We start from the raw sequence: 115,343 nt of genomic DNA on the forward strand, positions 1-115,343 counted from the left end.
GGGAGAAAACTCGCGCGCCACGGTAATTCCTTTACGATTGGATTACCGTGGCGCGCGAGTTTTCTCCCTGCTTCGAAAGGACGTTTTGATGGGCGAAAGGACGTTCTATTCAGAAAGCCGCTTAATGATTGATGGGCGCCTCAATCACGATAAACTTGCTTTCCGCCTCGCAGCTGATCTGCACTTCACTGGTTTCCCACAGTCCAAGGCTTTCGCGCTGGGCTACGGCCTGACCGTTCACCGTCAGGGCGCCTTCCATTACGAAAAGGAACACGCACTTATTCATTGGGTTGAGGGAGTAGGTGAGCTGCTGGCCGGCATCGTAGAAGCCCAGCGAGAGGCGGGCGTTCTGGTTGATCCAGCAGTGCGCCGTGCCTTCCTCGTTGCTGACCACGGTGGTGAGCTGGTTGCGGCGCTTTTCGGCGGGGAAGTGGCGGCGCTGGTAGCGGGGCGTCACGTTTTGCAGCTTCGGCTCAATCCAGATTTGCAGGAAGTTCACGGTGTCGTCGCCCACGTTGTGCTCCTCGTGGCGCAGGCCCGAGCCGGCACTCATAATCTGCACCCAGTCGGTGCCTACCTCCTCGCGGTAGCCCAGCGAGTCGATGTGGTTCATGCGCCCGGCCAGCATGATGCTGATGATTTCCATGTTGGCGTGGGCGTGCAGGCCGAAGCCGTTGCCGGGCGCCACAAAATCATCGTTGAACACGCGCAGCAGCCCAAAACCCGCCCGCTCGGGGTTGGCGTAGGGGCCGAAGCTGAGCGAGAAATTGCTTTGCAACCAGCCGATGTCTTTCAGACCCCGGTCGTGGGCGTGGGTGAGGCGGTGGGGCATGGCGCTAGGCGGGTAGGGAGCCGTGGAAGGCAATTTCGGAAACGGGCTTGCGCTGGCGGGCGGCTTTCTCGCGGCTCAGGAAAGGTTCTTCCAGCAGCTCCGCGTCGCCGAGGTAGCCCAGCGCAATCATCACCACGGGTTGCAGCGTATCGGGTAGGTGGAAAACCTCTTGGGCTTTGGCCCGGTCGAAACCACCCATGAAGTGCGTGTAGAGGCCCTGGGCCGTAGCCTCCAGCGACAGGGTAGCGTTGGCCATGCCCAGGTCGTGGAGGGCGGCGCCGTTGGGCGTGCCGTTGCTGAACTGTGTGTTGGCGAGGGCCAGAATCAATACGGGCGCATTTTTGGCCCAGGGCTGGTTGCCGGGTAGCAGGCAATCCACCATCTGCTGGAAATTGTCGTGGTCGGCGTGGTGGGCGTAGATATAGCGCCAGGGCTGCTCGTTCATGGCGCTGGCCGACCACGTGGCGGCTTCAAACAACTGCTGCAACGTATCGTGCGCTACGGGTTGGCTGGCAAACGAGCGGGGGCTCCAGCGCTGCCGAATCAGCTCGTGCACGGGGTAGGTAGTGGGGGCGTGTTTCACGGGAATGAACAATATAAGTCGAAGGGGAATGCAAGATACTACTTTGTGTGTATAACCTATGTAGGTACATGAAAGTTGCGTGCAACCTTACTTTGCTTCTGCACGACCCTGCAACACCAACCGGCCCCGGTCCGACGGCGCAGCCGTCCGACCGGTATCGTTGCTGATGTTGAACGAGCTTCGTGCTGATGTATGCCACCATTTGCCCCAACCGGCGCAGGCGTCAGCAACGATATCGGTCGGACGGCTGCGCCGTCGGACCGGGGCCGCCTTCCCATCAAAAAAAACTAATTTCCACCCCTCAAAAATTCTCAACCCCCGAATGATTCAACACGCAGTACGCAGCGCCGGTGTGGCGGCGGTGCTTTTCTTTACTGGAGCTACAACCGCGCTGGCGCAGGTAGGCCCCGGCACCCAGTGGACCAAAGACGGCTACGGCTATATGCGCGCCCAGGACGGCGAAATTGTGCAGCTCGACCTGCGCGACCCGGCCAAGAAAGTGACGCTGGTAAGCAAGCAAATGCTGACGCCCGCCGGCCAGCAAGCGCCCATTGGCGTGCGACGCTTTGCCTTCTCCGACAACGGCCAGAAGGTGCTCATCAACACCAACACCAAAAAAGTGTGGCGCTACGACACCCGCGGCGACTACTGGGTGTACGACCAGACCACCAAGACGCTGAAGCAGGTAGGGAAAGACAAACCCGCGTCGTCGCTGATGTTTGCCAAGTTCTCGCCCGATGGCTCGAAGGTGGCCTACGTGAGCGGCCACAACGTGTACGTGGAGGACCTGGCCAGCGGCACCAGCAAAGCCCTGACCACCGACGGCACCGACAAGCTCATCAATGGCACTTTTGATTGGGTGTATGAAGAGGAGCTGGACTGCCGCGACGGCTTCCGCTGGGCACCCGACGGTCAGCACATTGCCTACTGGCAGTTGGACGCCCGCAAAACGCCCAACTATCTGATGCTGAATACCACCGATGCACTCTACCCCTTCAACGTACCCGTGGAGTACCCCGTGGTAGGGGAGGACCCCAGCCGCTGCCGCATTGGCGTAGTAGCCGTAAACGGCGGCGAAACCAAGTGGATGGACGTGCCCGGCGATGCAGTGCAACACTACATTCCGCGCATGGAATGGGCTGGCAACGGCGAACTGATTTTGCAGCAGCTGAACCGCCGCCAGAACGAAAGCAAGCTGATGCTGGTTAATGCCAACACCGGCGCGGCCAAGCCCATCTACTCCGAAACCGACAAAGCCTGGATTGACGCCAAGGACGGCGCCGTAGGCTGGAACTGGGTAGACGGCGGCAAAAGCTTTGTGTGGAGCAGCGAGAAGGATGGCTGGCGCCACCTCTACACTGTAGACCGCAAGGGTAAAGAAAAACTGCTGACCAAAGGCGACTACGATGTGATTAGCATTGAGCAGATCAGCGAGCCTACGGGCACTATCTACTTCATGGCTTCGCCTACCAATGCCACCCAGCAGTACCTCTACAAAGTGCCCCTGAAAGGCGGCAAGGCCGAGCGCGTGACGCCCCAAAACCTAGCAGGCACCCACGGCTACGACATCTCGCCCAATGGCAAAATTGCTCTGCACAACTACTCCAGCACCACGGTGTTTCCGGTGTCGGATGTGGTGAGCCTACCCGCTCACCAGCGCCTGAGCGGCGGTGAGGCCTCGGCGCAGGCCCGCAGCATTGAGCTGCCCAAAGCGGAGTTTTTCCAGGTGAAAACCGAGGACGGTGTAACCCTGGACGGCTGGATGGTGAAGCCCTCCAACTTCGACCCGAAGAAGAAATACCCCATCGTGTTCTACGTGTACGGCGAGCCGGCCAGCCAAACCGTGACCGACCGTTTCGGCACCGGGTTCAACCGCCTCTACCAGGGCAGCATGGCTGATGACGGCTACATCTACGCTTCGCTGGAAAACCGCGGTGCGCCCGCCCCGCGGGGTAGGGAGTTCCGCAAGGCCATCTACCACAACATCGGCGCCCTGAACATCCGCGACCAGGCCATGGGCGCGAAGGAAGTGCTGAAAAACTCGTTTGTGGATACCAGCCGCGTGGCGGTGTGGGGCTGGAGCGGCGGTGGCTCGTCTACCCTCAGCCTGCTGTTTCAATACCCGCAGATCTACAAAACCGGCATCAGCATTGCCGCTGTGGATAATCAGCTGAACTACGACAACATCTACCAGGAGCGCTACATGGGCTTGCTGCCCGAAGACAAGCACTACTTTGTAGACAACTCGCCGCTGGCCCACGCCAGCAAGCTGCGCGGCAACCTGCTGCTCATCCACGGCACCGGCGACGACAACGTGCACTACAACAACGCCGAGCAGATGATCAACGAACTGGTGCGCCACGGCAAGGTTTTCCAGCTGATGAGCTACCCCAACCGCACGCACAGCATCTCGGAAGGCGAAGGCACCAGCCGCCACCTGGCCGCTACCTACACCAAGTTTCTGAAAGACAACTGCCCGCCCGGTGGAAGATAGGTAGTAAAAAACGCCTGTCATCCTGAGCGCAGCGAAGGACCTTCTCACGTTAGAACAAGTCGTTGTTACGATAGTCGTTCACGCGTGAGAAGGTCCTTCACTGCGTTCAGAGTGACACAATTTATCATGGATTTCTTGTCTCTTCCCACAACTGCTCCCATCATCTCTCGCCTGGCGCCTACCCCCAGCGGCTACCTGCACCTGGGCAATGCCGTCAACTTTGTGCTGACGTGGCTACTCACGCGCCGCACCGGCGGCACACTGCACCTGCGCATCGATGACCTGGACCGCCAACGCCTGCGCCCCGCCTACCTCGACAATATCTTTCAGACCATCGAGTGGCTCGGTCTCGACTACGACCACGGACCCAGCGGCCCCGAGGACTTTGAGCGTCACTATTCGCAGCTGCACCACCTATCCGAGTATCAGCAAGTATTGAACGAGCTGCGCCAGGTGCCCGGCCTGCTGTACGCTTGCCACTGCTCCCGCACCGACATCCAACGCGCCGGCGGCCACCACCCCGACGCCACCTGCCAGGCGCAGCGCCTACCCCTGGATACGCCCGCAACCGCCTGGCGCGCCCACGTGCCCAACGGCCTCGCCATCAAGTTTCAGGACCAATGGCAGCAGCATACAGCGGTGCTATTGGCTGCCGACATGGGCGACTTTGTGGTACGCAAGAAAGACGGCGTGGCCGCGTATCAGATTGCTTCTGTGGTAGATGATGTGCGCCTGGGTACTACCTTCATCGTGCGCGGGCTGGACCTACTGCCCAGCACAGCCGCGCAATTGTGGCTGGCTGGGCACGTTGAAAGCACTGCCTCGTTTACCCACGTGCAGTTCGCACACCACGCCCTACTACCCGGCGCCGACGGTGAGAAGCTGTCGAAGTCAACGCAGGCGTCTACGCAGCGTGGTATTATGGCCGAAGCGGGTAGTCCACGGGTGGTATATGCGGCGGTAGCGCGGTTACTGGGGCTGCCAGAAGCGGCAGGCGAGTCGTTAGCAGCGTTGCAGGCGGCGTGACCCCACCCCCGGCCCCTCCCCTCCGGGAGAGGGGTGCGTTCTACGAATTGTTCTGATCGTCTGGCACCCCTCTCCCGGAGGGGAGGGGTCGGGGGTGGGGTCACCGGATTTCCTTCTTGAACTGCTCGGCCCAATAATCGGCCAGGCGGGTAGGCTCGGGGAGCTTGTAGCCGCGCAGGCAGGCCAGCGTGAGTTGCATGGCGGTAGCCTGGTCGCAGCGGTGGCCGGGGCTGACAAACAAGGGCTTGATCTTGTCTTTGGAGCGCAGTACTTGCCCGATTAGCTCGCCCGATTTGTCGGTGAGGGGCGTGATGCTGCCCTTCTCCAATCCGGGTTCCTCGTAGTTGCCCGTCAGCTTTTGCTTGGCTACGCCGAAGGTAGGCACGTCGAGCAACACGCCCAGTTGGGTGGCAATGCCCATGCGGCGCGGGTGCGCAATACCGTGGCCGTCTACCATAATCACATCGGGCTTGTGCTGAAGCTTTTCGTAGACGCGCAGCAGGTTGGGCGCCTCGCGGAAAGCTAGGAAACCCGGCACGTAGGGTAGCGTCACGGTGTCGTGGTGATATATTTTTTCGACGAGCTGCAACTCCGGAAACGTGAGCACCACGAACACCGACAAGATGGTATCGGGGGTAGGGAAGGACGAGTCGCAGCCGGCGATGAGGCGCGGCGCGGCGGGTAGGGGCATCAGCTGCACGCGCTGGCGCAGGTCGTTTTGCTGCTGGGTTAGGTCGCGTACAACAAGCGGGTCGGCTGGGGGGTGGTAGGGGCGGTACATAAGGTAGCGGAAGGGTAGAGTTAGATGTACTGCGAATTGGGAGTAGGGTTACTCTGCGGCCAACCCCTGCCCGCGCCCTGCGTTAGAAGAAGCCTTTCTGCTTTACTGCTATGGCTAAATCTGAACAACCTGCGGATACAGGCTCCGGTCCTTTTCTAGAGCGGCGCTACCGCCTCGATATCATCCGCCCACGCCACACGGCTGCTGAGCTGATGCAGCAAATTCAATGCGATGTAGCGCACTTCTCGCCCGATTTACTAGCCGATTTCGAGAAAACGGCTGGTGAGCAGCATAGCCTGGCCGTGGGCGATGAATTCAAGATCAAGATCCTGGGGCCGTGGAACGGCGAGGTACGCGTGACAGACATCAGCCCGACTGCCTTCGAATTTATTACGCTCGATGGACACCCCGAGGCCGGCCGCATCCGCTTCAGCTTGCTGCCACACCCCGACCGCGCCGACGCTATTCGATTCGAAATTCACTCCTGGGCTCGCAGCCGCGACGGTCTGGTAGCGTTGATGTACGATAAGCTTGGCGCCGGCAAACGGGTGCAGGAGCAAACCTGGCGCATCTTCTGCGAGCGGGTAGCTGAGGCTAGCGGTGGTGCTACTCTGTCTGAGGTACAGATAGATACAATTGAGAATGGTGCCGTTGTCTCTGCCCATGGCTAACACAACCACTCCGCCTTTATGGGAGCAACAGCAGGCGCGGCTAGCCGCCTACCAAGACGCGAAGTACAACTTCGACCCCGAGCGCAGCAGTGAATATACTGCCGAAAGCGGCTGGCGCATTGATGATTATCAGACCGAACTGCTGGCTGAGCAGCCGGGCCCGCCCGAGGAGCACGGTAGCTGGCAAGCTGCTCAGGTAGTGCTGCGTCGCTACTCGTTTCCGCCCCCCAACCTCATCACCGGCATCTTTCCGCCCGATTCGGAGCTTGACCATCGTATTATGGTGCTGCGGGCGCAGTTTCTATTCTTCACGTTTTGGTTTGGCGTACGCATTGGCGGCGTTACGGACGAGCAGCGCACCACCAACGACGGTCAGCAGGAGCAGGTGTGGGGCTACAACTACCGCACGCTGGAAGGCCATTTCGAGCGCGGCGAAATTGAATTTACCGTGCACAAAAACCTGACAACGGGCCAGGTCAACTTCCATGTGCACGCCTACTCGCAGCTGGGCAGCATCCGCAATCCAATTTACTGGGTAGGGTTTCGGTTGTTTGGGCGGATGTTGCAGCGCCGATTCGCCCGCGAATCGATGAAACGGATGCGGGCGCAGGTAGAAGGCTTGGTGAGTGGCAAAGAACCATGGCCTACTGCGAATCAGCTAGCTACCCAACGACAAAGCGAAAAAGACCGAACTGATTAAAAGATTAGTTTTGTAAAATTAAATAGACGTAAACCAAACTTTCTATATGGCAGGGAGTTAATAAGGACTTAAAGTATCCGTTCTCATTTTCCCTCTCATGAACCAAACCAAAGCATACGCCGCCGAAGCGGTTAACGTCCCGCTTGCGCCCTTTTCTTTCGAGCGCCGCGAGGTAGGCCCCCACGATGTCCTCATCGAAATCCAGTATTGTGGTGTGTGCCACTCCGACGTGCACCAGGTGCGCGACGAGTGGGGCGGCTCGATTTTCCCCATGGTGCCCGGCCATGAGATTGTGGGCCGCGTAGTGGAGGTAGGCAGCCACGTAAAACAATTTAAACAAGGCGACCTGGCCGGCGTAGGCTGCATGGTCGACTCCTGCCAGCACTGCGACAGCTGCAACGAAGGCGTGGAGCAGTACTGTGAGGAAGGTTTCACAGGCACTTACAACGGCCGCGAGCGGGAAACCGGCGCGCCTACCTACGGCGGCTACGCCAGCCACATTGTGGTGCGTGAGGAGTTTGTGCTGCATGTATCCGATAAGCTGGATCTGGCCCGCGTAGCGCCGCTGCTGTGCGCTGGCATCACCACCTACTCGCCCTTACGCCAGTGGAAAGTGAAAGCCGGCGACCGGGTAGGCGTGGTAGGCCTGGGCGGCTTGGGCCACATGGCCGTGAAACTAGCTGCCGCCTTGGGTGCCGAAGTAACGGTGTTCAGCACCTCGCCCGAAAAGGAAAAAGACGCCAAAGAACTGGGCGCCCACAAGTTCATCGTGTCGAAAGACGCGGAAGCCATGAAGGCTGCCGGCAATTACTTCGACCTGATCATCAACACGGTATCAGCCAAAATCGACCTGACGCCCTACCTGGCCGCTCTGCGCCTCGACGGCACCATGGTGCTGCTGGGCGTGCCGCCAGAGGCACCCGAGATTCATGCCTTCAACCTGATTGCCAAGCGCCGCCGCATTGCCGGTTCGCTTATTGGCGGCATCCAGGAAACCCAGGAAATGCTGGACTTCTGCGCCGAGCACAACATCATGTCCGACATCGAAATGATTCCGATGAAAGACATCAACGAGGCCTACGAGCGCATGATCAAAGGCGACGTACACTATCGTTTCGTAATTGACTTGCAGACGTTGTAGAGGCACACTGTTTTGTGTCGCTTCGTTGAAGGTCACACAACAAAAAACAGAAACGCCAGCTTCGTGAGAGGCTGGCGTTTTTATTGTGGGTAGGGGCTAGTGCTACGCTAGCTCCAGGCCTGCTTTAGGAATAGGAGAAAGCGTATACATATAGTCCTCCGCCGCCTGCAACAGACTGTCGGCCGTGTGCCCTTCCCGGTGCGCGAGCAGCAGCTGGCAGGCGCGCTGCAAGTGCATCAGCTGCACCAACGGGAATGGCTGGGCAGCACGCGCTTCTACCGCTTGGGAGAGCAGAACGGCGGCCAGGGCAAAACGCTCCTCATGAAGAGCAGCGCGGAAATGAATTTCGGGAGCGAGCATGGAGCATAAAAATTAAGACGCTCTGTCTTAGACAATAAGCGTACCAGTGCCCTGCGCGCTGCCTGAGCCGACTCGTAATGGTACTGTTCTCACTCGTTGAGAGAGGAAAAGACACGCCCCCACCCTATTATCAGGTGAGTACTACATCGATATACGGGGTGTCCGGCTGCTTGCGAAAAGCGGTGGGAAGGCGCTGCGCCAGCAGAAACAGCAGCGCCAGCGTCAGCAACTCCGACAGGTAAGTGCCGAGTTCGACGCCAGCATGAGTCCAGATGGCTCGCGCAACGCGCCCGGAGGTGTCGGGTTGGAAATGGGTGAGGTCGAGTACAGCCGTTAAGTGGTGTGGTAAAACGCGCTGGTACTGCCATTGCCCATCTAGCTTCTTGGCAATGAGCACGCCCTGGAAGCCCTCCCCTTCAAACGTGCGGGTTTTGTGGCGACCCAACATATACTCTTTCCAAAAGGCTTGCAACTGACCGTCTTCATTTTCAGCTAGGTAATAGAAAGTCTGAAATGAACTGCTCAGCCGATTTTCAATCTGTAAATCAGCTGGTGATGAAACCCCAAACGTCGGATCCGAGAATATCAGTTTAAGCAGCGAAGAAAAGAGCACCAGCAACACAGCCGAGCCATACAGCAACACCCGCTCCCAGCGCTGAGGCGACCGAACCAGGAAATACAGAAGCGCTAGCGCCGCAAGGTCAATTCCAAACAGAAACAGCAGGCCAAGGCCGGAAGGTTGATAAAGCATAGAGCATCAAGTGGTTGAATAGATGCTGTAAGCTACGCATTCTTCGCAGGTGCGGCAACTTGCGGGACTACAACCGCTCTTCGCCCACGGCCCGGCCGTGAATCATGCTGCCCAGCGGCCCATACCGCTCCACAATTTCGGAGCGCACTACACCCACAATATGCAGCACGGTATAGGCAATTATCAAATACATATTCACTTCGTGTATCTCCTTGATGGTGTGCTCGGCGCCGCGGGCCAGGCCCAAGTTGTCGCCGTAGACCAGTGCCAGGCCCGTAGCCACCTGTACTACCAAAAACAGGTAGAACGCAATGTAGGTGTACTTGGCAAAAAGCGCGGTGCCACCTTCCTGCCGGGCCTCGCGGAAGCGCGTGCGGAAACTCTGCGCAGCCGGCTGCACAAACGTGAGCACAATGCGAAACACTAAAAACGCCGCCAGCGCCAGCCCAAAATACACGTGCCAGTCCCAGATACGCTCCGATACAATGTGGGCCAGGGAGCGCGCCTGCTGCTCACTCAACGAACCGCCTGTTTTCTGAAAAGCCTGCTGAAACTCTGGTCGCAGGCTTTTGGTATTCACAATCACCGAGATAAACAGGATAGTGACCAGTTGGGCAGTTATCAGAAAAGCATTGCCCCAATGCCATAGGCGCATGCCTAGCGAATACTTTTTGACAGTAGGGGAGGTGAGCGTAGTAGCCATTGGTGGAGGGGGTAAGAGTGGAGGAGGGTATGCGTACGGCCACGCCCCCGACGTGTTGTCGGCGCGTGCCGTTGTTCCACAAACTACTCCGTAAGTCCGTCTCTTACAAATGGCTATAGCACAATATTCTGCGTGAGGCGCCGTCGCGGCAGGGTAAGGGCAAACATGGCTGCCGCCTACTGGCTCTGGGCAGGTAGCTACAGTGAAGATTGATATACCTGCCCGACTGGTTGCACCAACCGGCCGGGGTAGGCGGCCAGGCCTTGCTCCAGGCAGTCCAGCGCGGCGTCCAGCTTCTCCAGATTCAGCACGTAGGCCAGGCGTACTTCGTCGCGGCCCAGACCGGGCGTTACGTAGAAGCCAGCCGCCGGCGACACCATCACGGTGTGGCCCTGGTAGCTGAATTCCTCCAGCAGCCAGCGCCCAAACGTGCCGGCGTCGTCTACGGGTAGGCGGGCCATTACATAGAAGGCGCCGCCGGGTACGGGGCACGTTACGCCGGGCATGGCGCGCAGGCGGCGCACCATCAGGTCGCGGCGGGCGCGGTACTCGGCTTTGGTATGGTCGAAGTAGGAGTCGGGCAGCTCGGCGGCGGCCTCGCCCATCAGCTGGGCCAAGGCGGGCGCGCTCACGCGCATCTGGGCAAACTTGAGGGCCGCGGCTTGCACGTCGGGGTTCTTCGTAACCAAGGCGCCCAGTCGCGCCCCGCAGGCGCTGTAGCGTTTCGAAATAGTGTCTACCATCACCACGTGCTGGCCGGCGCCGGGCAGTTGCAGGGCGCTGGTGGCAAAGCCTTCGTAGCAATACTCGCGGTAGGCCTCGTCGGACAAGAAAAACAGATTGTGGCGCTGGCACAGGCCCAGCATCTGCAACAGCTCGGCCTCGGAGTACACGTAGCCGGTAGGGTTGCTGGGATTGCACACCATAATGGCCTTCGTACGGGGCGTAATCACCCGCTCAAACGCCTCAATAGGGGGTAGGGCAAAGCCTTCATCCAAAGTAGACACCACGGGCACAATGCGCACATCGGTGGCAATGGCGAAGGATATATACGCACCGTAAAACGGCTCCGGAATCACGACCTCATCCCCCGGATTCAGGCAACTCATAAAGGCGAAGAAGATAGCCTCGCTACCCCCCGCCGTTACCAGAATATCCTCGGGCTGCACTGGAATGAGGTTGCGCTGGTAGTAGGCCGCCAGCTTTTGGCGGTAGCTACCGCTGCCGGCGCTCGGGCTATATTCTAGTACTTTAATCTCCGTTTCGCGCACCGCCGCCAGCATCTCGGGGGGCGTTTCAATATCGGGCTGCCCGATATTGAGGTGATACACCTCCGTGCCACGCTGCCGGGCCGCGTCAGCATACGGCGTCAGCTTGCGGTAGGGTGACATAGGCATCTGCTGCCCGCGCTGCGAAATTTCCAACATAACAACTACAATTTTCGGCTTACCTACAAACTCTGTGCAAGGTAACACGTTGCGGGCGGAGTAGATGGGTAGGGTAGCAGGGAGAGAACATAAAATCGTCTGTCGTCCTGAGCAGAGCGCAGGCCTTTCCCACGTACGAACGAGTCGTTGTTCTCTCGTGAGAAAGGCCTGCGCTCTGCTCAAGACGACAGACGCCTTTTACCTTCTGCTTTTTTAATTCTTAACTGAACTACGGATTATCCGGCAGCAGAATCGCGTCGTCGAAGTTGCCGTACAGGGCTTGGTCGGAAGCGCCTTCGGTCACGGCTTCTACCAGCAGCTTGCCGCCCACAAAGGCCCCGCGCCAAGACTCGCCCAGGCCGCCGAACACCTCTTCCCGGTCGCCGCGGGAGCGGAGCTGGTTGATGCCTACTTTAAAGGCGCGGATTTCTTTGGCCGTGCGCTGGGCCAGCCGCTCATCATCGGAGGCTATAGCAGCTACCAGCGCACCGTTGGAGATGTTCATCTCGCCTACCAATTCCTCCTGGCGGTCTACCAGCACAATAGTATCAATGGGGCCGAAAGGCTCTTTGAAGTACAGCTCGCTCTGGCGGGGCAGGTTCACGAGGGCACGTGGGGCACGGTAGGCCGAGCGGTCCTGGCCGGGGAGAAACAACTCGTCGGGCAGGTGGCCTTCGAGCAGGGGGGTAGCACCGGTTTTCATGGCATCCTGGTAGAGGCGGTCTAGCTCCTGGGCTTGCGCGGCGTTGATAACCGGCCCAAACGCCAACTCGGGCAGCGGGTCGTTGGCGTTTTGCACCACCGTGGGATTGCCAATTTTCAGGGACTGCATCACGTTCCAGTAGGTTTCCAGGAAGCGCGGGAATAGGCGGCGCTCCACCACAAAGCGCACGTAGGCCGTGCAGCGCTGCTTGCCGTAGTCGTAGCCCTTGCGCAGCTGGCCGGCCAGCGTATCCCAGTCGGAGTAGTCCCAGATGCCGTAGGTGTTTACGCCTTCCATCTCCAGCATGTAGCGCTTCTGGTTCTCGTCGAGGGCATCGGCGATGTTGCGGCCGTTGTAGCGTCCGCCCACAAAGCTCAGGCAATCAATATGATGGTCTTTTACCAGCACGTCGCTCAGCTCGCCACCGGGGCCGCTCACCAGCGTCACGGGTAGGCCGCAGCGGCGGGCAATGGCAAAGGTGAAGCTCAGGGAAATAAAGCCGCCGTCGGTGGGCGTTTTGGCAATAACGGAGTTGCCGCACAGCACCTGCACCAGCACCGCGTGTAGCAGCACCGACATAGGGTAGTTCCAGCTGGCAATGTTGCTGACCAGGCCCAGCGGCTTGCGGCGCCCCAGCATCTGCTCTATGTTGTCGTTGTACCACTGCACTCCGTCTATGCACCGGTCGATGTCGGTGAAGCCCAGCTTGTACGTTTTGCCAATCTCCCACATCAACAGCTTGGCAATCAGCTCCAGGTGCGTGCGCAACTGGTCCAGGCAGTCCTGCACGCGGCGGCGACGCTCATCGAGGTCGGTAGCCGCCCAGGCTGGAAACTCGCCGCGGGCAAACTCTACCGCGCGTAAGGCAGTGACGCGCTCCAACATGGGTAGGCTGCCCAGCACCGTGCCATCAATGGGCGATACGAACGAGCGTGGTTTGCCCGGCTCCTGCCATTTGCCTTCCAGCAGGTTCAGAAACTGACCTTGCTGGTCAAAAATCTCGGGTGTGTACTGCTTTACCTGCGCGAGCAAGGCATTGAACTCAACCTGGGGCGAAACGATGGGGGGCATAGGGAATAGAAAAGAAACAGAGGCGCGGAATTGCGTGAAAGATCAGATCGAAAAGGCCAGACTATCGTAGAACCACCGGCGCCGCGAGCCAAGTGATTGATACTCATTGGCCGTTGTAGCGCGAACCGGTGGTGCCAAATGAACACAGAAAAAACCAGCTTCCCACAGCTTTTTTTCAAGTAATTCGCTGAAAACGTTACCGGTATCGATTGCAAAAAAGAAAGAAATTTTCGTCTAAAGGCAAGATACTAGACCCAACAACTGAAACTGGTTGCAGGTTATAGCACTTATTGTTTTGGCGTGCCTGTTGCTACTTGTTTACGTCGCACACCGCATCACTTAGCTACCACCCAAATGCCTGATATGCCGGAAGTATGGTTGCGCGGCCCATTGTCCGAGGTGCCGCCGCTGCTCCAACCCGTGGCGCACGCTCTGCTGCAAGCCCGCGAAGAAATACAGGAAGTACTGGCTGGTTTTCCGGCCTCACTGCTGTGGCAACGGCCGGCCGGTGTGGCTTCTGTGGGTTTCCATTTGCAGCACCTCACCGGCGTGCTCGACCGCATCTTCACCTACGCCCGCGCCGAGGCCCTCACGCCAGTCCAGCTAGCCGCCCTGGCCGCCGAGGGCCACGACGATACCAACGCGCCAATCACCCCCGACGCTCTGGTGGCAGCCTTTGCGCAGCAGGTAGACAGCGCCTTGGCTCAATTGCGTGCTACTGATGAAACCACGCTGCCCGAGTATCGGGGGGTAGGGCGGGCGGGGCTACCCTCCACTGTGGTTGGGCTGCTAACGCACGCCGCCGAGCACACCATGCGTCACGTGGGGCAATTGTCGGTGACGGCGCGGGTGCTACGGGCTGCCCATCCGCAGGAACGCTAAGCCTGTGCCAGGGCCGTGAGCATGTTGGCGTGGATGCGCTGCCGCTTGAATCGGTAGCGCGACCAGCCGCCTACCACAACAGCCACACCCAACGGGACGAAGACTGCCCCGATCCAGACGTAGACATGGTCCCGGAAGAAATTCATGAGGGATAAGCCCCCGATAATCAACGCCATGCCAGTGCGCAGGTAGGCCAGCAAGGTGCGCTCGTTGGCTAGGCGGGTGCGCTCTAGGGCCAGCCGGTCGCTGAGCGAAAGGGCCAGGTGCGGGTAAGAAGGCTCGTTGGATTTTGCCATGCGTTGCGGTTTATTGGTACAAACGAGGGTAGGGGACTGCGAGTTAACCTCGCTGTAGGATAGGCTGCGGCTGCTACCCTGCGGAACAGGATGCCGCGCCGCGCTGTTGCGTACAGAATAGGTGCACATCCGCTCAGGAAGGCAGCTACGTATGATGCATATTCCTTTTACATTCATTGCCCGCATGTTTATTCGCTCTTTCCTGCTCGTCCTGCTAAGCGCTGGCAGCCTGACCACCTTCGGCCAGACCACGCCATCGAAAGCCAAAGCGGCTACCCCTGTCACGCGTCCCGCCAACCCTTATTACTCCCGCACTGATACTACGCGCCTGCACGTAAGCGATGCGCAATGGAAGAAAGTGCTGTCGCCGGCACTCTACGAGGTAGCCCGCAACAAAGCCACCGAGCGGGCCTTCACGGGGCAGTATTGGAACACCACCGGCAAAGGCACGTACTACTGCGCGGCCTGTGGAAATGCCCTGTTTCGCTCCGATGCCAAGTTTGCCAGTGAATGCGGCTGGCCCAGCTTTTTCCAGACGCTGCGCCCCAAAAGCGTGCGCTACCAAGCCGACCACACCCACAACATGGAACGCGTAGAAGTGCTCTGCGGCCGCTGCGACGCCCACCTGGGCCACCTGTTCAACGACGGCCCGCCGCCCTCGCATAAGCGCTACTGCATGAACTCTATTTCCATGGAGTTTCAGCCCGATAAAAGCGGCCTGCCCGGCGCGTTTGGCAGTATTCAATCGAAATAATAACGAGTGTTCTTAAGGAGAAAGGCCCATTGCGCATCACGCGCAATGGGCCTTTTTTGTCTGTTGCCTTCGCCTCAAAAATAAATATCGTCAGACTATTGTACAGATCATCTGCTTACGCTTATGTTTGTAGTGTACTAGTTAAGTAATACACTAAGGCAATAGCTATGGTAGACATCCAGAACATGAGTTTCGGCTACCGCCGGCACTCCCCCTTGCTGCAAAACGTGCAGCTTTCCCTTTCCCGTGGCCATATTTATGGCTTGCTGGGGAAAAACGGCGCGGGCAAATCCACACTGCTCAAGAACATGGTGGGCTTGGCCTTTCCGCAAGCGGGGCAGTGCCTGATTGACGGCGTATCGGCGCAGCGACGCCTACCCTCGGTGCTGGAGGAGGTGTATTTTTTGGCCGAGGAGCTGTACGTGCCGGCCCTCACGGCGGCGCAGTTTGTGGCCAACACGGCTGGTTTCTACCCCCGCTTCCGCCAGGAGGAGCTGACGCGCTACCTGCACGAGTTTGAGGTGCCGGCCCACGCCGTGCTTAGTAAGTTTTCCTTCGGGCAGCAGAAGAAGTTCATGATTGCCTTCGCCCTGGCCACCAACACGAGCTTGTTGGTGATGGACGAGCCCACCAACGGCCTCGATATTCCGTCTAAAGCCCAGTTCCGGCGCATTATGGCCTCGGCCCTTACGGAGGAGCGGTGCATGATCATCTCCACCCACCAGGTGCGCGACCTGGACAGCCTCATCGATACGGTGGTGGTGCTGCACGACGGCCAAATTGCCCTCAACCACAGCCTGGATCAGCTCACCGAGCAGCTCACCTTCGCTACCCTCCCCGCCACCGATACCACGCCCGTACTCTACGCCGAGGACTCGGTGCGCGGTCGGCAGGCCATTGTGCCCAACGCTACCGGCGCCTACAGCCGGGTAGACCTGGAACTGCTATTCAACGCCGCCACCAGCGGCAGCTCTACTCTTTTGCCATTTCTAAAACAGCCTTCCTATGCACAACCTGTTTAGTTTCCGACGTTTTGGGCGGCTGTTTCGCAAACACACCGCCGAGCACCTGCGCGAGTATCTGATGGGCGCGGCCGTGCTATTTGGGGGAATATTGGTGGTGATGCTGGCGCTAAGCCTCCTGCAAGGCGGCTCGATGAACGCTGACGTACAAACTATCTTCTTCGTGTTGTTTCTGCTGGCAGCAGGCACGTTCTTCACCAGCACGGTATTTCAGCAGTTTGGCTCCAAAAATCGCGCTATTGCCGCTCTGTGCCTGCCCGCGTCTACCCTAGAGAAATATCTGGTGGGCTGGCTCTACTCCTTTATGCTGTTTCTGCTGGTGTATGTGCCGGTGTTTTACCTGGCAAATAGTATTGTGCTGTTGTTGTTCAATACTACCGATAACTACCATGAGGCCGTGGGGCTGTTTTCGGGTGAGCACCGGCCTTATTCCGCTTTTTATATCTACGCGGTGCTGCATGCGGTGATGTTGATAGGTGCCATTGCCTTCGAGAAGGCGCATTTTGTGAAAACTGCCTTCGTTTTTTTCGGAATACTGGGCGTCTTAACGTTGCTCAACTTCCAAGTGCTGAAAACAATTTTCGGGTCGGAGCTAGCGCTCAGCTTTCCGTTCAATGAGTTGCGTTTTAGCACAACGCACTCGTTTTATACGGTAGGGCTGCCCGACGAGCAAACGCAGTGGGTAGGGCTGGCCTTTGCGGTGCTGACGCTGCTTTTCTGGGCCGCTGCCTACGCCCGCCTGCGCGAAAAGCAGGTGTAATCAGGAGGAAAATCGACATGGAATTTAAAGACAACGAGGCCATCTACCTGCAAATAGCCGGGTACATGAGCGACCATATTCTGCTGGGCAAGTGGCAGGCCGACGAGAAGATTCCGTCGGTGCGCGAGCTGGCCGGCGACTTACAGGTAAACCCCAACACGGTGATGCGAACCTATGATTTGCTGCAACAGCAGGAGGTGATTTACAACAAGCGCGGCCTGGGCTTTTTTGTGGCCCCCGAGGCCGCGCAGCAGGTGAAAGCTCTGCGCAAGGAGCGGTTCCTGCAACAGGAGCTGCCCGAGTTTTTCAAAACCGTGTCGTTGCTCGACATCAGCCTGGACGAAGTGCAGGAGCGCTACGCCCGGTTTCAGCAGGAGCAAGCCGCCACTCTACCTTCTTCCTAGCCATGAAAACCAGCACCAAACTTTTGCTTGTCGGAATCCTGATCCTGGTGGCCTCGCTGGCTACCTACAACGTGGCTCTGCGCGCCGAGTACAACCGCGGCGAGTTCCGCAACCCCTACCGCGACTACAGCGCCTTAACGCTACGCGATTTTGATGAGGTAGAGCTAGCGCCCGGCAGCCGCTTAACCGTGAAAATCGAAGCCGGCCCGTTTGCCGTGCGGCAACACAACAAAGCCGATTCGATACAGGTGGTGCAAACCGGGCGCCGCCTGCGCATCATCGACCTCGCCAAGCAACGCAACTCGCGCAGCCATTGGACGCCAAATGTCGTCGTCGTGAACTGCCCCCGCTTGGCTATGCTACTCGTCAACTCCTCCGCGGCCGGTGTGGCCCAAGCGCCTCCGGCAATGCCCTTGAATCCGGATTTGCCTTCAGCCGTTGTACAGCTGAACGGCTTCCACCAAGACAGCCTGCTTCTCGCTGCCGATCAGAACGCTTCGGTGGAGCTGGGGCAGAACCAACTGGGGCAACTGCGGGTAGTGGCCGGCACCACGCCCGGCAGTACAGCCAACGTGCGCATCGCCAAAACCAATACCATTGGGGCGGCGCGGCTGAACTTTCAGCATAACAGTGCCTTCACGCTGGATGCGCCCACGATTTCCGACCTGCGCTACCAGTTCTCGGATAGTGTTCGGGCCACGCTGCCCGGTGCGGCGCTGCGTGCCTTGGCACGCGAATAGGGTAGGGCGATGGTCAGTATCTTCTATGCGTGTTGCATTCTCCTACCCCTCGCGGCTACGGCGGTAGCGCTGGGGGTAGGGGGCTGGCTGCGGCGGCTCTATGTGGTGGGCACCCGCCTCTTGCTGGGCGCGTTTATGCTGGGCGGCGGCCTCTATAAGCTCTCCGATAATCACATTCCGGGGCTGATGGGGCCGCCTATGGACCACGCCTTTCTGGCCCAGCACAGCCTGGAAATCTTCGCCCAGTTCATTGGGGTGGCGCAGCTGCTGATTGGCATATTGCTGCTCACGGGCCGCTTTGCCCTGCTGGGTGCACTGATGCTGGTGCCCATGTGGCTGAACATCATTTTCCTTACTTGGTCGCAGCACTGGGTGGGCACGCCCTACTTAGTTACGGGGTTTCTGGTGCTCACGCTGGGCCTACTGCTGCACGACTACCCCCGCCTGAAGTTCCTGCTCTACCCGCCCGCTCACCCGGCCGCGCTGCACCAACTGCCGCTCCGCACCGGCCCGGCTGGTGCGGAAGTGCTCTGGGGGCTAGGCGTGGCCGTCGTTGTGGGCGGCAGCCTACTGTATCCGGTTTCCATCGGGCTGATGCTGGGCGTGATGGGGGTAGGGCTGCTGCTGGTGCTAGGGGCCGGTGGCTGGCTGTGGCGCCATCGGAAACCCGGCGTATCTGCGGGCTAGCGCAGTTGTGGCTGATGTACAGAATGTTGGTGAATGCCGTGAATAGTCTAACCCGCAGCGGTGTGGGTCGTTCTATGCTAAACCTTCCACCAACCACTATTCTGTTATGTCAGCCGCCATCCGACCCCAGGAGCTAGATACGCTCAAGGATAAAATCAAAGACATCCGCTACGCCATCCTTACCACGCAGGAAGCCGACGGCGACTTCCACAGCCGCCCCATGTACACGCACGGCCTCGACGACGACGGCACGCTGTGGTTTTTCACCTACGAGGACTCGCGCAAAGTAGAAGAAATCAAAGCCAATAGCCGGGTAGGCATCAACTATTCCAACGAAAGTGCCGAGACCTACGTGAGCCTAGCTGGTACTGCCGAAGTCCGGAAAGACAAGGCCAAAATCGACGCGCTTTGGAACGACGGCCTGAAAGCGTGGTTCCCGAAAGGCAAAGATGACCCGAACATCACCCTGCTCAAAATCGATTTCCACCAGGCCGAGTACTGGGACAAGCCCGGCGGCAAGGTCAACAGCCTGTTTCAGATGGCTAAAGGTGCCCTCACCGGCCAGCCCGACACCAGCGGCCGCAACGAGAAATTTGGCGATGAGCCGCGCTAAGCGGCTCTGCACAAACACGTAATCAGGACTTGCGTACTGAGCGTGTGCCGGTCCGACGCCGTAGGCGTCCGACCGGTATCGTAGCGGATGCTCGCGCCGCGTGGGTAGGCGGGCTGCAAGCGTCAGCACGCGGCTCATTCAACGATGACCGGTTGGACGCCTACGGCGTCGGACCGGCAGACGTCTGCACACGCTTAGCGCGTAAGTCCTGGTAACCACAATATGCCCAACGGTATTCGCAAAGAATAGCGTTGGGCATATATATTTATGCCGTACAGCTGGCGCTTCGGTTGAGGCAGCTACCAGGCTGCCTTTTTGCATGAAACACACGCTACTCCTTATCGGGTTGCTGGGGCTGCCTACCCTACTCACGGCTCGACCAACCATCGGCCAAGCTTCCCACCGCCCTGGCAAGCCAGCGCCGGTCGCGCCTTCTGACGGCGAAAAGCGAGCAGTAGTATTTGGCGTGCGAGCCGGCGCCAACCTCATCAATATGAACTTCAATCGGGGGGTGCCCCGCCCCGCCGTGCCGGTAGCGGCCAGCTACCGGGTAGGCGCCGTGGCGGGCCTGACAATGCGCGTGCCGCTGGGCCACAAATGGGCGCTGGAGCAAGACTACCTGCTCGCCCAAATGCGCGGCGCCAACAAAACCACCAATAGCCAGTACAGCTTCGCCTACCTTTCCCTACCCCTCACGGTGCGCTACCAAGTGGTGCCACGCCTGTGGGTGGTGGCCGGCCCTCAGTTCGACCTGTTGATTCGGGCGGAGCAAACCGCGGCCGGCACCACCACCAACACCACCCACGACACGGAGGAGCGCAGCATCCTGAGCACCGTCGGCGTGGCCGTGCAGCTGACCAACCGCCTGAGTCTGACGGCCCGCTACCTGCGCGGCTTCAACCACGTGGGCCTGGGCCAGCGCTCCAGCGTGGAGGAGTTCAAGTACGAAGGCGCGCAGCTAACGGCGGGTTTCGAGTTTTGAACTGTTGTGAGTGGGTCGCCTGCCGGTCCGATGCCGTAGGCGTCCGACCGGTTGTCGCAAGCTGACATCCGCGCCGCGTGCTACAAGCATCGGAAACAGCAGCGCGAGGCCTGCCCAACGTCAGCAGGCGGCAACCGGTCGGACGCCTACGGCGTCGGACCGGCAGACGACGCCAGGTAAATCGGCCGCGTGAGCTGGTACTGCATCAGGTCAAGATACTGCTCGTTTTTGCGCACATGCTGGTGCAGCTCGGCTTCCCAGTGCATGCCGGCGCGTTGCATTACTTTGCCGGAAGCCGGGTTTTCAGTCAAATGCGTGGCAAATATTTTATGCAGCTCCAGCGTTTCGAAGCCAAAAGCCAGCACGGCCCGCAGCGCTTCCGTGGCAAAGCCCTTGTTCCAGAACGGCTTGCCTACCCAGTAGCCTGCCTCAGCCCGGTTGAAACGCGGCTCCACGGTGATGCCAATGCCGCCGATAAATTGATTAGTCTCCCGCAGCTCGATGGCAAATACCTGGTGCAAGCCGCTGGCAAAACCCTGGTTGGCAGCGTTCAGCCAATAGATGGCGTCCGATTCTGCGTATGGATGCGGAATGTTCAGCGTCATGTGGGCTACTGTTGGCTCGTTGGCCAGTTGTACGATGGTTGGAATATCGTGAGCCTGCGGCTGGCGCAGCAATAGGCGTTCCGTATTCAGGGTAGGATATGCGTTCATGCACGCAAGGTAGCTGCGGCAGTGGGTTGGCCGTTGTAGCACAGCCGATATGGTATTGGGAAATTTCAATACGCGTGCGTAAGCTGCCAGCCCAAATCAATCTTGCTGATGTCTGAACCTTTGCTCGCCCTCGAAAACGTCACTGTTCGTCACCTCAACCGCGTTCTGTTTTCAAATCTGACTTTTCGGTTGGAACCCGGCCAGCACTGGGCGCTGGTGGGCGAAAGTGGTTCTGGCAAAAGCGCCCTGCTCACCACCCTGGCCGGCCAGCTGACCATCACCGGCGGCCGGGCCACCTACTCCCAACTCGATGCCCTGGCCCAGGAACGCGCCGCCGCCACCCACGACCCGCTCTTCACGTGGCGCCGCCTGGTGAGCTTGGTGCCCGCCCGGCCCAGCTTCCGCACGCTGGCCAACACCACCGACATCTACTACCAGCAGCGCTTCAACGCCACCGATACCGACAGCGTGCCCACCGTAGAAGACTACCTGCGGGCCGTGCCCCTGGCCGCCGCCGCACCCCACTGGACCTACGAGCGGGTAGCAACGCTGCTGCGCCTGACGCACTTGCAGGCCCAGCGCCTCATCAAGCTCTCCAACGGCGAAACCCGCCGCCTGCTGCTGGCTGCGGCCCTGCTCCGCAACCCCGCGCTGCTCCTGCTCGACATGCCCCTCACCGGCCTCGACGCGCAAAGCCGCGCCGCCTTCGATGAGTTGCTGGCGGCCATCATGGCCTCGGGTATTACGGTGATAATGGCGACCAGCCCGCACGAGGTGCCGGCCGGCATCACGCACGTGGCGGTGTTGCAAGCGGGTAGGGTAGCGGCAACCGTGGAGAAGGCCGGTTTTCACCCCGACCAGCTCACCGCAGCCGGCTTGCCTACCCTGGATGAAACCGAGCTGCGCGCCCTGCTGGCCCTCACGCCGCCCCCGCAGTTCCAAACCATCGTGCGCCTCGACGACGTGACCATCAGCTATGGCAACAAAACGGTGCTCGACCACATCAACTGGGAAGTGAAGCCCGGCGAGCGGTGGGCGCTGACCGGCCCCAACGGCGCCGGCAAAAGCACCCTGCTCAGCCTGCTCAACGGCGACAACCCCCAGGCCTACCGCCAGCGCATCACGCTCTTCGACCGGCGGCGCGGCAGCGGCGAGAGTATCTGGGACATCAAACGCCAGATCGGGTTTGTGTCGCCGGAGCTGTTCCAGTACTTCCCGGCCCGGCAAAGCTGCCTGCACATCATCGAGTCGGGCTTCTACGAAACGCTGGGCCTGCTCCGCCCCAGCCAACCCGACAAGGCCGCCATTGCCCGCCGCTGGCTACGCCTACTGGGCCTGGAGGAGCACGCCGCTACCCCCTTCCGCCAGGTAGCTACCAGCGTGCAGCGCCTATGCCTGCTGGCCCGCGCCCTGGTGCGCAACCCGCCCCTCTACCTCTTCGACGAGCCCTGCCAGGGCCTCGACGCCCAGCAGCAACAACACTTCCGCCACGTCCTCGACCGCATCTGCCAAGTCAGCAACGTCACGCTCATCTACGTGAGCCACTACCCCCACGAAATCCCGCAAAGCGTGACGCAGGTGCTGCGGCTGGAGCAGGGTAGGCGGGTGGAAGGGTAGGAAACTGTCATGCTGAGCGCACGCCGCAGTCGCTCGGCTATGCCGAGTGACGACTACGCCCAAGCAGCTCTGCTGCGCGCGTCTGCCTGACGTTAGCGCAGCCTTGCCCATATGGCACATACGGATTCGGGGCAAAGCCCCTCAAGCGTAGAACTCACTCGGCACAGCCGAGCGAGTGCGGCGGGAGTGCGGCGGTGCGGCGTGCGTAGAGGCATCGATACAAAACGAATTTATAGAGGTAGTGTTTGGAGAGGGCTGAAATAGCAGGCACTGCTCAGAGGGTAGTGTTCTGGTGCTGTAACTAAGCCAGCCGCTACCGGATTATTATGAATATAATCCATCTTCTGCTGTACTACGGCCGGTGTCCAGAGCGGAATAGGGAAAGTGGTTTTTTGCCAAAACATATACTGTTCGTTTTGGCGTTGTGGTCGGGCATAATACGCGAACAAGCGCATCATCCACTCTCGGCGGCTTTCCTGCTCATTCTCGGCAATAGCTTTGAGCAGCTGTCGGGCTGTATGCGCTTTCAAGTCACGCAATATGTCGCTGAGGTTACCCTCCGTTCGAGCAGCAATCAGATGAATATGACTGCTCATAATGACGTAAGCATACACCTCCAACCCTTTATGATGCTGGCAATATCGTAGGCTATCAAGAATAATATCTGTGTATTGCGGGCGAATAAATACATCTACCCATCCTACTACAGTCAACGTTAAAAAGAACAATCCTCCGGGGTACGCTTTACGAAGTTCTGACACAGGAAATAGAATTATGTATTGAAGCTAAACATAGTGCGCAACATGTCAATTCACAATTCCTGTACGCCGCACTCCCCACACTTCCCGCACCCCGCACTCGCTCGGCTGCGCCGAGTGAGCCCTACGCTCAAGCAGCTCTGCTGCGTGCGGTTGTGGTCGTTAGGTAGTATTGTTCAAGCGGCGCGGCCGAATTCGGGGCAGAGCCCCTCAAGCGTAAGTCTCACTCGGCGCAGCCGAGCGAGTGCGCGTAGTAGCCATCAGATATACCGGACTTGGGCCATGATACTTTCCCGCAACTGCCGTTTCAGCGCATCTGGTGTTACGAGGTCTATTTTCCGGTGCAAGGCATTTTTCAACAGCTTTTCCAACTCGAAAAAATCCCGCCCTAGTGGTTCTGTAAACTCCGCCAAGATATCCACGTCGCTTTCCGGACCCGGTTGCCCAGTAGCAAAGGAGCCAAAATACCACAACCGCCGCACATGAAATCGGGAAGCTAACAGCGGCTTTAGGTCGCGGAGGATTGCTTTAAGTTGTTGTTGGGTTTGCATGGTAGCAGGATTCGGTAGTTAGTAGAGTTTGGTCACGTTTAGGGTAGGTACCTTAAACGCAGTCCTCACTCGGCATATCTGAGCGAGTGCGAGTTATAGGCATACGGCAACGAACTCACAAAACTATAAAACCTGATTCTGGTAAACTTTTTACTGGTAGCTTTCTCCTCGCCATATGTATAATCACAGCTATAACATGACGCAGATTTTTGGCTCTGATATCGTTCAGGTCATAGCGGTGACAATCATCATTATAAAGTATCTTCTTAATTCTCCCATCTTCACTTATTGTCAACGTGGACTGGCTACCCCTAGGAATAACTCTTTCGGTGCATAAAGCTGTAACCTCTGTAGGTAGTACGTAATAGTTTATATCAGACAGCTCCTTGTAAATACTATCTAGCTGTGTTTGACTAAATTTAATGTTGACTGTGGTATCACCTGCAAAAATAATTTCTCTAGTAAAAGTTTGAGTAGCATTACTGATATACACTTTATCATACCCATAAATTAAATGAACTGAGAAGTTAGTGGGAGCATGCGATTTATAATTGCATGATGAAAGAAGTAGAAGAATGCTTGAAAGGAAAAGGTAGTGGATACGGAAGCGACTTTCCATGTTACAAAATCAAAACCCCCGCGCCAGCCTTTCAGCCAACGCGGGGGTTCTTATTATTTGGCCTAAGCCAACTTACTACATTTTGCTTACAATCTCGTCACCGAACTCGCTGCACTTCAGCAGGGTAGCGCCGTCCATGAGACGCTCGAAGTCGTAGGTAACGCGCTTGGAGGCGATGGCAGCTTCCAGACCTTTGTAGATCAGGTCGGCGGCTTCCTGCCAGCCCATGTACTCCAGCATCATGGCACCCGAGAGGATAACCGAGCCGGGGTTCACTTTGTCGAGGTTGGCGTACTTGGGCGCAGTGCCGTGGGTAGCCTCGAAGATGGCGTTGCCGGTGGTGTAGTTGATGTTGGCGCCCGGTGCGATGCCGATACCACCCACAATGGCGGCCAGTGCATCGGAGATGTAGTCGCCGTTCAGGTTCAGGGTAGCCACTACCGAGTACTCAGCGGGGCGGAGCAGAATCTGCTGCAAGAATGCATCAGCAATGCTGTCCTTGATCAGGATTTTGCCGCTTTCCAGAGCCGCTTTTTGCTGAGCATCGGCTACTTCCTGGCCTTGCTTGGCCAGCACTTTGTCGTACTGGGCCCAGGTGTATACTTTGTCGCCAAACTCGCGCTCGGCCAGCTCGTAGCCCCAGGTTTTGAAGGCACCCTCGGTGAACTTCATGATGTTGCCCTTGTGCACGATGGTCACCGACGGCTTCTTGTGCGTGATGGCGTACTCAATAGCCGCGCGCACCAAACGCTCCGTGCCCTCTTTCGACACCGGCTTGATGCCGAACGAAGACGACTCGGGGAAGCGGATTTTCTTCACGCCCATCTCGTCTTGCAGGAATTCCAGCATTTTCTGAGCCTGGGGCGTACCGTTCATGTACTCGATGCCGGCGTAGATGTCTTCCGTGTTTTCGCGAAAAATCACCATGTCGGTCAGGTTGGGCTGCTTCACAGGCGAGGGTACACCCTCAAACCAGCGCACGGGGCGCACGCAAGCGTACAGGTCTAGCTCCTGGCGCAGAGCCACGTTCAGCGAGCGAATGCCGCCGCCTACGGGGGTAGTCAGGGGGCCTTTAATGCCTACCAGGTACTCGCGGAAAGCGTCCAGCGTTTCGTTGGGCAGCCAGTTGTTTACTTGCTTGAATGCTTTCTCACCGGCCAGAACCTCTTTCCACACCAGTTTCTTGGAGCCGCCATAGGCTTTCTCCACTGCTGCGTCGAATACTTTTACGGATGCCGCCCAGATATCGGGACCCGTACCGTCGCCCTCAATGAATGGGATGATGGGCTGGTCCGGCACATTCAATTTGCCGTTCTGGATGGTAATTTTTTGTTCTGCCATTGTGAAAAGTGTCAGTTGTTAGGTGACGGTCTATAAAGTGTTACGATTGGTAAAATGACTGTCATCCTGAGCGGAGCGAAGGACCTTCTCACGGTAGCGCGGTTGCTGCACGATACACGTTCTATCGTGAGAAGGTCCTTCGCTCCGCTCAGGATGACAGGGTTAATACCCAAAAATCTCTTTCAGGGTAAGTTGTTGAACCTTGCCGTATTTAGCAAGCTCCTTGAAATTCAAACGGTCTTTGGAGCCGATAATGAGAATGGTTTGGTTCTGGCCTTTCACCTTAGCCTCCTGAAACTTCTTCAAGTCGTCAAAGCTCATGTTGTACGTTTTCTCATACACGTCGCGGCGCACATCATAATCGAGACCGAGGCGCTTGGCGCGCTCGTAGCTCATCAGAATGTTCGACTTGGTGATGCGCTCCGTGGCAATGCTGTTGCGAATGGCGTTCTTAGCAATTGTTAGGTTTGCTTCCGCCGCGGGCATATCGTTCAGCAAACCCGCCATGCCAGCCATAGCCTCGGGCAGCTTGTCGCTCTGCGTGCCGATGTAGGAGGTGATGTAGTTGGAGCGGCCCAGCTTATCGGCACTCGCGTAGCGCGACGAGGCTGAGTACGCCAGCGCCTTGCTCTCGCGCAGCTCTTGGAACACAATGCTCCCCATCGACCCACCGAAATACTCGTTGTACAGGCTCACCGTGGGCACCAGCGCTTTGTCGTAGGCGTCGCCCTTGGTCAGGAACAGGATTTCGGCCTGCACCATGTTGTAGTCCACCCAGTACACCTGGCGCTGGTTCATGGGTTGTTCGGCAAAGTCCTTGTCGGCCGGCACAGGCTTGAGGGTAGCGGGCGTTTTGTGGTCGGCGTTCAGCACAGCTACGACCTTGTCGGTAGGCTGCGGACCATAATACAACACGCGGTGCTGGTAGCCCGTGAGCTGCTGCAAGCGGCTAATCAAGTCCTGCGGCTTCAGAGACTTTAGCTCTTTCTCGCTCAGTTGGGTAGTAAACGGATTCTTGGGGCCGTACTTGGCGTAGTTCACCATGGCCTGTTGCAGAATCACGTTCTTATTTAGCTTGGCGTCCTGGCGGGCTTTGAGCGTGCCGGCTACCATGTTTTTCAGGGCCTCGGCATCAGCCTTGGGAGCGCGCAACAGGCTTTCAAACAGCTGCAACGCCGGCTCCATGTTGCTGTCGAGGCCAGAGAGGCTCACAAACGTGCGGTCCTGCCCGCTGCTCACCGAGAACGAACAGCCTAGTTTGTAGAACTCCTGCTGCAATTGCGCGGCCGTGTACTTATCAGTGCCCAAGTACTGGAGGTAGTCGGTGGCTAGGCCCAGGCGTGGGTCGGCGTTGGTGCCCATGTCGAGCACGTAGTAGAGATTGAACAGGTTATTCTCAGCGTTGCGGGTGTAGAACACCGGCACGCCCGAACTCAATTTAACTTCCTGAATATCCTTCTTATAATCCACAAACACCGGCTGCAATTCCGGCGACTGCATAGCTGTCACCTGCTTGTAGAAGTCGGAAGCAGCGTCGCGGTTCACGGGCACCGGCGTAATGGCCGGCTTCACTACCTTCTCGGTGGTTTTGTCCTGGCCGGTGCGCTTGTATACCACCACGTAATTGTTCTGGTAATACTGATTAGCCACACGCACCACGTCTTCCTTCTTGATCTTGGCGAAGTCGTCGAACTGCTTGAGGTAGTCTTGCCAGTCCTGGCGGGCAATAAACGCCGCCACGAAGGCGCCGGCGCGGGCCTCGTTGTCCTCGTAGCTCTTGGTGCGTTGCAGCTCCTCGTTGTTGATGATGGCTGGAATCAGCCAGTCCGGAAAGTCGCCCTTCTTCACTTTGTTCAGCTCACCCAGCAGCAGTGCCTTCACCTGATCCAGGGTCTGACCCTGGCGCGGGGTAGCGTACATGATGTGCGAGGAGTAATCATCATTCAAATCCGTGAACGAGGCCGCCTGCAACACTTTCTGCTGCTGGTTCAGGTCGAGGTCGATGAGGCCGGCCTGGCCATTGGTCAGGATCTTGTCGATCATGCGCAACACCAGCGCATCGTCGGTGGTAGTACCGGGAAAGCGAAAGCCCAGCATCACGTTTTCGGCCGACGGCCCTACCACTTCCTTCACCAGTGGGGTAGTAATAGGCGCTTCCTTGGCCGCTTCAAACTGCGGTACCGGCTTGCGTTCCAGCTGCCCGAAGTACTGGTCAATCAGGCGGATGGTCTGGTCGTAGTCCAAGTCGCCGCTCAGGGCCAGGGCCAGGTTGTTGGGCACGTAGTACTGCCCGAAATACTTCTTAATCTCCGTAATCGACGGATTTTGCAGGTGCTCAATCGTGCCGATGGTGGTCTGGGTGCCGTACTCGTGCTTCTGGTACAGACCCGCGTTCAGCGCCTGATATTCCTTGGAAAAGTCGTTGTCGAGGGTGCGGTTTTTCTCCTCGTATACCGCCTCCAGTTCTGTGTGGAACAGACGCGGCACCATCTCCTTCAGTCGCTCGCTCTGAATGGCGGCCCACTTTTCAATCTGGTTGCTCGGAATATCCTCCTGATACACCGTCTGCTCCACCGAAGTATAAGCGTTGGAGCCCTTTGAGCCAATAGCGCCCATCACCTTGTCATACTCGTTCGCTACGGCCAGCTTAGCTGCCACACTCGATACAGAGTCGATCTGGTGGTAGAGCTTTTTGCGCTGGGCGGCGTCGCGCGTGGCGCGGTATTGTTCGTATAAACCCTCAATCTTGTCTAGTTCAGGCTTCTCGGCCTGCCAGTTCTGCGTGCCTAGCTTGGAGGTACCCTTGAACACCATGTGCTCCAGGTAATGGGCCAGGCCGGTAGCGTCGTGCGGATCGTTTTTGGAGCCGGCGCGCACGGCTATGTACGTCTGAATACGCGGGGCGTCGTCGTAGTCGGAGAGGTAGACGGTCAGGCCGTTATCCAGGGTGTAGATACGAGCTTTCAGCGGGTCGCCTGCCACCGTTTCGTACTTGTACTCTTTCTGCTTCGCGGCGGTAGCGGGGGCTTCGGTGGCAGGAGCAGTAGCAGCCGGTTTGCTGGATTGACACTGGGTGAAACCCAGCGTAGCCAGGGCCGGAAGTACTAGTAGAAAGGGTTTTTTCACAGGAAGGCGGTGCGGAGGGGTTAAGAAATCAAAGATAGGGGGCCTCTTTTGGAATAAAAAGCCCAACCATCCCCGAAATACCCTGCCGCGCCCTCGAAGTGCGAAATTTTGTGTATGAAGGAGCCACGGACCACGGATTCGCGCGGATTGAAACGAATTACACGGATTTTGTAGACGAGTACTGGTTGGCTGTCATCCTGAGTATTCCGCGCATCAAGCGGTGACGAAGGACCTTCTCACGCCAGAACGACAAGCGTACCAACGACTCGTTCCGCGGGCATAAGGTCCTTCGCAAGCGGACGCCAGATGAAGGATGACAGCCAACCAGTACTCGTCCACAAAATCCGACCAATCCGAAAAATCCGATCGAATCCGTGATCAGAAGTCAGTATCCAATCCCAGGCGCTGCTTCATCTCATGCAGCATCGGAAACTTCTCGGCCAGGTACTCAAACTTATCCGACGACGTGTAGAGCTTGCGGGCGGTTTGGGCCTGCGGGGCCACGCTTACCTGCACCGTGAGGCGGGGGTAGCCCGTGCGCCGCCGCAGCTCCGTCAGCAGCTCCGCCCGAAACTCGTTGAACTGGTCTACTTGCACCGGATTGTCCACAATTAGCTCAATCACGTGTCGCTCGTTGGCCTGTACGGGGCGGTTGAGCACCATGTATTCGCTCATCCGTTCCTGGGCCTTGCGCTCTTCCTTTATTTCATTCCATACGCGGTGCAACACCTCCGCATCTACCGGCGGCAGGCCGTCCACGGCGGTGGGTTCTACGTCGAGGGTAGGGTCCGCCTTAGTGGTGCTAGCCTGCTGGGCCACCTTCGCTTTCAGGGCCGATAAGCTCGGCAGACTCGGCACCTTCGACTGGATAGGACCGCTGGGACGCGTAACTGGGGGGAGGGGCAGACCAGGAGCCGGCTCGTGCCCCTCGAAGCTGGGTCGCCCTACCTCCACGTGCGGCTGCGTATCCCGAAACTGCTGGGTAGGGTTGGGCGCGTCGGCGGTTTCGTCCTCAATGCTGGGTGTGTCGTGCAACTCTTCCACACCACTTTCTATCGGCACAATGGGTTGTGGATCAGCGGGCCCAGAGACGGGGGTAGGGGCTTGTTGCGGCGCTGGGGCAGGGGCTGCCGGAGGGGCAGCCATTGTTGGGGTAGGCGAGGGTAGGGAACGGGTAGCAGGTGGCGTTGGGGCAGGGGTAGCCGGAGGTGCCGTATACGTAGCCGGAGCCTCGGCGGTGCCATCCGCTACCAACTGGTTGTTTGTTGCCGCCGGGGTAGGCGAGGCTACGGCACTATTTTTTTTTTTCGCCTCGCCGTTGGTGGCGGGGCCGCTCAGGTCGCGGGCAAACTGCACGGCGCCGTTGAGGTAGGCCAGCTTCATCAGCGTTAGCTCCACGTGCAGGCGTTGGTTTTTGGCCTGCTTGAACTCCCGGTCGCACTGGCTTACCAGGTTCAGGGCCGAAAGCAGGAAGGCCAGCGGCGCGGCCTGGGCCTGCTGCACGTACTTCTGCCGGATGCCCTCCGACACCTCCAGCAGCTGCACCGTCACAGGGTCTTTGCACACCAGCAGGCCGCGCAGGTGCTCGGCGGCGCCCACTACAAAGTTGTGCAGGTCGAAACCGTTCTGCATTACCTCATCCAGTAAGAGCAGCGTCTGCGACAGGTTTTCGCTGAGCAGCGCATCTACAAGCCGGAAGTAGTACTCATAGTCGAGAATGTGCAGGTTTTGCACCACATCCTTATAGCTGAGGTCGTGTCCAGCAAAGGTCACCATCTGGTCGAACATGCTCAGCGCGTCGCGCAAGCCACCATCGGCCTTCTGCGCCAGCAGATGCAGCGCATCGTCCTCGGCCTTGATCTTCTCCTGATTGGCCACATAACGCAAATGCCCGCGAATGTCGTCGACCCGAATCCGGTTGAAGTCGAAGATCTGGCAGCGTGACAGGATGGTAGGAATAATCTTGTGGCGCTCGGTGGTAGCCAAGATAAAGATGGCATAGCCCGGCGGCTCTTCCAGCGTTTTCAGAAACGCGTTGAAGGCCGCATTTGAGAGCATGTGCACCTCGTCGATGATGTACACCTTGAAGCGTCCCTGCTGCGGGGCGTAGCGCACCTGCTCCACCAGGGAGCGGATGTCTTCCACTGAGTTGTTGGAGGCCGCGTCCAGCTCGTGCACGTTGAAGGACGCGTTTTCCTGAAACGCCCGGCACGATGAGCACTTGCCGCAGGCTTCCAGCTCAGTGGGCGCGTCGGGGGTAGAGGAGTTGAGTACCGAGTCGGGGATGATGTCCTGCCGGCCCGCCGCCACCAGCTCCGCCACCGAGCGGCCCTTGCGCACGTGCTCCTCCACAAACTCGCAGTTGATGGTCTTGGCCAGGATGCGGGCGCAGGTGGTTTTGCCTACCCCCCGCGGCCCGCAAAACAGGAAGGCCTGCGCCAGGTGCTGCGAGGCAATGGCGTTTTGCAGGGTAGTAGTAACGTGCTGCTGCCCCACCACGCTCCGAAACGTGGCCGGACGGTATTTCCGGGCCGAAACAACGAAATTCTCCATAGTGCTATCCTACAAAGATACAGCCCAGATCACGGATTTTTGCGGATTATTCGGATTCGTCGGATTTTGTGGACGATTGCAACGTGGCGTTTCAACCCGGCACCTCTGCCGGCTGCTGAATACTATCATTGTGAAAATGCGTTGCGGTATCAACTGACAAAACCAGCTTCGCAATCGTCCACAAAATCCGATCAATCCGAATAATCCGCAAAATCCGTGAGCGGAACAAATTTGCCCCGCTGCAACGTTTTCTCCCTAATCCGCGTACATTTGCGCCCCGCCTGTTGTGGCGGGTACCGTTCTTTCTAATCTGGGGTCGACATGGAATTGACAGCTTGTGCAAGTCGCGAGTAAGCGTGTCGGGAGTTGGATGAATCTCCCGTTAAAAAGTCGTCCGAACAATAACTGGCGAGTATTCCTACGCCATGGCTGCCTAGTCTAGGTACTAAGTAATGCCATCGTCCCGCATCCGTTTGCTTTTACACGGGTGAGTTCGGGGCGTCGTAAGTAGAAGCTAGCGGCGAGGGAGGTGTGACCGCGCCGCGAAACCCAACTGCATCTACGGGTAGACCAAAGGCCTGATATGCGCCCGGGCTACCCCGACAATCCAAGCATAGATACACACGTAGAAAGCCCGACGCCTTCCTTGTCTGGACCAGGGTTCGAATCCCTGCGACTCCACAGAAAAAGCCTGTTTCCAAGATGGAAACGGGCTTTTTGTTTTTCCGGGGTACAGCTAGGGGGCGGACTATGCGTTTGCACAGAGAGCAAAGGCTGAAAGTGAGTCATAACGCTAAGGCTGTGGGCAGCGAAGAGTTATTTAGCATTCACTGTTACGCATGTTTTGGCGTATTCACTGGAATAATCCAAATTTGCATCTGTTGTTCTGTTTTATGCAAAATGACGAGAAAGTGGATGCATACGTTATGGATGAAAAGAAGCCGAAATCTGTCAATCAGCGAATAGCTGAGCTGGTACAGTATTATCATAAGGGTAATAAAGCAGCCTTTGCGAAGGTAGTAGGCATCAGCTACCAAAGGCTGGGTGCAATTTTGGGTAGCAGACAAAGTGCGCCCACGGTGGCAATCCTACAAAAGATAGGCGTTGCATTACCACAAGTGCAGATGGATTGGCTTGTATTAGGTGAGGGGGATATGCTGCAAGCGAATAATGCAATTCATGATCCATTGCTCTTTGATAGCTCAGCAGTTGCGGCTAAGGACTTGACGCAGCGCTTAGCGGAAAATAGAAAGCACTTCGATGTATTAATGGAAGCTCTTATAGAGGAGCGGAAACTGAGTAGAGTGTACCGCATCGGCGTCAATCGTCCTATGGAGCGAAAATTGGCTGATCGGTTAAGTATCACAGAGGAAGAAGCGCGGGCACTCGTATTGAGTGGTCAAGTTCGTTCTCAATACTCTGGGCACGACAACGATAAAGCCCGGCGCAATGTCGCTAGCTATCTTATCACCGAACAAGCAGTTCGCGATTTTTTAGCAGCAGAGTAGCAACCCTGGCCTCCGTGTTTTGAGTAGCCTTCAACTTTCCAGCGTAATCGGATCATTTCAAGCGCTACCTCAAATTCACTGAGTCTGGTCTACTAAGCACTAGATTTAATGTACAGTGAGGGAAGGCAAGCGGCTCATCACCTACCATCAGCAAGCTCGCATCTGAATATAGTACTTCAGAAGAATATTGGTAGGCTACACCAGAATTCTGAGTTGAATGATGTAGTATAGGTCCTGTAACATAAGAAAGCCCGTTTCCATATCGAAAACGGGCTTTTCTATCTGCTATTTATTCTTTTTACTCTGTTTTAGCAACGATGTGTTAAGTCGTGGCAGAGAGAGCGAAGTAGAAATCCAGTACACTAGGTTTCTACTTCGCTCTTATGCAAAAATAGCTTGCCTACTTTATAAGTAGTCGTTGCTGAGCTTAGGAAAGTATATGCACGAGGCAGTAGCCTGCCACGCCAGACCAGCTCAACGCGCCATACATGAGTAGCTTCTCATACCAAGTAAGCTCGAGTTCTTCAGCTGGTGTATACATGGGCGGGACGGGTAAGGAGAAAGAGAGCAGAACGGCCTAAACACAGGAATAGGGCGTTTAAAGGTTCTGGAAATATACTAAGCTTAGTACGATTTTGCAAAACCTAATATAATTATGTATTACTATCGCATGTGGTTGGTATTGAAGTAGTTTAAAAATCCCATAATGTATTCGTAATCTATTTATACTACGATGGCACTCATGCAAGGCGCTATGTAACGAACTGTTTGGCCGAAAAAAAGCCCGTTTCCATAGAGGGAAACGGGCTTGCGTATAAGTGGCGTCAACTTCTTACGCCGGCGAGATATGATTCTCTAAATCACCGCCAAACTTAATAAGTAAGTCGCCGAGCTTGCTCAAATCTGCTTTCAGAGCATCCTCCACTTTATCAGCGGCCTGAATGGTTTGAGCTCCCAGCATACTAAGCGAGCTGCCGATGGATTTGCCGTCGAAAAGATCTAACTCGGCGCTGATTAATGATTGCAAGTTGCCCAGCTCGCGGGCAATGTCCTGAAAGGCTGGTATACCACTGTCAATTAGAAGCTGATACCACTGGTCGATGTGGGTAAGTGCTGTGCTGATAGGCATACCGGTAGGACCTTGTAACAGGGCCTGTATAGTATGGGTGAGGAGTACGTCACTGGAGTGAGTGGAAGGGAGGTTTGCCATAGCTAAATGAGATGAGGGAGCGGAGAATTAAGAAGCGGTATGTAGTAGACCCGCTTGCCGTAGAATAGTTGCCGCACGTAGGGCACTGGATTCTTTATCTTTTATTTCCAGCATGATATCCGCGTCGAGGCCTTGCAAGTGCGGTAGCAAGTCGTGGAACAAGGCGTCGACCAGCGTAGTGGTGTGTTTGCCTTTGCGTTCACCGGGCTGCTGCGAGCTATAGTCCAGCATCGGCACGCCGTCGTGGACTGGATGCCACGTGGCCGCGGCCAAGCGCAGGGCTTCTGCCATTGGCTCGCCATGGTTTAGGCATTCGTGGTGGAAGGTATCAAACAGGATAGGAACACCCACGGCCTCGTGCAGGCGCAGGCAGTCGCGCAGGCTGAACAGCCGGTCGTCGTTTTCGATAACCACCCGACTACGCACCTGCTCGGGTAGGGCTAGGTATGTGTCCTCAAACCGATTAATTGCTAGCTCGCGGTTGTTGTAGAGGCCTCCCACGTGAATTTGCAGCTTGGCAGTGGTATCCATGCCCATTAGATCCAGCATGGAGCCCTGGTACACCAGCTCAGCAATACTACGCTCTACAATCCCTGTATCGGGTGAGTTCAGGACCACAAACTGGTCGGGATGCAGCGACACGCGCATATGGTGCTGCCGGATGTAGTCGCCAATGGCTCTGAACTCTGCCGCAAACCGGGTTTGCCACGGGTAGGTGTTGATGGCATGCGAACCGAACGGTACGATATTCGATCCAATCCGGAAAAAGAGCAGATCGTTTTCTACGTTATACGTCAGAATACGCTGCAAACAAGCCAGATTGTTGGCTACAGTCTGTTCTACGCGGGCATCTGAATAGGATGCCAGCCGAAACGTGGACGCAGAGGAACAATCAAGCGATTCATTAACACAAGGATACCCGATTCTCATATTACAACCGTACGGGCGCCACTGGACGAGGTTGTTGAAAAGGTTATACACAGTATATATAAATTTATACTGTATTGATTGTTAATTTGCTACCCTAGCAAGCTGCGCGGCTAGGCTGATAAAAAATACGTGGCGAGGCCGTATAATAGCTATTCGTAGCCCCGGTTGTCCAGAAAATACTTATTGTATTCTTTCCGGGCCTTAATGGCTTTTTGGAGTCTTTCCTGGGCCTTGATTTCCTCCATTTTCTGACGCTGCTTGCCTTCACGAGAGAATTGCTCGTAGAGCAGGCTCACAGGATTCTGCACCGTAGCCGAGGCCGAGGGCGCTGCTGGCGCCGTGCTGTCGACAGGGAACAGGGGTTTGGGCGGGGCCGTGCGCTTCACAGCATTGTCGGGGGGGGTAGGGCGCTTGATATTGCGAAGCGCCCGGTTAATTACGGCGTCCGAAGGGCGTCCCTGGAGCACCTCTACACTTTGCAGCTCGATACTGGTTGGTTGCAGTTTGATTTGCAGGATAATTTGCGACAAGCCGCTATTGCCTACCACCAAGCGTTGGGTTTTATAACCAAGCGCCTGAAACACCAGCGTGTCGCGGGCCGTGGCGGTCAGATTGAAATCGCCCTGGTCGGAGGCAATAACACCTTGGCCCTTGCCCTGGAGCAGCACCGTAACCCGCGGCACGGGCTTGCGCGTCTCGGCATCCGATATGGTCCCCGTCACGCGTACTTGGGCCTGTACGGCGCCAGCCGCACCCAGCCACACCAGCAGCAGAAGCCCCAGCACCCGCAGCACTCGCAACTGCGCAAGACGTGGAAAAGGTAGCATACTCACAAAACAAAGCTAACGCAGACTTTCGGCACTATTGCCCGTTGTCTGAGGATTGAGCCGAAAAAAGCCCGCTCCGTTGCACGGGCGGGCTTTTCAGAGGAGAGAAAAAGGCTATTTGATTTTCACTTTGTCGCCGTCTTCAGGCTTCAGCTTCACGGTGCCATCGTCGCCGGCTTTCTTGGCTTTGTTGCCCTGGGCATCTTTAATTTTGATGTCACCGTCTTTATCGACCTCAATCTTGCTGCCATCGGGGCCTTTTACTTTGGTACCGGGTGCCACACCAGCGGCAGCACGCTCAATTTTCTGACCAGGCGTAAGGGGGGCCGGAGCGGGCGCCACAGTTACAATATCTACTTCCTCGTAGTAGCGGCCAGGGTTGCTGGTATACGCTGTGTATTGCTCAGGCGTCAGGAAATCGTGGAACTCCTCGTTCGACTCGAGGTAGGCAGCGCGCTTGGCGGCACCCAAGCCAGTGGTGTCGTTGGTGTACTGGTTGCGCACGTCGGCCAGCTTGCGGGCGCGGTTGTAGTACACATCGCGGGCTTTTGATATGGCGGCGGTGTCTGTCACGTTCAGGTCGGTGGCCATGCGCTGAGCAGTGGCATCGGCCTGCGAGCGGTAGGTAGCGTCATTCGCGTCGGTGGTGGACGCGGCAGTATCCATGGTATCCGTGGTGGTGGCGGTTTCGGTTTTGTTGTCCGAGCAAGAAGCCATGGTCAGCGCGGCAGCGCAGCTGAGCAGCAAAAAAGTCTTTTTCATGAGGAGTCAGATTAGAGGGAGAAGCAAAAAAGGAATGTGCGGCATATACGCGCCCAGCCATCAGAGGTTACTTTTTGCCCACGTTGCTAACCCTTTTTTAGTCCTACGCTCTGCGCAGTTCCAGTACGGTGATTTCAGGTAAAAATCCAACCCGGCCGGGGTAGCCCAGAAAGCCCAGGCCTACATTTACGTAGAGGTGCTGCTTGCCCCGTTTATACAGGCCCGCCCACTGCTTGTACACGTACTGCACGGGACTCCATTTCAGGTGTGGTAGGTTCACGCCAAACTGCGCACCGTGCGTGTGGCCGGAAAGCGTCAGGTCGATATCGGGGTACTCGTGCACTTGCGCGTCCCAGTGGGTAGGGTCGTGGGTGAGCAGGATTTTGAACGGGGCATTGCCGGAGCCGGCGTGCGCTTTGGAGAGGTTGCCGTGCTGCACAAACTTAGTTCCCCAGTTTTGCACGCCCAGAATGGCAATTTGCTCGCCGTTGCGCTCCACGGTGCGGCTTTCATCCATCAGCAGCTCCCACCCAATTTTGGCGTGGTTCTGCATTAGGCGTTCCAGGTTGGCGCGCTTGGCCTCCGCCGATTCCCACTGCACATAATCCCCGTAGTCGTGGTTGCCGAGGATGGAGTAGATAGGCCGCTCCGAGCGAATGCCCGCCAGCGTGTCAATGTGCTCTTCTACCTCCGTCGCCACGTTGTTGACCAGGTCGCCGGTCATGAAGATCAAATCAGCTTGCTGGTCGTTGATGAGTTTGACGGCGCGCTGCAACGGCTCCTTCGAGGTGAAAGAACCCGTGTGCAGATCGGAGATTTGCAAGATTTTGAAGCCGTCGAACGAAGCCGGCAAATTGGGGAAGCGCAGCACGCGGCGTTTCACCTGGTAGTCGGTGCCACCGCGGACGATGCCCCAGACTAGCGCCACTAAAGGCACGGCACCCAGCAATAGCGCCGCCCGGCTTAGAAACGCACTGCGCGAAATAGGCTCACCGCCCGCTGAGTTGCCGCTAAACTGCCGCGCCACGAAGCGCCCGGCCCGCACCACATCTTCCAACAGCAAGGGTAGGGCAATTATGAGCTTGGCCGCAATCAGCCCCAGCAACAGGCCCAGAAAATAGACTTTGTAATGCGGCTGCGCGGTGCGGCGGGTGCTAATGGCCCAAATGCCCAAGCCCCAGACCAGCAGCGTTACGGCCACATACACCACCGCAGTCAGCCGTCGGCCGCCGGCTGTGTCGGGTTGGATGGCGGTGCGTACGGCTTGCAGGCCGTACCACTCAACTAAAAGAAAGAAAAACAGAACTGGTAACGACAGAAAACGAGACATGCAACAACGAAGGAAGGAGAAAAACAGCCATAAGACGGCCGCGTGAGGGTAGACGAAGAAACGGAGGGTTTACTGTATAGTGGCCGGTATTATGTTTGCTTACCGGAAGCACGTAATTCCACCCAGGTGTACAATGAATCCGGTAAATAGTTTAGCCGACGAGCAGCTTCCTGCTTCTACTTACTCGGCGCCTACCTCCTTCAGCATCAAGAGCTGGGCCGAAGAAGACCGCCCCCGCGAAAAGCTGCTGGCCAAAGGCCGCGCCGCCCTCTCCGACGCCGAGTTGATGGCTATTTTGCTGGGCTCGGGCACGGCTAAGCTTTCAGCGGTAGACGTAGCAAAGCTTATTTTGCAGGCGGTAGAGAACGATCTGAACGCCTTGGCGAAGCTGTCAGTGAAAGAGCTGATGCGCCACAAGGGCATCGGCGAAGCCAAGGCCATTACCATTGTGGCGGCCCTGGAGCTGGGTAGGCGCCGCAAGGAGGCCACCGCCAGTCAGCGCACCGTCATCACTTGCTCTACAGACATCTACAACACCATCCGGCCCAACTTGCAGGATCTGCCGCACGAGGAGTTTTGGGTGGTCCTACTCAACCGCGCCAACGTGGTGATGCGCAAGCAGCCTGTGAGCACCGGCGGCGTGGCCGGCACCGTGGCCGACCCCAAACTCATTTTCAAGCACGCCCTGGAGCAGTTGGCCAGCAGCATCATTCTGGTGCACAATCATCCTAGCGGCAACCGCAACCCCTCGGCCGCTGATATTGCCCTCACCCGCAAGCTCAAAGAAGCCGGCCAATTCCTGGACCTACCCATTCTGGACCACCTGATTTACACCGATTTGGGGTATTATAGCTTCGCGGATGAGGGGATGCTGTAAATAATGCGGCTCAGGATGACAAATGGAAGTCCCCTACCTTTGCCTCCGTGAAAATCAATCCGAAATTCTTTATTGGTCTGGGCCTGCTGCTGATTATTGGCTACTTCCTACAAGACTTGGTGCTGAGCGACAGCCAGTACATCATTGGCGTAAAGAAGAAACGCCAGGAAAAAGACGACTCGTTCCGGCGCGTAAATGGCTCGCCGCTCAGCCAGGCCCAACGCGACACATTCAAGAACTTGCCCTACTACGCCCCCGACCGCGCCTACCGCCTCGACGCGCAGTACCAGGGCTTCACGCTGCGCGACACGCTGCGCATGGCCACTACCGGCCCCCAGCCCGAAGCCTACCTGCGCTGGGGCCAGGCCACGTTTATCCTGAACAAGCAGGAGTACAAGCTCACGCTCTATCGCCGCGCGTTCGGCACCGATACCACGCTGTTCATTCCCTTCGCCGACCGCACCAACGGCCTCGCTACTTACGGCGGCGGCCGCTACCTCGATGCCGCCGTACCCGCCCCCGACGACACCGAAATTACCCTCGATTTCAACCACGCCTACAATCCCTACTGCGCCTACAACAACAGCTTCGTGTGCCCGCTGCCGCCGGCAGAGAACCGCCTAAACGTAGAAATTCCGGCAGGGGAGAAGGCCTTTCACGAGTAGGGGTAGAGGATATATATCTATACCCTGCTTGTCATCTCCTAACCCCGCCTGTCATCCTGAGCAGAGCGAAGGACCTTCTCACGTAACAACGAGTCGTTCACGTGTGAGAAGGTCCTTCGCTCCGCTCAGGATGACAGGCGGGGTTCAGATGAAAGGACGTTGGTGTTATAGGGGAGTTCCGATAAATAGGCGAAAAGCCGGGGTAAACCGCGTTTCGGGCAGCCTGCCAAATTCCTACCTTTGCGGACAGCATCAGTTGTCAGATGCTGGCTGTTGGTTGCCAGATGATGCGTATTCGCGTCATGCAAAACAGATAACTAACAACTAGTGCCTGACAACGAACAACTAGCAAATAACCCCATGAAAATATCATACGACTGGCTCCGTACGCTCATCCCTACCACCCAGTCTGCCGAGGAAATCGGGAAGCTGCTGACGGGCTCCGGCCTGGAAGTGGAAGGCATTGAGGAGCTGGAGAGCGTACCCGGCGGCCTGCGCGGCGTGGTGCTGGGCACCGTGCTCACCCGCGAAAAACACCCCGACGCCGACAAGCTCAGCCTCACCACCGTAGACGTGGGCGACGGCACCCCGCGCCAGATTGTATGCGGCGCCCCCAACGTGGCCGCCGGCCAGAAAGTAGTAGTGGCCCTGGAAGGCGCTATGCTGCACCCCACCGCGGGCGAGCCGTTCAAAATCAAGAAGTCCAAGATTCGCGGGGCGGCTTCCGAAGGCATGATCTGCGCCGAAGATGAAATTGGGCTGGGCGAGTCGCACGCAGGCATTATGGTGCTGAACACGGACCTACCCAACGGCACCCCAGCCGCCGAGTACTTTGGGTTGGGTTCCGATTCGGTGTTTGAGATTGGCCTGACGCCCAACCGCGCCGACGCGGCCTCGCACTACGGTGTGGCCCGCGAGCTGCGCGCCTTGCTGCGTCAGCCCTGCCATTTGCCTGACGTGAGTGACTTCTCGGCGCCTACCTCGGCCGAAAACACCATTGGCGTTACTATCGAAGACGAAGCCGCCTGCCCGCGCTACGCCGGCTTGCTGCTGGATAATGTGCAGGTAGGCCCATCGCCGGAGTGGTTGCAGCGCCGCCTGCGCAGCATTGGCCTGTCGCCCATCAATAACGTGGTGGACGTGACCAACTTCGTGCTGCACGAGTTGGGCAACCCCCTGCACGCCTTCGACGCCGACCAAATTACCGGAAACCAGATTCGGGTAAAACGGGCCGAAGCCGGCGAGAAATTCGTGACGCTGGACGGCACGGAGCGCACGCTCAAAGCTGAGGACTTGGTTATTGCTGATGCCAACGGCGCACCCATGGCGCTGGCCGGCGTGTTCGGCGGCAAGACATCGGGCGTGAGCAACGCCACTACCCGCGTGTTCCTGGAAAGCGCCTACTTCGCGCCAGCCGTGGTACGCAAAACCAGCCAGACCCACCAGCTCAAAACCGACGCTTCCTTCCGCTTCGAGCGCGGCACCGACCCCGACATGGTGCCCGTGGCCCTGAAGCGGGCGGCGCTGCTGTTGCAGGAAGTGGCTGGGGCGCGCATCGCCGCGCCGGTGGTCGACGAATATCCTACCCCTATCCTTGCTACGGAAGTGCGCCTACGTCTACCCCGCGTGGCCCAGCTGGTAGGGCAGGAGATAGGCGAGGAACGCATCCGCCAGATCCTAACGGATTTGGATATTGAGATTGAGGAACAACCGGCACCAGGTAATGCAATAGGGGAGGACTTGGCCGAGCATCTCACGCTCCTCAGCGCTCAGCCAGCAACCAACGACCCATCCGCAACGGAATGGCACCTGAAAATACCGCCGCACAAGGTAGACGTGACCCGTGAGGCCGACGTGATTGAGGAAATCCTGCGCATCTACGGCTACAACAACGTGGCACTGCGGCCCTTCAACTCAGCTTCCTACCTCGCCAAGTTCCCGAACCCCGACCCCGAAGTGCTGCGTCAGAACACGGCGCGCCTGCTCAGCGGGCAGGGCTATTCGGAGATTATTACCAACTCGCTCACCAACTCGGCCTACTTCGAAAAAGGCGGCGCCAAGGATGCTACGCTGGTGCGCGTGCACAACTACAACAGCGCCGACCTCGACATCATGCGCCCCACGGTGCTGCACTCGGCCCTGGAAGTAGTGCGCTACAACCTCAACCGCCGCCAGAAAGACCTGAAGCTCTACGAGTTCGGTAAAGCCTACTCTCAGAAGCCCGAGACGGGCAAGCACCAGGAGCAGAACAAACTTGTACTGCTGCTCACCGGCAACACGGCTGCCGAAACGTGGCAGCAGAAGTCTGAAAAGACCTCCTTCCATCAGTTGGCCGGGGCCGTGCAACAGGTGCTGGCGTCGTTAGGCTTCAGCAACTATGCCAGTCAGCCCGTGCAACATTCCTACCTTGCGGGTGGGCTGACGCTGCTGGTGCAAAACCAGCCGGTGGTGCACCTGGGCGCCGTGTCGCCGGGCGTGCTGAAACAGCTCGACGTGAACCAGCCGGTGTGGTACGCCGAGCTGGACTGGGACTGGCTGGTGCGCAAGTACAAGAACACGCTGGTGGCCCGCGAGCTGCCCAAGTTCCCGGAAGTACGCCGCGACCTGTCACTGGTAGTCGACAAAACCGTGACCTTCGACCAGCTACAGCAGATTGCGCGCCGCACCGAGAAGAAACTTCTACAAAGCCTGAATGTGTTTGACGTGTACGAGGGCGATAACCTGGGGGCGGGCAAGAAGTCGTACTCCGTGAGCTTCGCCCTGCAAGACCCTACCCAAACCCTCACCGACCAAGCCATCGACCAGGTGATGCAGCGCCTCATCCAGCAATTCGAGAAGCAGGCCGGCGCCCTGATTAGGAAGTAAGGAGTGGTTTTTGGGGAAGTCAGCACGTCATTTTGAACATTCTGCGCATCAAGCATAGATGAGAAATCTTGCGTGCTGACGAATGGATAGTATTGTCATGCTAAGCTTGTCGAAGTATCTCTATCATGAGTGATGAATATTGGAATAAGGTAGGCGGATTAGTTCTTATAGTTTGCGGCTGGTTTCTAGGAGGAATAGGATATGGAGAACCTATGGGGCCTTTCTGGAGCACTATCTGCCTTCTGTCAATGTTTCCTTTGATTATCTTCGGTATATACATCTTAGCCCGTAAATAGGAAGCTGGTTTTGAAATAAGGATGTTGTCATGCTGAACTTGTTGAAGCATCTCGCGTGCTGATGGTGGAGTACTGCTTTTACATTAGCACGCGAGATGCTTCGACAAGCTCAGCATGACGTTCTTACCGTTACTTAGCCAAAACCAAAAACAATCAACCAAAAACTGAAAAATGGCTTCCTCCCAGCAACTAGCCCAACTCGACCGCCTGGAGCGGCAAGTGAACAGCTTAGTGGCTGCCTATCAGCAGGTGCGGGAGGAATTGAGCGATGCCCAAACCACCATTGAGCAGCTGCGCGCCGATGTGCGCGACCGGGACCGGCAGCTCAAGGATTTCCAGAACCGGGAGAATATCGCTAAACTTGTCAATACCGTAGCAGAGAAACCTGCCCACGTCAACGAGCTGAAACTGCGCCTCAACGAATACATCCGCGAAATAGATAAGTGCCTTGCCTATTTGAAGGAGTAACGACCTATCCCCATCCACCTAAAAACGCACTGCTCGCATGAGCGACTTAGCCATAAAAATTCGTATTGCTGAACGGGAATATCCCATGCGCGTTGCCGCCCCCGATGAGGAGCGCCTGCGCATGGCCGGTAAGCTGCTGAATGAAAAGCTTAAGGAGTTCCGCGACCAGTACGGCATCCAGGACAAACAGGACCTTTTGGCCATGATTGCCCTAACCACAATGGTCGACCGCCTGAAGGTCGGCAAGGAGAAGGACGGCACCGATGCAGCCCTTACCGAGCGCCTCGCGCGCTTGGACGAGCTGCTTTCGTCGCTGGTGCTGGGCTAATCGTAGCCCGGCTTCGGTTTCACGCTTTCCCTACCCCCGTGGCAATCGGCCGTGCGGGTGGGCACGCGTTGGACTAGTTTTTTTGTTATGGTTTTTATATACCCCTTCCCCAAAAACCATAGCACATGTCACCCTATGTTTATATCGCGCTGGCTGCCGTCGTTGCCCTTGTGGCCGGCGTGTTTGTCGGCCGCCTGCTGGCCGGCAAGGCCCGGCAGGACCATGAGGCCGAGGCTCGCGCCCGCGCCCAACAGCTTCTGCAAGAAGCAGAAGAGAAAGCCAACCGCATCCGCGACGAGCGGATTCAGCAGTCGAAAGACAAGTTTCGGACCCTCAAGCATGAGTTTGAGCAGGAAAGCCGCCGCCAAAAAGCTGAGCTGGACACCGAGCTGACCCAGCGCCGTCAAGCCGTGGTGGAGCAGGAGCAGAACATCAAGCAGCTCACGCAAACCACGCAAAAACAGCTCGACCAGATTCAGCGCAAAGAAAAAGAGCTGGATACCCTGCGCGACAAGCTCCAGAACGACGCCCAACAACAGCGCGACCGGCTGGATGCCCAAGAGGAAAAGCGCCAAACGGCTCACGAAGCCCAGTTGGCCAAGCTGCAACTACGTGAGGTAGAGGCCGAAGAAAAGGCCCGCCAAGTGCAACAGCAACTCGAAACTATTTCGGGCCTAACGGCCGCCGAAGCCCGCGAGCAGCTGGTGGAATCGTTGAAGAACGAGGCACAGTTGCAAGCATCATCTTACATCAAAGACGTGGTGGCGCAAAGCAAGCTCACGGCTACCAAAGATGCTAAGAAGGTGGTGCTGGAAACCATTCAGCGCACTGCTGCTGAGCACGCCATTGAGAACTGCGTGTCGGTATTCAATATTGAGTCGGACGACGTGAAGGGCAAGATTATCGGCCGCGAGGGTCGGAACATTCGCGCCCTGGAAGCCGCTACTGGCGTTGAGATTATTGTGGACGATACCCCCGAGGCCATCATCATTTCGGGCTTCGATCCGGTGCGCCGCGAGGTGGCTCGTCTGAGCCTGCACCTGCTGGTGAAGGACGGCCGGATTCACCCGGCCCGCATCGAGGAGATTGTGGCCAAAACCCGCAAGAACATCGACGAGGAAATCGTGGAAATCGGGGAGAAAACCATCATCGACCTGGGCATCCACGGCCTACACCCCGAGCTGGTGAAGATGGTAGGGCGCATGCGTTTCCGGTCGTCGTATGGCCAGAACCTGCTCCAGCACTCGCGTGAGGTAGCCAACCTTTGCGCCACCATGGCCGCCGAGTTGGGCCTGAACGTGAAGCACGCCAAACGCGCCGGCCTCCTGCACGACATCGGTAAGGTAAGCACCGAGGAGCCCGAGCTGCCCCACGCCATACTGGGCATGGAGATGGCCAAGAAGTACAAAGAGCACCCCGACGTGGTAAACGCCATCGGCGCCCACCACGACGAGATGGAGATGACGGCCATGATTGCGCCCCTGGTGCAGGCCTGCGACGCCATTTCGGGCTCGCGCCCCGGCGCCCGCCGCGAGATGATGGAAAGCTACATCAAGCGCCTCAAGCAGCTGGAAGAAACCGCTGTGTCGTTTGACGGGGTGTTGCAGTGCTACGCCATCCAGGCCGGCCGTGAGCTGCGCGTGATGGTGAATGCCGAAAACGTAACCGACGACCGCGCCCAGGAGCTGAGCTACGAGATTTCGCAGAAAATCGAGAAGGAAATGCAGTACCCCGGTCAGATCAAGATTACCGTGATTCGGGAGATGCGCGCCGTGGCCTACGCTAAGTAGGGTAAGGCAACCAACGTAGAAAAGCCGCCGCAACGAGAGTTGCGGCGGCTTTTTTGTGGCAAATAAATTTTTTAACGAAAACGCTAACTGCTTGCAACCTATGCTACTTGAATAGGCTCTTGTACCTGTATTATCCACTACACTATTCCTATCCGGCGATGGTCTGCCGGTTGTTGCGGAGCATGTTGCTGCGCCAGCCAGTAGACCATCGCCTTTTATGTGTATGACAAAATCGGTGCGCTGGGATAGAGTTTTTCTTTGGCTGGTGGTATCGGTGAGCCTGAGCGGCTGTGTGCTCTACACACCACTTCGGCCCAGTGCACCTATGCTGCGCGAGAAAGGGCAGGCCGAGGTAGGTGGCGGCACCTACCTTTTCTCCGGCCGCTTAGAGGGCTCGGCTGCGTACTCGCCGGTGCGGCATGTGGTGGTGCGGACCGCGGGTGCACTCCGCACCGACAAGCGCGATACCGCAACGTACTCTCGTACGCGCCAATTGGAAGTAGGCACCGGTACTTACTGGGCGCTTGGGCAGCGGTGGTTGGTAGGGGGCTCTATGGGGTACGGCTGGGGGCACAGCAGCCGCGGGTATCAGGACGAAAGCTACTTGGGCATTTTTCGCCGCGATTCTACTATCACGTACCAGTACGATGCACGCTACGGGAAGCCTTTTGGCGACGTGTTTGTGGCGTATGAGGATGGCCCGTTCACGATGGGCATGGCCTACCGGCTTTCGCAGGTACGCTTTACCACTCTCACCAACAACGGGCAGCCTATCCGCTTGCGCCGCATGACGCGCAACGAGCCCATGCTGTTTATGCGCTTTGGCAATCGGCAGGGCGTATTACAGTGGGCCCAGCTGCAACTCACGCTCAGCTCTTCGTGGTCGGCCGATCTGGTGCGAAGGTCGGCCCCAGTAGGCCCACTACTTACCGATGTGAAGGCCGGTAACTTATTTACCTCCATTGGGATTGTGGTATATCCGCACCGCTTTAAACGGGAGCGGTATTAAGAGAGCATCGTTCCTCGGCAAGCTCGGAATGACGTTCTAAAAGCTTTAATGGTCTCAAAGTCATAAAAGCAGAAAGCCCACCCGAATTTTCCGGGCGGGCCTTTTGCTTTTGCCGATGTGCGGCTAACTGCTCGCATTACTGCTGCCAACCACCGCCTAGGGCGCGGTATACATTCACGGTAGCGTTCAGCTGCTGCATCTTGGTTTCGATCAGGTCAAACTTCGATTCCAAAGCGTCGCGTTGTGTGAACAGCACTTCCGTGTACTCGGCGCGAGCCGAGCGGAAGAGGCTGTTGGAAATCGTAACAGACTGGTTCAGGGACTGCACTTCCAGCGCCTTTTCGTTGTAGCTCTGGGCCAGGTTGCGGATGTTGGCCAGCTCGTTTACTACCTCCACATAGGCGTTCAGCACGGTGCGCTCGTAGTTATAGGCGGCCTGCGTCTGCACGGCGTTGGCGCTGCCGTACACGGCTTTGATGCCGTTGCGGTTCACCAGGGGCGCCACCAGCTCGCCGGCCAAGTTGTAGAGCATCGACTCGGGGGTAGAGAACAACAAACCAGGTTTGAACGCCTCGAAGCCCACCGAGCCAGTGAGGCGTAGCGAAGGGTAGAAGTTGGCGCGCGCCACCTGCACGTCTAGTTTGGTGGCGGCCAATTGCTGCTCGGCTTGCCGGATGTCGGGGCGATTTTGCAGCAGCTGCGAGGGCACGCCCGTTTGAATCACCGTCGGTACCAGGTCGTTGAACGTGGAGTCGTTGCGCACAATTGGGCGGGGGTAGCGGCCGGTGAGGAAGTTGATCCGGTTTTCGGTTTCGATGATGCGCTGCTGAATGCCGTATTGCAGGCTGCGGGTGTTGTGCACCTGGGCCTCAAAACGTTGCACGGCCAGCTCCGTGGTGCGCGCCGATTCCTTTTGCAGCTTCACCAGTTCCAGCGCATTGGTCTGAATCTCGATGTTCTGCTGCACAATCGCCAGTTGGTTGTCGAGGGCCAGCAACTCGTAATAGGAGTTGGCAATTTCGGCAATCAGGTTGGTAATCGTAAAGTTCCTACCTTCCACGCTCGACAGGTAGCGCAGGGCGGCCGACTTGCGGGCGTTGCGCAGCTTGTGCCAAATATCCACTTCCCAGCTCGCAAACGCGCCTACCCGGTAGTTAGGCAGCGGGTCGGGCGTGCGGTGCTCGGGCTTGATGTTCACGGCCTCCTCGGTGGCGCCGCGCAGCGTGTAGCGGCCGGGGCGCTCGGCCTCGGCGTTGGCTCCCAGGCCCACGAAGGGCAGGTACTCGCCCTTGCGGATTTGCACCTCGTTGCGGGAAATCTGGATTTCCTGCAAGGCAATGTTCAGCTCCTGGTTGTGCTGTAGAGCGGTATCAATGAGGGCTACCAGGTTGGGGTCGGTGAAGAACTGCCGCCACCGCACCTGGGCCGCGCTGGCCGTATCTTGGGCCGCGGCGCTGTTGTAGCTGGCGGGCACACGCCGATTGGCGTCTTTCACCACCAGCTCCGGCATCTTGCAGCTCCCTACCGCCAACGACAAACAGGCTACGCTTATATACTGATAAATGCGTTTTCTAAGCATGAGCTTCAACTTCTTCAACTAGCACGCGAGGCTCTACGCCTTCGCTTATCGGATATTCATTTTCGTCCTGGATTAGCTTGCGCCCTTCAGCCAGCTTGCCAAAGATGTAGTAGAGGCCGGGCACCAGCACCACCCCGAACACAGTGCCGAACAGCATGCCGCCCAGCGCCGCCGTGCCAATGGTGCGGTTGCCGATGGCCCCCGCGCCCGTAGCCAGCACCAGCGGAATCAGACCGGCAATGAAGGCGAAGGAAGTCATCAGGATAGGGCGGAAACGAGCCTTGGCACCGGCAATAGCCGCATCGCGTACTGAGAGGCCGTGCTCGTGTTCCTGCACGGCAAACTCCACAATCAGCACCGCGTTTTTGCCCAGCAAGCCCACCAGCATCACCAGTCCTACCTGGGCGTAGATGTTGTTGGCCAGGCCCAGCATCTTGATGAAGGCGAAGGAGCCGAATATCCCGGCCGGCAACGACAGCACTACCGCCAAGGGCAGCAGGAAGCTCTCGTACTGCGCAGCCAGCACCAGGTAAACGAAGGCCAGCACCACCAGGAAGATGTAGATGGCCTCGTTGCCGCGGCTCACCTCGTCTTTCGACAGGCCACCCCAGTCGATGTCGTAGCCGCGGGGTAGGGTTTCGCGGGCCACTTCCTGCACCGCCTTAATGGCCTCGCCCGAGCTGTAGCCGGCGGCGGCATCGCCGCGGATGGAGGCGGTGGTGTACATGTTGTAACGGTTGATTTCGTTGGCGCCCTGGGTCTTCACGATTTTCATGAAGGCCGAGAACGGCACCATCTCACCCCGGTCGTTTTTCACCCACATGTCCATCACGTCTTTGGGTAGGCGGCGGTACTCGGGCGAGGCCTGCACGTACACCTTAAAAAAGCGCTGGTATTTGATGAAGCCCAGCTCGTAGGTCGAGCCAATCATGATGCTCAGTGTGTTCATGGCGTTGCCAATGCTCACGCCTTTCTGCATGGCCAGCTGGTTGTCGATCTTCAGCTCGTACTGCGGGTAGTTGGCCGAGTAGAACGTAAACAGCCCAGCCAGTTCCTTACGCTTGTTGAGGGCTGCCATAAAGTCCTCGTTCACCTTTTCCAGCGCCTTATAGTCGCCGGTGTTGGTTTTGTCGAGCAGTTGGAGCTGGAAACCGCCTGCCGCGCCATAGCCCGGTACTGCTGGTGGCTCGAAGAATTCCACAGTCGCGCCGGGAATTTGCTTGGCCTTTTTCTCCAGTTCCTCCACAATGTCGTGGATGGACTCCTTGCGCTCCGACCATGGCTTTAAGTTAATCAAGCAGGTGCCAGCATTGGAGCCCCTACCCTCCGTGAGTACCTCGTAGCCGGCCAGGGTAGAAATGCTCTGGATGCCAGGTACGTCCTTCGCCAGCTCGTAGAGGCGCTGCGAAATGTCGTTGGTACGCTCTAGCGTGGAGCCGGGGGGCGTTTGGATGATGGCGTAGAGCATGCCCTGGTCCTCACTCGGGATAAAGCCCGAGGGGAGGGTAGAGGAGATGCCCATAATGCCCAAGCCGAAAATAATCAGCACGCCGAACGTCACCACGCGCCGGTCCACCACCTTTTCCAGCACCCCAATGTAGCGGCCAGTCAGCTTCTCAAAGCCGCGGTTAAACCAGTCGATAAAGCGGTTGATGGGTGTTTTCTTGCGCGGCTGGCCGTGCGTGTTCTTCAAGATCATGGCGCACAGCACCGGTGTGAGCGTGAGGGCCACTACACCCGAAATCACAATGGAAGTAGCCATGGTGATGGAGAACTGGCGGTAGAAAATACCCACCGGGCCGCTCATGAAGGCCACCGGCACGAATACCGCCGTCATCAGAATAGTAATGGCAATGATGGCGCCGCTGATTTCACCAATCACCTCGCGCACCGCGCCGTACGGCGAGAGGTGCTTTTCCTCCATCTTGGCGTGCACGGCCTCTACCACCACAATGGCGTCGTCGACCACAATACCAATGGCCAGCACCAGTGCAAAGAGCGTTATCATGTTGATGGTGAGCCCGAACGCCTGCATCGCCACAAATGCACCCACCAACGACACGGGCACCGCAATAATGGGGATGAGGGTAGAGCGCCAGTCGCCCAGGAACAGGAATACTACCAGCGCCACCAGCAAGAAGGCGTCGCGCAGGGTGTGGATTACGTTTTCTGTGGAGGCGTCGAGGAAGTTCGACACATCGTAGCTGATTTTGTAGTCCATGCCGGGGGGCATGGTTTTCTTCAGCTCCTCCAGCTTGGCCTTCACGTTCTCAATCACCTCCGAGGCGTTGGAGCCGTAGGTTTGCTTGAGCACAATAGCCGCCGAGGGGTAGCCGTCGAGGTTGGAGTAGATGTCGTAGAACTCTGAGCCCAGCTGCACGTCGGCAATGTCCTTCAGGTGCAGAATCTCACCGTCAGGGTTGGCCTTGATAATCACGTTTTTGTACTGGTCCACGTCGTTGAAGCGGCCCTGGTAGGTGAGCACATACTCCAGGGCTTCGGCCCTACCCCCGTCGGAGCGGCCAATACGGCCCGGCGAGCCAATCACGCTCTGGTCGTCAAGGGCCTTCATCACGTCGTCGGCCGAAACGTTGTAGGCACGCATGCGGTCAGGCTTCAGCCAGATACGCATGGCGTACTGCCGGCTACCCAGGATGCTGGCCCGCCCAATGCCGTTGATGCGCTGGATTTCGGGTATCATGTTCACCCCGGCAAAGTTGAACAGGTACTTCATGTCCGTGTTCTTGTCTTTGCTGTACAGGTTCACGTACATCAACATGTTGGGCACCACGCGGTTCACAATCACGCCCTCGCGCTGTACCAGCACCGGCAAGCGGTTGAGCACCTGTGCAATACGCGTGTTCACGTTCACCACGGCCTGGTCGGGGTCGGTGCCCAGGTTGAATACAATCTGGATGTTGGCTTCGCCGGCCGATACGGCGTCAGAGGTCATGTACTTCATGCCGGGCACGCCGTTCACGGCCTGCTCCAGCGGAATCAGCACCGACTCGGTGAGCACCTTGGCACTGGCACCAGGGTAGGCCGCCGACACCATCACCATGGGCGGCGAAATTTCCGGAAACTGCGACGTGGGCAGCGTCTTGATAGCCAGCACGCCCATAAACACAATCACCACCGAAATAACAATGGCAAAGACTGGCCTACGAATGAATTTACTGAACATAAGATAAGGCTAAGGTAGGGGCGGCTTGCAGCCGCCCGTCGTTGAAACGGAATCGGTAGGACCAGCAGGAGTTAGGCTTGCTACAAGCGCTCGGCTGCAAGCCGACCCTATTCGGCGTACACTTTCAAGTGCGAAATCACTTTGGCTGGCTTCTCGTAATCGTAGTCGATTTTCTCCCCGTCTTTCACCTTGCGGATGCCTTCCAGCATAATCCGGTCGCCGGGTTTCAGGCCGTCGGTGATGATGTAGAGGTCGGGCATTTCGGAGCCTACTGTCACCTCGCGCTGGTGCACGTGCTTGTCCTTGTCTACCACGTACACAAACTTCTTCTCCAGCACCTCAAAAGTGGCTTTTTGCGGAATGATGAGAGCGTTTTTGAGCGGCACTGTCATCAGCACGCTACCGGTTTCGCCGTTGCGCAGCAGGCGGTTGGGATTGGGGAAGGTAGCCCGGAAGGCAATGTTGCCGGTTTCGTTATTGAAATCAGCCTCAATGGTTTGCACCACGCCGGGCTGGGGGTATACCTGGTTGTTGGCCATCAGCAGGTTCACCTTTTCCAGGTTGTTGGTCTTGGCTTCCTTATAGGCCAGATACTCGGCCTCGGGCACGTTGAAGTACACCCACATCTTGCTGTTGTCGGACAGCGTCGTGAGCAGGTCGCCCTCGTCTACCAAGCTACCCAGCCGTGCCTGGAAGTGGTCCATGATGCCATCAAACGGCGCCCGGATGGTGGTGAAACCCAAGTGCGTTTGGGCCAGGGCCACCTCGGCTTTGGCCTTGTCGTACTTGGCCTCGGCCAGCGCCAGCTCGCTTTTCGACACCACGTTGTTGTCAGCCAGGCGCTTGGTGTTCTGGTACTCCAAGTTCACGTAGTTGGCCTCGGCCTGCGACTTTTTCAGCTCGGCCTGGTAGATCATAGGCATGATCTGGAACATGAGCTGCCCCTGCTTCACGGTCTGGCCCTCGTCCACAAAAATCTTCTGGAGGTAGCCCTTTTCCAGCGCCCGCAATTCGATGTGCTGGATGGAGTGAATCTGCGCCACGTACTCCTTGGTAATCGTGGTGTCTTTTTGCAGAGGGCTGGTAACTAGATACTTTACCTTTTCTTCCTTTTCCTCTTTTTTGTCCGCGCAGCTTGTAAAACCGTACAGGCCGCACCAGCTCACGAGCATGAGCAGGAACATTTTTTTCATAAGAACTTTGGGTAATATGACAGACAGTTGGCGATGCCAGAAATAGTGGCGGTGGGTAGGGTAGGGCAGATAGCAGGGTACTTTTGGAACGCGTCAACCAAAGTCGCCACCAAGGGGGGTAGGCGAGGTTGGTGCTACAAAACAAGCGTTGCTACATGAAGCCGGTATGAAGCGTCAACCCCGACGCGGAAGAAATTCTACTATTCCCGGCACGGCACGGTGCGTCGCTTGTCCTCAGGTTTTTGAGCTGCCACGATTAGGGTGTGTGGCTATCGACAACGCATAAAAAAAGCGGTTACGCAGCGCCGTACGCTGCATAACCGCTCAATAGAAAGCATCGAAAGAGGTAGGAACTCCCGTACCTCGACGTTATTTTTTCTTGGGGTTTTCGAGTTTTGAGAACAGGTTATTCAACGATTCGGCCCAGGTGGGGTGGGCAAAAATCATATCCTGCAGCATCTCGCAGGTGATGTTGCCGTGCATGGCCAACTGGAGCATCGACATAATCTCGCCGCCCTGCTCGCAGAACACAGCCGTGCCCAGAATACAGTCGGTTTTGCCGTCTACCAGCACTTTAATAAATCCCTCGGTAAGGCCTGTTTGCTGCGCCCGACCAATAGTTTTGACGGGCATGTTAGCTACCCGGTAGTCCAGCTTTTGCTCCTGGGCCTCGTGCTCTGAAAGCCCGATGCGGCCGAGCTGCGGCTCCGTGAAGACCACATACGGCACGTCGCGGCCTTTTTTCGAGCGATTTTTACCCTTTATGATGTTGTCGCGCACAATGCGGTAGTCATCGTAGCTCATATGCGTGAACTGGGGGCCACCGTGCACATCGCCCAATGCGTAGATGCCGCGCACGTTGGTATGAAACTGGTCATCGATCAGCACGAAGCCGCGCTCATCCATCTCTACACCGGCTTTGTCGAGGCCCAGTTCTTTGGTGTTGGGCTCCCTACCCACCGCCACCAGCACGTGCGAGCCGCGCAAGCGCCGTTCCCCATCAGGAGTAGTCACCGATACCGTAAATTGCTTCTCAGCATTCTGCGAAACCCGGTGTGCCTGCGAACCGAGCAGGAATTCGACGCCTTCGCTTTCCAATAGTCGCTGCATGGCCTCGCACACATCGTCGTCCTCACGCTCCAGCACCACATCCGACGACTCTACAATCGTCACCTCGCAGCCCAAGCGACGGTAGAGTTGGCTGAACTCCAGGCCAATATACCCGCCACCAATAATAATCAGGTGTTCGGGTTTGTCTTTAAGGTTCAGGATGGTCGTAGGTGTCAGGAAGTCGGTGCCCTCCAGCCCGTCAATCTTGGGAATAGCAGCACGGGTGCCAGTATTGATGAAAATAAGCGGAGCCGTTAGCGTTTCGGTGCCGCCCGTCGTAAGGTCCACAGTAAGCGTATGTGGCGCTGTGAAGCTGGCGTGCCCATCAAAAAGCTGCACGGGATTATCCTGGCCCGTCAGGTTTTTGTGGATGCCTTGGCGCAATTTTTCTAATAGAGCGTCCTTTCGCTCCACAATAGTTGGTAGGTCAATGGCCTCTACCGCCACCTCAATGCCGTAGTGCGCGTCGGTGTAGGCGTGGTGTGCCCGTTCCGACGAGGCCAGAAGCGTTTTGGTGGGCACGCACCCGTAGTTGATGCAGGAGCCACCCAGTAAGTTTTTCTCAACCAAAGCCACGCGGCGGCCGTCCTGGGCAAAGGCCGTAGCTAGCGGATTGCCGGCTTGGCCGGAGCCAATTATAATAACATCGAAAGATTCGGGCATAAAAGCAGAACTTTAGGCGACAAAACCAGCAAACTGGCTTGTAGCCGTGCGCTTGCATTGGACAGCTATACGAAGCTCAGCCGTTAAGGGCTGGGTAGAATGTCGTAAAAAAACGCTGGTTTTGGCCTCATTTTCGACCGCCTTCGGCTGTATGCTGCTTTCTGTCCGTTTTCTTGTGCTGTTGCTCCTGCTGGGGCTGTCTGGTTGCGCTTCGCTCTACTTCCCGCCACCGCCGCAGGTGCCGCTGCTCACGCAGCAAGGCGAGTTCAGTGGCGGAATTCATTCCAATTTTGGCGGTAATACTTCCTTACAGGGCGCCTACGCCGTTACCAATGGGCTTGGCGTGATGGGCTCGGCCTCGTTTCTGCATAGCAACAAGCCCAAGAAAGCTGTCAATTTTGATTTCTTTGAGGCTGGTGCGGGCTACTTCACCCGCCTACCCGACAATCGGGTACTGGAAATCTACGGTGGCGTCGGCCTGGGCTCTTCCGACCGCACCGACCGTACCCGCGAGGGGGTAGTAGAGCAGCGCCAGGAGGGAAATCTGAACAAGTTGTTTTTGCAGGTGAACTACAGTGCCAAAAAGCACCAAACGCTGCACCTGTTCGGCAATCATTTTCCGCTTAGCTACGGCACGGCCCTGCGCTTGAGCCACGTGGAGCTCAGCAACTTCAAACTCGACGGGGTAGCCGCGCCCGGTGAGGATAACATCTTCCTGGAGCCCATCACCTTCTCCCGCGTGCAAGTGCTGGGGCCGGTGCAGTTGCAGCTCATCAGCGGCGGCAACTTTGGCCTGAAGCACCGCAAGTACCTGCGGGCGGCCAACGCGGTGTTTCAATTGGGAGTAGTGGTGAATCTGGGTGGGCAGGAGGGTAGGAAGTAAGGGCCCTTACTAATTATTAATACAAGAAATTATGTACACATAAAAAGGCCCTGGCATCTGCCAGGGCCTTTTTATGTGTACACATTAGGTGACCACCTACGCCTCTACCTTCTCGCCATTCAGCACCTTCAGCATGGTCTCGCCGATGTTGGCGGGCGAATCCACCACGTGGATACCGCACTCACGCATGATGGCCATTTTGGCGGCAGCTGTATCATCAGCGCCACCTACGATGGCCCCGGCGTGGCCCATGCGGCGGCCGGGAGGAGCCGTCTGGCCGGCAATGAAGCCAACGACGGGTTTCTTGTTACCGGTTTCTTTGATCCAACGAGCAGCTTCGGCTTCCATGCCGCCGCCGATTTCGCCAATCATCACGATGCCCTCGGTTTCAGGGTCGTTCATCAGCAGCTCCACGGCTTCTTTGGTAGTGGTGCCAATGATGGGGTCACCGCCGATGCCGATGGCCGTGGTCTGGCCCAAGCCGGCTTTGGTGAGCTGGTCAACGGCTTCGTAGGTCAACGTGCCCGACTTCGACACGATACCGATTTTACCCTTCTGGAAGATGAAGCCCGGCATGATACCCACTTTGCACTCACCGGCAGTCATCACGCCAGGGCAGTTGGGGCCAATCATGCGCACGCCCTCACGGTCTTTGAGGTAGTGCTTCACGGCAATCATGTCCTTGGTAGGGATGCCTTCGGTGATGGTCACAATCACCTTGATGCCCGCGTCGGCGGCTTCCAGGATGGCGTCGGCAGCAAAAGCCGGGGGCACGAAGATGATGCTCACATCAGCGCCGGTTTCGCGCACGGCGTCGGCCACGGTGTTGAACACGGGGCGGTCGAGGTGTTGCTGGCCGCCTTTGCCAGGCGTTACGCCACCTACCACGTTGGTGCCGTACTCAATCATTTGCTGCGCGTGAAACGAGCCTTCAGAGCCGGTGAAGCCCTGCACAATCACTTTGGAATCCTTGTTAACCAGAACACTCATTAGGAAATGGGTTTTAAGGGAGATATTCGCTGGAACGACGGCTGCCCGTCGGGGCGGCCGTGCACAAAAGTAGGTTTTATTTATAGGCGGCACAAAGCCCGCTGTAATGTGCGTTGTTGCGGCTCCCTTTTGCTCTAAAGCAAATACAAGAAAGTGGACCTGGTACTAATCAGCCCGCCGAAAATCCGTACCTTTGCGGCCTCAATTGCCCACCCCACCCCAGGCTATGTATCTGAATAACATCACCGAAGCTATCGGTAACACCCCTCTTGTCAAACTCCAAAAGGTCACGGAAGGTATCCGGGGCACGGTGCTGGCGAAGGTAGAATATTTCAACCCCGGCAACTCGGTGAAAGACCGTATGGCGGTGAAAATGATTGACGACGCCGAAAAAGCGGGCATTCTGAAGCCCGGCGGCACCATCATCGAAGGCACCAGCGGCAACACGGGCATGGGCCTGGCGCTGGCCGCTATTGCCAAAGGCTATAAGTGCATCTTCACGATGAGCGACAAGCAGGGCCAGGAAAAGCGCGACATTCTGAAGGCCGTAGGCGCCGAAATCATCATCTGCCCCACCAACGTGGCCCCCGACGACCCGCGCTCCTACTACTCGGTGGCGCGTAAGCTGAACGCAGAGATTCCCAACTCGTTCTACCCCAACCAGTACGACAACCTCTCCAACACCGCGGCCCACTACGAAACCACCGGCCCCGAAATCTGGCAGCAGACTGAAGGCAAGATTACGCACTTTGCGGCCGGGGTAGGCACGGGCGGCACCATCAGCGGCATCAGCAAATACCTGAAAGAGCAGCGCCCCGAGCTGGTAACGGTTGGGCTGGACACCTACGGCTCGGTGTTCAAGAAGTATAAGGAAACTGGCATTTTCGACGAAAACGAAATCTACCCTTACAAAACAGAGGGTATTGGCGAGGACATTTTGCCGAAGAACGTCGACTTCGACCTGATCGACCTGTTCATCAAGGTAGCGGACAAAGACGCAGCCGTAATGACGCGCCGCTTGGCCCGCGAAGAGGGGCTCTTTGTGGGCTGGTCGTGCGGCTCGGCGGTGTACGGCGCGCTGGAATACGCCCGCGAGCATCTCACTGAGGACGATACGATGGTAGTGGTACTACCTGACCACGGCACACGCTACCTGGCCAAAATATACAACGACGATTGGATGCGTGAGCAGGGCTGGCTGTAAGCTACGCCACCATCCACTATATTTGATAGATACCGCTGCCAGCGGGTTACCAACTGTATGCCGAAGAAACTGCGTAATATCGTTCTGGTGGACGACAATGAAACCACCAGCTTCCTGAACAATCGTCTGTTGAATCGTTTGGGAGTAGCCGATACCATCCACACGTTTACGCAAGCCGAGCCGGCCTATGAGTTTCTGTGGGGTGCCAGCCGCGGCGGCGAAGCCATTCCGGAGCTGGTGTTTGTGGATCTGAAAATGCCCGGTATCGATGGCTTCGAGTTCCTGCGTATGTACGACCGGCTGCCCGCCGACATCAAGCAACAAACCGTCCTCACCGTCCTCACCACCTCCATGCACGCCGCCGACACCGCCCGCGTGGCGCAATACGAAGGGGTAGAATACCTGGCCAAGCCGCTGACGGAGGAAAAAATGCAGAAACTGCTGGAGAAGCGGTTTTAGAGTAAGGAAAGCCAAGAGCGGCTGTCATCCTGAGCTTGCGAAGGACCTTCTCACGCGTAAACGACTATCGTAGCAACGACTCGTTCACGCATGAGAAGGTCCTTCGCAAGCTCAGGATGACAGCCGCTCTCTTTGTATCCTTATACCATCTCTACACTACCGCCTCCACAAACCGAAACGCCTCACCGTCAAACAAGCCTTTGTCGCTCAGCTTCAGGCTGGGGATAACCAACAAGGCCATAAACGAAAGCGTCATGAAGGGTGCTTGTAGGGTAGAGCCCAGCTCTTTGGCTAAGGCATCTACGGCGGTATAGGCGGCTGCTACCGCGTAGCCATCCTGATCCGACATCAGGCCGGCCACGGGTAGGGGTAGGAGCAGTTCCTGCCCATCGGGCCCCACGGCAGCCAAGCCACCTTTGGCCTCCATTACCAGCTGCACGGCGCGGGCCAGGCTCGCATCGTCGCAGCCGATGGCGGTGATATTGTGCGAGTCGTGGCCCACACTGCTGGCAAGAGCGCCGCGTTGCAGGCCGAAACCTTTGATGAACGCCACGGCCGGCGGTGCTGCGGCATAACGGTTTACTACCGTGAGCTTGAGTATATCCTGCGCTATATCCGGTATTACCAGGTCGTTCTCGACGCGGGCGGGTACATCGTGGCGGGCGGTGATGAGCTGCCCGTCGAAGCACTCCATCACGCGCAAGATAGGCTGGGGGGTAGGCGCGGGCAGCCGGAAATCCTGGGCCTGCACCGGGTGCGCCACGAAGTTGTTGACCACGGCCACCGGCACGGCCGGAATCAGCGTACGGCCGTTTTCGGCTACCAGCTCACCGTTGAGGTAGGTTTGCTGCACCGTGAAATCCTGGAGGTTATCCACCACAATGAAATCGGCGGCATCGCCTTCGCGCAACAGGCCCACGGGTAGGCGGTAGTGCTCCACGGGGTTACGGCAGGCCACGCGCAGCACTTTCAGCACATCCTGGCCGCGCGCCACAGCCCGTTGTACCAATTGGTTGATGTGGCCCAGCACCAGCGTGTCGGGATGCTTGTCGTCGGAGCAGAACATCATGTTTTCGTAGTGCTCGGGTAGAAGGTCAATGAGCGCCTCGAAGTTGCGGGCCGCCGAGCCTTCCCGGATCAACACTTTCATGCCGGCCTGCAGTTTGTCCAGCGCTTCGCCGGCCATAAAGCACTCGTGGTCGGTGCTGATGCCGGCCTGAATGTAGCGCACGGCGTCAGCGCCAGTGAGACCGGGCGCGTGGCCGTCTACGGGGCGGTTATATTGCTGGGCCAGCCGAATTTTCTCCATCACGTCGGCGTCGCGGTTGAGCACGCCGGGCCAGTTCATCATCTCGGCTAGGTAGCCAATTTCGGGGTAGCGCTGAAATAGCTGCTCGATATCGGCGGCTGAAATAACCGCCCCGGCCGTCTCAAACGGTGTGGCCGGCACGCACGAGGGCGCCCCGAAGCAGAACTTAAACGGCACCTGCCGGCCGTTTTCGAGCATATATTCCACGCCTTGCACACCCAGCACATTGCCAATCTCGTGGGGATCTGATACCGTTGCCACCGTACCATGCACCACCGCCAGGCGGGCAAACTCCGATGGTACCAGTAAGGAGCTTTCCACGTGCACGTGGGCGTCCACAAAGCCCGGCAGGGCGTAGGGTAGGGCCGGATCGGGCGCGGCGCCCGTAGTCTCCAGGCGGCTTATACGGCCATCTGCCACGTGAATTATGGCAGGGTATATGGTGTTGGCGAATAAGTCGACGACGTTGGCCGTGCGTGTGAAAGAAGAAGCCATAAGCAACGGAGTAGCAAAAGAAGCCAACCCAACGGGCGGCGGAGTAAAGAGCTTTATATTTGACTAAACTTCCTTAGGCGTGAAAAAGATTACAACTCTGGCGCTGGCAGCGCTGCTCATGGGCTCCGGTCTCCTGACTTCGAGCTGTGCTCACCGGTCTTCTTTGGCCAAGAAAACAGCCGCATATAAACATCGGTCGAAGGGCAAGATTCCGTGCCCGTGTGAGAGTAATTAGGGGTAATAGGACTTATACAAACGTCTGTCCTCCTGAACGCAGGGAAGGACCTTCTCACGCTAGATCAGGTCGTTGTCACGTCTGCCGTTCTAGCATGAGAAGGTCCTTCCCTGCGTTCAGGAGGGCAGGCTTTATAATTTATCTGAAAGCAATATTCAATCTTTACTACGTTATCCTTATCGATGATAAAGCAAGTAGTACTTCCATTACTTTTCCTATCCCTACCCGCCGCGGCCCAGCTCAGGCCCCAGGAGCCAGCCCAGCGCACCATGTTCCCGAACGTGCTGCCCGGTACCATTTCCAACGTGCGGCATAGCCAGCCCATACGTTACCAAACCGCCGACCGCCAGTGGCACGACGGCCAGCTTCACCAGCTAAAGACCGAACGCGTCTACCTCGTTAACGACTATCAACAAGCTATTCCCTACCTCCCCACGGAGGTAATCCGTGTGGTGCTGCCCGACGCCACGTATGGCAGGGTAGGACGCTATTTTGCGAAGGAATTATTTGTGGGGAGCAAGCTGGGGTTATATCAATACCAGGATATGGAAGCGGGTTTCGTCTGGCAGTTGCTAGGCACACAGTGGTGGCTGCGCCGTCCCGATGGCGCCGTGGTGAAGCTGCGCAGCGGCCGCGCCGCGTTCAGCCGGCAGATGCTGAGCGTGGTGGGCGACGATCCGGAACTGGCCAAACGCCTGCAAGCCCGCGCCTACCGCCGCCGCGACGCTGCGGCTATTCTGGAGAAATATCAGCAGTGGCAGCAGGCACAATCGGCGGCGCCGCGGCAATAAACTACCCCGCAGAGCGGCCACTTCCGAGGAGCTTCGTACTTTTGTGCGCCATGCCCGACGCCGAATCGCCCCTTGCCTCCCTCCACCGTGCCGCCGAGGCTGTGCGGCAGCAGCTGCGCTTGAACGCCTATGATGTGGCGTCGGTGGAGCGATTGGCTGCTTTTATCGAAGAGCAGCGCGCTACCATTAAGCCTAGTGAACGAGAAGGTGTTATCACCGCGCTAGGCTGCTTCTTGGGGCAGTGCCTGGTGCACACCTACCAGGGCGAGTGGGCCGCCGGCCTCGACAATACTACAGGGGTAGGCATCGGCGGCAAAAGTTTCTTCAACCCCTTCTACCGCGTGTCGCAGCAATTGGCGCACGGGCCATCTGAGTCGGTGGCCGTATTTTTTGCCCAGGTGCCTGCGCATCTGCAAGCTGCTCAACGTCGTAAAAACTGGATTTAGTGGACACCCTTCCTTCGCCTAGCCCCTTCGCCATGCGCCAGCTCGTTATTGCCATCGATGGTCACTCTTCCTGTGGCAAGAGCACCACGGCCAAGGCCGTAGCTGCCGAGCTAGGCTACGCGTACATCGACACCGGGGCCATGTACCGGGCCGTGACGCTCTACCTGCTGGAGCACCACATTGCCTTCGACGACCTGCCGCGTATTGAGGAAGCCCTGCACCAGATGCAGATTTCCTTTAAGCGCAACCGCAAAACCGGCCGCAACGAGCTGTGCCTGGATGGACACGTGCGCGAGGACGAAATTCGGCAGATGCGTATTTCCAACTCCGTGAGTGAGGTGTCCATAATTCCGGCCGTGCGCCACGCCCTGGTGCGTCAGCAGCAGCAAATGGGCCGCAAGCGGGGTATTGTGATGGACGGCCGCGATATTGGCACCACCGTGTTTCCGGATGCCGAGGTCAAGATTTTTATGACGGCCGACACCCATACCCGCGCTGTGCGTCGGCAGGAAGAATTGGCCGTGAAAAACGAAGTGGTAGAGCTGGCCGACATCATCGACAACCTCGAAAAGCGCGACCACATCGACTCTACCCGCGCCGAAAGCCCCCTGCGCCGCGCTCCCGATGCCGTGTTGCTGGATACCTCCCACATGACCATTGATGAGCAGGTGGACTTTGTGCTGGAACGCGCTTCAGCTGCCTTATTTGCGCCTATGGCGGCGGGTAGTGAACGGAATGGCAGCTAAGCGGTTATATCAGTAAAATTGCGCAGCCGGTTGGCAATTGGCGCTCTGTTTGCAGAACAAAAAGCTATGAACATCATCATCGACAAAAATTCGGGCTACTGCTTCGGCGTTGAATTCGCCATTCAGATGGCCGAGGATGAGCTGGCGCACGAGGAAACCCTGTATTGCCTGGGCGACATTGTGCACAATCGGATGGAGGTGGAGCGTCTGCACGCCCTGGGCCTGCGCATCATCGACCGCGAGCAGCTGGGCACGCTTCACGATTGCAAGGTCTTGATTCGGGCGCACGGCGAGCCGCCGGAAACCTACCAGCTGGCCATGCAGAACAACCTGGAGCTGATTGACGCCTCGTGCCCCGTGGTGCTGAAGCTGCAAAATCGCGTGAAGCACGCCTTCGATATCAGCAACCGCCAGCAAGGGCAAATCGTCATTTATGGGCAGCCCGGCCACGCCGAGGTGGCAGGCTTGGCCGGTCAGACCGGCAACCAAGCCATCATTGTCATGAACGAGTCGGACCTGGACCAAGTGGACTTTTCGCGCCCCGTTACGTTGTTCAGCCAGACGACCAAGAGCACGGCCGGCTTCTACCACATGAAGCAGGTGATTGAGGAGCGCATTGCCGCCGCCGGAGCCGACGGAGCCTCCTTCGACGCCAACGACAGCATTTGCCGGCAGGTAAGCAACCGCGAGCCCGCCTTGGCCAAGTTTGCCACCCAGCACGACGTCATCGTGTTTGTGAGCGGCCGCAAAAGCTCTAATGGTAAGGCCCTGTTTGGCGTAGTCAACAAAACCAACCCGCGCAGCTACTTCGTGGAAAACGAGGAAGAGTTGCAAGACGACTGGTTCCAGGATGCACAGTCGGTAGGGATTTGCGGGGCTACCAGCACGCCCATGTGGCTGATGCAGCAGGTAGCCGACCGCATTGCTGAGATTGGCGAACTGGTATAAGCTAATTGATTGCAATACAGCAGACAACTGCCCGGCTGGTGCCCTTCCAGCCGGGCAGTTGCTATAATAGGGTAGGGGGTATGGCATGATTTGCGCCCTGCCTTCTGCATAACTGCCGATTTCATTGCATGCGTAAACTTGCTAACTATTTCCTGAGCGGGCTGCTGGTAGTGGCGCCCATCGCCCTTACCATCTACATTCTGATAGCCGCCTTCACCTGGCTCGACCACCTCTTTTACGTGGAAGGCGTGCCGGGACTGGGCCTATTGCTGCTGGCTGCGCTGATTACCAGCATCGGCTTCTTGGCCACTACCTTCCTGGTGCGCCCCTGGCTGACGATTACACAGCGGATGCTGCACCGTATGCCGCTGGTGGGCATCATCTATTCCAGTATCAAAGATCTGTTTGCGGCGTTTGTGGGCGACAATCAGAAGTTCAACCGGCCAGTACTAGTACGCACCAATTCCGAACTGCCATCTTATCGAATGGGCTTTGCCACCCAGGAAAACATTGTGGCCCTCGACCAGCCGCATTTGGTGGCCGTGTACTACCCGCACTCCTACAACTTTTCGGGGGAGCTGCAACTGGTGCCCATAGAGAGCATCACCTACCTCAACATCTCCAGCAGCGAGGCCATGAAGTTTATCGTCTCGGGTGGGGTATCCAGCATCCGGGGAGTGCCAGCCCCACGCGACGAGGAATAGCAACGGCCCACCCTAACGCCGACGGTAGGGTAGGAAAACGGGCACGTATTGCGCCGCCACAGTGTTCTAAAGGGCTATTTTCTCATTAGAATACCGCAGTTGAAAACTACACTTCATTTCCAGCGCTACGGGCACGGGCCACGGGTGGTGCTGGCGTTTCATGGCTACGGGCAGGGGCATGGACATTGGCGCAGCCTGGTATCGGTGCTGGGCGAGCAGCGGGTGAGCGTGTACGCGTTCGACCTGTTCTACCACGGCCAGAGCCGCCTCAGCCGCACCGATGCGCCCCTCACCAAACAGCGCCTGGGCGACCTGCTGGCCGATTTCCTACGCGAACAGCAGATTGATACGTTTGGCCTATTGGCGTTCAGCATGGGGGCTAAGTTTGCCCTCACCGCGGCCGAGCGCTTCCCCGATAAGGTAGAGCAGCTCTGGCTGCTAGCCCCCGATGGCTTGCAACGGCAACTCTGGTACACATTGGCTACCGCGCCGCCGTTTATGCGCAACTTGCTGGGCCGTACGGTGCTGCGCCCGCAACGCCTGCTGGGCTTCATCGACTCGTTGCGGCAGCGGCGCTTGGTAGACGCCGGCCTGGTGCGCTTTGCCGAGTGGCAGCTCGATAGCCGCGAGAAACGCCTGCGCATCTACCGCAGTTGGGTAGGATTTCGCAAGCTCACGTTTTCGCTGAGAGCTTTGGCTCGCCTGCTAAACAGACGCCCTACCCCCGTCACGTTCTTCTTAGGCCGCCACGATCAGGTGATTCCGCATGCGGGCTTACAGCAGTTTATTGCCACTCTCACCAACGCTCGCACGGTGTTACTAGAAACCGGACATGCCGGGCTGATCTACGAGGTAGCCGCCTACGTGCGCCGTCATCCGGAGGCGCAGTGGTGAGGCAGTGAATGAGTGAGTCGAGGGTAGACAAGGTGTCGTCCTGAGCTTGCGAAGAACGACACTCTTATTTTGTCCGCTTTTTCTTACTCAACGCCCGTAAAACCGATTAATCAGCCACGCCCCTCCGACAAACGCCAGCCCTACCCCGCACACGCCCAGCCAGCCAAAGGCTGTCCAGGCCAATCCGCCGGCGTAGGAACCTAGAGAGGCGCCGATAAAGCAGGCTGTCATATACACTGTGTTGAGGCGGCTGCGGGCATCAGGCACCAGCGCAAACACCTGCGACTGATTGGAAATATGCGTGAGTTGCTGGCCTACGTCGAGAATGACTACCCCAATAATCAGCCCGACGAGGTAGTGGCCGCCCAGCGCCAGCAGCACATAAGCGCCTAAAAAAAGCAAAATACCACCGCCCAACGCGTACTCGGCCCCGCGCTTATCGGCCGATTTGCCGGCCAGTGGCGCCGCCAATGCACCCGATGCCCCAATCAGGCCAAAGAGACCAGCTGTGTCACTATGGTAGCCATAGGCAGGGCTTTCGAGAAAAAACACGAGAGTAGTCCAGAAGGCGCTGAAGCCCGCAAACATGCAGGCGCCCACCAGTGCCGAGCGGCGCAGCAGGGGTTGCTCGCGGGTGAGCTTGCCCAGAGAGCGGAGCAAATCCTTGTAGCTGCCGCTGAAAAGCGGTTGATGGCGAGGCAGCATCAGAAATAGAACAGCACTGAGCACCACCATGGTAGCGGCCGCGGCCCAGAACATAGTGCGCCACCCAAAATGCGCCCCCACGTAGCCACTGATGGTACGCGAAAGCAAAATGCCAATCAACAAGCCACTCATTACCTTGCCCACTACCCGGCCGCGTTCCTGGTCGTTGGCGAGGTGGGCAGCCAAGGGCATCAAGAGTTGCGGTACCGAGGAAAATAAGCCGGTAAGCAGGCTGGCAAGCAGCATAATGCCGAAGCTAGGTGCTACAGCCACCACCACCAGACACGCCGCCGCGCCCAGCAATTGCAGGATAATCAGCTTTTTCTGTTCCAGCTTATCGCCGAGTGGCACCATAAACAAAAGGCCCAGCGTGTAGCCTACCTGCGTGGCCGTGGCTACCAAACTGGCCCTACCCTCAGTAATACCAAACGTGTCGCTGATTTCGACCAGCAGCGGTTGATTGTAGTAGAGGTTGGCCACCACCAAGCCACAGGTAATGGCCATAAGCCACACCAGCGCCGGCGCAATGGGCGGTTGGGTGGTAGGAGCGGTAGGCCGATCGGGGGCGGCAACAGCAAGTGGCACAGCGGCCGGCGAAGTAGGCATAACACAAAAGCAAAAGGCACCCGAACAACTGGGGTTAGATCTACTAACCACCAAGCGCCGGCAATGGTTGTAGCGGCGTGTTTCGGGGAGAGTGCAGGCTAGCAAGGAGGTAGAGTAATACGCTGTCTGTAAGTGGTAAAGCCCGAGCCGTTCCTCAAAACTCTACAGGGGCAATTTTAAATTGTAGTAGTTTTGAAAGCACCGCTCCGTATTCCTTTTAGCTAATGCTTTCCACTACTTTCGCTATACAGAATAGACAACGCTTTGCTGACGAGCTACTTCCAGAATCCATAGCGCTTGTCGTTGATAATAGCACAGGAGTTTCCGATCCGGATACTACCCCTTGTGGTAATCAGTCGGATGTGTATTGGCTTACAGGATTACAGCAGGCGGGTGCTTGTCTGTTGCTCTTTCCAGAGCATCCTGATAAAGCGCTACGTGAAATACTATTTGTTCGGCAAAGCGATGAAGCAGCAGTGGCAGACATCGCACGCAGCACAGGAATTGCTACCATATACTGGCAAACCGAGGTGCTGCGTGTTCTCGGTAAGATGCTGCCGCTAGCTACCCATGTTTATCTTACTGCCAGCGAGCAGCCGCAGCCCGAAACTCCCAATTTGCTTGAGGCTAATGACATTGCGCGATGGTGCCAGCATAATTTTCCGCTGCACAACTATCAGCGGGCATCTCCGCTGCTTACCCGTCTGCGTCAACAGAAAACTCCGGCAGAACTCGTTATGGTGCGGCGTGCAGCGCATCTTTCAGTAGTTGGTTTCACAGAGGCAATCCGTAGCCTACGTGCCGGCTCTACGGTAGCGGAAGGTAGAGCAGCCATTCAAGCGGCATACCTTCCCTATGAGCAGGTCAATTGGGTAGGGCATCTGCAAGTGGTTGCGCCAGAAGAAGTTGCCAGCGGCCTTCGTTATCGGGATGGGCACGCACGTTGCCAACAGGCTGATACCATACTGATTACGGCGGCTGCCTCCTGCCAGGAATACAGTGCGGGTTTCACGCGTAGCATCGCTTTCAACGGGAGCTTCACGCCACATCAACAGGAAGTATACAGGGCAGTGCTACAAATCCAGCGGGAACTGCTGCTTTTTATCCGTGCCGGAAGGTATGGCTATACGATACAGGAGCAGTACCAGAAACTGCTTGTGGCGGCGTTGGTGCGTCTGAAAAAAATTACGGAAGAAGAGGCGCAGCAGCATAGTGCCGCATATCATGCGCAGCGGTACGGGCATTATAAGCTAACGGAAGGAGAATGCTCAGACACAGATGCAACACAGCTTCAGTATAGGGAATTACCTACCAAGGCAGTTGTTTTTTATGAGGTAGGAATTTGCATTGTCGATGAACAACTAGATATACGAATTGGTGATAGTTTGCTTCTAACAAAAGGACCCGTTGAATTATTAACGGAGACTGTTCCTACAGAAACGAAAAAACTAGAGAAGTGGCTTGGCAGCCCCACATTACAAAAACAAACAATAGCTACTGATCAAAATAAGCTAGCCAGTAGTTCTGCAGAAAATGGGGTGTTGCAAAAGGCTGGAGGAGTCATCGGTAAATTATGGCAGTATGCTTACGTATTATTATGTATTCCTCTTTTGCTAGATCTTGGCTATTCTTATGTGCAGCATATCAATGTTCCGCACGATGGAGACATGGTAGCACTTATTTTACCTCGTTATTGGAATAGTATAGTACTAGAAAACCCGTTGGCACTTAAAGTGTTATTGCATGGCGAGCGATATTCTAATCCTAATCGATATTTTGCACATCAGGCGCTCTACACCTATATGCGAAATATGCCGCTTATTTTGCAGCATTTCGTAGATGCGATATACAGCGTTTACATGGCCAGCGCAATAGCCAAAACGCTTTTTCAAGCCTTACTTATTGTAATGCTTTCATATTATATTTCAGATAGAGCTTCTGTGTATGGTAAATATTTTATTGTAGCTGCTGTTATCATTACGCCTTTTTTTCAAACAGCAGGTATCTATAATGGTCAGATGGGAATCATTGATCGTTCAATTACTTACACATTTTTTTATTCATTTCCTTTAGGATTGTTACTCATCTATTTTATGCCAATATATAAGCAGGTGTTTTCTATGAGGAAAGAGAAAATATCCGTCTTATGGCATCTTTTTCTACCTGTACTCGCGCTGGTGCTAGCCCTAAATGGGCCTCTGATACCAGCCGTAGCAGGCCTAATGTCGATTGGTATCATTACTTACCTAGTACGACATCACATACAGATGAATTCGTACATGACTATTTCGGTGAAAGATAGAGTCAAACTAGCCTATAGAGATATACCTAAAGGCGTTTTGTGGCAGATTGTATTTTTTATATTTCTGTGTATATATTCATTGTATATCGGGACTTTCAATGTAGAAAACGTCAATGAGTTCGGATTAAAGGAATTGTATAAAAAGCTTATTGAAGGCTTGTGGTATGAGTTAGGTCAATATGCAGGCTTTCCATTACTGGTGTTGTCTGTTATTATTAATTTGATTATCATCAATCAGCTACCTCAAAACGACCGTACTCGCAGAATTATTACTGCTGCTAAATGGCTGTTAGTTTTGTCGGTTGTGTATATAGCGCTTTTGCCTTTCGGGGGTTATCGTACATATAGGCCGTATCTCTTGAGAAGAGATACGGTAATGCCAGTTACGCTGTGTTTGATGTATTTAGTAGGGGTTTCGTCTCTATATATTATATACTGCAAAAAGTTTTTGCATATAAGATTTTACATATCATATCTATTTTTGCTAATTGCATTCTATTCTGTTAATGATATTTCTAATTTAAAGGAGAATAACTGTGAGGTAGATGCACAGAGAATCATTGCTAAATCTCCTGATAAAATTGTTCATTTAGAACAGAATTGCTCTGTAATGGATTGGGGTACTATTACGGATTATAAAAGGTCGGAGGAGCAAAGTAAAATGATGAAGTTTTGGAATATTACGAAGGAAGAGAAATTGTATTATCACTAATAGTATAAATGGAATAACGGGGTTGTGATACAACTACTGCCTGCCAAGCGCCGGCAATAGTTGTAGCGGGACATATTAAAGGCAGCGTTTGCGGTAGGCGCCCGGCGTGAGGCCTTCGGCTTGTTTGAAAAGCCGCTGAAAATAGGCTGTGCTGGTGAAGCCTACCCGGTAGCATACATCGGCCACCGAGGCCAGGGGCTGGCGCAGCAGGCGTTTGGCCTCGGCTAGGCGCTCCTGGTTGATGTACTCTACGGGCGTGATGCCCAGCTCCTGCCGAAAGACCCGGAAAAACGTGGCTTTGCTCATACAGGCCAGGTTGCTGAGCTTGTCGATAGTGAGCTTGTCGGCGAGGTGCTGCTTGATGTACTGCACCACCGCCGCAAAGCGGTGGGAGGTAGCGTGCTGGGCGTAGTTGTGAAAGAGCAGCTGCCGGGCCTGGGTCTGCATCAGGCGCACCAGCATTTCCTGGATAGTGAAGTTGGCGAGTACGTCCTTCACGCGGCCCGTATCGCGGGAGAGTTGCACAAGGCGCTCCAGGGTACCCGTTAGCTCCGGTGTGTTGGTGAGGTGGGCGTGCTCGGCGGTATCGAGGCGCCAGGGTAGGTGCGCTTCGGCGTGCGGGTATTCTTCGTTCAGCAAATCAACAGTTTGCCGGATGGTTTCCGTAGGAATGGCCACGGCCAGGCACTGGGTAGGGGCGTCCTCGGTGGCCTCCGGAAAGTCGATGACCATCGTCTGATCTTCGCCCACCAGCACCGACTCGCCGGGCAGGTAGTCGAACGCCGGGCGACCGGGCAGGTGCATCACCTTTTTGCCGCGCAGCATGGTGGTGAGCACCAGGTGACCCATGCTCAGGGGCACCTGCTCGGCTACGCGGTGCGTCTCAAACACGTTCAGCTCGAAGGCATCAAGCGAGTAAATCGTGCGATTTTCGACTAGCGTGGTCAGCTGCTCGTGGGTGTGGAGCGGGTGCGACAGGGTAGGGTGGGACATGGCGGGTGAGGTGTAGGGCAAACGGACAAGCTAGGTTTAGCTCTAGTAGAGGGAGGCCCAACTTGCGACAATAGAACGCTTTACTGCGAGAATAGTACATCTTTTTCAGCAGAGTAAAAAGTAGCTTGCCTCTATCCGAACACACTCTAAAAAATCCCGCTTTTATGGAAACGATGGAAAAAACTACCACGCTAGTGGAGCGCCCTACCTTCAAAGACCACTACGATAACTTCATTGGCGGCAAGTGGGTAGCGCCCACCAAAGGGCAGTATTTTGATAACCCGTCGCCCATTGATGGTAAGGCATTTACCAAGGTGGCCCGCTCCACCAAAGAGGACATTGAGCTGGCCCTGGATGCCGCCCACGAAGCCTTCAAGACCTGGAAAAACGCGTCGGCTACCACGCGCAGTAATATGCTGCTGAAAATTGCCGACCGCATTGAGGAAAACCTGGAGCACCTGGCCGCCGTGGAGTGCGTGGAAAATGGCAAAGCCATCCGCGAAACCCTGAACGCCGACTTACCCCTGGTGGTAGACCACTTCCGCTACTTCGGCAGCGTCATTCGGGCCGAAGAAGGTAGCGCTACCGAGCTGAACGAAAACACGTTGTCGCTGAACATCAACGAGCCGCTGGGCGTAGTGGGACAGATTATCCCCTGGAACTTCCCGCTGCTGATGGCCACCTGGAAGCTGGCCCCCGCGCTGGCCGCCGGCTGCTGCGTGGTGATGAAGCCCGCCGAGCAAACGCCCGCCAGCATTATGGTGCTCATGGAGCTGATTCAGGACTTGCTGCCAGCTGGGGTAGTAAACGTGGTGAACGGCTTCGGACTGGAAGCCGGCAAGCCGCTGGCCTCGTCGCCGCGCATCCAGAAAGTGTCGTTTACGGGCGAGACTACCACGGGCCGCTTGATTATGCAGTACGCGTCGGAAAACATCATTCCCGTGACGATGGAGCTGGGCGGCAAGTCGCCTAACATCTTCTTCAAGAGCGTGATGGATGCCGACGACGATTTCCTCGACAAAGCCATTGAAGGCGCCGTGATGTTTGCCTTGAACCAGGGCGAAATCTGCACCTGCCCCTCGCGGATGCTGGTGCAGGAAGATATCTACGACGAGTTTATTGCCCGCGTAATTGAGCGCGTAAAGGCCATCAAACTCGGCAACCCACTTGACAAGGAAACTATGATGGGTGCCCAGGCCAGCAACGACCAGTTTGAGAAAATCCTGAGCTACTTGGAAATTGGCAAGGACGAAGGTGCCGAGGTGCTCACCGGTGGCGAGGCCTACCAGCAGCAGGACGGCGCCCTGGCCGAGGGCTACTACATTCAGCCCACGGTGTTCCGCGGCCACAACAAAATGCGGATTTTCCAGGAGGAAATCTTCGGGCCGGTACTGGCCGTAACGACCTTCAAAACGGTAGACGAAGCCATTGAAATAGCCAACGATACGCTTTACGGCCTCGGCGCCGGCGTCTGGACCCGCGACGCGCACGAGCTGTACCAGGTGCCCCGCGCTATTCAGGCCGGCCGCGTGTGGGTGAACTGCTACCACGACTACCCCGCCGGCGCACCGTTTGGTGGCTATAAGAAGTCGGGCTTCGGCCGCGAGAATCACAAGATGATGCTGGAGCACTACCGCCAGACCAAGAACATGCTGATCAGCTACAGCCAAAAGCCGCTGGGCTTCTTTTAGCAGGTGAGGTTGTGAGGTAAAACGCGTGTCATCCTGAGCTTGCGAAGGACCTTCTCACGCGTGAACGACCATCGTAGCAACGACTCGTTCACGCGTGAGAAGGTCCTTCGCTCTGCTCAGGATGACACGCGTTTTTGAAAGCAAGCATCTTTTTCACAACAAGTTGCGTCTCTGGAATAGCCATTCAGTATATACTTTGCTATGAAACTCTACCTATTGCTACTCGCTACCCTCGGTGCAACTTCTGTTGCACAGGCACAGCTGCTACCAACTCCTCATCAGCAAAACCCCGATTGGACGCTTCAGAAAGTGGAAGCACAAACCAGTGCCGGTATTGCCACCGCGCCGCCTCCCGCCGCCGACGCCATGCCGAACGCCATACAACAAAGCATTTCGAGCGCCGGCAACCACCGCCGCGTGTGGGATGCAAAGCGCCAACTAGCGTATGAGTGGGTGAGCCGCCCCGACGAAATGGCACCCGATAAGTCGGTGCTGGTGCGCGAGCAGCGCACGGGCGCCGTGTATACCTACGCTCGCAAAGCGAAGTAGCATTCGTTTCAACCTGATCTCCTACCCATGCCATCCGACCTAACGCCCAGAGTATTAGTGACCCCCGCCGCCGAAGCCACTATCGATTTGCTGCGCGACGAGCACGGCCCGCTGATGTTTCATCAGAGTGGCGGCTGCTGCGACGGTTCTTCTCCGATGTGCTTTGCGGCGGGCGAGTTTCGGGTAGGCGCCAACGATGTGTGGCTGGGCTGCATCCACGGCTGCAATTTTTTTATGTCGGCTAGCCAGTTTGCGTACTGGAAACATACCCAGCTCACGGTGGACGTAGTGAAGGGTAGGGGCGCCAGCTTTTCGTTGGAAATCCCGCTGGGCGTGCGGTTTCTGATTCGCTCGCGCATGTTTACGGAAGAAGAGGCCGACAACCTCACGCCCGTATTCGACGGCGACGAATACCCAAATGTTGCACGTTAAACCCGTATAAATGCGGTGGTGAGGGATTTATACGGAGACCTAAGGACAAAAAAGTGTTCCTAAAATCCGTATTTTCTGAGCTGTTGCAGCGGTAGGGTAGGGCGTATAGATAGACAGCCGCAGCGTGACTGCGGCTCTATCCACCACATCCTACACCTTTCCTATGTTCTACCACGATAAGAAAACCCAGTACAAAGTACGGGTTGAGAAGCCTAATCCAGCGTTTGCGCGCATGTTGCAACAAGCCATTGGCGGCATTGAAGGCGAAATGCGCGTGTGCTTGCAATACCTGTTTCAGGCATGGAATGCCCGCGGCCCGGTAAAGTACCGCGACATGCTACTCGACACGGGTACGGAGGAAATTTCGCACATTGAAATGCTAGCTACGGCCGTGGCTCTCAACCTGGAAGGCGCCCCGCTGAGCGTGCAGGAATCGGCTATTAAACAAGATGGCGTAGTAGGCGCCGTATTGGGTGGCATGAACCCGCGCCAGTTCCTATCGGCTGGCCTGGGCGCCCTGGCTTACGACTCAGAAGGCGTACCGTTTAGCGGTGCCTATGTGGTAGGTAGCGGCAACCTGATGGCCGATATGTATACCAACGTAGCTGCCGAAAGTACTGGCCGCGCCCTGGCTACCCGCCTCTGGGAAATCACCGACGACCCCGGTATGAAAGACATGCTGTCCTTCATGATTGCCCGCGACACCATGCACCAGCAGCAATGGCTGGCCGTAATTGAAGAACTGGGCGGTGCCAAAGGCCTACCCATTCCCAACTCGTTCCCACAAAGCAAGGAAAATCAGGAGTTTAGCTACGCCTTCATCACGCCCAATATCGATGGTTCGGGCACGCCCGAAGGCCGCTGGACACACGGCTCCAGCATCGACGGCAACGGCCAGTTCTCGGTACTGAAGGCCCAGCCCTACGGCGACGAGCCCAAACTGGCGCCACCCGTACCCGAAGGCCACGCCCAAAAAGAGCAAATGGCCGTCACGGACACCATCATCGGCAACGTGAAGGACGCTTTTAGCTAAGCACCTCTTGCGTAGTACAAAGCCCCCGCTACTACTGGTAGCGGGGGCTTTCTGTTTTCTGTAAAATAGGTCTTACGCACATGTCGTCTGCCGGTCCGACGCCGTAGGCGTCAGACCGGTTGCCGCCTGCCGCCATTGCACGAACGACATGAAGACGTAGCGGACGCATCGGTGCATGCATGCGTCCTCGATATCAATAGATAGCGCGGTAGTCAGCAACGGCAACCGGTCGGACGCCTACAGCGTCGGACTGGCAGACGACATGTGCGTAAGTAAAAAAACAGTTTTTGACGTATCAAGCCCCAGCGGGGCGACACCACTCGTTGCCTGAGGGAATGTCGCCCCTCTGGGGCTACAAACGAGCAATAGGTCCGTCCTAGAGCGAAACTACTTCACCTGCACGGGCAAGTCTTCGAGTTGGGCGTAGCTGAGTTTCCATTTGTTGTTGGCGTCTTTCTTCCAAAGCAGCATGTAGTTGCCCTCACCTTCGCCCTGAGGACCGCCAGCGGTTTCGGGTAGTACCTCCGCCGTGAAGGTACCGGCGTCGTAGGCGAGCTGCGTATCGGCGCTAGAACTGGCAGTATACGTTTTCAGGTTGGCGATGCTGCCAATGGTGGCTCGCACCCACTTATCGGCTACTTCGGCTTTGCCTTTGTAGTGGGTTTCGCCCTGTACAAACTGCACGTCGTCGGCCAGGAGCGAATCAAGCTGAGCCGTGTTCTTGCTGTTCCAGGCACCAATAAACTGCTGGTTAAGGCTTTGCACGTTCACAGCGTCGGAAGCCGTATTGGAAGAGCACGATGCCAGCACGCCGCCGAGCAGGAGGCCAAAAAGGATTCTCATAAAAAGTAAAAGGTAGGAGAGACAAAGAGAGTAGAAAGCGCAAGTGCACGCGCACGCCTGCGCTTTCCAATGCAAAACGGTTTGTATTACCAGCTCTTGCGACGATACTCGGAGGTAGGATAAGGCGTATCCCGCTCCCCATAGGTGCTATTCACCAAATAGCCGTTGGCCAATACGGTGCTGGCAGCTGGCTGAGTCGAAGCCGAAGTAAGCGCCATAGCCGCTGGAGCAGCGGCTACACCGTTGGTGGCAGAAGCCTTGCGAGCGGCTGTGGCACGGGCAGCGGCGGCGCGTTGGGCGGCGGCGCGGTTGGCGGCCGCAATGCGGGCACGCTCTTTCTGTTTGTTGTCGATGTGCTTGCCCACAGCGTAGCCGGCGCCAGCGCCTACTACACCACCTACCACGCCGCCCGCGGCCCGGTTGCGCTTATGGATGAGGGCGCCGCCCAGGGCACCCGCACCCGCACCAATGATGGTGCCTTTGGCCTGTGGGCTGATTCTCTTCTGGGCCTGCGCTTCGGGGCGCACAGCTGCCAGTAGGAAAAGCACGAGCAGGAAAATATAACTGGCCTTTTTCATGATGACAGATCGTTAAGGTGAGAAATCAGTATTTGATTCTGACAAGTTTTTACAAGCATTGTGCCATATCAGATTATCGCGCTCTGAGGACACAGGGGGCATATACGGCACATACTGCCAAGTGGATTTTTTTGTTTTATGAAAGTGAAAGTCCCCGGTAATTATTACCGGGGACTTTGCATTGTAACAAGATAACGCACTTTTACTTGGTCAGCCAGCCATTGGCCGCCAGCCAGTTGCGCAGGCGCTCGGTCCACTCGTCCTGGGTGGTTTGGTTGTGCAGGCCGAAGCCGTGGCCGCCCTTGGGGTAGAGGTGCATTTCGGCGGGCACCTGGTGGTGGGTGAGGGCCTGGTAGAACACTAGGCTGTTCAGCACGGGCACAGTTTTATCGTCCTGGGCGTGCACCAGGAAGGTAGGGGGCGTTTGGGTTTTCACCTGCAACTCATTGGAATACAACCGAAGCTGATCGGCCGGCGCGTTTTTGCCCAGCAGATTATCCCGCGAGCCCGCGTGCGCCAGGCTATCCGAGAAGCTGATGACCGGGTAGAGCAGCATCAGAAAATCGGGGCGCACGGAAGTGGGGCCGGCTTTGCTGTAGGCGGGCTGGGCGAAGTGCGTGCCGGCTGTGCTAGCCAAGTGGCCGCCCGCCGAGAAGCCCATCAGCCCAATCCGGTTGGGGTTTACCCGGAACGCGGTAGCCTGCTCGCGTACCATACGAATGGCTTGCTGGGCATCGAGTAGCGGGGCGGTGGTTTTGTCCGGCTGGCTTTGGTCGTTGGGTAAGCGGTATTTCAGCACGAAGGCCGTCACGCCCATCTGGTTCAGGCGCTTGGCCACATCGTAGCCCTCGTGGTCGATGGAAAGGCGGCCATAGCCCCCGCCGGGGCAGATGATAACCGCCGTGCCCGTCGCCTTATCGGCCGGGGCCAAAAAGACCGTGAGGGTAGGCTGCACCACGTTGCTGATGCGCACGCCGCCATTGGCCAATGTAATGCTGGTCTCCTTCACCTCACTGGGTTTAGAATCGGGAATATTTCCCTTGTAAAGTGGCAAAACCTGTTGGGCGTGGAGCATGGGCGAAGTGCTAAGCAGGAGCAGGGCAGCAAGGGCAAGGTGTTTCATAGTATGCTAAATACAGTGTCATCCTGAACGCAGTGAAGGACCTCATTACGGAAGAACAACAGTCGTTTCACCAACTCGCTCTTACGTGATAAGGTCCTTCGCGCTGCTCAGGATGACAAGAAAAAAACAGATTACGTGCCCAGCTCTGGCGGCGTTTGCTCGTCGCGCTTCTGCTTTTCGGTTTGCTTATCGTTCTTTTTATCTTCTTCCGAAGGGCCTTTGGGTGGCGTGTTGGGCTCCTGCGAGCCGTGCTGGGCGTGGCCGTGCTCCTCAGGGTTATAGTCTTTCGACATTTCGGCTAGTTTTTCCTTGCCGTAGGCCAGCTTGGTGATGTTCAGGAACAGCACCGGCACGGCAAAAATGGCCAGGAAGGTAGCCGCCAGCATCCCGCCCGTCACGGTCCAGCCGATGGTTTGGCGCGATACCGCACCTGCGCCCGAGGCGAAGGCCAGCGGCAACACGCCCAGAATAAAGGCCAACGAGGTCATGATGATGGGGCGCAGGCGCAATTCCACGGCCTCAATGGTAGCCTCCATCACGGGCACGCCGCTATCCACGCGCTCCTTGGCAAACTCCACAATCAGAATGGCGTTTTTGGCGGCCAGACCAATCAGCGTAATCAGACCAATCTGTGCGTACACGTTGTTGGTCAGGCGCGGAATCAGGGTGAGGGCCACAATGGCGCCAAACGCTCCCAGCGGCACCGACAGCAGTACCGAGAACGGTATCGACCAGCTCTCGTACAGCGCCGCCAGCAGCAGGAACACAAACAAAATCGACAGACCGAAGATGATAATCGTGCTGTTGCCGGCATTGATTTCCTCGCGGCTCAGGCCCGAGAAGTCGAAGCCGTAGTCGGCGGGTAGGGTTTTGGCGGCCACCTCCTGCAAGGCCGTAATGGCCTGGCCCGAGCTGTAACCTTCTTTAGCGTCACCGTTGATTTCGGCGGAGCGGAATAGGTTGAAGTGCGAAATCAGCGGGGCATTTTCTACCAGCTTGTAGGTGATGAGCGAGCCCAGCGGAATCTGCTGGCCCTGCGCATTTTGCACGTAGTAGCCGTTCAAGTCGTCGATGTTCTGGCGATAGGCAGTGTCGGCCTGGGCTACTACCCTAAAGTTGCGGCCGTACTTGGTGAAGTCGTTGATATAGGCCGAGCCCATGAACGTCGACATCGTGTTGAAGATGTTCGTGAGCGGCACGCCTAGCTTCTTGGCCTGCTCGCGGTTCACCGTTACCTGGTAGCCAGGCGTTTGGGCCGTGAAGAAGGTGTAGGCCCGTGCAATTTCGGGGCGCTGGTTGGCGGCGGCCACAAACTTGTTGATGTTGGCCTCAAACTCCTTGATATCGGTGCTGGCCTCGCGCTGTTCCAGCTGGAAGCTGAAACCACCCGTGTTGCCCAGGCCCGGAATAGCCGGCGGCGGCACTACCCGAATGTTGGCGCCCTTAATCACCGAAAACTCCTTTTGCAACGACGCCACTACCCCCTGCAATTGCAGGGCCTTGTCCTTGCGCTCGTCCCAGGGCTTAAGCTGTACAAAGTAGGTGCCGCTGCTGGGCTTAAAGGAGAAGTTCAGGGCGTTCAGGCCCGCAATGCCGGAGTAGTTGTTCACGGCCGGCGCTTTCTCCTTGAAGATCTGCGACATCTGCGCCATCACGGCGCGAGTGCGGCTACTAGCGGCACCCGCCGGCAGCTCAATGGATACGTACAGGCGGCCTTCGTCCTCCGTCGGGATAAAGCCCGAGGGCTTGGCGCGGAACAGTCCAAACGTGCCCGCATATACCAGCACCAGCAGAATAACTACCAACGGCGTAAATTTCAGGCTGCGCTTCACTCCGTTGGAGTAGGAATGCGTGACGCGGCCAAACCACTGGTTGAACTTGTAGAACAGCTTGTTGATGCCCTTGGCATCGGCGCTTTGCTCCGAGGGGCGCATCAGCAACGAGCACAATGCCGGCGTGAGCGACAAGGCAATGAAGGCCGACAGCACCACTGAAATGGCAATGGTGATGGCAAACTGCTGATACAAACGCCCTACAATACCCGGAATGAACCCCACCGGCACGAACACCGCCGCCAAGATCAGGGCAATGGCAATAACCGGGGCCGTGATGTCCTTCATGGCCTTTTCGGTAGCCTCGCGGGCGGAGAGTTTTTCCGTGTCGATGTAGTGCTGCACGGCCTCTACCACCACAATGGCATCATCTACCACAATACCAATGGCCAGCACGAAACCAAAGAGCGTGAGCGTGTTGATAGTGAAGCCCAGCGGAATGAACAGAATGAACGTGCCTACAATAGCTACTGGCACGGCCAGAATGGGGATGAGGGTAGCGCGCCAGCTTTGCAGGAACACAAACACCACCACCGTTACCAACACCAGGGCTTCAATCAGGGTGTGCAATACTTCCTCAATTGATACGCGGACCACCGTTACCGATTCAAACGGCACGCGGTAAGCCACGTCCGGCGGAAACTTCTTCGACAGCTCTTTCAGCGCCTCATTTACACCGTCGGCGGTTTCCAGAGCATTGCCGCCGGGCACCTGGTTCACCAGCAGCAGGGTAGCGGGCTGACCGTTCACGGTGGCGGCGCGGGAGTAGCTGAAGCTGCCCAACTGAATGCGGGCAATGTCGCGCAGGTACACCAGTGAGCCGGTTTGCGGGTCGGTACGCACAATCACGTCGCCAAACTGCTCGGCGGTGGTCAGGCGGCCGTTCACGAAAATGGTGTACTCAAACGCCTGCGAGCCATACTGCGGCGCCGAGCCTACCGAGCCCGCCGCTACCTGAATGTTCTGCTCGCGCAGGGCCGTCGTCACGTCAGTAGCCGTTAGGCCCAGCTGCGACATCTTATCGGGGTTCAGCCACACGCGCATCGAAAAGTCTTGCCCAATGCTGGTCACGTCGCCTACCCCCTTCACACGCAACAAAGCGTCGCGCACGTAGATGTTGGTGTAGTTGTCGAGGAACTGCACGTTGTGCGTGCCCTTGGGCGAATACAGGCCCACTACCATCAGAATGGTTGGGTTCCGCTTTTTCACCGTCAGGCCCAGGCGCTTCACCTCGTCGGGGAGCTGGGGCTGGGCCACGCTCACGCGGTTCTGCACGTCCAGCGTCGCAATGTCGATGTCGGTTCCGATTTCAAAGGTCACGTTCGACGACAGGTTGCCGTCGCTGGTGGCGTTGCTTTGCAGGTAGGCCATGCCGGGCGTACCGTTCACCTGCGTTTCGATGGGCGTCATCACCGTTTGCTCCACCGTGAGGGCGTCGGCCCCCGTGAAGCTTCCCGAAATCTGCACCACCGGGGGCGAGATATTAGGGTATTGGCTGATGGGCAGGTTCAGAATGGACAGCACCCCAATCAGCACAATGACGATGGACACCACAATGGCTGTGACGGGGCGCCGGATAAATACGTCTGAAATCATAGAAGGAAGCGCGGAGGAAAAACGCGCGTATCGTTGCTGATGTTGACCGTCATGCTGAGCGCAGCGGAGCGGAGTCGAAGCATCTCTACTGATAGTAATTCCTGATGAGTAGGATTACCGCTGCGGTAGAGATGCTTCGACTCCGCTCCGCTGCGCTCAGCATGACGGCCTTTATTATTTATTTGCCCTGGCCTTGGGCGGCTGCGGGTTGGTTAGGGTCGCCTACCTGCACCACAGCGCCCTGGCGCAGGTTCTGCACACCGTCGCTGACGATGGTCTGGCCTTGCTTCAGACCCTGGCGCACCACGGTTTTGCCTTGTATTTTGGCGCCGGTCGCTACCTTTTGCTGGGCTACTTTGTTGCTGTCGCCTACCACGTACACGTAGAACTCACCCAGTTGCTCCACCAATGCCTTGGTCGGAATCACGAGCTGGTTGCCGTTGTCCTGATTGCGCACGCGCACTGTCACGTTCATCCCAGCTTTCAGGAGCTTTTTCGGGTTCGGGAACTGCACACGTACGCGTAAAGTGCCGGTTTGCGGGTCTACGGCGCGGTCTACCGTCACAATCTTACCAGGCATTGTGTATTCTTGATTGCCAGGCAACAGCAGCGTAAACAGCGAATCTTGGCGGGCGCTGGTATTGCGTTGCAACTCCAGAAAACGCGTAATATCAGCCTCGCCAATGTTCACGTCTACTGCAATCGGATCTTCAGCCGACACTGTATTAATCAACGTTTGGCCCTGCGTAACGAGGCCGCCCAGTTTCACCTGCGCAATACCAATGGTGCCCGTAAGGGGGGCCGTGATGGTGGCGTGGCGCAAATCGAGGTTTACGCTGCGCAGGTTGGCGCGGGCGGCTTCTACTTGCGAGGCCGCGTTGGCGCGGCTGGCCTGGGCAATATCTACTTGCTGCTTGGCCACGGCGTCGAGCTTATCGAGACGCTCGTAGCGCTGGGCGTCCTGCACGGCGCGGTCGTAGTTGGTTTTGGCCACGTCCAGCTGGGCCTGGGCCTCGTTGGTGGCGGCTGCGTAGCGGGTGCGGTCAATGGTATACAGCTTCTGGCCTCTCGTCACGTGCTGGCCATCCTGCACGTAGATATTGGTCAGGAAGCCCGTCACCTCGGCCAGCAGCTGCACCTCGTTCAGGGGTACCACCGTGCCGGGGTAGGTGTCGGTGCTTACCACATCTTCGCTTTGCACTTTATATACGGCCACTGGCACAGCCGGGGGCGGCCCTTGCTGCTGTTGTGCTTCTTCGTCCTTGGAGCCGCAGCTGGCTAGTAGCAGCGCACTGCTCACAAACACGGGCCACACTCGCTTAGAATTCCACGTCATGGGATTCGTTTTTTACTGATTCTGATTGAAGGTAATGTTGCCCAAGGCCCGCTGCACGTCTAGCTTGGTAGACAGCACGTTGAACAGCGCGTTGTAGTAGCTGAGCTGGGCCGTGCGCAAGTCGGTTTCGGCGATAATCACGTCTAGGAACGTGCGCAGGCCCTCGCGGTATTGCAGGTTCAGGATGCGGTACACCTCCTTGGCGTCGGCCACGTTCTGCTCGATGGTATACAACTCGTTTAGGGAGCCTTTGTAAGCGCCCATAGCTTGCTCAAACTCGCTGTTGATCTGGTTTTTGGCGTCGAAAATGGTTAGGTCCAGCTGCTCATCCTGCAACTCCGCAATCTTCAGGTTTTGTAAACGCCGCGTACCCGTGAAGATGGGTAGGGCCAGTTGCAAACCGGCCTGTTGGTTGGGGAAGGCCCGCTTATACAACTCCGAAAACTCGTTGTTCTGGTAGACGCGGTTGTAGTTGTAGAAGCTCGATAGCGAGGGGAGGAAGCCGTAGCGGTAGTAGTCAATGTTGTAGCGCTGGAGCTGCTTCTGCGTTTGGAGCTGCTGAATCTCTACCCGCTTTTCGTAAGCCAGCTGCACAGTAGTATCCAACAGCGTCTGGCGAACCATTTCCAGGGTATCGTAGCTGAGGGCCAGTTTGTTGTCGGGCGCCGCACCCATTAGCTGCTTGAGGGTAGCGTACTTGCCGGGTAGGGAAGCGGCCGTGCTACGGCGCTGGGCAGTGGCGTTCTTCAGCGAAATATCAGCCCGCAAAAAGTCTGTTTTATCGGCAATGCCTACCTCGTACTGCGCCTTGGCATCGCGCACCTGACGTTCCTGGCGCTGAATGTCCTCCTTCAAGATGCGAAGTTGTTCCTCGGTCAGCAGAATGTCGTAAAACGCCTTGCTCACGTTGGTCACCACATCAATCTTGTTGAGCGATGTGGTTTGTGCGTAGTTGAGGCGCGTGGCCCGCACCGAGCGGGCGGCCCGCAGCACATCGTTGCTATACAGCAGCTGTGTAGCCTGCAACCCAATCGTCGATACGTTTTTCAGACCGATACGAATGATTTGCTGCCCGGCTGCGGGGTCAGCAAAGTTGGGCAAAACAGAGGCTTGCAACTGAATGTTGCGGGTGTATACGCCCGTGCCATTGATCTGCGGCAGCCAGTACGAAAGCCCAATGCGCACATTGCGTTCGGCAATGCGCTCATCCAGCTGCGACTGCCGCACAAGGGGCTGATTGCGCAGGGCAAACTCCACACATTGGTCGAGGGTAGCGTTGGCGGGCAGGGGTTGGCCTACGGGCGCAGTCGGAGCTTGGGCCGAGGCGCTGTGCAGCACCAGCAGCATAGCCAAGGCTGCTAGCCAGTGCCGAGGGTTAATGCGCGGCCAACTGAGTGGCCGGGGCATCAGCCCGAGTACATCTTGTATCATGTATTGCAATCGTTTTGCCGAGCTGCGCGGCCTACTCAAAACAGGTTTCGGCGGAGCGCAAGCCCGTTATCTACCTATTTATAGGGGCGAATGTTTTACCCGATGACGTTTTTAGTTTGCAAACACCACTGGATTACAGTGGTTTACATCTGTAATACAGATGGTTACAGTTTGATATTTTTTGTGCCGATGACTCGCGAAGAGAATCTCACAACTCCGTCACCAGCACCTGCACGTCCACGTTGCGGCCGTGGTCGTCGGCGCAGGAGATTTTCAGTGGGCCCGGCGAAGGACGAAAAAACACCCGCTCGGTTGCGCCGGCAGCGCGCAGAAACTGGTCGTTCACGTACCAGTACACTTGGCGCACCTCGCTGTCGGTGGTGCAGCTGAGTAGGAGCTGCTGGTGCTCGTGCGGGTTGAGCACGTACTCGGTGTTGGGTAGGGGCGAGGTGATGGTAGGGGCGCGCTCGGCCCCGCCGCGCACCAGTTGGCACTGCGGATTGTGAGGCGGTAGGCGGCGGTATGGAATACCCTGGGCTTCTTTGTAAGCGGCCACCTCGGGCAGCAAATTGGGGTAGAGCACGCGCCGGTAGCCCGTAGCTGGCGCGCAGGCCCGGCAGTAGGCAAAGGCCCCATCTTCCGACACCAGCACCTCGCGCTGGTGCTGGCAGCGCCGCCCACTGCTCACATTGGGTAGGAAGTAGTCGATAATCTGATTGGGACAATTCTCGCCCGGTACCAGTCCGGTTTCGGCGCACACCAGCCGGAAGTCCAGCGCCGCGGGTGGGGCAAACCAGTTGTTGGGCGAGTTGTACGCCAGTGTATTGAACAGGTCGAACAGTAACGGGGTAGCCACATCGGCGCCCGTGAGCGTCGGGGCGCCCTGCCCGCTGAAGTTGCCTACCCACACGCCAATCGTGAACTCCTTATTATAACCAATGCTCCAGGCGTCGCGGCGGCCGTAGCTGGTGCCGGTTTTCCAGGCAATTTTGGGCAGGCGCAAGCTGCTCGTGGCGTTGATAGGTAGGTCGGGGCGGGTGAGTTGGGAGAGGATGTCAGTGACGAGGAAAGCGGCGGCGGGGGAGACAAGCACCCCACCCCCCGGCCCCCTCCCCTCCGGGAGAGGGGGAGCCAGACGATTTTGTTTTTGCTCACTACGTTCGGCTCCCCCTCTCCCGGAGGGGAGGGGGTCGGGGGGTAGGGTGTACGTAAGCGGGCTATACCTACCCCCATTCGCCAGCGTCGCATACAAGCCCGTCAGTTCCTCTAAACTAGCTCCGCAGCCGCCCAGAATGCTGCTCAGCCCCAGCCGCGCCCGGTTGCGGGTGATGCTGCGGAAGCCGGCTCGTTGCAGCTTCTCGGTGAAGGTAGGCACGCCTACCTCTTGTAGCACCCGCACAGCCGGAATGTTGAGGGAGTAGGCAAGGGCGCGCTCCAGCGTCACCTCGCCCTGGCAGTGCTTGTCGAAGTTCTCGGGGCGGTAGCCCTGGAAATTGGTGGGCACGTCGTGCAGCAGCAGCTTGGGCGTGACCAGGCCGCGGTCTAAGGCCAGCGCATACAGAAACGGCTTGAGCGTGCTGCCCGGCGAGCGAACGGCCATAATGCCGTCGTTCTGGCCCTGGCTGGCAAAGTCGCGAAAATCGGCCGAGCCCACGTAGGCCTCTACCTGCCGGGTGTGGTTGCTGACGACCAGCACAGCGGCCTGCGTGATGCCCAGCTCGTGCAGGCGGCGCACGTAGTTGCGCGTCAGGTCCTCGGCGCGGGCTTGCTGACTGCGCTGCAACGTACTCTGGATGATGGCCTCCCGCGGAAACTGCTGCACCAGTCGCCGCGCTAGGTGCGGTGCCAGGGTAGGGGCGGCATGGCGCCGGGCATCCAGCGGCTCTAGCAGGGCGTCGGCAATGTCTTTCTTCGGAAACAGCCCCTCGCGCCCAAAGCGCCGAAGCCAGCGGTTGCGCTCTTGCAGGATGCGGGCGTTGTCGTGGCCCAGCACGAGGCTGGTAGGACGGTTGGGGATGATGGCCAGCGTGACCGTCTGAGCCAGCGAGAGGTAGTGGGGCGGCTGCTGAAAGTAGAGCAGCGCCGCCGATTTCACGCCTTCAATATTGCCACCATAAGGCACTAGGTTGAGGTAGAGTTGCAAGATTTCGTCCTTGCTGAAGTGCGCCTCCAGTTGCACGGCGCGCAGCATTTCCAGCAGCTTATTGCCAAAAGTGCGCTCCTTCGGCTCCAATAGCCGCGCCACCTGCATGGTAATGGTGCTGGCCCCCGTAGTACGCCCGCGGCCCAGCAGGTTGCGCCCGGCGGCCTGCACTATCGCCAGTGGGTTCACCCCGAAATGGTAGCGGAAATACCGGTCCTCCTTCTCTAATATCGCCTTACGCAGCGCCGGCGTAATGTCCCGCAGTTCCGATTTCATCCGCCACTTCTGCGTGGGGTTGAGGTAGGCGTGCAGCACCGAGCCATCGGCCGCCAGCACCAGAGGAGAATAGCGCGGGGTAGGAGGTAGGGGAAATAGCCAGTCGAGGCCAAGTAGGAGCAGCACCAGCAGCCCCAGGGCCGCGAGGAAGCGTATACCAGTGCGCCGTTTCATGGCTGTAAGATAAATTCTTATGAACGTTGAGCTGGCTTTAAATACTTTTGTACATCAGATAGTTAATTACTCAGTCGGCTTGATATACGTAATATTCTGAGGCGGAAACAGCCGCCGCACCAACTTCTCCAAACGGCCTTGTGTACTCTTGACTCGCTTTTTAATCGGAATTGTGCGGTACTCGAACGTAGCCATAGCAGCTACTTCGTCGGCTATCGACCGTTGATATAGGTGCGATTCCAACAGGAAAGCCGTAATGGCTTCATTCCATTCCTCCTTCGTGCTCCAATAGTGGCCAATGTATGGCGATGCAGCCTGTAACGGCCCCATTTCGGCCAGCGCTACGGAAAGTGCGAATTGCTCAATAAGCCGAGGCGTAACCTGCTGCCGACTCATATCATCACAGATGCGCAGGGCTAAAGCAATGGTTTCGGTGGCTTGCGCAGCTGGAATACCCACAACGCCCGCATTCCACATCGTATGTTGTTCGTGCATTTGAATGCCGCCAAACGTCTGCTGCCGCACTTGCTGCCACATGCGCTGCTCCGTTTTGCTGGGTAGGGTGGCCAGTTTGCCTTCTGCCTCGTGCATAAAGGCTTGTCCATCTGCCAGGGCTGCCTGCATCTGCGGCAGCGAACCGTATAAAAACGTATCTGAATCGAGGTAGAGCAGGGCAGAGCCGGGCCGCTGCTGGGCTACATATTCTAGCGCCTTTATTTTGATACGCCAGAAAAAATCAAACTCGCCTTTCCACTCGCGCAATCTTGTCTCATCAATAGGCAACACAGCTACATGCCCTTGCAAATGGCGATAAAAATCCGGCGCATCTGTCACGACCGTAATACCATTCAGTGCTTTGCTTTGCTGCAAGAAGGAAAGAATAGAAAAATTTGCCTGAAAATGGTTTTTGATATTGGTGCCGAATACGAGGTAGAGTAGGTGCATAGGGTAGGGAAAAACGACGCGCTGTTTTGCTAAGCTGTAGAAACACAACATTTTGTGTCTTCTCGTTATTGATGTTGTTTAAACTGCTGTGGTAGTAGCCTCGTCGTTGCTGATACTGTCACATTGCCGCTGATTTGATTGTGCAACGAGGAGACGCAAGATATTGCGTCTCTATCGGAAAATACTGTCTGGCTTGTCTTTGTCGCGCAACCAGGCAGAAGGATTGCCTGCAACATAGCGTCGTGCTTTTTCCAATTCTTCTTCACTGCGAATTACCCGATCAAAATAACCGCTTTGCCACGCAAACGGAACTTGCTGCTGCGTCGCCCAAACCTTGACACCAACTTTAAAGCCACGCACAACGGACGCCAGATTTTGGCGTTGTGGTCCGAAGAGGCTTTGGCGAGTAGGTTCTGCGTCGGATTTATGAAAGAACAGCATGCCGTGCACATGATCCGGCATCACTACAAAGACATCTGATTCAACAAAAGGAAAATGCTGCGGTATGCTTTGCCAACATTCCATTGCGCGGCGGGCTACTGCCGTTGGGCGTAGAAAAGCGGCATCACCGAGTTGTTGGCCTTGCTGAATTTCACCAAAGTATGGCTGGCGGTTTTGAGTGCAGATGGTAATAAAGTAGATGCCGTTTTGGCTGTAATCGTATCCCGCCCAGCGAGTGGAGGCAACATGCTATTTGTCCTGATAAAGCCCGTCAGACATAAGCGAAGTAGAGACACAACATTTTGTGTCTCGTCGTTGGTGATGTTGTTTATATCGACCCATGTCCGCGCCGTTCAACCAAGCAACATCGCCAACGACGAGATACAAAATGTTGTGCCTCTACCCCCGGCAATAATATCACCGCACCCGCACTACGCCCGCGCCGGAATACGAGTGATACGCGGCGTTGTACATGGCATCAGCACTCACCGGGCCTAGCTTGAACGTGCCTTTAGAAACCGCCCGCGCCAGGTAGTAAAACACCTTCGGCTGAGCGGTAGCCGTGGTAAACAGGTTCAACCGGTCGTCGCGCACGTCGAGGTAGTCGGGTTGAGCGGCGTCTTTCACCCAATCCAAATCGCGCACGGCGCCGATGCGCGGGTTTTCGATTTCCAGGCCGGCGGGCAGTAGGTCCGTGACGGCTACGTTTTCTACCGCGCCGGCCGTTTCGGCGGCTTGCAGGGTGAGGCGCACGACCACCAGGTCGTTTTGCCGGAACGAGGTGCTGCCTACGGGCTGACCGTTGCGGTCCAGGAACTCGCGGCGGATGCGCAGGTATTGGTCTTCCTCGGGCACGCGGCCGGTGGGCGAAATGCCCTCCATCTCCCAGAAGTAGTAGAGCTTGCCGCTACCCTGCGTGCGCAGCATCAGCGGGCGGTTGGCCACATTCGTCACCGACACGTCCTTGCCCGAAAAACTCCCTACCACCTTGCCATCGGCCAGCAGCGCGGCCGTGACGGTGCTGGCGGCGTTGCGCCGGGCCAGCTTGCCCAGGGCGAGCAGCGAAAACGCCCGCTCCTGGGTGTTCAGCCAGCTTGCCTGCTGCACCTGCCGGCTGAGCTGCCGGGCCAGCGGGGCCACCTGCGGGTGGTCGGGGTCGGCGGCGAGGAGGGCGTTGAGTACCAGTGCCTCGTCGCGGATGGGGGAGGAGAACGAGCCGGCTAGCTCGCGGCCGTCGGTGGTTTTGGGGGCGAAGCGGGCGGGCAGGAGCTGCTGGAAGCTGCGCTGGTTGCCGGCCAGGGCAAAGGTGCAAGCCAGCACCCAACGTGCATCCTCGGTGAGCAGGGCGCGGTTGGCCTTGTAGTAGTTCAGCGCCACCGCGTCGGGCTGACCGGCCAGGGCCAGCACGTAGAGGGAGTAGGCGGTTTCGCGCTTGGCCCGCGTTACGGGCTGGATGGCGCCGCCCGTTTGGATGACGTTGTAGGTGTCCGTCTCGCGGCGGCGCACCCGCGCTTGCAGGTAGCGCAGCACCCTATCCAGCACGGTTTCGTTGACCGTGAAGCCGGCTTGCTGGGCTTCGAGCAGGAAGTGGGCGGCGTAGGCCGTAGCCCACCAGTTGTCGTAGTCGCCGCCGGGCCAATAGCTGAGGCTGCCGTTGTACATCTGCTGGGCCTCTACCTTGCGGATGGCCTCCTGTACGTGGTAGTTGGGGTTGTACGGACTCGCCTTTGTGGTCTTACCGGTTTGCTGCCCCAGCGTGGCCGCCAAATCGCCATAATACAGCTGCGGGAAAGCCGCCGACACGGTTTGCTCCAAGCAGCCGTACGGGTACTGCAACAGGTAGCGCAAGTCCTTGGCAAACACCGTCATCGGCGAGCTGCTCACCACCAGCTGGCTCCGCAGCGACGAGGGGATGAAATCCGTTTGCAGCTTCAGCGGCTGCGTCGCGCCACCCGCTACCTCGCCGGAGCCGTTGCGCTTCTGTAAGGGGGAGGCGGGGCGGATGGGGAGTTCGATGGTTTCGCGTAAAATGATTGGAATACCATTTTCCTTTGGGTGGCTCTCAGGGAACACATCAACCTCAATTGGAGCGTTGCCTATCGATTTTGCTGTCAAATGGAAAAGCACGCGTTGTTCCGTATTTGGCTTCAAGCGTATTTGATGACCTTCGGTATGAGCAAGGTAGTCTGCACTCTTGTAGTCAACGTCCCTGTCAAAATCTCCCTTTTTAGCAAATACTTCTGCAAATGCACCTGAGCCTGTATTAAGCACTACCTCTAAAGCCATATTCTTCCCCGTCGTATTCGTCAGCGTCACCGGCACGTCAATCGTGTCGCCGGGGCTGAGGAAGCGGGGTAGGGCGGTGCTGATAACCACCGGATCGGCGACGCGCATCGTGTGCTCGGCCGCGCCGAATGCGTCGTCTTTGTAGGCCACGGCCATCACGCGCACGGCTCCCGAAAACTGCGGAATCCGCACGCGGTAGCGCACTTTGCCGTTGGCATCGGCCGTGAGTACGCCGCTCCACTTAGCCAGGAGCTTCACGCGGCGCGAGGGCACGGGCGTGGTGCGGCGGGAAAGGTCGGCGGCGTCGCCCCCGCTGCTGCTGGTGCCGAGTTCGGGGAGCAGGAAGGGGTATACGTCGTAGGCCTGCACCTCCAGGGCGCGCTTCTGGTAGAAGTAGCCGTGCGGGTCGGGCGTGCGGTAGTCCTTCATCTGCAAAATGCCCTCGTCCACCACGGCCAGCGTCACCTGGGCCTTGGGCGCGGTGCTCACCTCAATGGTCTGGAAGGTTTGGGAGCGGCTCTGCGCGGGCGCTTTGATGCTGACATTCAGCTTCGAGCCGGGCTTCTCTACCATCAGCGGCACGAAGCCGCGGGCCACCGTGAGGGGTAGGCGGTTGTCGCGAATTTCGCGGATGGCCGTGGCCGTCACGTACACGTTAGGCACGTGCCCGGCGCGAATCGGCACGTCTACCTTCGCCGATTTCTCGTCGGTGGTCACGTAGAAGCTGTTCAGCACCCGGTTCCGCTCCACCGTCACCAGCACGCGGCCGGGGAAGGGCGTTTTCAGCAGCAGGTGGGCCGTTTCGCCGGGCTCGTACTTCGGCTTGTCGGGCTCGATGGTCACCTCGCCCTCGTTGTTCACCTCGAAGCTGTTGGCCTGGGTATCGCCGTAGCCGTAGGCGTACACTTGCTGGGCCACGTAGGTAGCCGCCCCCGGCCGCCCTACCCGGATTTCGTACTCGCCGGAGTAGGTAGGGGCGAAGCGCACCGTCTTGCCGCCGCTCGCGCCTACCGAAACCTGCTGACTGGAAACCACTTGCTCGCGCTTCTGCGAGTTGTAGATGTAGCGGCCGCCCTGGCGCTCAATCACGGTTTCCCAGAGCAGGCGCACCACCTGCACCCGCGCCGGCGCACTGGTAGGCCGGCCGCCAGGTGTGAGGGCCACCACCTGCACCGGCACGGCCTCGCGGGTGCTCACCAGCTCCGGCAGCTCCTTGATGCCAAACAGCACCGGCTGCGTCTGCACCTCGAAGGTAGCGAGGCGGTTCACCGGGCGGCCGGTTTCGTCGAATACCGTGGCAAAGGCCGCGCCTTCCAGCGTGCCCAGGTCGGTGTAGTCGGGCACCTGGTAGGGGGCGGTGCCGCGGCCGGCGGCGTCGGTGGTGCCTTCGCGCAGGGTCTTCTCGAAGCGGGCCGAAATGGGCGTTGTAGTCTGGCTGCCGTAGGCGCCGCGCTGCTTCTCGCCGCTGTTGAGGACGAAGGTGTAATCGGCGTAATTCTTCGGGTTGAAGGGCTTTTCTTTCAGCGAAAACTCCACCTCAAACTTGCGGTCGGCGGCGGGTGGGCCGAACAGGTTTTGCGCCGTAATGAGGGCCGAAACCGGCTGGCCCGGCTTCACCACGGCCCGCGAGGCCTTCACCATCACCTTCAGTCTATCCGGAATAAATTCTTCCACGCTCAGCTGGCGCGAGGTCAGCAGCACGTCGTTGCCGGTGAGGACTTCCAGCGTGTAGAGGCCGGTCATGATGCTGGGCGGCAGGATAAACCGCGCCTCAAACGCCCCCGCCGCCGACAGCTGCTGGCGCAAGCTCGCGTACTCCTTGCCCGTGGGTAGGAGCAGCCGAATCTTGACGGGCAGGTTTTTGGGCGGCGTCTGCCAGGTTTCGGTCCGGATAATGGTGTTCGTGCGGATGGTGTCGCCGGGGCGGTACAGGTCCCGGTCGCCGTACAGGAAGGCTTGGTAGCGCGCGGCGTTGCTCTGCAAGCCCCCTACCTCAAACCGCGACGTTTCCACGCGGCTCCGGCTCAAATCCAGAAACGTGAAATCGGCCTGGCGCTGCGCCATCACCATGCCCAGCCGGAACCGACTGGTAGCGGCCGTGCTGTCGAATTTCGCCACGCCGTCGGCGTTGGTGGTGCCGGTGCCCATCACCTGGTTGTTGCTGCTCACAAAGCGCACCGCCACGCCCGAAAGCGGCTTGGCGTCGCGGATGGAGTTGGCAAACACCAGCGTGCTGCCCGCCGCGCCCTGCTTCACAATCAGGCCGATATCCGTGACGGCCACCAGCTTGCTCACTTGCAGCCACTGCCGCTCGGTGTCCTGTATCTTGATGATGTAGAGGCCTTTGAGGCCGTCGGTAAACTCCAGCTCTTTCAGGCTGAGGTTGAGCAAGCGCAAGCCCTGCTGCTTGGGCAGCCCCGCCACCGTGTAGGTGCGCTCCGACAGCACGTTGCCCAAGTTCTCCACGTCGTAATACTGGTAGGAGCGGTCGATGTACTCGCCGTTGTCGTCCGTGTTTTCTTCTTCCGAATCGGGGTCGTACTCGGGGTAGCCGTACTGGGTGCCGCTGCGCAACAGCTGCTGAATGTTGTTGGCGTAGACCTTGGCAATGGTCACCTTCACCTGCGCCACCTCGTTGATGCGCACGCCCAGGTTGCGGGCGCCCAGCGCGTCGAGGTACAGGGCCTTCTCGCCGCTGGCAAAGCTGATGGTGGGCCGCTCGTCGCCGAAGCTCACCGTCTGGGTCACGTCCTCGCCGAGCTGCCCGCCCAACGTGCCGCGCAAGCCGCTCCCGATGCGCACCTGGTAGCTCTTGCCGACCTCAAACCCACCCTTCAGCGTGAAGCCGCCCTCCTGCGTTTCCACCGCAAACGGCACCTGCGGCGACACGGCCACGGCCGCGCTCAGGTCGCCCTCGGCCACCGGCTGGTTAGTGCGCACCGTCACCACCGGGTCGGCGCCCTGCAAGCGGCCCGACACGCTGCTCACGGCCAGCGCCTGCGGGTCGGGCACGTCCACGGGGAGGGTGAAATCCTGGGTGGTAGGCTGGTCGCTGCCGGCGGCACGCAGGCCGGCCGCCAGCGCCACCGTGAGCGGGGAACCGGGCCGCACGTCCTGCATAAGGCCGAGCTGGATGGTTTGGTCGGGCTCGGTGGTCAGCACCTCGAAGGCCACCGGCTGCCCGTCCTGCGTCAGGCGCAGGAGGGGCCGCACGTCGGTGGGCCGCACGGCGTAGTTGAAGGGCACATCCAGGCGCAGCTCGGCGGTGCCCGCCGCCCGGCGCGAGCGGCCCCAAAACGCCTGCACCGTGCCCGGCTGGAGGTAGGGCGTGTGAAACACGCGGCGGTTCTCGGGCAGCTTGGTATCCCGTTTATCATCGGGTAGGGCCTGCGCCCGCAGCGTCACCCGGAACGTCGTGCTGGGCCGAAATGGCGTGAGCGGCGAGAAAATTAGCTCCCGGTCGTTGGCCCACTTGAACTTGCCCCGCACCGCCGGCTCAAATGTGACCACCTGCACGGTATCCCAGCGGTCCTGCCGCTCCGGCCCCACCATCGCCCGGTCAAACTCAAACACCAGGTTCTGGTACGGGTCGATTTCTTCGCCGTTGGGGTCAGTCGGGGAGGTGGTTTTCGAGCAGGCGCACAATAGCAGCAGCAGCCACAGCAGCGGCAAGCGGGGTAGGCGGGGCATTGCGGGGATAGGATAGTTGGATAGAGGGGGTAAGGTATAGAAAACGATAGTTTGTATTAACTTTTATATATGTTTAATTCAAAAATTTGAGATGAGCGAAATAACTAACTTGATGATTACCTTCTCTGTTGATGAAGATGAACAAACAATTATCAAAACGCTCCGAGAGTTTACTTATAGAAATCTTCCTTTCAATATCATGTCTGTAGAAGACGAAAGCTTGCCTAAAGCATGGTATGGAGGTACTAAATACCTTGAGTGTAATATATTACTAGGCGCTTTCAATCATCTTGATATAAAGCCATTAGTAGCTTATATGAGAGGTATGGTTTGGGAAAGACCGGAGGATGTGCAAATGATTATTAAGAGACAGTGGGAATCTAAGTTTCGAATAATTGATGTATTTCCAGAGGATCAATAATTAGGTTAGAGCGACGCAAATTCAGTTCATGATTAGTGCGAGTTTGGTGTATTGCAATTCATGTTTTGCCTTGACGATGAGGTTATTCCTTATCTGCCGCGCAGCTACAAAATGTAATTGTGCCACTCAAACTTCATCGTTCTTCCAAAGGCGCAGCCTCTCGGTATAGTCTGCACGAGTGACGCTGCGCTACACCCGCGCCAGCATGCTACCTACACCCCCTCAAACACCTCATCCCATTCCAAACTAAACCCCAGCAGCGTGTGCACCGGAATGGGGCCGGGCTGGTAGAACTCGCCGCGCAGTTGGTAGCGGCCATCGGTCAGCACGTAGGCGGCCACGTTCTTCTCGTCAGGAAAAACAATCCAGTACTCGCCCACGCCGTTTTCCTCGTAGAGGTCGAATTTCACGCGAATATCGTGGGTAGCGTTGCCGGGCGAGAGGATTTCAATGATCCAGTCGGGGGCGCCTGCGCAGCCCTTGGCATCTACTTTCGCCGGGTCGCAAATAACGCAGATGTCGGGCTGCACTACGGTAGCAATGCCACTGTCCCCGTTGGGAGTGACGTTGTTCAGGCGCACATCAAACGGTGCCACATAGGGTCGGCACGCACGGCCCCGTAAAGTATACTTCAACGCCGCCGAGATATTTAATAGGATATCCTGGTGCACTACTCGCGGCGCGGGGCTCATGCGGCTGACCTTGCCTTTAATTAGCTCCACAAACTCGTCGAACTGCCATGTCAGGTAGTCGGCGTAAGTGTAACGCTTGCTAAGGTCGAGTTGGGAAAGGCTGGTGATGGGCGGCATAACGACGAGGGCTAGATAGCTGCTTAAAGATACGCAGAAGCTACTGCAGCAGCAGAAACGCTAATTCATTAGCGGCTGTCAGGCTGGGCATGCTATGCTAAACTCGCGTCAGCTACCTTGCTCCACGCTGGCGTAACGTACACAGCAAGCGCCTACCTTCGCCAGACAACCACTTCCTCATGGCTACTACCCTTCTCACCGTACCCGGACTAGGCGGCTCCGGCCCCACGCACTGGCAAACCCTGTGGGAGCAGCAGTACGGCTACCGGCGCGTGCAGCAGCCCGATTGGGACCATCCTGTTTGCTCCGAGTGGGTACAAACCCTTGACGCCGCTGTGGCTGCCGCTGGCTCCCAGGTGGTGCTGGTGGCGCATAGCTTAGCCTGTGCTACGGTAGCGCATTGGGCAGCCACTACCCGTCACCAACTACAAGGCGCGTTGCTCGTAGCGCCGGCTGATGTCGACCGGCCCGACTTTCCACCCGAAGTGATAGGCTTTGCGCCTATGCCGCTGGCACGCTTGCCGTTTCCCAGCACCGTAGTAGCCAGTACCGATGACCGATACGTCAGTCTGGCCAGAGCCCAGCAGTTTGCCGATGCCTGGGGTAGTCGGTGTGTGAACGTGGGTGCGCTCGGGCATTTGAACTCCGAATCGGGGTTGGGGCTGTGGCCGCAGGTGCATCAGTTGCTTCGGGAGTTGTTGGGGTAGGAGTAGCACAAGCGGTTGGGTTGTCAAATGCTATGTAACACCTAGGTAGTAAGCTGCCCGAACTCCTGTCCCACGATGAAACCTATACGGCTAGTGCATAGCCCCGCCCACGCCAGGGGTAGCCGCCACAAGGTGCGTTACCCGCTGCCTACCCACCAACAATAGCAGCAGCGCCAGCAGAGAAGCACCGGCCATGAGAGCCACCATCGGCACTGCAGAGCGTGCGTCGAACAGGCTCACGCCCAACGACGCGAGGGCGCCCGCGCCCATCTGTAGGGCCCCCATGAGGGCGGCGGCACTGCCCGCGTGGCGGGTGAACGGAGCCAAGGACAGCGCCGACGTGTTGGGGCTGGTGAAACCCAGGCAACCCAAAAAGACGAATAGTAAGGCGACCATGCCGCCCAGGCCCAGTACCCCCGCGCTGGTCAGGCCGAGCAAGACCACCGTGGTCAGCAGCTGACAGATCAGAGCAACCAACACAATTTGCTCGCTCTGGTAGCGGCGCAATAGCAGGCTGTTGATTTGGCTGGCTCCAATAAGTCCAACGGAGAGAAAGGCGAAAATCCACCCGTATACCTTGCCCTCAACGTGATACAGGCCCATAAATACCAGCGGCGAGCCCGACACGTAGGCAAATAAGCCACTAAACGACACGGCTCCGGTCAGTGCGTACGTGGCGAACTGAGGTTCGCGCAGTACGGTCCAGAAGTTGGTCAGGATGGGCCGTGGCCGCAGCGAGAGGGTGGTGTCGGGGGTGTAGCCATTGGGTAGCCACAGGAAAGAAGCCAGCAGCAGCAGGCCCCCCAGTGCGCCCAGCGCCAGAAAGACGGCCTGCCAGCCGTAGGCCGCCGTCACGTAGCCCCCAAGGGTAGGTGCTAACAGCGGCGAAACGCTCAGTACCAGCATCAGCAGGGCAAAGACCTTGGCGTTTTCCTTAACGGGAAACAAGTCCCGCACCATGGCTACCGACGCTACGGCTGCCGCGCAGCTACCAATGGCCTGCACAAAGCGCAAGGCAATGAGCGTTTCGATACGATGAACCGCTAGGCAGCTCAGCGAGGCCACTACGTAGAGTGCCAGCCCAAAGTACAGCGGTTTTTTGCGTCCGAACCGGTCCAGCAGGGGGCCGTAGAGCAGTTGGCCCGCCGAGATGCCGATAAAAAAGCTCGACAGTGAAAGCGCTACCTGCGGCACACTGGTGTGCAGGTCTTGCGCAATGGCCGGAAAACCCGGTAGATACATATCAATGGAGAAGGGCCCCAAAGCCGTGAGGGCACCCAGAATGAGGATGAGAAAGAAATACCGCTGAGTGGTCATGAAATAGCCAGAAAACACTGCTGGGCGCGCCGCCAGCAGGACATGAGAACAGAAAAAGAAGGAACACGGATGTAGCCTTAACAGAAAGGGCCAGGAGGTAATCCGCGGTGGCAGATTGCTCCTGGCCCTTCCTGTTTCGTTACATCTGTTTCGGAAGTCGTCAGGCCATCATGCTTGATGTAGCGTCCGCTTGACGGTCCTTTTGTATTGTGGTTGAAAGCCTCTTAAATAGCTTTGCTACAACAAATGTAATGGCCTACGTGCTTATTGTCACCACGTAGTTCTCCCTCTTACGCTTGCCCGCATTGAGCAAGCGTAGCGCCTTTCACAAGTAAAACCGCACGGCAACCTGTGGAAACCAGGCCGTTTTACTTGTGAAAAGAAAGAGGGGACTGTAGGCTTTTCTTGAGCTCTGCTGCCGCTAAAATCTGTGCTTTGTGGGTTCTGGGCGCTACCGCAGCCATGCCGAATCACTCGCGCGTAACACCCTCACGGCACCTTTGCTGTGCCCCAGATACTGGCTGCTTTCAGCCTGTTGGCGTACTCTCGGTCTTCGCTCTGGAGTGGGTTGATTATAGCGTTGATGACGGTAGCCGGGGGTAGACCAGTTAGGCTGTAGTAGGCATAAGGCACTCCCTGTACTACCAAATGGTGTTCGGCGGGCTACTACCGTGAATTCCATAGGCTAAGATTACGGGCGCACCACCGGAAACGACGTAATCCGCAGATTGGTGGCACCGTACGGAATGAGCGTGAGCGTTTCGGGGGTAGCACCAGCGGGCTTAGCCACCGGACTGGCCGGCGGCGGACCAGCCGAGTTCTGCTCCATCTGCCACTGGGGTAGGCGCACGCCCTGCACGCGCAGCTCCATGGGGGCGCCATCGGGCGAAAACACCACGCCGGTAGTCGGGCGCTCCTGCACCTGGAACGCGGTGGCGGGGATAGCCGGGGGTAGGAGCAAGCCGTAGTTCCAGGGCGTGGTGGCCCGCACCGTGTAATCATCAGCCTGGTTGGGCCGGTCGCGCAGCTTGTCCCACTGCTCACCCAGCTTCAGCCCGTACACCAGCGGCCCACGCTCCACCGATACCGACTGGTTGTAACCCGGCTGCACGCGCACATCCATGGGTAGGCGCAGCTCCACCACGTCGCCCTGCTGCCAGCGGCGCTTCAGTTGGTAAAAGGTGCCAGCCTTGGGGGCGTCGGCCACGGCTTTACCATTCACGGTCACCATCGCCTTATCAGCCCAGGCCGGAATGCGCAGGCGTAGCGGGAAAGTTGCTTTCTTGCTGGATTTTGACACTAGAAACCGAATAGTTTCGCGGAAGGGGTAGTCGGTTTCCTCGCGGATGGTGACGTCCGTTTTGCCTACCCTGGTGGTTAGCTCGCTGGGCGCGTAGGCCGCGGCCACCAGGCCGCCGTCGGGCGAGGCCATCCAGAGGTTGGCCGCAAACTTGGGCCAGCCCTGGTGCATGTTGGCCGTGCAGCACCCAAACCACGGTTCCAAACCGTACACGTTGGAGTCGTCGCCGTTGGTGGACCATTGCCGCTTGGCCTTGTTCACCAGCACCTGGTTGGGCTGCTGGTCGTACTGGTGCGCCCACATGGTGGGGTCGAAGGTGGCGGGTAGGGCGTTGAAGGTGATTTTCTCCAGCCGGTCGCCAAACTGCGGGTCGCCGAGCAGGGCCAGCAGCTGCTCGTACGAGTACTGCGCCTCTACCACCGCGCACAGCTCGATGCCCTGCGACGGGCTGCGGCCCGAGAAGTGTTCGTCGCCGCTGTATAGGCCGTTGGGCAGGCCGTGGTACTGGTCCAGCACCTTGATTTGCTGGTAGATGCTCTGGCGGTCGGCGGCGGTGCCGCCCGTCATACCCCAGAGTACGGGCATCTTCAAGGCCATAGCGTTGTTTACGCCATGAGCCTGCAACGATTTGTCGGTCAAGCCTTTCGATAAGCCCAGGCTTTCCGTCGACGTTGGCTCCGTGAAGGGAAACTGCGCGTACATCTGCTGCCAGTTGTACCCTTGGCCAGCCAGCTGCTGAGCCAACGTCAGGAGCTGCGGATTTTTGGTCTTTTCGTACACCCACCGAATGGGCAGCAGTTCCTCGGCCCAACGATATTTCGCCCACTCGTGCAGCGGATTGGCTGCCAGCTGCCTGCTCTGATAGGCGAAATACCGCTCCATAAACGGCACCACGCGTTGGTCTCCGGTGGCTTCCTGGTACTGCATCAGGCTTTTGAGCACCAACATGTTGGGCCACCAGTCGTTGTTTTTCACCGGGCCAATGGCTCCATCGGGGCGCTGGCTTTGCAGGGTCCAGTCAATCCACTTTTGGGCCTTGGCTTTCAGGGTAGGGTCGTCGAGGAGGTAGGCCAGGGGTAGCAGGCCGTCGAGGTAGTAGGGGCCCCGCTCCCAGCCCTCGCCCGAGCCGCCCAGCCAGGCGCTGTTCGGCCCCACGTCGGCCCAAAACTCATCCAAATGGCCTGTCAGCCCATCGGCCTGAATGCGCAGTTGGCGCTGGAGCCAACCCGCGGGCCGCACCGCGCCCAGCGGTAGCGTCTGGAAAGCGCTGGGGTGGAAAGCGGCGTTTTCGGTGGCAGCAGGTGTTTGCGCCGGACTACCCAGCGGCAGCAGGAGTGCCAGCGGAAAGGCGAAGCGGAAGCGGGGAATCATAGTGGAAAGAGCGTAGGTGGGAGAAAGAGCGCACAGTGCTGTGTGGGGTAGTCCGGCGCAATATTTTGTGTCTCGTCGTTGAACGACTTACGTTCCTGTCAGCCAAGCAAACAGCTTCAACATCAGCAACGACGAGACACAACATTTTGTGTCTCTACCCCGCCGACCGCCAGGGTTACTGCTGGGCCGTAGGTTTCGGAAATACCTGGTACTGTTCTGCCAATTGCTGCCAGCGCTGGCTCATGGCGGCTACGCGGTCGGGGTATTGGGTGGCCAGGTTCTTAGTTTCGGAGCGGTTGGTTTTGAGGTCGTATAGCTCCCAGGGGTCGTTGGCGCCCAGGCGCACAATCTTCCAGTCCTGCTGCCGGAAAGCGGCCGCACCGAAATGCTCCCAGAACAGCTCCGGGTGCAGGCGCTGAGCGGGCGCCTTGGCCGAGGTAAGCAGCGGCACAAAGCTTTTGCCAGGGGTAGGCGTGATGGTGCGCCCCGCAAAGGTGCTGGGGTAGGAGGCCTTGGCCACATCCAGGAACGTGCTCATCATATCTATCACGTGCAGAGGCTCGCGCACCAGGCGGCCGGGCTGCTGCACGCCCTGGGGCCAATGCACAATCAGGGGGGTAGCAATGCCGCCCTCGTGCTGCTTGGCCTTGTAGTAGCGAAACGGTGTATTGATGCTGTGCGCCCACACCGTGCCAATGCCGGCGTGCACCAGCTGGCCATTGGGCAGCACCTCTTTGTTCTTCGGAAACGCTACCGGTTGCCCCGCGCGGGTGCTGCCGGCCCGGTCGAAGCCGGGACCATACTCGGTGGGGTCCTCCGGGCTGGCACCGTTGTCGGACAAAAACAGGATGACAGTGTTATCGAGCTGCTTGGTGCGTCTCAGTTCTGCAATGAGGTGGCCGATATTCTGGTCCATGCGGTCGACCATGGCGGCGTGCACAGCCATGGCGTGCGCGTCCCAGTCCTTGGTAGGGTTGGTGGCCCAATCCTTCTTCGGAAACATAAACTCCGGCAGCGGCGTGGTGGCCGCGTCAAACAGCTTTAGGTCGATGATGCGCTTATAACGGCTTTGGCGCAGGGCCTGCCAGCCGTTTTTGTAGGTGTTTTCGTATTTCTTGATGTCCTCGGGCAAGGCCTGAATAGGCCAGTGCGGAGCCGTGTAGGCCACGTACATGAAGAAGGGCTTATCGGCCTGCTTGCCAAACTGCCGCACAAACGACACGGCCGTATCGCCAATGGCATTGGTGTAGTAGAAATCCTTCGGCACCGTTTTCACCGGCTTATCACCATACACCAGGCTAAACGGATCGAAGTAGTCGACCACGCCCCAAATGGTGCCATAGAACTTCTCGAAGCCGCGGGCCGTGGGGTAGGTAGTGGGGTCCGAAAAGGGGCTGTAATCGGCCTGGTGGGCCAGCCACTTCAGCTGCTCGTCCTTGTCTTTGCGTTCCACCGTCTCCGAAATGTGCCACTTGCCTACCATGCCCGTTTGGTAGCCTGCCGCGCGCAGGGCCTCGGCAATGGTCACGGTATGCTTGTCCAGCGTGCCCTGGTAGCCGGACTTGCCCTCGGCAAAGGTCATTTTACCAATGCCTGCCTGGTGCGGATACAGGCCCGTGAGCATGGAGGCGCGGGTAGGGCAGCACCGCCCTGTGTTGTAGCAGGCGTTGAACCGCAGCCCATCCTTGGCAAGCTTGTCGAGGTTAGGTGTCTTAATCTCACCACCGTAGCAGCCCAGGTCCGAGTAGCCCAGGTCGTCGGCCATGATGAGGATAATGTTGGGTCGCTTGGCGGTTTGGGTAGGAGGCCGTGTGAAGGCCATAGAGCCCAGCAGTACCACCAACGCCAGCGCCGTACTCACGGCGTGGTAGGCGTAGCGCCCGGTGTTTTTAGTTGATACAGGAAACATACGGTTGATAGATAAATGATACGCAAGCCTGCTGCGGCCAATGTCGTTAGCTCCAGTATTTCAGACGAAGCTGTGTCCAAGCTAAATCATTTTAGTATATTGAGGATGATGACTATAAAGATTTGCACAAGAATCTGTGTAGGAAGTTATCAGACCGTCATGCTCCATCTAGCGTCCGCCTGTAGAAGCATGATAGTCAAATTTGAATTGCTAGACTTCCTACACAGATTCCAAATCAAAGTCTAAGCAAGCCGCAATTGTGTTGCTTCTACAAAAAGCGTCTGTCGAAATTTATTTTTGCTGTACTTCACTGCCCAATCTCCTTTTTCGGTATGCTGAGGCGTCGTTTTCTGCTGAAGAGTGTAAGTATCGGTAGCTGGGTAGTGGCACTGAGCGCCTGTGAGTCCGGGCCACTTGCGCAGCGGCAGTATTCTTCTACCATCACCGTATTTGCCCACGAGCCGGCGCAGAAAATGGCTCCAACCACCGCCCCGCCCGCCACCATACCGGCCGGCATGGTATACGTGCCCGGCGGCTACACCCAGATTGGTGCCGCCGATGGTTCAGCGCAGGAAAAACCCATGTTTTGGGTGCTCGTGAAGCCTTTCTTAATAGATCAGCACGAAGTGACGGTAGGCCAGTTTCGGAAGTTTGTGCAGGCCACCGGCTACAAAACCGAGGCCGAGCACTTCGGCAACGGCGGCGTGCTAGACGAAACCACCAAGCAATGGGGCCTGAAAGATGGGGCCAACTGGCAGTTTCCCTACGGCCCCGAGGCCGGCCCTGCCGCGCCCAACCAGCCCGTCACGCAAGTGTCGTGGAACGATGCGCAGGCCTATGCCAAATGGGCCGGCAAGCGCCTACCCGACGAAATAGAGTGGGAGCACGCCGCTCGCAACGGCCGCAACACCCGCACACTCTACCCCGCCGGCGACAGCCTGCAAGTGCATGGCAGGTTCACGGCCAACACCTGGAACGGCACCTTCCCCGACTTCGACCGCCAGACCGACGGTTTCCACTACGCCGCGCCGGTAGGCTCGTTCGGCACGTCGCCGCTGGGCCTGACCGATATGGCGGGCAACGTGTGGGAATGGTGCGCCAACTACAAGCTTACCTACGCCAACATCATGGACTCGGTGGCCGTGGCCAACTCGCCTACCACCGAGCGTGCCCAGCGGGGCGGCTCTTTCCTATGCGAGCCGGGCTGGTGCCACGGCTACCGCGTGTCGGGTAGGGCGGGCAGCACCTCCGAAACCGCCCTTATGCACGTGGGCTTTCGGTGCGTTAAAGATTTGTAGCTCCTTGCGGTCGTCTGCCGGTCCGACGCCGTAGGCGTCCGACCGGTTGCCGCCTGGTGCTGTTCGCGCTAATAGGGGTAGGAGAGGCAGGCGTCAGCACGAGGCTCGGGCAACGACGACCGGTCGGACGCCTACGGCGTCGGACCGGCGGACGACGCGTGCAGTTACGCTCGTACTTGCCCGTCGCCGCGCACCTGCCACTTGTAGCTGGTTAGCTCTTCCAGGCCCATCGGGCCGCGGGCGTGCAGCTTCTGCGTGCTGATGCCGATTTCGGCGCCCAGCCCAAACTGCGCGCCGTCCGTGAAGGCGGTGGAGGCGTTGGCGTACACAGCGGCGGCGTCCACGGCGTTCAGGAACCGCTCGATATGCGCCGCATCTTCCGACACAATAGCCTCGCTGTGCTTGGAGCCGTGGCGGGCAATGTGGTCCAGCGCCTCGTCGAGGCTCCCTACCGTCTTCACCGCCAGCTGCAACGACAAAAACTCGGTGCCGAAATCCTCGGGGCGGGCAGGTTGCAGCAGCTCGGCGGGATACACACCGCGCAGGGCAGGGTAGGCGCGCTCATCGGCGTGCAGCAGCACACCGGCAGTGGCCAGTGGAGCCAACAGGGTAGGCAGGTCGATCAGGCGGCTTTCGTGCAGGAGCAGGCAGTCCAGCGCGTTGCACACGCTCACACGGCGCGTTTTGGCATTGTTGATAATGGCCCGGCCCTTGGCGAGGTCGGCGGTTTCGTCGAAGTAGGTGTGCACGATGCCCGCGCCGGTTTCGATGACGGGCACGCGGGCATTGTCGCGCACGAAATCAATGAGTTGCTGGCTGCCGCGCGGAATCAGCACATCCACATAGCCCACGGCTTGCAGCAGGGCGGCGGTGGCTTCGCGGTCGGCGGGGAGCAGGGTAGCCACGGCGGGGTCGAGGCCGTGCTGGCGCAGCACCTCGTGAATCACGGAGATAATGGCGCGGTTGGAAAAATCGGCATCAGAGCCGCCTTTCAGCACGCAGGCATTGCCGGTTTTCAGGCACAGCGCCACCACGTCGAATGTCACGTTGGGCCGCGCTTCGTAGATGATGCCCACCACGCCCAGCGGCACGCGCACTTTGCGCAGGTGCAGGCCGTTGGCGAGGCCGGTTTCGGTAAGCACGTTGCCCAGCGGCGAAGGTAGGGAGGCCACATTACGCAGGTCGTCGGCAATGGCTTGGATGCGCGCTGCCGAGAGCTGGAGCCGGTCGTACTTGGGGTCGTCGGAAGCCATGCGGGCCAGGTCCTTGGCGTTTTCAGCCAGAATAAACTCGGTTTGCTGCAAGGCCGCCTCGGCAACGCTTTGAAGTACTGCGTTGATGGTATCAGCGGAAATCTGTGCGAGGGTTCGGCTGGCTTGCTGCGTCGCTTCGAAGGTATGTGTCAGGTTCATAGGCGTGGTTTCTGTCAGCTGTTAGCTGCTGGCTGTTAGCTGTTAGCTCTAATCACAAACGAAAGCTATCAGCTAACAGCCAGCAGCTAACAGCTAATTACTCAGCGTTCAAAAACAGATAATCGTAGTGCACCAGCGGCTTCTGCTGCTGCTGGCCCAGCCGCTCGCGGGCGGTAGTGGCGTCGTATTCGGCCATGCCCAGGCCCACGGCGCGGCCGTCTTCGGCCAGCAGCCGGATGATGTCGCCTTTCTCAAACTCTCCTTCCACGGCCACCACGCCCACCGGTAGCAGGCTGGTAGCCTTGCCAGGCGCCGTGAGGGCCGCGCAGGCGCCCGCGTTGAGGCGCACCGTGCCCTTGGCGGCCGGCTCGGCGTGGGCCAGCCATTTTTTGCGCCCCGAGGCCGTGCGGCTGGGTAAGAAGCGTGTGTTCACGACCTCTTCGCTCAGCACGCGGGGCAGCACGTTTTCGGTGGTGCCATTGGCAATGTGCACCGCAATGCCCAACTGGGCTACTTTGTGGGCCATGTGGCACTTGGTAATCATGCCGCCGCGCCCGAACTGTGAGCGTTGGGTGGTCACAAACGCCGAAAAATCGGGTGTGTCGGAGCCAATTTCGCGGATAACCTGTGAGGCCGGGTCTTTCGGGTCGCCACTGTAGATACCGTCCACATTGCTGAGAATTAGCAGGGCATCGGCGTCGAGCATGGCGGCGAGCAGGCCCGCCAGCTCGTCGTTGTCGGTGAACATCAGCTCCGTCACGGATATCACATCATTCTCATTCACAATCGGAATGATGTTGTTTTGGAGCAGCGCCCGGAAGCAGTTCTGCATGTTGCGGTAGTGTTGCCGGTCGCGGAAATCTTCTTTGGTCACCAGCACCTGCGCGCACGTGAGCTGGTGGCGGGCCAGCAGCTCGGCGTAGGTGGTCAGCAGTTTCACCTGCCCCACGGCAGCCAGCAGCTGGCGGCTGCTCACGGCATCGGCCTTTTCGGGTACTTGCACCAGACTGCGCCCCGCTGCCACCGCCCCCGACGACACCACAATCACCTCCCGCCCCGGCTGTTTGAGGGCAGCAATCTGCTCTACCAGGTGGGCAATGCGGGCCAGATCGGGCGTGCCATCGGCCTGGGTCAGTACGTTGGAGCCAATCTTGACGACGAGACGATGGTAGGGTAGGGGCATTTTTTTGAGCTGTTAGCGAGTAGCTGTTAGCTGTTAGCTATCAGCCAATGGCTTCAAATATGGGTAATGAAAAGCTAACAACTAACAGCCATCAGCTAGCAGCTAAACTAATTACCCATTTGACACGAACTTCAACCCGATGATGGAGGCAATGAGCGTGGTCAGAAAAAAGACCCGCCAAAAGTCGGCCGGCTCCCGGAACACCACGATGCCCACCAGCACTGTGCCTACGGCCCCAATGCCCGTCCAGACGGCGTATGCTGTGCCGATGGGTAGGGTTTGGGTGGCGCGGTAGAGTAGCGTCATGCTGAGCGTGAGAAAGGCGAAGAACCCCAACAGCCACATAGTAGCCGTAGTGCCGGTGGTTTCTTTCATCTTGCCCAGGCAGGCCGCAAAACCGACTTCACATAAACCCGCAATAAATAAGAGAAGCCAAGGCATAGTGAGCAGGAACAGGGTAGGGTACGAAAGACGGTCCTGCTTCGACTCCACTCAGCAGGACGGGCTAATTATGAAAGCATAACGTTTATTCTGCCGTATCGGCCACCACTTTATACGTGGGGTCTTCCCAGTAATTCACATCAATCAGTGCCTGGGCGTTGGTGAGTAGGCGGCGGCAGTCGGGGCTGAGGTGGCGTAGGTGCAGGGTTTTGCCCAGCTTGGCGTAGCGTTCCGTAAGCTTGTTGAGGGCTTCGATGGCCGATAGATCGGTCACGCGGCTTTCGCGGAAGTCGATGATAACTTCCTGCGGGTCGCCGGCCGGATCAAACTTCTCGTTGAAGGCCACCACGGAGCCGAAGAACAGCGGCCCGAAAATCTCGTAGTGCTTGCGGCCCTGCTCGTCGAGGTGCTTGCGGGCACGGATGCGCAGGGCGTTTTCCCAGGCAAAGGCCAGCGCCGAAATCACCACGCCCATGAGCACGGCCAGCGCCAGATTCTGCGATATGGCCGTAATGAGCGTCACCAGCGCCATCACCACTACATCGGTGAGCGGCATACGGCCAATGATGCGCAGGCTGGCCCACTCAAAGGTGCCAATGACCACCATAAACATCACGCCGACCAGCGCCGCCAACGGCAGCCGCTCAATCAGCGACGAGCCCACCAGCACGAACAGCGCCAGCGCCCCCGCCGCCACAATGCCCGACAGCCGGTGCCGCCCCCGCGACTCAATGTTCACCATGGTTTGGCCAATCATGGCGCAGCCGCCCATGCCGCCCGTCAGGCCCGAGGCCACGTTCGCGAGGCCTTGCGCCACGCAGTCTTTGTTGCCGCGGCCGCGGGTGTCGGTCAGCTCGTCTACTACCGTCAGAGTCAGCAAGCTCTCCGTCAGGCCCACCAGCGCCATAATGAGGGAGTAGGGAAACACCAGCGCCAGCGTATCCCAGGTGAAGGGAATGGCTGGCAGGTGGGGGAGGGGTAGGCCGCCGCTGATGGACGCAATATCGCCCACCGACTTGGTGGGCAGGTTGCCGAAAATGACCAGCGCCGAAACCACCAGAATAGCCACCAGCGACGACGGCATGGCCTTGGTGAGCTTGGGTAGGAAATACACAATGGCCATGGTGAGCAACACCAAGCCCATCATCAACCACAGCGAAGCGCCCGTGAGCCAGTGCGTGGCACCGCTGGCGTCTTCGGTCTTAAACTGTTCCAACTGCGCCATGAAAATGATGATAGCCAGGCCATTCACGAAACCAAACACCACCGACTGCGGCACCAGCCGGATAAACTTTCCCAGGCGCAGCAGCCCTACCCCTATCTGAATCAGGCCCATGAGCGCCACAGCGGCAAACAGGTACTCTACGCCGTGCTGCTCTACCAAACTCACAATGACCACGGCCACGGAGCCGGCCGCACCCGAAATCATGCCTGGTCGGCCACCCAGGATGCTGGTAATCAAACAAATAATAAACGCCGAACCGATGCCCACCAGCGGGCTAACGTGGGCCAGCAGGGCAAAGGCCACTACTTCGGGTACCAGGGCTAGGGCCGTGGTGAGGCCAGCCAATACTTCGTCCTTTGGGCTGTAGCCCTTGGTTAACTTATCAAGCAGAATCATGCAAAAAGGGAGTGCTCCGACCAGCGTGCGCAGTCGGTTAGAACAGCCGTGAGCGGCTGTCTATTAGAAAATCAGAAAACGTAGAAACGCGCGAAAAGGCCGCTACAGAAGGTAGGGGCCAGGGAACTGAGCCAAGGCTGCTCAGGGTGGAGTAGGAATGGGCGCGAGAAGGTAAATCGTCATAACGATGCCGCAAAGGTACGGCAGCGAGCCTTATAACTCGTGTGTAATGCGTAATGTTGAGTTGTGGGGGTAGTGGTAAAAGGGTAGGAAAACACTAGAAACCAACGTAATAGGCAGTGATAGGTAAGAAAACCTGCCGCGCCAGAGCCTACCTCAACATGCAACACGCACAACGCAACACTTCCTCAAAGATGCTTTCCTACCCGCACGAAGTTTTCCTGGAAGTGGCCCGGCAGCTGAGCTTCACCAAGGCTAGCCAAACGCTGTTCGTGACGCAGTCGGCGGTGAGCAAGCAGGTGAAGGCCCTGGAAGAGCATTACAAAACGGGCCTGTTTGAGCGCCTCGGCAATACCGTGAAGCTGACGCCCGCCGGCGAGCTGTTGTACCAGAAGTTGCTGCTGGCCCGGCAGCTCCAGCACGAGCTGCACCGCGATATGGCGGCGCTCAGCGAGGCGTTTTCACCGCAAGTACACATGGTGATTGGGGCCAGCACCACCATTTCGCTCTACGTGATTCCGCCGGTACTCTCGGCCTACCTCAGCAAATTCCCAAACACCCAGCTCACGCTCAAAAACCGCAACAGCGAGAACATCCTCAAGGCCCTGCTCGACCACGAAATCGACCTGGGCATTATCGAAGGCATCCACAAAGTAAGCAACGTGACCTATACGCCCCTGCTCACCGACGAGGTGGTGGCGGTATGCTCGGCGCGTAATCCGTTTCGGCAGAAAGAGTTGCTAGCGAAGGACCTACTGCGGGTGCCCGTGGCCCTGCGGGAGGTAGGCTCGGGCACCTTGGCGGTGCTGGAAGAGGCCTTGGCCGAAAAGGGTATCAAGCTCACCGACCTACCAGTGAAGGTGCGCCTGGGCGGCACCGAAGCGCTCAAAAACTTTGTGCGCGTAGATACGTGCCTGGCTTTCCTACCCCGCCAGGCCGTGACAAAGGAGCTAGCGGCCGGCGAGCTGGTAGAAGTGCCCGTGCACGACCTGAACCTGGTGCGCCACTTCGACTTTGTGCAGCGCAAGGGCACCGAAAATAACTTGCCCTATAAAACCTTCGTGCAGTTTGCGCAGCGCTATTACAGGTGAGCCGGTAGGGTAGCTTTGGTTAAAAGCTTGGTATAGCGGGTAAACGAGCCAATCAGCAGCTTTACCTAGCTCATGCTGTGCGGTGGTAGAGCCAGAGAGGTATGGTGACTGTTGTAGAAGCTTTCCAAGCGAATTCAGCACCTCATTCGCTGTACCTAAAGTGCGCTGCAAAGGTATAGCAGTACCTCTTTGGTCGTGCTCCCCTTCACCACCCGCGCGCCCGGCACCTGGGGCCGCCACCACCTCGCTCGTCCAGGGCCACGTAGCTGCCATCGGCCAGGATAGGGTTGGTGGCGGCGACCACAAGGCGGCCGACTCAGGGGCACATAAAGGGCCCCAACGTAGCCCAGGCCGATAAAGTCGATGGTTAGAGAAGACAGGGTAGGGGAAGTTTGGGGGAGCAGAAGAAAAACACTGCATCTGGCAGGCGCCGAAAATGGTCGGGGAGAACCAGTTCGCCCTGGTAGGACCTTCTCCTAGAGAAGGTCCTACCAGGGCTGGGGACTTATGCCCCTAGGCAGAAGCCGCCGCTGCACGCGGTGAGGTCTCGGAGAAGTACTGCAGCTTCAAGTACTCGGGCAGTGAGGTGGGCTTGCGCCCCAGCAGCCGCTCCACCGTGTCGTGCGTGTCGGCCAGCATACCGTGCTTGGTTGCTAGGCCCCACTGGGCGAAAAAGGTGGCCACGGGGGCGGGGAGGCCAGCCGCTACTTTCTCGGCCACGTAAGGCTCCTGTTCAAGGTTGTGGTAGGCAATGGACCGGCCCGTGAGCCGGGAGAACTCGCGGGCTACGTCGTGGAAAGAGTAAGCCTCGCTCCCGCTCAGCGTGTATTCTTGGTTGTCGTGGCCTTCGCTGGTGAGCAGGGCAGCCGTGGCGGCGGCTAGGTCGGTGCGCTTGATAAAGGCTACTTTGCCGTCGCCGGCGGTGAAGCGAATTTCTGTCTCGGGCACCTCGCGCCCAATCAGAAGCAGCAAGCTGTCGAAGTAGTAGCCGTTTCGGATGATGGTGTAGGTCAGGCCCGAGGCCTTTAGGTAGGCTTCCGTGGCCAGGTCGCTTTCCGTCACCTGGGGCATCACGAAGTTGGAGCTGCGCTGGATGCTGGTGTAGAACAGATGCTTGACGCCGACCTGCTTGGCCGCATCAATCACGTTGCGGTGCTGGATGGTGCGGTCGGTGAAGGCCACGGCGGACACCAGCAGCACTTTCTCGATGCCCTGAAAAGCCTGCACCAACGAGTCGCGGTCGAAGTAGTCGCCTTGGCGCACGTCCACGCCGCGCGCCACTAGGTCGGTGGCTTTGCTGGTGTCGCGCACTAGGGCGGCAATTTCCGAGGCCGGAGTGGTGGTGAGCAGCACGTCAATGGTTTCGTGGCCTAAACCACCAGTGGCTCCTGTTATTAAGATCATGGGAAAAAAAGTTGAAAACCACGACTGCGTGGTCGGCAAGAAAAGGATATAATGAGCAGAAGAAACAGCCCGTGGAAAGCGCAAGTCGCAAGAAATGGTGCAGAGGCCGTGAAGGCTCCAGAGGATGTTTTGACGCCGAACCGGCCGGGTGACCAGTAGCAAGGCAACCAAAAAACACCTATATTTACTTGCAATTTGCAAGTGCAAATATAAGCTAATAAGCTTGCAAAAAGCAAGTAAAAATATTTTTCTCATGAAGGAGCTTAAACAGCGTTCTACCTGCCCGGTCAGCACCTCGCTCGACGTGTTGGGAGATAAATGGACCCTGCTGATTCTCAGGGATATGGTATTTTCAGGCAAGTCCTCGTATGGGCAGTTTCTGCAATCGGCCGAAAAAATGGCCACCAACGTGCTGGCCGACCGCCTGGCGCTGCTTGAGGCGCAGGGCATCGTCACCAAGACCGTGGCCGCCGATAAGAAATCCAAGTTCACCTACCGCCTAACAGAAAAAGGGGTAGATGTCGTCCCCATTATTGTTGAGCTGGTGCGATGGGGCGCCAAGCACGCCGCCACCATCGTCGATCCAGCCCTGCTGGCCGAACTAGAGTCCGGGAAAGACGCGGCTGTGGCCAAGTACCAGCAGCTGGCCCGCGACAAGGCCCTGGCCTAATCCCAAAGCAGTGGGCCGCGCCAAGCGAAGGCAGCGGCCGGCACCGCTCGCTCGAAGATTGCGCGGGTCAGCAACGTGCTTAGTGGCAAGCTAAAAACGACGCCCACTCTGCCTGTATAGTATTCCCTACGGCCTGCAACTGGACCGCACAGCCTATCACACCAGGGTATACGATGCCAAGCTCACGGCCGAGCAAGCAGATGGCTAGTTTGGGTGGAGGCTATTCCGGCACAAAGTCGTGGAGCTGGACTATGATAAGGGACTGCTGATGCTGACCGTGCACGCGCAGCTGCTGCCGAGGGTAGCCCGGGGCAAGCGCTACACGAAGCTCGCCCTGACGTTTGCCAAAGACAAAGACCTGCTGCTCATTCCAAGCTCCATCAAGCAAAGCGGCGTGGTTAATACGGATTCGATACAGGCTATTAGCGCATGGCGCTGCTGGACGGATACCCTGTTGCAGCAAGCGGCTTTCCCACCGCAAAGATGCCCGTTCTCAGCAAGGCCCTCAGGAAGGGAGCGCAGGGAAATGAAATGTCGGTCCTCACCGCGCAACTCGCCACCTTACAACTCGGCCCTTACCAGCTCAAGCAGGTTCTCGTGCAGCTGCTGACGACCAACAAGCCGCTACCAGGCAAAAATATGCACCTGCTGGGCAACGAGGTCTTGAAGCGATTCAAGGTGCTGCTGGACCTGCAACAGAACATCGTCTACCTAAAACCCAACTACTTCTATACGGCCGACTTCATGGACTACAAGGAAGCGGACGCTTAGGTAGACAGGTAGGTAGGGCTATCATGTTTTGCCCTTTTACGCTTATGCAAGTACCTGCGAACATACACGCTCATGCGCATGTCGTCTGGCCTACTCTTGCAGAAAATAGGCAGCAGAGCCGTTCTCCGTAGAAGGGAAACAGAGCGTTCTACTGCTCTTCTACTTACGCTGCGAAATCCTACGTAGGCGCGCCAGCGACGACGGCATTGTGCCAGGTGCCCGCGCAAGAAGGGTCCCATTCTTGTGGCATCTCTGGTAGCGAAGCCTTCCTTATTCTGCTGCTCTTGCTCTACTATAAGCCTCCTACTTGCATGTTTCTTGCCCAAAACGGCACGCGGCCAGTTGCCGGCCGCACCATTACCTATACCAGTCTGCCCCCACACTCAGCTACCATTCAAGCCGTCATCGTCGAACTCCGCCACCCGTTGGCCGAGCTGGACAATGGCGCACTGGTCCCCGTGAAGGCCCTACACGTCGTCGTGACGGATGAGCGCTGGCTTCCCATCCAAGACTTTGCCGACCAGTACCTGCTCTCCTCACATGGCAAAGTGGTCAGCTTAGGCTACCGGCACACGGACCGGCAACGGCTTCTGCAGGCTTCCGGCGCCCAGCGCTACCCCTCTGTCAGTCTCTACCATGCGGCCGGGATGAAACAAGTGGGACTGAACCGACTGGTAGCCCACCACTTTCTGCCGCCCCCGGCGCAGGAGCGCTTTCGGCATGTGATTCCCAAGGACGGCAATCATCTGAATCTACATGCAGAGAATCTGCAGTGGGTCGATCAGCGCGAACAGGAGGACCAAGCAGTGCTGGAGCGGTTTCACCGCTGTGGCGCCCGCAACGCTAACAGCAAACTCACACCGGCGCTTGTGCGCGAAATTCGCGCCCTGGCTGCGCAGGGGCACAGCTACCAGCAACTGGCCACTCGGTTTGGCGTCAGCCGGCCCACGGTCTCGCTCCTCGTGCGACGCCTCACCTGGCGGACCGTATAGCTGGCATACACGAAAGTCCTTTACATGAGGCGCTTCTTTCGTTGCAAGAAGGCAGCATCAGTGCAGTTAATGAGCCGGCTCCTTGCACCACACAACCCATACCCACAACGGCTGCGTAGGAAAAGCGCTATGCCACACCCGTTACGAGAACACCTAGAGCAAGTAGTCTCGCTCACGAACGAAGAGTTCGCCTTGGTGCTTTCCTACTTCAGCTGCCGTCGCTTTCGTAAGCACCAGTTTCTACTCCGGGAAGGAGAACGTGTGCCCTATATCTACTTCGTGGTGCAGGGGCTACTCAAACTCGTGCACACCGACTCGGCGGGCCGAGCGCACATTGTTTCATTTGCCCTGGAAGACTGGTGGGAAGGAGACTTTGCCGCCTATCTGGCTCAGGCCCCGGCCACGCTCTCTCTGCAGTGCGTGGAGCCGACAACGGTGTGGTGTTTGCCGCTGGCCGGCTACCAGCAGCTCTGCGCCCGTCTCCCTGCAATTACCTACTTCTTCATGGTCAAGTTCGCCCGGGGTGGCTTGGCGGCGCAGCAGCGTATTCTCTCGCTGCTCACCTTGCCAGCCAAAGAGCGATATGAGCGACTGCTACACCAGTATCCTACATTGCCACAGCGGGTTTCGAAAACACAGTTGGCTGCCTACTTGGGCGTTTCGCGCGAAACCTTAAGCCGGCTGGCCGAGCAACGTCCCCCAAAATAGTGCGGTAGATCACAGGTGATGCGTGAAACCGGGTGAGACCTTTGTCCCCGTATCCACACGCACTCAACAATGGAAAAAAGAATTAGTAATCCCTGGCAGTGGCAAGCAACAAGTGCCTATAATCAGGCCGTCGAAGTACGACAACCGTCTGCCACGCTCTACTGCGCGGGCCAAGCAGCTATTGATGCCAACGGCATCCCCAGCACGGGCGATATGCGAGCCCAGTTGCAGCAAGTACTCCGCAACGTGGAGCAGGTCGTAACGACAGCCGGGTACCACCTGCGCGACATCGTACACATCCGCCTATACACCACGGATACGGCCGCATTATTTGGCCCGGAGGGCTGCTTTGATGTATTTACCAATTGGGTAACCCAGCATGCCATCCAAGCCGCAGCCACGATGGTGGAAATCAACTTTTTGGCGTATGAGGGACTAAAAGTAGAGATGGAGGCCATTGCGGTACGCTAACCAGCAAACCCGTCAGCCCCTCATACTGGAACAAGCAGCTGCCTGGTTTAAGCAAACGGAATCGGAAAGAGGCGCCACCATCAAATGCAGTGGCGCCTCTCTCCTTAGTATGCTAACAAATAGCGTTTAATCCCTCTTGAACGAAGAAAGCCTACCCTATGCGTGGTAATTGTTATCCGTCACATGTTCTCTTCTCTGGGAGCGAGTGGTAAAACACCCTTCAAGCGAATCGTCAGATTGCGATGCTCTTGCGCTATTGTTATCTAAGTCCCTTTCTCGCAAGCCATGGAATAGTATATACTTCATGTGTTCTGAAAAAGAGCAAACCGGATGTCTCAAATTAGAGACATTTTACTACCTTTGCCTCACCGATGCCGCCTACCCAACAAGCCATTATCGATGCCGCTATCGACGTGTTCAACGAGGACTACTCCGCCTCGTTGGAACAAGTCGCTGCGCAAGCCGGCGTGACGCGGCGCACGTTGCACCGCTATTTTACGGGCCGCGAGGAGCTGCTTGCCTGTTGTGAGTTAGAGATGCAGCGCACTTGCCGCCTGGCCTTAACCCAGGCCTTGGACAGTTCCACGGATCCACTTACACAGCTGGAAAACATGCTCTATGCCGTCGTCGACTGCGGGGCGAAGTACTCGTTTTTTCATAAGCTGCACACGCGGCCGCAACATCGAGGCATTCCCCATGCGGGTGAAGCCGACTACGATGTGCTACACGGACGCTACCGCCGCATCGTGGAACAATTGCAGGCAAAAGGTATCATTAGTCCCCACATCACGGCTGAATGGGTCAAGATGCTCATGAGTGGTATCGTCTCGGCTACCATTCATGCCGATTCGTTTGGGGCAGTGGATGCAGCACATGTGAAGCAGTTCGCCTGGTTCTCCTTCAGCAAAGGCATTGGGCTTTAACGCTTTTTATTTATTCACTCATGTCTCAAATATGAGACATAACCTCATCTTATGAGCGCACTTCGCACCCGTATTGTCGAAGCCAATGGCTTGACTATGCAATTCACAGAGCAGGAGCAGGGTGAAGGCCCATTGGTAATTCTCTGCCACGGCTTTCCCGAAACTAGCTACGCGTGGCGCCACCAGTTGCCGGCCCTAGCGGCTGCAGGCTTTCACGCTGTGGCACCCGATATGCGCGGGTATGGTGGCACTACTCGCCCAGAGAGCAGTGACCAATACACCCTCTTGCAGCTGGTCGGAGACTTGGTTGGCTTGCTGGATGCGTTGTCTGTAGAACAAGCCGTCGTAGTAGGTAATGATTGGGGCGCTACTGTGGCTTGGCACGCGGCCCTGTTACGGCCCGACCGCTTCCGGGCCGTGGTGGCCTTGGGTGTGCCGATGATGGGCCAACCACCAGTGGCACCCACACGGCTTTTTCCGCAGACCGAGGAGGCCCTGCATTACACGCTCTACTTCCAGCAGCCTGGCTTGGCCGAAGCCGAGTTCGAGCGACAAGTACCCCAAACGCTGCGCAAAATCCTGTTCGCAGCCTCGGGCGAGGCTGGTCCCCGGCAGCCGGGCGACGGGACACCCACCCCTTTCGGCATGGTGTCCCGGCAGCAGGGTTTACTGCCCCCCCTGCCAGAGCCAGTTACGCTACCCAGCTGGCTGACGGAAGCGGACTTGGACACCTATGCAGCTGCCTTCGCCGCCAGTGGCTTTGCCGGAGGGTTGAGCTACTACCGAAATCTGGATCGTAACCGCGAACTGCTAGCCCCTTTCCACGGTCTGCCAGTGCAGGTACCGGCCTTGTTTCTAATAGGGCAGCGGGATGTAGGCCTGAGTATACCGGGAATGCGGGAGATTATTGCGACGATGCCCAGTCTAGTACCCCAATTGCGGCCTGTTCTTGAGGTACTGAATGCAGGCCACTGGTTACAGCAGGAACGACCGGAAGAAGTAAATACTGCTCTTATAGCCTTTTTGCAGAGTCTATAAGCAGTTTTCGCTTGGGTCCAGGAGTAAGGTAAGATGCACATTGACGAAGAAAGTCCCTCGGATGAGAGGCTTTCTTTGTTTAAGCTCACTGTTGTGTTCACAACCTTTGTGCTACAGTGCGCCTTAACAAAAGAAGCAAACGTTTTGCTTGAGCAACTGCGCGGCTAAGTAAACTGCGCCACTCGCCTCGCTAACTGTTTCTGATACCTTCACTGAAGAGATTCACACCACGTGACCACCCTGACCCAGTGGCAGCTGCTGTCATAAAAAGAAACCATGAGCCAGCCGGCCCCAGGTAGTTCAGGACTTGCATCGCTTGCCCCGAGCGTAGCTGTGGAGCTCTATGCCGGCTTACAGCACATCCTTTGTACATCTGATGGCTTTGCCAGGCGCGCAGTACGCGAGTAGTGGCCTAGTTGCACGGCGTCCAGACTGTGGAGTTAGCCGCTGTCAGTTATAGCGAGCGGGCAAACCGGACGATAAACGTACTGCCTACGCCAAGTTGACTGCGCACCGCAATGTCTCCACCAGCGTGTTCAACCATGCGCTTGACCATGTACAGCCCCACTCCCGCGCCCTCGACGTGGGTGTGATAGCGGCGGAACATGCCGAATAACCCTGTTTGTCGGGCCAAGTCGATACCCAGCCCGTTGTCTTCTACTTCCAGCACAAAGTGTTGCGCTTCCACACGGCAACGGATGCAGACGATGGGTGGCCGCTCCGGCGCCCGGTACTTCAGCGCGTTGCTGAGTAGATTGTAAATGACCGAGCGCACGGTTTTGGCTGGCACAGGTAGGGCCGGGCAAGCGGCCACCTCCACTTGTACCCTGGCCCGGGCCACGGCCAGCAACGGGGTCAGGTCCAGTTCAACCTCAGCAATAACCGTAGCCAGATCCACGGGGGCCGTTGCGCCAACATCCGATTGCAACTGCGTTATCTCGGTCAGGTGACCCAACGTGCTACGGAAGCGCCCGACAGCATCCTGCATCAGCGTCAGCACGTGAGCTGCCGTAGCGCTCCAGTGGCCTGCGGTCGTTTCTTCCTCCAGTACCTGAACCAGCCCCTCAATATTGTTGATAGGCGCTTTCAAATCGTGCGAAGCCGTGTACACAAACGTGTCCAGGTCCACGTTGGTGCGCATAAGCTGAGTGTTACTCTGATGGAGTTCCTCATTTTTGGCTCGCAACTTTTCATTGATGGCTGCCAGTTCCTCATTCAGGCTCTGTACCT

At 57.7% G+C, this 115,343-nt stretch carries 95 protein-coding genes, 1 other RNA gene and 1 pseudogene (1 of these 97 running past the window's edge); 49 read left to right on the forward strand and 48 right to left on the reverse strand.

The features are described from left to right. Positions 1–121 precede the first annotated feature (121 nt). Both H8B15_RS17335 and H8B15_RS17340 read right to left on the reverse strand, forming a co-directional pair. Positions 122–832, reverse strand: a complete 711-nt coding sequence (locus H8B15_RS17335) for a pirin family protein (protein WP_187320916.1) — start codon at positions 830–832, stop codon at positions 122–124. A gap of 4 nt (positions 833–836) precedes the next feature. Then, the gene (locus H8B15_RS17340; protein ID WP_216859189.1) at positions 837–1,415 is read right to left on the reverse strand and encodes a nitroreductase family protein; all 579 of its coding nucleotides are present in this window, start codon (positions 1,413–1,415) and stop codon (positions 837–839) included. Positions 1,416–1,737: 322 nt separating this feature from the next. Between H8B15_RS17340 and H8B15_RS17345 the strand changes: the two genes are divergently transcribed. Together H8B15_RS17345 and H8B15_RS17350 are read left to right on the forward strand one after the other, a co-directional pair. Beyond that, the gene (locus tag H8B15_RS17345) at positions 1,738–3,909 is read left to right on the forward strand and encodes a S9 family peptidase (protein ID WP_246455609.1); all 2,172 of its coding nucleotides are present in this window, start codon (positions 1,738–1,740) and stop codon (positions 3,907–3,909) included. Positions 3,910–4,044: 135 nt separating this feature from the next. Next, positions 4,045–4,935 carry a glutamate--tRNA ligase family protein gene (locus tag H8B15_RS17350; protein WP_216859190.1) on the forward strand — a complete coding sequence of 297 codons (891 nt, stop codon included), beginning with the start codon at positions 4,045–4,047 and terminating at the stop codon, positions 4,933–4,935. A 100-nt stretch (positions 4,936–5,035) separates the two neighbouring features. On the opposite strand, the gene nfi is transcribed toward H8B15_RS17350, so the two are convergent. Beyond that, positions 5,036–5,716: a deoxyribonuclease V gene (gene nfi, locus H8B15_RS17355; RefSeq protein ID WP_187320918.1), complete on the reverse strand. Its 681-nt coding sequence runs from the start codon at positions 5,714–5,716 to the stop codon at positions 5,036–5,038. 110 nt (positions 5,717–5,826) lie between these two features. Here nfi and H8B15_RS17360 point away from each other — a divergent pair, with 110 nt between their 5' ends. From H8B15_RS17360 to H8B15_RS17370, 3 genes are all read left to right on the forward strand, one after another. Continuing rightward, on the forward strand, positions 5,827–6,387 hold the full coding sequence (locus H8B15_RS17360) for a DUF1990 family protein (protein WP_187320919.1): 561 nt from the start codon (positions 5,827–5,829) through the stop codon (positions 6,385–6,387). Next, a complete protein-coding gene (locus H8B15_RS17365) occupies positions 6,380–7,087 on the forward strand; it encodes a DUF1990 domain-containing protein (RefSeq protein ID WP_187320920.1) in 708 nt (235 codons plus the stop codon). The genes H8B15_RS17360 and H8B15_RS17365 overlap by 8 nt, the downstream gene beginning before the upstream one ends. Positions 7,088–7,184: 97 nt before the next feature. After that, complete coding sequence (locus H8B15_RS17370) at positions 7,185–8,228, forward strand: NAD(P)-dependent alcohol dehydrogenase (protein WP_187320921.1); 1,044 nt, start codon at positions 7,185–7,187, stop codon at positions 8,226–8,228. 102 nt (positions 8,229–8,330) lie between these two features. On the opposite strand, the gene H8B15_RS17375 is transcribed toward H8B15_RS17370, so the two are convergent. From H8B15_RS17375 to H8B15_RS17395, 5 genes are all read right to left on the reverse strand, one after another. Beyond that, a complete protein-coding gene (locus H8B15_RS17375; protein WP_187320922.1) occupies positions 8,331–8,588 on the reverse strand; it encodes a hypothetical protein in 258 nt (85 codons plus the stop codon). 130 nt (positions 8,589–8,718) lie between these two features. Then, positions 8,719–9,339, reverse strand: a complete 621-nt coding sequence (locus tag H8B15_RS17380) for a hypothetical protein (protein ID WP_187320923.1) — start codon at positions 9,337–9,339, stop codon at positions 8,719–8,721. 67 nt (positions 9,340–9,406) lie between these two features. Beyond that, positions 9,407–10,042, reverse strand: coding sequence for a cytochrome b/b6 domain-containing protein (locus H8B15_RS17385; RefSeq protein ID WP_187320924.1), 636 nt, complete (start codon positions 10,040–10,042; stop codon positions 9,407–9,409). Between the two features lie 197 nt (positions 10,043–10,239). Then, complete coding sequence (locus H8B15_RS17390; protein ID WP_187320925.1) at positions 10,240–11,469, reverse strand: pyridoxal phosphate-dependent aminotransferase; 1,230 nt, start codon at positions 11,467–11,469, stop codon at positions 10,240–10,242. Positions 11,470–11,698: 229 nt separating this feature from the next. Continuing rightward, on the reverse strand, positions 11,699–13,243 hold the full coding sequence (locus H8B15_RS17395) for an aldehyde dehydrogenase family protein (RefSeq protein ID WP_187320926.1): 1,545 nt from the start codon (positions 13,241–13,243) through the stop codon (positions 11,699–11,701). A 363-nt stretch (positions 13,244–13,606) separates the two neighbouring features. Here H8B15_RS17395 and H8B15_RS17400 point away from each other — a divergent pair, with 363 nt between their 5' ends. Beyond that, positions 13,607–14,125, forward strand: a complete 519-nt coding sequence (locus H8B15_RS17400) for a DinB family protein (RefSeq protein ID WP_187321003.1) — start codon at positions 13,607–13,609, stop codon at positions 14,123–14,125. Here H8B15_RS17400 and H8B15_RS17405 read toward each other — a convergent pair. Continuing rightward, complete coding sequence (locus H8B15_RS17405) at positions 14,122–14,421, reverse strand: DUF202 domain-containing protein (protein WP_187320927.1); 300 nt, start codon at positions 14,419–14,421, stop codon at positions 14,122–14,124. The genes H8B15_RS17400 and H8B15_RS17405 overlap by 4 nt on opposite strands. Before the next feature lie 151 nt (positions 14,422–14,572). Between H8B15_RS17405 and msrB the strand changes: the two genes are divergently transcribed. The 8 genes from msrB to H8B15_RS17445 all read left to right on the forward strand — a co-directional run bounded on the left by msrB (position 14,573) and on the right by H8B15_RS17445 (position 20,383). Next, positions 14,573–15,175, forward strand: coding sequence for a peptide-methionine (R)-S-oxide reductase MsrB (gene msrB, locus H8B15_RS17410; protein WP_246455612.1), 603 nt, complete (start codon positions 14,573–14,575; stop codon positions 15,173–15,175). A gap of 167 nt (positions 15,176–15,342) precedes the next feature. After that, positions 15,343–16,197: an ABC transporter ATP-binding protein gene (locus H8B15_RS17415; RefSeq protein WP_187320928.1), complete on the forward strand. Its 855-nt coding sequence runs from the start codon at positions 15,343–15,345 to the stop codon at positions 16,195–16,197. Beyond that, positions 16,181–16,957, forward strand: coding sequence for a hypothetical protein (locus tag H8B15_RS17420; RefSeq protein ID WP_187320929.1), 777 nt, complete (start codon positions 16,181–16,183; stop codon positions 16,955–16,957). The genes H8B15_RS17415 and H8B15_RS17420 overlap by 17 nt, the downstream gene beginning before the upstream one ends. 17 nt (positions 16,958–16,974) lie before the next feature. Further along, complete coding sequence (locus H8B15_RS17425; protein WP_187320930.1) at positions 16,975–17,361, forward strand: GntR family transcriptional regulator; 387 nt, start codon at positions 16,975–16,977, stop codon at positions 17,359–17,361. Positions 17,362–17,363: 2 nt separating this feature from the next. After that, entirely contained in the window at positions 17,364–18,101 is a 738-nt protein-coding gene (locus H8B15_RS17430) for a hypothetical protein (protein ID WP_187320931.1), read from the forward strand. Between the two features lie 9 nt (positions 18,102–18,110). Beyond that, a complete protein-coding gene (locus H8B15_RS17435; RefSeq protein WP_187320932.1) occupies positions 18,111–18,788 on the forward strand; it encodes a DoxX family membrane protein in 678 nt (225 codons plus the stop codon). Between the two features lie 106 nt (positions 18,789–18,894). Further along, a complete protein-coding gene (locus H8B15_RS17440; RefSeq protein WP_187320933.1) occupies positions 18,895–19,401 on the forward strand; it encodes a pyridoxamine 5'-phosphate oxidase family protein in 507 nt (168 codons plus the stop codon). A gap of 319 nt (positions 19,402–19,720) precedes the next feature. Further along, positions 19,721–20,383 carry a porin family protein gene (locus tag H8B15_RS17445; protein ID WP_187320934.1) on the forward strand — a complete coding sequence of 221 codons (663 nt, stop codon included), beginning with the start codon at positions 19,721–19,723 and terminating at the stop codon, positions 20,381–20,383. A gap of 146 nt (positions 20,384–20,529) precedes the next feature. On the opposite strand, the gene H8B15_RS17450 is transcribed toward H8B15_RS17445, so the two are convergent. Continuing rightward, positions 20,530–21,096: a GNAT family N-acetyltransferase gene (locus H8B15_RS17450; protein ID WP_187320935.1), complete on the reverse strand. Its 567-nt coding sequence runs from the start codon at positions 21,094–21,096 to the stop codon at positions 20,530–20,532. 108 nt (positions 21,097–21,204) lie between these two features. Here H8B15_RS17450 and H8B15_RS17455 point away from each other — a divergent pair, with 108 nt between their 5' ends. Further along, positions 21,205–22,713: an ATP-binding cassette domain-containing protein gene (locus H8B15_RS17455; protein ID WP_187320936.1), complete on the forward strand. Its 1,509-nt coding sequence runs from the start codon at positions 21,205–21,207 to the stop codon at positions 22,711–22,713. 230 nt (positions 22,714–22,943) lie between these two features. On the opposite strand, the gene H8B15_RS17460 is transcribed toward H8B15_RS17455, so the two are convergent. From H8B15_RS17460 to dnaX, 5 genes are all read right to left on the reverse strand, one after another. Further along, complete coding sequence (locus H8B15_RS17460) at positions 22,944–23,474, reverse strand: REP-associated tyrosine transposase (RefSeq protein WP_187320937.1); 531 nt, start codon at positions 23,472–23,474, stop codon at positions 22,944–22,946. Positions 23,475–23,731: 257 nt separating this feature from the next. Continuing rightward, complete coding sequence (locus H8B15_RS17465; RefSeq protein WP_187320938.1) at positions 23,732–24,022, reverse strand: nucleotidyltransferase family protein; 291 nt, start codon at positions 24,020–24,022, stop codon at positions 23,732–23,734. A 694-nt stretch (positions 24,023–24,716) separates the two neighbouring features. Next, positions 24,717–25,982 carry an NADP-dependent isocitrate dehydrogenase gene (gene icd, locus H8B15_RS17470; protein WP_187320939.1) on the reverse strand — a complete coding sequence of 422 codons (1,266 nt, stop codon included), beginning with the start codon at positions 25,980–25,982 and terminating at the stop codon, positions 24,717–24,719. Positions 25,983–26,144: 162 nt separating this feature from the next. Beyond that, a complete protein-coding gene (locus tag H8B15_RS17475) occupies positions 26,145–29,108 on the reverse strand; it encodes an insulinase family protein (protein ID WP_187320940.1) in 2,964 nt (987 codons plus the stop codon). Between the two features lie 378 nt (positions 29,109–29,486). Further along, positions 29,487–31,661 carry a DNA polymerase III subunit gamma/tau gene (gene dnaX / locus H8B15_RS17480; RefSeq protein ID WP_187320941.1) on the reverse strand — a complete coding sequence of 725 codons (2,175 nt, stop codon included), beginning with the start codon at positions 31,659–31,661 and terminating at the stop codon, positions 29,487–29,489. Between the two features lie 312 nt (positions 31,662–31,973). Here dnaX and ssrA point away from each other — a divergent pair. Together ssrA and H8B15_RS17490 are read left to right on the forward strand one after the other, a co-directional pair. Beyond that, positions 31,974–32,345, forward strand: a transfer-messenger RNA (tmRNA) gene (gene ssrA / locus H8B15_RS17485). A 155-nt stretch (positions 32,346–32,500) separates the two neighbouring features. Next, on the forward strand, positions 32,501–33,169 hold the full coding sequence (locus tag H8B15_RS17490) for a hypothetical protein (protein WP_187320942.1): 669 nt from the start codon (positions 32,501–32,503) through the stop codon (positions 33,167–33,169). Positions 33,170–34,001: 832 nt separating this feature from the next. Here the strand turns inward: H8B15_RS17490 and H8B15_RS17495 are convergent. From H8B15_RS17495 to H8B15_RS17515, 5 genes are all read right to left on the reverse strand, one after another. Continuing rightward, positions 34,002–34,379: a hypothetical protein gene (locus H8B15_RS17495; protein ID WP_187320943.1), complete on the reverse strand. Its 378-nt coding sequence runs from the start codon at positions 34,377–34,379 to the stop codon at positions 34,002–34,004. A gap of 27 nt (positions 34,380–34,406) precedes the next feature. Further along, a complete protein-coding gene (gene uvsE, locus H8B15_RS17500) occupies positions 34,407–35,309 on the reverse strand; it encodes a UV DNA damage repair endonuclease UvsE (protein ID WP_187320944.1) in 903 nt (300 codons plus the stop codon). Between the two features lie 149 nt (positions 35,310–35,458). Further along, a complete protein-coding gene (locus tag H8B15_RS17505) occupies positions 35,459–36,136 on the reverse strand; it encodes a carboxypeptidase-like regulatory domain-containing protein (protein WP_187320945.1) in 678 nt (225 codons plus the stop codon). A gap of 114 nt (positions 36,137–36,250) precedes the next feature. Next, a complete protein-coding gene (locus H8B15_RS17510; RefSeq protein ID WP_187320946.1) occupies positions 36,251–36,898 on the reverse strand; it encodes a hypothetical protein in 648 nt (215 codons plus the stop codon). Between the two features lie 103 nt (positions 36,899–37,001). After that, entirely contained in the window at positions 37,002–38,228 is a 1,227-nt protein-coding gene (locus H8B15_RS17515) for a metallophosphoesterase (RefSeq protein ID WP_187320947.1), read from the reverse strand. A 133-nt stretch (positions 38,229–38,361) separates the two neighbouring features. Between H8B15_RS17515 and radC the strand changes: the two genes are divergently transcribed. The 7 genes from radC (at position 38,362) to H8B15_RS17550 (ending at position 46,526) form a co-directional block, all read left to right on the forward strand. Beyond that, complete coding sequence (gene radC, locus H8B15_RS17520) at positions 38,362–39,105, forward strand: RadC family protein (protein ID WP_187320948.1); 744 nt, start codon at positions 38,362–38,364, stop codon at positions 39,103–39,105. 47 nt (positions 39,106–39,152) lie between these two features. Continuing rightward, positions 39,153–39,770, forward strand: a complete 618-nt coding sequence (locus tag H8B15_RS17525; RefSeq protein ID WP_187320949.1) for a DUF1684 domain-containing protein — start codon at positions 39,153–39,155, stop codon at positions 39,768–39,770. A 360-nt stretch (positions 39,771–40,130) separates the two neighbouring features. Continuing rightward, positions 40,131–42,635, forward strand: a complete 2,505-nt coding sequence (gene pheT, locus H8B15_RS17530) for a phenylalanine--tRNA ligase subunit beta (RefSeq protein WP_187320950.1) — start codon at positions 40,131–40,133, stop codon at positions 42,633–42,635. 467 nt (positions 42,636–43,102) lie between these two features. Continuing rightward, complete coding sequence (locus H8B15_RS17535; protein WP_185282560.1) at positions 43,103–43,399, forward strand: hypothetical protein; 297 nt, start codon at positions 43,103–43,105, stop codon at positions 43,397–43,399. Between the two features lie 85 nt (positions 43,400–43,484). Next, on the forward strand, positions 43,485–43,727 hold the full coding sequence (locus tag H8B15_RS17540) for a cell division protein ZapA (protein WP_246455625.1): 243 nt from the start codon (positions 43,485–43,487) through the stop codon (positions 43,725–43,727). 125 nt (positions 43,728–43,852) lie between these two features. Then, positions 43,853–45,517, forward strand: a complete 1,665-nt coding sequence (gene rny, locus H8B15_RS17545) for a ribonuclease Y (RefSeq protein WP_187320951.1) — start codon at positions 43,853–43,855, stop codon at positions 45,515–45,517. A gap of 223 nt (positions 45,518–45,740) precedes the next feature. After that, positions 45,741–46,526, forward strand: a complete 786-nt coding sequence (locus H8B15_RS17550) for a hypothetical protein (protein ID WP_187320952.1) — start codon at positions 45,741–45,743, stop codon at positions 46,524–46,526. Positions 46,527–46,662: 136 nt separating this feature from the next. Here the strand turns inward: H8B15_RS17550 and H8B15_RS17555 are convergent, their stop codons facing one another. The 4 genes from H8B15_RS17555 to H8B15_RS17570 all read right to left on the reverse strand — a co-directional run bounded on the left by H8B15_RS17555 (position 46,663) and on the right by H8B15_RS17570 (position 54,255). After that, on the reverse strand, positions 46,663–48,105 hold the full coding sequence (locus H8B15_RS17555) for a TolC family protein (RefSeq protein WP_187320953.1): 1,443 nt from the start codon (positions 48,103–48,105) through the stop codon (positions 46,663–46,665). Then, positions 48,098–51,289 carry an efflux RND transporter permease subunit gene (locus H8B15_RS17560; protein ID WP_187320954.1) on the reverse strand — a complete coding sequence of 1,064 codons (3,192 nt, stop codon included), beginning with the start codon at positions 51,287–51,289 and terminating at the stop codon, positions 48,098–48,100. Before H8B15_RS17560 ends, H8B15_RS17555 begins: the two co-directional genes overlap by 8 nt. A 107-nt stretch (positions 51,290–51,396) precedes the next feature. Then, positions 51,397–52,482 (reverse strand): efflux RND transporter periplasmic adaptor subunit, encoded by a 1,086-nt coding sequence (locus H8B15_RS17565; protein ID WP_187320955.1) that lies wholly within the window; start codon positions 52,480–52,482, stop codon positions 51,397–51,399. 369 nt (positions 52,483–52,851) lie between these two features. Further along, entirely contained in the window at positions 52,852–54,255 is a 1,404-nt protein-coding gene (locus H8B15_RS17570; protein ID WP_187320956.1) for a mercuric reductase, read from the reverse strand. A 151-nt stretch (positions 54,256–54,406) separates the two neighbouring features. On the opposite strand from H8B15_RS17570, the gene H8B15_RS17575 reads away from it, so the two are divergent. After that, complete coding sequence (locus H8B15_RS17575; protein WP_187320957.1) at positions 54,407–55,138, forward strand: hypothetical protein; 732 nt, start codon at positions 54,407–54,409, stop codon at positions 55,136–55,138. Between the two features lie 96 nt (positions 55,139–55,234). Here the strand turns inward: H8B15_RS17575 and sucD are convergent, their stop codons facing one another. Then, a complete protein-coding gene (sucD, locus tag H8B15_RS17580) occupies positions 55,235–56,128 on the reverse strand; it encodes a succinate--CoA ligase subunit alpha (RefSeq protein WP_185282589.1) in 894 nt (297 codons plus the stop codon). 226 nt (positions 56,129–56,354) lie between these two features. Here sucD and H8B15_RS17585 point away from each other — a divergent pair. Both H8B15_RS17585 and H8B15_RS17590 read left to right on the forward strand, forming a co-directional pair. Further along, a pseudogene (locus H8B15_RS17585) lies at positions 56,355–57,329 on the forward strand (PLP-dependent cysteine synthase family protein); the annotation flags it as partial. A gap of 60 nt (positions 57,330–57,389) precedes the next feature. Further along, complete coding sequence (locus H8B15_RS17590) at positions 57,390–57,791, forward strand: response regulator (RefSeq protein ID WP_187320958.1); 402 nt, start codon at positions 57,390–57,392, stop codon at positions 57,789–57,791. Positions 57,792–57,942: 151 nt separating this feature from the next. On the opposite strand, the gene ade is transcribed toward H8B15_RS17590, so the two are convergent. Next, entirely contained in the window at positions 57,943–59,595 is a 1,653-nt protein-coding gene (gene ade, locus H8B15_RS17595; protein WP_187320959.1) for an adenine deaminase, read from the reverse strand. A 417-nt stretch (positions 59,596–60,012) separates the two neighbouring features. Between ade and H8B15_RS17600 the strand changes: the two genes are divergently transcribed. The 6 genes from H8B15_RS17600 to H8B15_RS17625 all read left to right on the forward strand — a co-directional run bounded on the left by H8B15_RS17600 (position 60,013) and on the right by H8B15_RS17625 (position 64,359). Then, positions 60,013–60,621: a hypothetical protein gene (locus H8B15_RS17600; RefSeq protein ID WP_187320960.1), complete on the forward strand. Its 609-nt coding sequence runs from the start codon at positions 60,013–60,015 to the stop codon at positions 60,619–60,621. A 50-nt stretch (positions 60,622–60,671) separates the two neighbouring features. Further along, complete coding sequence (locus H8B15_RS17605; RefSeq protein WP_187320961.1) at positions 60,672–61,067, forward strand: hypothetical protein; 396 nt, start codon at positions 60,672–60,674, stop codon at positions 61,065–61,067. Positions 61,068–61,099: 32 nt separating this feature from the next. Then, entirely contained in the window at positions 61,100–61,813 is a 714-nt protein-coding gene (cmk, locus tag H8B15_RS17610) for a (d)CMP kinase (protein WP_187321006.1), read from the forward strand. 66 nt (positions 61,814–61,879) lie between these two features. Next, a complete protein-coding gene (locus tag H8B15_RS17615; RefSeq protein WP_187320962.1) occupies positions 61,880–62,761 on the forward strand; it encodes a 4-hydroxy-3-methylbut-2-enyl diphosphate reductase in 882 nt (293 codons plus the stop codon). Between the two features lie 128 nt (positions 62,762–62,889). Further along, positions 62,890–63,465, forward strand: a complete 576-nt coding sequence (locus tag H8B15_RS17620) for a DUF502 domain-containing protein (RefSeq protein ID WP_187320963.1) — start codon at positions 62,890–62,892, stop codon at positions 63,463–63,465. A gap of 99 nt (positions 63,466–63,564) precedes the next feature. Then, entirely contained in the window at positions 63,565–64,359 is a 795-nt protein-coding gene (locus H8B15_RS17625; protein WP_187320964.1) for an alpha/beta fold hydrolase, read from the forward strand. 87 nt (positions 64,360–64,446) lie between these two features. On the opposite strand, the gene H8B15_RS17630 is transcribed toward H8B15_RS17625, so the two are convergent. Next, positions 64,447–65,670: an MFS transporter gene (locus H8B15_RS17630; protein ID WP_216859192.1), complete on the reverse strand. Its 1,224-nt coding sequence runs from the start codon at positions 65,668–65,670 to the stop codon at positions 64,447–64,449. A gap of 224 nt (positions 65,671–65,894) precedes the next feature. Between H8B15_RS17630 and H8B15_RS17635 the strand changes: the two genes are divergently transcribed. Beyond that, complete coding sequence (locus H8B15_RS17635) at positions 65,895–68,684, forward strand: aminopeptidase P N-terminal domain-containing protein (protein WP_187320965.1); 2,790 nt, start codon at positions 65,895–65,897, stop codon at positions 68,682–68,684. Positions 68,685–68,759: 75 nt separating this feature from the next. On the opposite strand, the gene H8B15_RS17640 is transcribed toward H8B15_RS17635, so the two are convergent. Beyond that, complete coding sequence (locus H8B15_RS17640; RefSeq protein ID WP_187320966.1) at positions 68,760–69,677, reverse strand: AraC family transcriptional regulator; 918 nt, start codon at positions 69,675–69,677, stop codon at positions 68,760–68,762. A gap of 164 nt (positions 69,678–69,841) precedes the next feature. On the opposite strand from H8B15_RS17640, the gene H8B15_RS17645 reads away from it, so the two are divergent. From H8B15_RS17645 to H8B15_RS17660, 4 genes are all read left to right on the forward strand, one after another. Beyond that, positions 69,842–71,368: an aldehyde dehydrogenase family protein gene (locus tag H8B15_RS17645; RefSeq protein WP_187320967.1), complete on the forward strand. Its 1,527-nt coding sequence runs from the start codon at positions 69,842–69,844 to the stop codon at positions 71,366–71,368. 201 nt (positions 71,369–71,569) lie between these two features. Continuing rightward, positions 71,570–71,917, forward strand: a complete 348-nt coding sequence (locus tag H8B15_RS17650; protein WP_187320968.1) for a hypothetical protein — start codon at positions 71,570–71,572, stop codon at positions 71,915–71,917. Between the two features lie 27 nt (positions 71,918–71,944). Beyond that, positions 71,945–72,349, forward strand: coding sequence for a DUF779 domain-containing protein (locus H8B15_RS17655; protein ID WP_187320969.1), 405 nt, complete (start codon positions 71,945–71,947; stop codon positions 72,347–72,349). A gap of 163 nt (positions 72,350–72,512) precedes the next feature. Further along, complete coding sequence (locus H8B15_RS17660; protein ID WP_187320970.1) at positions 72,513–73,382, forward strand: manganese catalase; 870 nt, start codon at positions 72,513–72,515, stop codon at positions 73,380–73,382. Positions 73,383–73,769: 387 nt separating this feature from the next. On the opposite strand, the gene H8B15_RS17665 is transcribed toward H8B15_RS17660, so the two are convergent. The 10 genes from H8B15_RS17665 to H8B15_RS17710 form a co-directional block, all read right to left on the reverse strand. Next, positions 73,770–74,225: a YybH family protein gene (locus H8B15_RS17665; protein WP_187320971.1), complete on the reverse strand. Its 456-nt coding sequence runs from the start codon at positions 74,223–74,225 to the stop codon at positions 73,770–73,772. A gap of 86 nt (positions 74,226–74,311) precedes the next feature. Continuing rightward, a complete protein-coding gene (locus tag H8B15_RS17670; protein ID WP_187320972.1) occupies positions 74,312–74,803 on the reverse strand; it encodes a glycine zipper domain-containing protein in 492 nt (163 codons plus the stop codon). Positions 74,804–75,005: 202 nt separating this feature from the next. After that, positions 75,006–75,926, reverse strand: a complete 921-nt coding sequence (locus H8B15_RS17675) for an alpha/beta hydrolase (RefSeq protein ID WP_187320973.1) — start codon at positions 75,924–75,926, stop codon at positions 75,006–75,008. Positions 75,927–76,057: 131 nt separating this feature from the next. After that, positions 76,058–79,354 (reverse strand): efflux RND transporter permease subunit, encoded by a 3,297-nt coding sequence (locus tag H8B15_RS17680; protein WP_187320974.1) that lies wholly within the window; start codon positions 79,352–79,354, stop codon positions 76,058–76,060. Positions 79,355–79,532: 178 nt separating this feature from the next. Continuing rightward, positions 79,533–80,690 carry an efflux RND transporter periplasmic adaptor subunit gene (locus tag H8B15_RS17685; RefSeq protein ID WP_187320975.1) on the reverse strand — a complete coding sequence of 386 codons (1,158 nt, stop codon included), beginning with the start codon at positions 80,688–80,690 and terminating at the stop codon, positions 79,533–79,535. Positions 80,691–80,702: 12 nt separating this feature from the next. Further along, positions 80,703–82,121: a TolC family protein gene (locus H8B15_RS17690; RefSeq protein ID WP_187320976.1), complete on the reverse strand. Its 1,419-nt coding sequence runs from the start codon at positions 82,119–82,121 to the stop codon at positions 80,703–80,705. A gap of 208 nt (positions 82,122–82,329) precedes the next feature. Continuing rightward, positions 82,330–84,714 carry a penicillin-binding protein 1C gene (gene pbpC / locus H8B15_RS17695; protein WP_187320977.1) on the reverse strand — a complete coding sequence of 795 codons (2,385 nt, stop codon included), beginning with the start codon at positions 84,712–84,714 and terminating at the stop codon, positions 82,330–82,332. Between the two features lie 66 nt (positions 84,715–84,780). Further along, positions 84,781–85,659 (reverse strand): hypothetical protein, encoded by an 879-nt coding sequence (locus H8B15_RS17700; protein ID WP_187320978.1) that lies wholly within the window; start codon positions 85,657–85,659, stop codon positions 84,781–84,783. Positions 85,660–85,830: 171 nt separating this feature from the next. Next, on the reverse strand, positions 85,831–86,184 hold the full coding sequence (locus H8B15_RS17705; RefSeq protein ID WP_187320979.1) for a transposase: 354 nt from the start codon (positions 86,182–86,184) through the stop codon (positions 85,831–85,833). Positions 86,185–86,517: 333 nt separating this feature from the next. Beyond that, the gene (locus H8B15_RS17710) at positions 86,518–92,076 is read right to left on the reverse strand and encodes an alpha-2-macroglobulin (protein ID WP_187320980.1); all 5,559 of its coding nucleotides are present in this window, start codon (positions 92,074–92,076) and stop codon (positions 86,518–86,520) included. A 112-nt stretch (positions 92,077–92,188) separates the two neighbouring features. On the opposite strand from H8B15_RS17710, the gene H8B15_RS17715 reads away from it, so the two are divergent. Continuing rightward, positions 92,189–92,497, forward strand: a complete 309-nt coding sequence (locus H8B15_RS17715) for a hypothetical protein (protein ID WP_187320981.1) — start codon at positions 92,189–92,191, stop codon at positions 92,495–92,497. A gap of 212 nt (positions 92,498–92,709) precedes the next feature. On the opposite strand, the gene H8B15_RS17720 is transcribed toward H8B15_RS17715, so the two are convergent. Then, positions 92,710–93,306, reverse strand: coding sequence for a Uma2 family endonuclease (locus H8B15_RS17720; RefSeq protein WP_187320982.1), 597 nt, complete (start codon positions 93,304–93,306; stop codon positions 92,710–92,712). A gap of 179 nt (positions 93,307–93,485) precedes the next feature. On the opposite strand from H8B15_RS17720, the gene H8B15_RS17725 reads away from it, so the two are divergent. Next, positions 93,486–94,013, forward strand: a complete 528-nt coding sequence (locus H8B15_RS17725; protein ID WP_187320983.1) for an RBBP9/YdeN family alpha/beta hydrolase — start codon at positions 93,486–93,488, stop codon at positions 94,011–94,013. A 90-nt stretch (positions 94,014–94,103) separates the two neighbouring features. On the opposite strand, the gene H8B15_RS17730 is transcribed toward H8B15_RS17725, so the two are convergent. The 3 genes from H8B15_RS17730 to H8B15_RS17740 form a co-directional block, all read right to left on the reverse strand. After that, positions 94,104–95,330 carry a multidrug effflux MFS transporter gene (locus H8B15_RS17730; protein ID WP_187320984.1) on the reverse strand — a complete coding sequence of 409 codons (1,227 nt, stop codon included), beginning with the start codon at positions 95,328–95,330 and terminating at the stop codon, positions 94,104–94,106. A 691-nt stretch (positions 95,331–96,021) separates the two neighbouring features. Then, positions 96,022–98,001 (reverse strand): beta-L-arabinofuranosidase domain-containing protein, encoded by a 1,980-nt coding sequence (locus H8B15_RS17735; RefSeq protein ID WP_187320985.1) that lies wholly within the window; start codon positions 97,999–98,001, stop codon positions 96,022–96,024. A gap of 175 nt (positions 98,002–98,176) precedes the next feature. Further along, positions 98,177–99,910 (reverse strand): arylsulfatase, encoded by a 1,734-nt coding sequence (locus H8B15_RS17740; protein ID WP_187320986.1) that lies wholly within the window; start codon positions 99,908–99,910, stop codon positions 98,177–98,179. Between the two features lie 332 nt (positions 99,911–100,242). Here H8B15_RS17740 and H8B15_RS17745 point away from each other — a divergent pair, with 332 nt between their 5' ends. Then, positions 100,243–101,208, forward strand: a complete 966-nt coding sequence (locus H8B15_RS17745; RefSeq protein ID WP_187320987.1) for a formylglycine-generating enzyme family protein — start codon at positions 100,243–100,245, stop codon at positions 101,206–101,208. A gap of 164 nt (positions 101,209–101,372) precedes the next feature. Here the strand turns inward: H8B15_RS17745 and H8B15_RS17750 are convergent, their stop codons facing one another. The 4 genes from H8B15_RS17750 to H8B15_RS17765 all read right to left on the reverse strand — a co-directional run bounded on the left by H8B15_RS17750 (position 101,373) and on the right by H8B15_RS17765 (position 105,865). Continuing rightward, positions 101,373–102,620: a glutamate-5-semialdehyde dehydrogenase gene (locus H8B15_RS17750; protein WP_187320988.1), complete on the reverse strand. Its 1,248-nt coding sequence runs from the start codon at positions 102,618–102,620 to the stop codon at positions 101,373–101,375. A 97-nt stretch (positions 102,621–102,717) separates the two neighbouring features. Next, complete coding sequence (gene proB / locus H8B15_RS17755; RefSeq protein WP_187320989.1) at positions 102,718–103,803, reverse strand: glutamate 5-kinase; 1,086 nt, start codon at positions 103,801–103,803, stop codon at positions 102,718–102,720. A gap of 111 nt (positions 103,804–103,914) precedes the next feature. Continuing rightward, positions 103,915–104,244: a DMT family transporter gene (locus H8B15_RS17760; protein WP_187320990.1), complete on the reverse strand. Its 330-nt coding sequence runs from the start codon at positions 104,242–104,244 to the stop codon at positions 103,915–103,917. Positions 104,245–104,329: 85 nt separating this feature from the next. Beyond that, entirely contained in the window at positions 104,330–105,865 is a 1,536-nt protein-coding gene (locus H8B15_RS17765) for a SulP family inorganic anion transporter (protein ID WP_187320991.1), read from the reverse strand. Between the two features lie 341 nt (positions 105,866–106,206). Here H8B15_RS17765 and H8B15_RS17770 point away from each other — a divergent pair, with 341 nt between their 5' ends. Then, complete coding sequence (locus H8B15_RS17770; RefSeq protein WP_281383958.1) at positions 106,207–107,136, forward strand: LysR family transcriptional regulator; 930 nt, start codon at positions 106,207–106,209, stop codon at positions 107,134–107,136. Positions 107,137–107,649: 513 nt separating this feature from the next. Here H8B15_RS17770 and H8B15_RS17775 read toward each other — a convergent pair. After that, positions 107,650–108,540 carry an SDR family oxidoreductase gene (locus H8B15_RS17775; protein ID WP_187320992.1) on the reverse strand — a complete coding sequence of 297 codons (891 nt, stop codon included), beginning with the start codon at positions 108,538–108,540 and terminating at the stop codon, positions 107,650–107,652. Positions 108,541–108,793: 253 nt separating this feature from the next. Here H8B15_RS17775 and H8B15_RS17780 point away from each other — a divergent pair, with 253 nt between their 5' ends. The 7 genes from H8B15_RS17780 to H8B15_RS17810 all read left to right on the forward strand — a co-directional run bounded on the left by H8B15_RS17780 (position 108,794) and on the right by H8B15_RS17810 (position 114,113). Then, positions 108,794–109,210 carry a winged helix-turn-helix transcriptional regulator gene (locus tag H8B15_RS17780; protein ID WP_187320993.1) on the forward strand — a complete coding sequence of 139 codons (417 nt, stop codon included), beginning with the start codon at positions 108,794–108,796 and terminating at the stop codon, positions 109,208–109,210. A 429-nt stretch (positions 109,211–109,639) separates the two neighbouring features. Beyond that, positions 109,640–109,981 carry a hypothetical protein gene (locus tag H8B15_RS17785; RefSeq protein WP_187320994.1) on the forward strand — a complete coding sequence of 114 codons (342 nt, stop codon included), beginning with the start codon at positions 109,640–109,642 and terminating at the stop codon, positions 109,979–109,981. A gap of 311 nt (positions 109,982–110,292) precedes the next feature. After that, entirely contained in the window at positions 110,293–110,973 is a 681-nt protein-coding gene (locus tag H8B15_RS17790; RefSeq protein ID WP_187320995.1) for a helix-turn-helix domain-containing protein, read from the forward strand. Between the two features lie 129 nt (positions 110,974–111,102). Next, entirely contained in the window at positions 111,103–111,681 is a 579-nt protein-coding gene (locus H8B15_RS17795; RefSeq protein ID WP_187320996.1) for a Crp/Fnr family transcriptional regulator, read from the forward strand. A gap of 69 nt (positions 111,682–111,750) precedes the next feature. Further along, a complete protein-coding gene (locus H8B15_RS17800; RefSeq protein ID WP_187320997.1) occupies positions 111,751–112,152 on the forward strand; it encodes a RidA family protein in 402 nt (133 codons plus the stop codon). A gap of 371 nt (positions 112,153–112,523) precedes the next feature. Then, positions 112,524–113,075, forward strand: coding sequence for a TetR/AcrR family transcriptional regulator (locus H8B15_RS17805; protein WP_187320998.1), 552 nt, complete (start codon positions 112,524–112,526; stop codon positions 113,073–113,075). Between the two features lie 51 nt (positions 113,076–113,126). Beyond that, entirely contained in the window at positions 113,127–114,113 is a 987-nt protein-coding gene (locus H8B15_RS17810) for an alpha/beta fold hydrolase (protein WP_187320999.1), read from the forward strand. A gap of 454 nt (positions 114,114–114,567) precedes the next feature. Here the strand turns inward: H8B15_RS17810 and H8B15_RS17815 are convergent, their stop codons facing one another. Then, positions 114,568–115,343: the final stretch of a PAS domain-containing sensor histidine kinase gene (locus H8B15_RS17815; RefSeq protein WP_187321000.1), read on the reverse strand. 1,714 nt of this gene lie beyond the right edge of the window; only the last 776 of its 2,490 coding nucleotides appear in the window; the start codon falls outside the window, past its right edge; the stop codon is at positions 114,568–114,570.

The organism is Hymenobacter citatus (genome assembly GCF_014333615.1).
GTDB classification, from domain to species: domain Bacteria; phylum Bacteroidota; class Bacteroidia; order Cytophagales; family Hymenobacteraceae; genus Hymenobacter; species Hymenobacter citatus.

Excerpts from the sequence above, each read along its gene's own strand:
- H8B15_RS17335 (WP_187320916.1), bottom strand. The coding sequence starts at position 832 with ATGCCCCACCGCCTCACCCACGCCCACGACCGGGGTCTGAAAGACATC.
- H8B15_RS17345 (WP_246455609.1), top strand. The coding sequence starts at position 1,738 with ATGATTCAACACGCAGTACGCAGCGCCGGTGTGGCGGCGGTGCTTTTC.
- nfi (WP_187320918.1), bottom strand. The coding sequence starts at position 5,716 with ATGTACCGCCCCTACCACCCCCCAGCCGACCCGCTTGTTGTACGCGAC.
- H8B15_RS17360 (WP_187320919.1), top strand. The coding sequence starts at position 5,827 with ATGGCTAAATCTGAACAACCTGCGGATACAGGCTCCGGTCCTTTTCTA.
- H8B15_RS17365 (WP_187320920.1), top strand. The coding sequence starts at position 6,380 with ATGGCTAACACAACCACTCCGCCTTTATGGGAGCAACAGCAGGCGCGG.
- H8B15_RS17370 (WP_187320921.1), top strand. The coding sequence starts at position 7,185 with ATGAACCAAACCAAAGCATACGCCGCCGAAGCGGTTAACGTCCCGCTT.
- H8B15_RS17375 (WP_187320922.1), bottom strand. The coding sequence starts at position 8,588 with ATGCTCGCTCCCGAAATTCATTTCCGCGCTGCTCTTCATGAGGAGCGT.
- H8B15_RS17380 (WP_187320923.1), bottom strand. The coding sequence starts at position 9,339 with ATGCTTTATCAACCTTCCGGCCTTGGCCTGCTGTTTCTGTTTGGAATT.
- H8B15_RS17385 (WP_187320924.1), bottom strand. The coding sequence starts at position 10,042 with ATGGCTACTACGCTCACCTCCCCTACTGTCAAAAAGTATTCGCTAGGC.
- H8B15_RS17390 (WP_187320925.1), bottom strand. The coding sequence starts at position 11,469 with ATGTTGGAAATTTCGCAGCGCGGGCAGCAGATGCCTATGTCACCCTAC.
- H8B15_RS17395 (WP_187320926.1), bottom strand. The coding sequence starts at position 13,243 with ATGCCCCCCATCGTTTCGCCCCAGGTTGAGTTCAATGCCTTGCTCGCG.
- H8B15_RS17400 (WP_187321003.1), top strand. The coding sequence starts at position 13,607 with ATGCCGGAAGTATGGTTGCGCGGCCCATTGTCCGAGGTGCCGCCGCTG.
- H8B15_RS17405 (WP_187320927.1), bottom strand. The coding sequence starts at position 14,421 with ATGGCAAAATCCAACGAGCCTTCTTACCCGCACCTGGCCCTTTCGCTC.
- msrB (WP_246455612.1), top strand. The coding sequence starts at position 14,573 with ATGATGCATATTCCTTTTACATTCATTGCCCGCATGTTTATTCGCTCT.
- H8B15_RS17415 (WP_187320928.1), top strand. The coding sequence starts at position 15,343 with ATGGTAGACATCCAGAACATGAGTTTCGGCTACCGCCGGCACTCCCCC.
- H8B15_RS17420 (WP_187320929.1), top strand. The coding sequence starts at position 16,181 with ATGCACAACCTGTTTAGTTTCCGACGTTTTGGGCGGCTGTTTCGCAAA.
- H8B15_RS17425 (WP_187320930.1), top strand. The coding sequence starts at position 16,975 with ATGGAATTTAAAGACAACGAGGCCATCTACCTGCAAATAGCCGGGTAC.
- H8B15_RS17430 (WP_187320931.1), top strand. The coding sequence starts at position 17,364 with ATGAAAACCAGCACCAAACTTTTGCTTGTCGGAATCCTGATCCTGGTG.
- H8B15_RS17435 (WP_187320932.1), top strand. The coding sequence starts at position 18,111 with ATGGTCAGTATCTTCTATGCGTGTTGCATTCTCCTACCCCTCGCGGCT.
- H8B15_RS17440 (WP_187320933.1), top strand. The coding sequence starts at position 18,895 with ATGTCAGCCGCCATCCGACCCCAGGAGCTAGATACGCTCAAGGATAAA.
- H8B15_RS17445 (WP_187320934.1), top strand. The coding sequence starts at position 19,721 with ATGAAACACACGCTACTCCTTATCGGGTTGCTGGGGCTGCCTACCCTA.
- H8B15_RS17450 (WP_187320935.1), bottom strand. The coding sequence starts at position 21,096 with ATGAACGCATATCCTACCCTGAATACGGAACGCCTATTGCTGCGCCAG.
- H8B15_RS17455 (WP_187320936.1), top strand. The coding sequence starts at position 21,205 with ATGTCTGAACCTTTGCTCGCCCTCGAAAACGTCACTGTTCGTCACCTC.
- H8B15_RS17465 (WP_187320938.1), bottom strand. The coding sequence starts at position 24,022 with ATGCAAACCCAACAACAACTTAAAGCAATCCTCCGCGACCTAAAGCCG.
- icd (WP_187320939.1), bottom strand. The coding sequence starts at position 25,982 with ATGGCAGAACAAAAAATTACCATCCAGAACGGCAAATTGAATGTGCCG.
- dnaX (WP_187320941.1), bottom strand. The coding sequence starts at position 31,661 with ATGGAGAATTTCGTTGTTTCGGCCCGGAAATACCGTCCGGCCACGTTT.
- H8B15_RS17490 (WP_187320942.1), top strand. The coding sequence starts at position 32,501 with ATGTTTTGGCGTATTCACTGGAATAATCCAAATTTGCATCTGTTGTTC.
- H8B15_RS17495 (WP_187320943.1), bottom strand. The coding sequence starts at position 34,379 with ATGGCAAACCTCCCTTCCACTCACTCCAGTGACGTACTCCTCACCCAT.
- uvsE (WP_187320944.1), bottom strand. The coding sequence starts at position 35,309 with ATGAGAATCGGGTATCCTTGTGTTAATGAATCGCTTGATTGTTCCTCT.
- H8B15_RS17505 (WP_187320945.1), bottom strand. The coding sequence starts at position 36,136 with ATGCTACCTTTTCCACGTCTTGCGCAGTTGCGAGTGCTGCGGGTGCTG.
- H8B15_RS17510 (WP_187320946.1), bottom strand. The coding sequence starts at position 36,898 with ATGAAAAAGACTTTTTTGCTGCTCAGCTGCGCTGCCGCGCTGACCATG.
- H8B15_RS17515 (WP_187320947.1), bottom strand. The coding sequence starts at position 38,228 with ATGTCTCGTTTTCTGTCGTTACCAGTTCTGTTTTTCTTTCTTTTAGTT.
- radC (WP_187320948.1), top strand. The coding sequence starts at position 38,362 with ATGAATCCGGTAAATAGTTTAGCCGACGAGCAGCTTCCTGCTTCTACT.
- pheT (WP_187320950.1), top strand. The coding sequence starts at position 40,131 with ATGAAAATATCATACGACTGGCTCCGTACGCTCATCCCTACCACCCAG.
- H8B15_RS17535 (WP_185282560.1), top strand. The coding sequence starts at position 43,103 with ATGGCTTCCTCCCAGCAACTAGCCCAACTCGACCGCCTGGAGCGGCAA.
- H8B15_RS17540 (WP_246455625.1), top strand. The coding sequence starts at position 43,485 with ATGCGCGTTGCCGCCCCCGATGAGGAGCGCCTGCGCATGGCCGGTAAG.
- rny (WP_187320951.1), top strand. The coding sequence starts at position 43,853 with ATGTCACCCTATGTTTATATCGCGCTGGCTGCCGTCGTTGCCCTTGTG.
- H8B15_RS17550 (WP_187320952.1), top strand. The coding sequence starts at position 45,741 with ATGACAAAATCGGTGCGCTGGGATAGAGTTTTTCTTTGGCTGGTGGTA.
- H8B15_RS17555 (WP_187320953.1), bottom strand. The coding sequence starts at position 48,105 with ATGCTTAGAAAACGCATTTATCAGTATATAAGCGTAGCCTGTTTGTCG.
- H8B15_RS17560 (WP_187320954.1), bottom strand. The coding sequence starts at position 51,289 with ATGTTCAGTAAATTCATTCGTAGGCCAGTCTTTGCCATTGTTATTTCG.
- H8B15_RS17565 (WP_187320955.1), bottom strand. The coding sequence starts at position 52,482 with ATGAAAAAAATGTTCCTGCTCATGCTCGTGAGCTGGTGCGGCCTGTAC.
- H8B15_RS17570 (WP_187320956.1), bottom strand. The coding sequence starts at position 54,255 with ATGCCCGAATCTTTCGATGTTATTATAATTGGCTCCGGCCAAGCCGGC.
- H8B15_RS17575 (WP_187320957.1), top strand. The coding sequence starts at position 54,407 with ATGCTGCTTTCTGTCCGTTTTCTTGTGCTGTTGCTCCTGCTGGGGCTG.
- sucD (WP_185282589.1), bottom strand. The coding sequence starts at position 56,128 with ATGAGTGTTCTGGTTAACAAGGATTCCAAAGTGATTGTGCAGGGCTTC.
- H8B15_RS17590 (WP_187320958.1), top strand. The coding sequence starts at position 57,390 with ATGCCGAAGAAACTGCGTAATATCGTTCTGGTGGACGACAATGAAACC.
- ade (WP_187320959.1), bottom strand. The coding sequence starts at position 59,595 with ATGGCTTCTTCTTTCACACGCACGGCCAACGTCGTCGACTTATTCGCC.
- H8B15_RS17600 (WP_187320960.1), top strand. The coding sequence starts at position 60,013 with ATGATAAAGCAAGTAGTACTTCCATTACTTTTCCTATCCCTACCCGCC.
- H8B15_RS17605 (WP_187320961.1), top strand. The coding sequence starts at position 60,672 with ATGCCCGACGCCGAATCGCCCCTTGCCTCCCTCCACCGTGCCGCCGAG.
- cmk (WP_187321006.1), top strand. The coding sequence starts at position 61,100 with ATGCGCCAGCTCGTTATTGCCATCGATGGTCACTCTTCCTGTGGCAAG.
- H8B15_RS17615 (WP_187320962.1), top strand. The coding sequence starts at position 61,880 with ATGAACATCATCATCGACAAAAATTCGGGCTACTGCTTCGGCGTTGAA.
- H8B15_RS17620 (WP_187320963.1), top strand. The coding sequence starts at position 62,890 with ATGCGTAAACTTGCTAACTATTTCCTGAGCGGGCTGCTGGTAGTGGCG.
- H8B15_RS17630 (WP_216859192.1), bottom strand. The coding sequence starts at position 65,670 with ATGCCTACTTCGCCGGCCGCTGTGCCACTTGCTGTTGCCGCCCCCGAT.
- H8B15_RS17635 (WP_187320965.1), top strand. The coding sequence starts at position 65,895 with ATGCTTTCCACTACTTTCGCTATACAGAATAGACAACGCTTTGCTGAC.
- H8B15_RS17640 (WP_187320966.1), bottom strand. The coding sequence starts at position 69,677 with ATGTCCCACCCTACCCTGTCGCACCCGCTCCACACCCACGAGCAGCTG.
- H8B15_RS17645 (WP_187320967.1), top strand. The coding sequence starts at position 69,842 with ATGGAAACGATGGAAAAAACTACCACGCTAGTGGAGCGCCCTACCTTC.
- H8B15_RS17650 (WP_187320968.1), top strand. The coding sequence starts at position 71,570 with ATGAAACTCTACCTATTGCTACTCGCTACCCTCGGTGCAACTTCTGTT.
- H8B15_RS17655 (WP_187320969.1), top strand. The coding sequence starts at position 71,945 with ATGCCATCCGACCTAACGCCCAGAGTATTAGTGACCCCCGCCGCCGAA.
- H8B15_RS17660 (WP_187320970.1), top strand. The coding sequence starts at position 72,513 with ATGTTCTACCACGATAAGAAAACCCAGTACAAAGTACGGGTTGAGAAG.
- H8B15_RS17665 (WP_187320971.1), bottom strand. The coding sequence starts at position 74,225 with ATGAGAATCCTTTTTGGCCTCCTGCTCGGCGGCGTGCTGGCATCGTGC.
- H8B15_RS17670 (WP_187320972.1), bottom strand. The coding sequence starts at position 74,803 with ATGAAAAAGGCCAGTTATATTTTCCTGCTCGTGCTTTTCCTACTGGCA.
- H8B15_RS17675 (WP_187320973.1), bottom strand. The coding sequence starts at position 75,926 with ATGAAACACCTTGCCCTTGCTGCCCTGCTCCTGCTTAGCACTTCGCCC.
- H8B15_RS17680 (WP_187320974.1), bottom strand. The coding sequence starts at position 79,354 with ATGATTTCAGACGTATTTATCCGGCGCCCCGTCACAGCCATTGTGGTG.
- H8B15_RS17685 (WP_187320975.1), bottom strand. The coding sequence starts at position 80,690 with ATGACGTGGAATTCTAAGCGAGTGTGGCCCGTGTTTGTGAGCAGTGCG.
- H8B15_RS17690 (WP_187320976.1), bottom strand. The coding sequence starts at position 82,121 with ATGATACAAGATGTACTCGGGCTGATGCCCCGGCCACTCAGTTGGCCG.
- pbpC (WP_187320977.1), bottom strand. The coding sequence starts at position 84,714 with ATGAAACGGCGCACTGGTATACGCTTCCTCGCGGCCCTGGGGCTGCTG.
- H8B15_RS17700 (WP_187320978.1), bottom strand. The coding sequence starts at position 85,659 with ATGCACCTACTCTACCTCGTATTCGGCACCAATATCAAAAACCATTTT.
- H8B15_RS17705 (WP_187320979.1), bottom strand. The coding sequence starts at position 86,184 with ATGGAATGTTGGCAAAGCATACCGCAGCATTTTCCTTTTGTTGAATCA.
- H8B15_RS17710 (WP_187320980.1), bottom strand. The coding sequence starts at position 92,076 with ATGCCCCGCCTACCCCGCTTGCCGCTGCTGTGGCTGCTGCTGCTATTG.
- H8B15_RS17715 (WP_187320981.1), top strand. The coding sequence starts at position 92,189 with ATGATTACCTTCTCTGTTGATGAAGATGAACAAACAATTATCAAAACG.
- H8B15_RS17720 (WP_187320982.1), bottom strand. The coding sequence starts at position 93,306 with ATGCCGCCCATCACCAGCCTTTCCCAACTCGACCTTAGCAAGCGTTAC.
- H8B15_RS17725 (WP_187320983.1), top strand. The coding sequence starts at position 93,486 with ATGGCTACTACCCTTCTCACCGTACCCGGACTAGGCGGCTCCGGCCCC.
- H8B15_RS17730 (WP_187320984.1), bottom strand. The coding sequence starts at position 95,330 with ATGACCACTCAGCGGTATTTCTTTCTCATCCTCATTCTGGGTGCCCTC.
- H8B15_RS17735 (WP_187320985.1), bottom strand. The coding sequence starts at position 98,001 with ATGATTCCCCGCTTCCGCTTCGCCTTTCCGCTGGCACTCCTGCTGCCG.
- H8B15_RS17740 (WP_187320986.1), bottom strand. The coding sequence starts at position 99,910 with ATGTTTCCTGTATCAACTAAAAACACCGGGCGCTACGCCTACCACGCC.
- H8B15_RS17745 (WP_187320987.1), top strand. The coding sequence starts at position 100,243 with ATGCTGAGGCGTCGTTTTCTGCTGAAGAGTGTAAGTATCGGTAGCTGG.
- H8B15_RS17750 (WP_187320988.1), bottom strand. The coding sequence starts at position 102,620 with ATGAACCTGACACATACCTTCGAAGCGACGCAGCAAGCCAGCCGAACC.
- proB (WP_187320989.1), bottom strand. The coding sequence starts at position 103,803 with ATGCCCCTACCCTACCATCGTCTCGTCGTCAAGATTGGCTCCAACGTA.
- H8B15_RS17760 (WP_187320990.1), bottom strand. The coding sequence starts at position 104,244 with ATGCCTTGGCTTCTCTTATTTATTGCGGGTTTATGTGAAGTCGGTTTT.
- H8B15_RS17765 (WP_187320991.1), bottom strand. The coding sequence starts at position 105,865 with ATGATTCTGCTTGATAAGTTAACCAAGGGCTACAGCCCAAAGGACGAA.
- H8B15_RS17770 (WP_281383958.1), top strand. The coding sequence starts at position 106,207 with ATGCAACACGCACAACGCAACACTTCCTCAAAGATGCTTTCCTACCCG.
- H8B15_RS17775 (WP_187320992.1), bottom strand. The coding sequence starts at position 108,540 with ATGATCTTAATAACAGGAGCCACTGGTGGTTTAGGCCACGAAACCATT.
- H8B15_RS17780 (WP_187320993.1), top strand. The coding sequence starts at position 108,794 with ATGAAGGAGCTTAAACAGCGTTCTACCTGCCCGGTCAGCACCTCGCTC.
- H8B15_RS17785 (WP_187320994.1), top strand. The coding sequence starts at position 109,640 with ATGGCGCTGCTGGACGGATACCCTGTTGCAGCAAGCGGCTTTCCCACC.
- H8B15_RS17790 (WP_187320995.1), top strand. The coding sequence starts at position 110,293 with ATGTTTCTTGCCCAAAACGGCACGCGGCCAGTTGCCGGCCGCACCATT.
- H8B15_RS17795 (WP_187320996.1), top strand. The coding sequence starts at position 111,103 with ATGCCACACCCGTTACGAGAACACCTAGAGCAAGTAGTCTCGCTCACG.
- H8B15_RS17800 (WP_187320997.1), top strand. The coding sequence starts at position 111,751 with ATGGAAAAAAGAATTAGTAATCCCTGGCAGTGGCAAGCAACAAGTGCC.
- H8B15_RS17805 (WP_187320998.1), top strand. The coding sequence starts at position 112,524 with ATGCCGCCTACCCAACAAGCCATTATCGATGCCGCTATCGACGTGTTC.
- H8B15_RS17810 (WP_187320999.1), top strand. The coding sequence starts at position 113,127 with ATGAGCGCACTTCGCACCCGTATTGTCGAAGCCAATGGCTTGACTATG.